This window comes from Longimicrobium sp. (genome assembly GCF_036399255.1).
GTDB lineage: Bacteria > Gemmatimonadota > Gemmatimonadetes > Longimicrobiales > Longimicrobiaceae > Longimicrobium.
Genome location: NZ_DASWNM010000087.1, coordinates 1 through 115,343 on the forward strand (window position 1 = coordinate 1; position 115,343 = coordinate 115,343).

Annotated in this window: 96 protein-coding genes and 1 pseudogene (1 of these 97 running past the window's edge); 53 read left to right on the plus strand and 44 right to left on the minus strand. The window is 70.4% G+C overall.

The window, feature by feature from the left end; translation table 11 throughout:
• Positions 1-134: 134 nt before the first annotated feature.
• Both VGC13_RS14975 and VGC13_RS14980 read right to left on the minus strand, forming a co-directional pair.
• Positions 135-1,910 carry an amidohydrolase family protein gene (locus VGC13_RS14975; protein WP_331126070.1) on the minus strand — a complete coding sequence of 592 codons (1,776 nt, stop codon included), beginning with the start codon at positions 1,908-1,910 and terminating at the stop codon, positions 135-137.
• 92 nt (positions 1,911-2,002) lie between these two features.
• Positions 2,003-2,233 carry a hypothetical protein gene (locus VGC13_RS14980; protein WP_331126071.1) on the minus strand — a complete coding sequence of 77 codons (231 nt, stop codon included), beginning with the start codon at positions 2,231-2,233 and terminating at the stop codon, positions 2,003-2,005.
• 240 nt (positions 2,234-2,473) lie between these two features.
• On the opposite strand from VGC13_RS14980, the pseudogene VGC13_RS14985 reads away from it, so the two are divergent.
• From VGC13_RS14985 to VGC13_RS14995, 3 genes and pseudogenes are all read left to right on the plus strand, one after another.
• Positions 2,474-2,803 (plus strand): annotated as a pseudogene (locus VGC13_RS14985) (FKBP-type peptidyl-prolyl cis-trans isomerase); the annotation flags it as partial.
• A 128-nt stretch (positions 2,804-2,931) separates the two neighbouring features.
• Positions 2,932-3,483, plus strand: coding sequence for an outer membrane beta-barrel protein (locus VGC13_RS14990; RefSeq protein WP_331126073.1), 552 nt, complete (start codon positions 2,932-2,934; stop codon positions 3,481-3,483).
• A 464-nt stretch (positions 3,484-3,947) separates the two neighbouring features.
• A complete protein-coding gene (locus tag VGC13_RS14995; RefSeq protein ID WP_331126074.1) occupies positions 3,948-5,546 on the plus strand; it encodes a phospholipase D-like domain-containing protein in 1,599 nt (532 codons plus the stop codon).
• Between the two features lie 67 nt (positions 5,547-5,613).
• Here VGC13_RS14995 and VGC13_RS15000 read toward each other — a convergent pair whose 3' ends face one another.
• From VGC13_RS15000 to VGC13_RS15035, 8 genes are all read right to left on the minus strand, one after another.
• Positions 5,614-6,018, minus strand: a complete 405-nt coding sequence (locus tag VGC13_RS15000) for a RidA family protein (protein WP_331126075.1) — start codon at positions 6,016-6,018, stop codon at positions 5,614-5,616.
• A complete protein-coding gene (locus VGC13_RS15005; protein WP_331126076.1) occupies positions 6,015-7,667 on the minus strand; it encodes an AMP-binding protein in 1,653 nt (550 codons plus the stop codon). Before VGC13_RS15005 ends, VGC13_RS15000 begins: the two co-directional genes overlap by 4 nt.
• Before the next feature lie 345 nt (positions 7,668-8,012).
• Entirely contained in the window at positions 8,013-8,858 is an 846-nt protein-coding gene (locus VGC13_RS15010) for a zinc metalloprotease HtpX (RefSeq protein ID WP_331126077.1), read from the minus strand.
• A 29-nt stretch (positions 8,859-8,887) separates the two neighbouring features.
• Positions 8,888-9,139 (minus strand): hypothetical protein, encoded by a 252-nt coding sequence (locus VGC13_RS15015; RefSeq protein WP_331126078.1) that lies wholly within the window; start codon positions 9,137-9,139, stop codon positions 8,888-8,890.
• Positions 9,140-9,670: 531 nt separating this feature from the next.
• Positions 9,671-10,147, minus strand: coding sequence for a hypothetical protein (locus VGC13_RS15020; RefSeq protein WP_331126079.1), 477 nt, complete (start codon positions 10,145-10,147; stop codon positions 9,671-9,673).
• Positions 10,148-10,321: 174 nt separating this feature from the next.
• Positions 10,322-11,503: a glutathionylspermidine synthase family protein gene (locus VGC13_RS15025; RefSeq protein ID WP_331126080.1), complete on the minus strand. Its 1,182-nt coding sequence runs from the start codon at positions 11,501-11,503 to the stop codon at positions 10,322-10,324.
• A 2-nt stretch (positions 11,504-11,505) separates the two neighbouring features.
• Positions 11,506-11,844, minus strand: coding sequence for a hypothetical protein (locus VGC13_RS15030; RefSeq protein WP_331126081.1), 339 nt, complete (start codon positions 11,842-11,844; stop codon positions 11,506-11,508).
• A gap of 984 nt (positions 11,845-12,828) precedes the next feature.
• Positions 12,829-13,605 (minus strand): arylesterase, encoded by a 777-nt coding sequence (locus tag VGC13_RS15035; protein WP_331126082.1) that lies wholly within the window; start codon positions 13,603-13,605, stop codon positions 12,829-12,831.
• Here VGC13_RS15035 and VGC13_RS15040 point away from each other — a divergent pair.
• Together VGC13_RS15040 and VGC13_RS15045 are read left to right on the plus strand one after the other, a co-directional pair.
• A complete protein-coding gene (locus VGC13_RS15040; RefSeq protein ID WP_349264217.1) occupies positions 13,592-14,278 on the plus strand; it encodes an ABC transporter ATP-binding protein in 687 nt (228 codons plus the stop codon). The two genes, VGC13_RS15035 and VGC13_RS15040, sit on opposite strands and share 14 nt — an antisense overlap.
• Entirely contained in the window at positions 14,275-16,917 is a 2,643-nt protein-coding gene (locus tag VGC13_RS15045; RefSeq protein WP_331126083.1) for an ABC transporter permease, read from the plus strand. The genes VGC13_RS15040 and VGC13_RS15045 overlap by 4 nt, the downstream gene beginning before the upstream one ends.
• A gap of 259 nt (positions 16,918-17,176) precedes the next feature.
• On the opposite strand, the gene VGC13_RS15050 is transcribed toward VGC13_RS15045, so the two are convergent.
• Positions 17,177-17,494 (minus strand): hypothetical protein, encoded by a 318-nt coding sequence (locus tag VGC13_RS15050; RefSeq protein ID WP_331126084.1) that lies wholly within the window; start codon positions 17,492-17,494, stop codon positions 17,177-17,179.
• A gap of 416 nt (positions 17,495-17,910) precedes the next feature.
• Between VGC13_RS15050 and VGC13_RS15055 the strand changes: the two genes are divergently transcribed.
• Both VGC13_RS15055 and VGC13_RS15060 read left to right on the plus strand, forming a co-directional pair.
• The gene (locus VGC13_RS15055; RefSeq protein ID WP_331126085.1) at positions 17,911-19,371 is read left to right on the plus strand and encodes an RNB domain-containing ribonuclease; all 1,461 of its coding nucleotides are present in this window, start codon (positions 17,911-17,913) and stop codon (positions 19,369-19,371) included.
• A 138-nt stretch (positions 19,372-19,509) separates the two neighbouring features.
• Positions 19,510-20,781 (plus strand): 6-bladed beta-propeller, encoded by a 1,272-nt coding sequence (locus VGC13_RS15060; RefSeq protein ID WP_331126086.1) that lies wholly within the window; start codon positions 19,510-19,512, stop codon positions 20,779-20,781.
• Between the two features lie 53 nt (positions 20,782-20,834).
• Here VGC13_RS15060 and VGC13_RS15065 read toward each other — a convergent pair whose 3' ends face one another.
• Positions 20,835-21,044, minus strand: coding sequence for a hypothetical protein (locus VGC13_RS15065; RefSeq protein WP_331126087.1), 210 nt, complete (start codon positions 21,042-21,044; stop codon positions 20,835-20,837).
• A gap of 269 nt (positions 21,045-21,313) precedes the next feature.
• On the opposite strand from VGC13_RS15065, the gene VGC13_RS15070 reads away from it, so the two are divergent.
• The 3 genes from VGC13_RS15070 to VGC13_RS15080 all read left to right on the plus strand — a co-directional run bounded on the left by VGC13_RS15070 (position 21,314) and on the right by VGC13_RS15080 (position 25,117).
• Positions 21,314-22,033, plus strand: coding sequence for an esterase family protein (locus VGC13_RS15070; protein ID WP_331126088.1), 720 nt, complete (start codon positions 21,314-21,316; stop codon positions 22,031-22,033).
• 262 nt (positions 22,034-22,295) lie between these two features.
• Positions 22,296-23,750 carry a hypothetical protein gene (locus VGC13_RS15075; protein WP_331126089.1) on the plus strand — a complete coding sequence of 485 codons (1,455 nt, stop codon included), beginning with the start codon at positions 22,296-22,298 and terminating at the stop codon, positions 23,748-23,750.
• Positions 23,747-25,117, plus strand: coding sequence for a hypothetical protein (locus VGC13_RS15080; protein WP_331126090.1), 1,371 nt, complete (start codon positions 23,747-23,749; stop codon positions 25,115-25,117). Before VGC13_RS15075 ends, VGC13_RS15080 begins: the two co-directional genes overlap by 4 nt.
• 267 nt (positions 25,118-25,384) lie before the next feature.
• On the opposite strand, the gene VGC13_RS15085 is transcribed toward VGC13_RS15080, so the two are convergent.
• The 3 genes from VGC13_RS15085 to VGC13_RS15095 form a co-directional block, all read right to left on the minus strand.
• Positions 25,385-26,071: a hypothetical protein gene (locus VGC13_RS15085; RefSeq protein ID WP_331126091.1), complete on the minus strand. Its 687-nt coding sequence runs from the start codon at positions 26,069-26,071 to the stop codon at positions 25,385-25,387.
• 64 nt (positions 26,072-26,135) lie between these two features.
• Positions 26,136-27,230, minus strand: a complete 1,095-nt coding sequence (locus VGC13_RS15090) for a glycogen-binding domain-containing protein (protein WP_331126092.1) — start codon at positions 27,228-27,230, stop codon at positions 26,136-26,138.
• On the minus strand, positions 27,227-27,874 hold the full coding sequence (locus VGC13_RS15095; protein ID WP_331126093.1) for a glycogen-binding domain-containing protein: 648 nt from the start codon (positions 27,872-27,874) through the stop codon (positions 27,227-27,229). Before VGC13_RS15095 ends, VGC13_RS15090 begins: the two co-directional genes overlap by 4 nt.
• Positions 27,875-28,079: 205 nt before the next feature.
• Between VGC13_RS15095 and murB the strand changes: the two genes are divergently transcribed.
• Entirely contained in the window at positions 28,080-29,036 is a 957-nt protein-coding gene (gene murB, locus VGC13_RS15100) for a UDP-N-acetylmuramate dehydrogenase (RefSeq protein WP_331126094.1), read from the plus strand.
• Positions 29,037-29,181: 145 nt separating this feature from the next.
• Here murB and VGC13_RS15105 read toward each other — a convergent pair whose 3' ends face one another.
• The 13 genes from VGC13_RS15105 to VGC13_RS15165 all read right to left on the minus strand — a co-directional run bounded on the left by VGC13_RS15105 (position 29,182) and on the right by VGC13_RS15165 (position 49,728).
• The gene (locus tag VGC13_RS15105; protein WP_331126095.1) at positions 29,182-30,060 is read right to left on the minus strand and encodes an aldo/keto reductase; all 879 of its coding nucleotides are present in this window, start codon (positions 30,058-30,060) and stop codon (positions 29,182-29,184) included.
• A gap of 422 nt (positions 30,061-30,482) precedes the next feature.
• On the minus strand, positions 30,483-30,839 hold the full coding sequence (locus tag VGC13_RS15110; protein WP_331126096.1) for a hypothetical protein: 357 nt from the start codon (positions 30,837-30,839) through the stop codon (positions 30,483-30,485).
• Between the two features lies 1 nt (position 30,840).
• On the minus strand, positions 30,841-32,613 hold the full coding sequence (locus VGC13_RS15115) for a serine/threonine-protein kinase (RefSeq protein WP_331126097.1): 1,773 nt from the start codon (positions 32,611-32,613) through the stop codon (positions 30,841-30,843).
• Positions 32,614-32,908: 295 nt separating this feature from the next.
• Entirely contained in the window at positions 32,909-34,771 is a 1,863-nt protein-coding gene (locus VGC13_RS15120) for a protein kinase domain-containing protein (RefSeq protein WP_331126098.1), read from the minus strand.
• Between the two features lie 236 nt (positions 34,772-35,007).
• Complete coding sequence (locus tag VGC13_RS15125; RefSeq protein ID WP_331126099.1) at positions 35,008-36,084, minus strand: hypothetical protein; 1,077 nt, start codon at positions 36,082-36,084, stop codon at positions 35,008-35,010.
• The gene (locus VGC13_RS15130) at positions 36,081-37,358 is read right to left on the minus strand and encodes a PP2C family serine/threonine-protein phosphatase (protein ID WP_331126100.1); all 1,278 of its coding nucleotides are present in this window, start codon (positions 37,356-37,358) and stop codon (positions 36,081-36,083) included. The genes VGC13_RS15125 and VGC13_RS15130 overlap by 4 nt, the downstream gene beginning before the upstream one ends.
• A complete protein-coding gene (locus VGC13_RS15135; protein WP_331126101.1) occupies positions 37,355-38,998 on the minus strand; it encodes an FtsW/RodA/SpoVE family cell cycle protein in 1,644 nt (547 codons plus the stop codon). Before VGC13_RS15135 ends, VGC13_RS15130 begins: the two co-directional genes overlap by 4 nt.
• Positions 38,998-40,602, minus strand: a complete 1,605-nt coding sequence (locus VGC13_RS15140; RefSeq protein ID WP_331126102.1) for a penicillin-binding transpeptidase domain-containing protein — start codon at positions 40,600-40,602, stop codon at positions 38,998-39,000. Before VGC13_RS15140 ends, VGC13_RS15135 begins: the two co-directional genes overlap by 1 nt.
• A gap of 7 nt (positions 40,603-40,609) precedes the next feature.
• Positions 40,610-41,362, minus strand: a complete 753-nt coding sequence (locus tag VGC13_RS15145) for an FHA domain-containing protein (protein WP_331126103.1) — start codon at positions 41,360-41,362, stop codon at positions 40,610-40,612.
• Positions 41,363-42,926: 1,564 nt separating this feature from the next.
• A complete protein-coding gene (locus VGC13_RS15150; RefSeq protein WP_331126104.1) occupies positions 42,927-43,235 on the minus strand; it encodes a hypothetical protein in 309 nt (102 codons plus the stop codon).
• Between the two features lie 373 nt (positions 43,236-43,608).
• The gene (locus VGC13_RS15155; RefSeq protein ID WP_331126105.1) at positions 43,609-43,809 is read right to left on the minus strand and encodes a hypothetical protein; all 201 of its coding nucleotides are present in this window, start codon (positions 43,807-43,809) and stop codon (positions 43,609-43,611) included.
• A gap of 86 nt (positions 43,810-43,895) precedes the next feature.
• The gene (locus tag VGC13_RS15160) at positions 43,896-44,507 is read right to left on the minus strand and encodes a hypothetical protein (RefSeq protein ID WP_331126106.1); all 612 of its coding nucleotides are present in this window, start codon (positions 44,505-44,507) and stop codon (positions 43,896-43,898) included.
• Entirely contained in the window at positions 44,479-49,728 is a 5,250-nt protein-coding gene (locus VGC13_RS15165; RefSeq protein WP_331126107.1) for an RHS repeat-associated core domain-containing protein, read from the minus strand. Before VGC13_RS15165 ends, VGC13_RS15160 begins: the two co-directional genes overlap by 29 nt.
• A 207-nt stretch (positions 49,729-49,935) precedes the next feature.
• Here VGC13_RS15165 and VGC13_RS15170 point away from each other — a divergent pair, with 207 nt between their 5' ends.
• A complete protein-coding gene (locus VGC13_RS15170; protein ID WP_331126108.1) occupies positions 49,936-51,030 on the plus strand; it encodes an isoaspartyl peptidase/L-asparaginase in 1,095 nt (364 codons plus the stop codon).
• A 1,028-nt stretch (positions 51,031-52,058) separates the two neighbouring features.
• On the opposite strand, the gene VGC13_RS15175 is transcribed toward VGC13_RS15170, so the two are convergent.
• Complete coding sequence (locus tag VGC13_RS15175; protein WP_331126109.1) at positions 52,059-52,733, minus strand: SCO family protein; 675 nt, start codon at positions 52,731-52,733, stop codon at positions 52,059-52,061.
• A gap of 221 nt (positions 52,734-52,954) precedes the next feature.
• Here VGC13_RS15175 and VGC13_RS15180 point away from each other — a divergent pair, with 221 nt between their 5' ends.
• The 12 genes from VGC13_RS15180 (at position 52,955) to VGC13_RS15235 (ending at position 66,899) form a co-directional block, all read left to right on the plus strand.
• Complete coding sequence (locus tag VGC13_RS15180; protein WP_349264219.1) at positions 52,955-53,770, plus strand: 2,3,4,5-tetrahydropyridine-2,6-dicarboxylate N-succinyltransferase; 816 nt, start codon at positions 52,955-52,957, stop codon at positions 53,768-53,770.
• Positions 53,771-53,845: 75 nt separating this feature from the next.
• Positions 53,846-54,142, plus strand: coding sequence for a hypothetical protein (locus tag VGC13_RS15185; RefSeq protein WP_331126111.1), 297 nt, complete (start codon positions 53,846-53,848; stop codon positions 54,140-54,142).
• Positions 54,142-54,552, plus strand: coding sequence for a hypothetical protein (locus VGC13_RS15190; protein ID WP_331126112.1), 411 nt, complete (start codon positions 54,142-54,144; stop codon positions 54,550-54,552). Before VGC13_RS15185 ends, VGC13_RS15190 begins: the two co-directional genes overlap by 1 nt.
• A gap of 27 nt (positions 54,553-54,579) precedes the next feature.
• Positions 54,580-54,876 (plus strand): hypothetical protein, encoded by a 297-nt coding sequence (locus VGC13_RS15195; RefSeq protein WP_331126113.1) that lies wholly within the window; start codon positions 54,580-54,582, stop codon positions 54,874-54,876.
• A gap of 130 nt (positions 54,877-55,006) precedes the next feature.
• Positions 55,007-55,288 carry a hypothetical protein gene (locus VGC13_RS15200; protein ID WP_331126114.1) on the plus strand — a complete coding sequence of 94 codons (282 nt, stop codon included), beginning with the start codon at positions 55,007-55,009 and terminating at the stop codon, positions 55,286-55,288.
• A 26-nt stretch (positions 55,289-55,314) separates the two neighbouring features.
• Positions 55,315-56,391: a succinyl-diaminopimelate desuccinylase gene (gene dapE, locus VGC13_RS15205; RefSeq protein WP_331126115.1), complete on the plus strand. Its 1,077-nt coding sequence runs from the start codon at positions 55,315-55,317 to the stop codon at positions 56,389-56,391.
• Positions 56,388-57,527 (plus strand): pyridoxal phosphate-dependent aminotransferase, encoded by a 1,140-nt coding sequence (locus VGC13_RS15210; protein WP_331126116.1) that lies wholly within the window; start codon positions 56,388-56,390, stop codon positions 57,525-57,527. Before dapE ends, VGC13_RS15210 begins: the two co-directional genes overlap by 4 nt.
• A 92-nt stretch (positions 57,528-57,619) precedes the next feature.
• The gene (locus VGC13_RS15215) at positions 57,620-58,075 is read left to right on the plus strand and encodes a hypothetical protein (RefSeq protein WP_331126117.1); all 456 of its coding nucleotides are present in this window, start codon (positions 57,620-57,622) and stop codon (positions 58,073-58,075) included.
• 120 nt (positions 58,076-58,195) lie between these two features.
• Positions 58,196-59,761: a S8 family peptidase gene (locus tag VGC13_RS15220; RefSeq protein WP_331126118.1), complete on the plus strand. Its 1,566-nt coding sequence runs from the start codon at positions 58,196-58,198 to the stop codon at positions 59,759-59,761.
• A gap of 854 nt (positions 59,762-60,615) precedes the next feature.
• Positions 60,616-62,037: a TolC family protein gene (locus VGC13_RS15225; protein ID WP_331126119.1), complete on the plus strand. Its 1,422-nt coding sequence runs from the start codon at positions 60,616-60,618 to the stop codon at positions 62,035-62,037.
• A gap of 89 nt (positions 62,038-62,126) precedes the next feature.
• Positions 62,127-63,290: an efflux RND transporter periplasmic adaptor subunit gene (locus tag VGC13_RS15230; RefSeq protein ID WP_331126120.1), complete on the plus strand. Its 1,164-nt coding sequence runs from the start codon at positions 62,127-62,129 to the stop codon at positions 63,288-63,290.
• Between the two features lie 426 nt (positions 63,291-63,716).
• On the plus strand, positions 63,717-66,899 hold the full coding sequence (locus VGC13_RS15235; RefSeq protein ID WP_331126121.1) for an efflux RND transporter permease subunit: 3,183 nt from the start codon (positions 63,717-63,719) through the stop codon (positions 66,897-66,899).
• 89 nt (positions 66,900-66,988) lie between these two features.
• Here the strand turns inward: VGC13_RS15235 and VGC13_RS15240 are convergent, their stop codons facing one another.
• Complete coding sequence (locus VGC13_RS15240; protein ID WP_331126122.1) at positions 66,989-67,744, minus strand: phospholipase D family protein; 756 nt, start codon at positions 67,742-67,744, stop codon at positions 66,989-66,991.
• A gap of 94 nt (positions 67,745-67,838) precedes the next feature.
• On the opposite strand from VGC13_RS15240, the gene VGC13_RS15245 reads away from it, so the two are divergent.
• Positions 67,839-68,063 (plus strand): hypothetical protein, encoded by a 225-nt coding sequence (locus VGC13_RS15245; RefSeq protein ID WP_331126123.1) that lies wholly within the window; start codon positions 67,839-67,841, stop codon positions 68,061-68,063.
• 210 nt (positions 68,064-68,273) lie between these two features.
• Entirely contained in the window at positions 68,274-68,483 is a 210-nt protein-coding gene (locus tag VGC13_RS15250; RefSeq protein ID WP_331126124.1) for a hypothetical protein, read from the plus strand.
• A 217-nt stretch (positions 68,484-68,700) separates the two neighbouring features.
• Here the strand turns inward: VGC13_RS15250 and VGC13_RS15255 are convergent, their stop codons facing one another.
• Positions 68,701-69,690 (minus strand): hypothetical protein, encoded by a 990-nt coding sequence (locus tag VGC13_RS15255; protein WP_331126125.1) that lies wholly within the window; start codon positions 69,688-69,690, stop codon positions 68,701-68,703.
• 417 nt (positions 69,691-70,107) lie between these two features.
• On the opposite strand from VGC13_RS15255, the gene VGC13_RS15260 reads away from it, so the two are divergent.
• Together VGC13_RS15260 and VGC13_RS15265 are read left to right on the plus strand one after the other, a co-directional pair.
• The gene (locus tag VGC13_RS15260; protein WP_331126126.1) at positions 70,108-70,548 is read left to right on the plus strand and encodes a hypothetical protein; all 441 of its coding nucleotides are present in this window, start codon (positions 70,108-70,110) and stop codon (positions 70,546-70,548) included.
• 277 nt (positions 70,549-70,825) lie between these two features.
• Positions 70,826-71,815 (plus strand): hypothetical protein, encoded by a 990-nt coding sequence (locus VGC13_RS15265; protein ID WP_331126127.1) that lies wholly within the window; start codon positions 70,826-70,828, stop codon positions 71,813-71,815.
• Positions 71,816-71,939: 124 nt separating this feature from the next.
• On the opposite strand, the gene VGC13_RS15270 is transcribed toward VGC13_RS15265, so the two are convergent.
• From VGC13_RS15270 to VGC13_RS15285, 4 genes are all read right to left on the minus strand, one after another.
• Entirely contained in the window at positions 71,940-72,590 is a 651-nt protein-coding gene (locus VGC13_RS15270; protein WP_331126128.1) for a DedA family protein, read from the minus strand.
• A 573-nt stretch (positions 72,591-73,163) separates the two neighbouring features.
• Positions 73,164-73,475 (minus strand): hypothetical protein, encoded by a 312-nt coding sequence (locus VGC13_RS15275; RefSeq protein ID WP_331126129.1) that lies wholly within the window; start codon positions 73,473-73,475, stop codon positions 73,164-73,166.
• Between the two features lie 228 nt (positions 73,476-73,703).
• A complete protein-coding gene (locus VGC13_RS15280; protein WP_331126130.1) occupies positions 73,704-75,281 on the minus strand; it encodes a glycine betaine ABC transporter substrate-binding protein in 1,578 nt (525 codons plus the stop codon).
• Positions 75,278-76,033, minus strand: coding sequence for an ATP-binding cassette domain-containing protein (locus tag VGC13_RS15285; RefSeq protein WP_331126131.1), 756 nt, complete (start codon positions 76,031-76,033; stop codon positions 75,278-75,280). The genes VGC13_RS15280 and VGC13_RS15285 overlap by 4 nt, the downstream gene beginning before the upstream one ends.
• A 528-nt stretch (positions 76,034-76,561) precedes the next feature.
• On the opposite strand from VGC13_RS15285, the gene egtB reads away from it, so the two are divergent.
• The 14 genes from egtB to VGC13_RS15355 all read left to right on the plus strand — a co-directional run bounded on the left by egtB (position 76,562) and on the right by VGC13_RS15355 (position 97,089).
• Positions 76,562-77,890 carry an ergothioneine biosynthesis protein EgtB gene (gene egtB / locus VGC13_RS15290; protein ID WP_331126132.1) on the plus strand — a complete coding sequence of 443 codons (1,329 nt, stop codon included), beginning with the start codon at positions 76,562-76,564 and terminating at the stop codon, positions 77,888-77,890.
• Positions 77,883-78,848 carry an L-histidine N(alpha)-methyltransferase gene (gene egtD / locus VGC13_RS15295; RefSeq protein ID WP_331126133.1) on the plus strand — a complete coding sequence of 322 codons (966 nt, stop codon included), beginning with the start codon at positions 77,883-77,885 and terminating at the stop codon, positions 78,846-78,848. The genes egtB and egtD overlap by 8 nt, the downstream gene beginning before the upstream one ends.
• Positions 78,849-78,896: 48 nt before the next feature.
• Positions 78,897-79,856 carry a DUF4062 domain-containing protein gene (locus VGC13_RS15300; RefSeq protein WP_331126134.1) on the plus strand — a complete coding sequence of 320 codons (960 nt, stop codon included), beginning with the start codon at positions 78,897-78,899 and terminating at the stop codon, positions 79,854-79,856.
• 44 nt (positions 79,857-79,900) lie between these two features.
• Positions 79,901-81,190, plus strand: a complete 1,290-nt coding sequence (locus VGC13_RS15305) for a glutamate-cysteine ligase family protein (protein ID WP_331126135.1) — start codon at positions 79,901-79,903, stop codon at positions 81,188-81,190.
• A gap of 373 nt (positions 81,191-81,563) precedes the next feature.
• Entirely contained in the window at positions 81,564-82,364 is an 801-nt protein-coding gene (locus VGC13_RS15310) for a hypothetical protein (RefSeq protein ID WP_331126136.1), read from the plus strand.
• A gap of 535 nt (positions 82,365-82,899) precedes the next feature.
• Positions 82,900-83,037, plus strand: coding sequence for a hypothetical protein (locus VGC13_RS15315; RefSeq protein ID WP_331126137.1), 138 nt, complete (start codon positions 82,900-82,902; stop codon positions 83,035-83,037).
• 493 nt (positions 83,038-83,530) lie between these two features.
• On the plus strand, positions 83,531-86,764 hold the full coding sequence (locus VGC13_RS15320) for a lantibiotic dehydratase (protein ID WP_331126138.1): 3,234 nt from the start codon (positions 83,531-83,533) through the stop codon (positions 86,762-86,764).
• A gap of 2 nt (positions 86,765-86,766) precedes the next feature.
• Entirely contained in the window at positions 86,767-87,786 is a 1,020-nt protein-coding gene (locus tag VGC13_RS15325; protein ID WP_331126217.1) for a thiopeptide-type bacteriocin biosynthesis protein, read from the plus strand.
• Between the two features lie 65 nt (positions 87,787-87,851).
• On the plus strand, positions 87,852-89,897 hold the full coding sequence (locus tag VGC13_RS15330) for a lanthionine synthetase LanC family protein (protein ID WP_331126139.1): 2,046 nt from the start codon (positions 87,852-87,854) through the stop codon (positions 89,895-89,897).
• Positions 89,898-90,627: 730 nt separating this feature from the next.
• On the plus strand, positions 90,628-92,448 hold the full coding sequence (locus VGC13_RS15335; RefSeq protein WP_331126140.1) for a peptidase domain-containing ABC transporter: 1,821 nt from the start codon (positions 90,628-90,630) through the stop codon (positions 92,446-92,448).
• A 538-nt stretch (positions 92,449-92,986) separates the two neighbouring features.
• Entirely contained in the window at positions 92,987-94,204 is a 1,218-nt protein-coding gene (locus VGC13_RS15340; protein WP_331126141.1) for an HlyD family secretion protein, read from the plus strand.
• Positions 94,201-95,487: a S8 family peptidase gene (locus tag VGC13_RS15345; protein ID WP_331126142.1), complete on the plus strand. Its 1,287-nt coding sequence runs from the start codon at positions 94,201-94,203 to the stop codon at positions 95,485-95,487. The genes VGC13_RS15340 and VGC13_RS15345 overlap by 4 nt, the downstream gene beginning before the upstream one ends.
• Before the next feature lie 267 nt (positions 95,488-95,754).
• Entirely contained in the window at positions 95,755-96,273 is a 519-nt protein-coding gene (locus VGC13_RS15350; RefSeq protein ID WP_331126143.1) for a hypothetical protein, read from the plus strand.
• Between the two features lie 123 nt (positions 96,274-96,396).
• Positions 96,397-97,089, plus strand: coding sequence for an HAD family hydrolase (locus VGC13_RS15355; protein WP_331126144.1), 693 nt, complete (start codon positions 96,397-96,399; stop codon positions 97,087-97,089).
• Positions 97,090-97,382: 293 nt separating this feature from the next.
• Here the strand turns inward: VGC13_RS15355 and VGC13_RS15360 are convergent, their stop codons facing one another.
• On the minus strand, positions 97,383-97,844 hold the full coding sequence (locus VGC13_RS15360) for a hypothetical protein (protein WP_331126145.1): 462 nt from the start codon (positions 97,842-97,844) through the stop codon (positions 97,383-97,385).
• Between the two features lie 290 nt (positions 97,845-98,134).
• Complete coding sequence (locus VGC13_RS15365; protein WP_331126146.1) at positions 98,135-99,307, minus strand: ATP-binding protein; 1,173 nt, start codon at positions 99,305-99,307, stop codon at positions 98,135-98,137.
• Positions 99,308-100,095: 788 nt separating this feature from the next.
• Here VGC13_RS15365 and VGC13_RS15370 point away from each other — a divergent pair.
• The 3 genes from VGC13_RS15370 to VGC13_RS15380 are packed head-to-tail and all read left to right on the plus strand — an operon-like array spanning position 100,096 to position 103,207.
• Positions 100,096-101,319: an acyltransferase gene (locus tag VGC13_RS15370; protein ID WP_331126147.1), complete on the plus strand. Its 1,224-nt coding sequence runs from the start codon at positions 100,096-100,098 to the stop codon at positions 101,317-101,319.
• Positions 101,316-102,458, plus strand: coding sequence for a sensor histidine kinase (locus VGC13_RS15375; RefSeq protein ID WP_331126148.1), 1,143 nt, complete (start codon positions 101,316-101,318; stop codon positions 102,456-102,458). Before VGC13_RS15370 ends, VGC13_RS15375 begins: the two co-directional genes overlap by 4 nt.
• Complete coding sequence (locus tag VGC13_RS15380; RefSeq protein WP_331126149.1) at positions 102,437-103,207, plus strand: LytTR family DNA-binding domain-containing protein; 771 nt, start codon at positions 102,437-102,439, stop codon at positions 103,205-103,207. The genes VGC13_RS15375 and VGC13_RS15380 overlap by 22 nt, the downstream gene beginning before the upstream one ends.
• Positions 103,208-103,464: 257 nt before the next feature.
• Here VGC13_RS15380 and VGC13_RS15385 read toward each other — a convergent pair whose 3' ends face one another.
• A complete protein-coding gene (locus VGC13_RS15385) occupies positions 103,465-103,722 on the minus strand; it encodes a type II toxin-antitoxin system HicB family antitoxin (protein ID WP_331126150.1) in 258 nt (85 codons plus the stop codon).
• Between the two features lie 35 nt (positions 103,723-103,757).
• Between VGC13_RS15385 and VGC13_RS15390 the strand changes: the two genes are divergently transcribed.
• Positions 103,758-104,045, plus strand: coding sequence for a LytTR family DNA-binding domain-containing protein (locus tag VGC13_RS15390; RefSeq protein WP_331126151.1), 288 nt, complete (start codon positions 103,758-103,760; stop codon positions 104,043-104,045).
• Positions 104,046-104,128: 83 nt separating this feature from the next.
• On the opposite strand, the gene VGC13_RS15395 is transcribed toward VGC13_RS15390, so the two are convergent.
• Both VGC13_RS15395 and VGC13_RS15400 read right to left on the minus strand, forming a co-directional pair.
• Positions 104,129-104,317, minus strand: a complete 189-nt coding sequence (locus VGC13_RS15395) for a hypothetical protein (RefSeq protein WP_331126152.1) — start codon at positions 104,315-104,317, stop codon at positions 104,129-104,131.
• On the minus strand, positions 104,289-105,116 hold the full coding sequence (locus VGC13_RS15400; protein ID WP_331126153.1) for a GAF domain-containing protein: 828 nt from the start codon (positions 105,114-105,116) through the stop codon (positions 104,289-104,291). The genes VGC13_RS15395 and VGC13_RS15400 overlap by 29 nt, the downstream gene beginning before the upstream one ends.
• Positions 105,117-105,334: 218 nt before the next feature.
• Between VGC13_RS15400 and VGC13_RS15405 the strand changes: the two genes are divergently transcribed.
• The 3 genes from VGC13_RS15405 (at position 105,335) to VGC13_RS15415 (ending at position 107,041) form a co-directional block, all read left to right on the plus strand.
• Positions 105,335-106,351, plus strand: coding sequence for a medium chain dehydrogenase/reductase family protein (locus VGC13_RS15405; RefSeq protein ID WP_331126154.1), 1,017 nt, complete (start codon positions 105,335-105,337; stop codon positions 106,349-106,351).
• A gap of 20 nt (positions 106,352-106,371) precedes the next feature.
• Positions 106,372-106,725 (plus strand): nuclear transport factor 2 family protein, encoded by a 354-nt coding sequence (locus VGC13_RS15410; protein WP_331126155.1) that lies wholly within the window; start codon positions 106,372-106,374, stop codon positions 106,723-106,725.
• A 139-nt stretch (positions 106,726-106,864) separates the two neighbouring features.
• Entirely contained in the window at positions 106,865-107,041 is a 177-nt protein-coding gene (locus tag VGC13_RS15415) for a hypothetical protein (RefSeq protein ID WP_331126156.1), read from the plus strand.
• Positions 107,042-107,145: 104 nt separating this feature from the next.
• Here VGC13_RS15415 and VGC13_RS15420 read toward each other — a convergent pair whose 3' ends face one another.
• Positions 107,146-107,460 carry a hypothetical protein gene (locus tag VGC13_RS15420; protein ID WP_331126157.1) on the minus strand — a complete coding sequence of 105 codons (315 nt, stop codon included), beginning with the start codon at positions 107,458-107,460 and terminating at the stop codon, positions 107,146-107,148.
• Between the two features lie 99 nt (positions 107,461-107,559).
• On the opposite strand from VGC13_RS15420, the gene VGC13_RS15425 reads away from it, so the two are divergent.
• On the plus strand, positions 107,560-108,321 hold the full coding sequence (locus VGC13_RS15425; RefSeq protein WP_331126158.1) for a zinc ribbon domain-containing protein: 762 nt from the start codon (positions 107,560-107,562) through the stop codon (positions 108,319-108,321).
• Between the two features lie 312 nt (positions 108,322-108,633).
• Here VGC13_RS15425 and VGC13_RS15430 read toward each other — a convergent pair whose 3' ends face one another.
• From VGC13_RS15430 to chrA, 3 genes are all read right to left on the minus strand, one after another.
• A complete protein-coding gene (locus tag VGC13_RS15430; protein WP_331126159.1) occupies positions 108,634-109,062 on the minus strand; it encodes a DUF1772 domain-containing protein in 429 nt (142 codons plus the stop codon).
• Positions 109,059-109,541: a MarR family transcriptional regulator gene (locus VGC13_RS15435; protein ID WP_331126160.1), complete on the minus strand. Its 483-nt coding sequence runs from the start codon at positions 109,539-109,541 to the stop codon at positions 109,059-109,061. The genes VGC13_RS15430 and VGC13_RS15435 overlap by 4 nt, the downstream gene beginning before the upstream one ends.
• Positions 109,542-109,661: 120 nt before the next feature.
• Positions 109,662-111,002: a chromate efflux transporter gene (chrA, locus tag VGC13_RS15440; protein ID WP_331126161.1), complete on the minus strand. Its 1,341-nt coding sequence runs from the start codon at positions 111,000-111,002 to the stop codon at positions 109,662-109,664.
• 754 nt (positions 111,003-111,756) lie between these two features.
• Here chrA and fusA point away from each other — a divergent pair.
• From fusA to VGC13_RS15455, 3 genes are all read left to right on the plus strand, one after another.
• Positions 111,757-113,883 carry an elongation factor G gene (gene fusA / locus VGC13_RS15445; RefSeq protein ID WP_331126162.1) on the plus strand — a complete coding sequence of 709 codons (2,127 nt, stop codon included), beginning with the start codon at positions 111,757-111,759 and terminating at the stop codon, positions 113,881-113,883.
• Positions 113,884-114,263: 380 nt separating this feature from the next.
• On the plus strand, positions 114,264-115,163 hold the full coding sequence (locus VGC13_RS15450) for a DUF1349 domain-containing protein (protein WP_331126163.1): 900 nt from the start codon (positions 114,264-114,266) through the stop codon (positions 115,161-115,163).
• A gap of 107 nt (positions 115,164-115,270) precedes the next feature.
• Positions 115,271-115,343, plus strand: the 5' end (the start) of a protein-coding gene (locus VGC13_RS15455) for a hypothetical protein (protein WP_331126164.1). The gene runs 251 nt beyond the window's last position; only the first 73 of its 324 coding nucleotides appear in the window; its start codon is at positions 115,271-115,273; its stop codon lies beyond the right edge, outside the window.

A 115,343-nucleotide genomic window follows, 5' to 3' on the forward strand; every position in this document is an offset into this window, starting at 1 on the left:
ACCCGTTCACCCGTTCACCCGTTCACCCGTTCACCCGTTCACCCGTTCACCCGTTCACCCGTTCACCCGTTCACCCGTTCACCCGTTCACCCGTTCACCCGTTCACCCGTTCACCCGTTCACCCCCCGCCCCGTTCACCGATATTCCAGCTCCCGCCGCGTCCACACCTCCCCGCCGCGGGCGACGAGGCGAATCGCCCGCAGGTTGCGCACGTTCTCCAGCGGGTCCGCGTCCAGCACCACCAGGTCCGCCGCCATCCCCGGCCGCAGCGTGCCGATGGAATCGCGCCCCATGGCCATCGCCGCGGTGCGCGTGGAGGCCACCAGCACCTCCATGGGCGACATGCCGGCGGCGGCCATGGCCTCCATCTCACGGAACACGCTGGCGCCGTGAAGCGTGAGCGGGTTGCCCGCGTCCGTCCCCATGGCGACGGGAATGCCCGCGGCGTGCACGCGGCGCAGGTTGTCGACCATGATCAGCCGCTCACGCTCCAGGCTCTGGCGAATGCGGGCCATGGGATAGTTGTTCGCCGGGAGCGAGTCCGTCCGCGCGGCCTTGGCGCGCGTGGCGGGGTCCACGCACTCCATGGGCAGCCCGGTTTCGTCGAAGTCGCGGCCGTACAGCTGAAGGTACCCCTGCGCCACCGTGAGGGTGGGGGTGTAGATGGCGCCCGCCTGGCGCGCCAGCTGGATGAACTCGTCGTCCACGGGCTGGTCCTGCACCGAGTGCACCAGCAGCCGCGCGCCGGCGCGCAGCGCGTCCTTGGCCTCCCACAGGCCGGTGGCGTGCACGATGAGCGGAATCCCCGCCCGCCGCGCCTCGTCCGCGGCCGCGCGCAGCACCGTCTTGAGGTGGGCCGTGTCCGCGCCCGGCGCGTCCGCCAGGTACCACACCTTCACCGCATCGCTTTCGTACTGCGCCACCATCCGGGCGGCCGCGCGCGTGCTGCTGTCGTTTGAGGCGTAGACGAACTGGCGCTGCGCGGGGGTGTTGACCCAGTGGTCGATGGTGGAGAGCAGCGGCCCCGCGGCGGCCACGCGCGGCGCCGCGTTGTTCCGCTCCGCGCGGTCGCGCAGGGCCCACGTCCACGGGTAGCCGCCCACGTCGAACGTCCCCGTCACCCCCGAGCACAGGTAGCTGCGCTGAAAGAGCTCGGGGTGGGCCTCCAGGTGTGCCACGGTGCTGTCGTAGGGAAAGCGGGCGCGCACGTCCTCCGCGTCCGGCCGCCCGTCGGCCCAGCCGGTCTGCGAGTAGTGCATGTGCGCGTCGATGAGCCCGGGGATGATCCACTTTCCACGCGCGTCGATCGTGTGCACGTCCGCCCCCACCTCGCAGCGGCCCACGCAGGCGATCCGCCCGTTGCGCATCACCACCGTGGCGTCGCGCAGCGGCGCCCCGCCCGTCCCGTCGATCACCGTGGCGCCGGTGAGCGCAAAGGCGGGGACCGGCGCGTCGCCCGGGCTGCCGAACGCGGTGCTGACGGCCACCTTCCAGCTGCCGTCCGGCTGCTTTACCAGCACGCGCTCGCTTACGCCGCGCTGGCTGCCGCCCTGCACCACCCGGTAGCGGTACGCGCCGTATACCACGCCGGGCGCCAGCGGAACCACCTCGGCGTGCGTGGCGATCAGCGTGTCGGGCCAGGCGTTGGGGTCCCCGCCCGCCATTCCCTGGTACCCCCAGCTCACGCCGCCGGGGCCGGTGCGCGCCAGCCGCTCGCTCTGCAGGTAGAACGTCAGGTACGTGGCCCGGTCGCGCGCGTGGATCGCGCCGATGTTGCCGCGAAAGGCGGCCAGCGCCTCGGCCGAGTCGCGGGCGCGCTGCGCGGCCGGGTACGCCGGCTGGGCGGACGCGGGCGCCGGAAGGATGGACGACAGGGCGAGCGAGGCGGCCAGGGCACGGAGGATGTTCATGGCGGCGCGTGGGTGGGGTGGATGATGAACGAAAGCGCACGCCCACAGAGTAGTGGACGTGCGCTCCGCCGGTCAAATCCTTCCGGATGTGATCAGCCCGGGGTGGGCACCACGATCAGGCAGACGCAGCCGCCCTGGTCGCACCGCCCGTCGTCGTAGCCGATGGAGCGGCACTCCTGCCTGCACCGTGCGCCGTTGCACGCCTGCGGGTCCCGCGCCGCCGCGCCGGGCTGGGCAAGCGCCTGCGCCGCGCCGAACGCCAGCGCCGCCGCCGTCGCCACCCCAAAGATCCCGCCCCGCATCCCCCCGCTTGTTCTGCTCATCTCGCGTTCCTCCGGTCCGGGAATGAACGGGCGGCCGTGTGGCGCCGCCGGGACGGGGAGTGTAAGATGTGCTCAACCTGCCGTCAAAGGTGAGGATGCGCATCCGCGGAGCCATCCTCGGCCAGCGCCGCGCCATCGCGGGGAACGGGGGTTGCGGCGCGCGGGGGCACCTCGCGCGGCGGGGGATGGACATCGACCGGAAAATCCAACAGGAGAACGACCGTGGCGGATGGGATGACGACGACGCCCTCGGGGCTGCAGTACCGCGACGAGGCGGTGGGCGAAGGGCAGGAGGCCAGGGCGGGCGACACCGTGTCGGTGCACTACACCGGCACCCTGGAAGACGGCAGGAAGTTCGACAGCAGCCGCGACCGCGGGCAGCCCTTTTCGTTTCCGCTGGGCGCCGGGCAGGTGATCAAGGGGTGGGACGAGGGCGTGGCGGGGATGAAGATCGGCGGGCGGCGCCAGCTGCGGATTCCGGCCGACCTGGGGTACGGGGCGCGCAACATGGGCCCTATCCCCGCCAACAGCACCCTGCTGTTCGACGTGGAGCTGCTGGGCATCCACTGATCCCGTAGCAGGGACGCGGGATGGAACTTTCGCCCCGGACGGCGGATACACCTTCCGCATTCGACGAGCGCGGCCTTCGCCATGCGGGGGCCGCGCTCCGCGAGGCACCCGGACCAGGAAAGACGTACATGCGGAAGACCATTCCGTTGATCGCCGCGGCCGCCGCGCTGGTGGCGTCGGCCGGCACCGCGCAGGCGCAGAGCGGCTTTGCGCTCAAGGGGCACTACCTGTTCAACGCCAGCGACGTGGAGAACCGCGACACGCAGACCCCCGTGGCCGACGGGTTCAGCGTGGGCGCCGAGTTCGTGCTGCCGTTCAGCCTGGGCGTGGGCGTAACCGCCTACACCACCGGCAAGGCCACCGAGGTGGACCGCGAGAGCACCAGCTTTGGCGTGCTGGCCGAGGCCAACTACTTCATCGACATCCCCCTGCTGCCGGTTACGCCGTACGTGGGCGTGCACGGCGGCCTGGGGCAGTACACCATCGAGGACGCCGGCGCGGCCGATCCCGAGTTCAAGGACAGCCGCACGCAGCTGGGGTGGCAGGTGGGCGCGCGCTTTCAGTTCAGCCAGCTGATTGGCCTGGACGCGCAGTACCGCCGGGTCAGCGAGTCCGCCTCCGAGGACCAGGGCGGCGACCTGGAGCGCGACCAGGTGCTGGTGGGCATCACCCTGTTCTGATCCGCATCGGCGGACACACACTGGTGATGGAGGGGCCGGCGGAGCGAATCCGCCGGCCTTTTTGCGTTGCCCACAAAGAGACGCCCGTCCGGACGATCACTGTCATTCTGAGGAAGGCGCCGCCCGGAGCCGTCCGGAACGCCCAGCAGCCCTGTGCGCCGACCGAAGAATCTTTCTCGGGAACGGGGGCCCCTCGCGGCCAACCCGGCCGTAGCCGACGGATCCGTGCGCCCATCCGGCAGATTCTTCGGTCGGCGTTCAGGCAGCAGTGCCTCTGGAGAGCACCGGGCGCGCCTTCCTCGGAATGACACCGTCCGCCGGGCTTCGTATCCCTGGATTCATCCCGCGTGCAGACAGGCGAAATTCGCGGCGCTGGCAGGGGTCGCGCACAGGGGACTAGATTGCGGTGGCAGACGAGTTGCGAATACGGCATCGAAGAGCCTGTCCCCACTCACGCCCCCGACGTGCGCGAACCCATTCCCGGCATCCCGACCTACGCGTCCGGCGGCCTCCCCGTTCCCGAAGCCGGAGCGCGCGAGCTGTCCACCGCCGCAAGCATGCGCGTCATGCTGCGGATGGCGGAGCGGGCCATGGTGCGCGCCTCCGACAGCGCGCAGATCCGCGGCAACACCGCGCACCTGCTGCCCGGGAGCATCGACGCGTTCCAGGCGTGGCTCGACGCCATCGGCCGGGCGCGGCGGTACGTGCACCTGGAAAACTACATCATCCGCGACGACCACATCGGCCGGCGCTTTCGCGACCTGCTGGCCGAGCGGGCGCGCGACGGCATCAAGGTGCGGGTGCTGTACGACTGGATCGGCTGCTGGGCCACGCCCAACCGCTTCTGGAAGCCGCTGCGCGACGCCGGGGCCGAGGTGCGCGCCTTTGCCCCGCCGTCGTTGACCGACCCGCTCAACTTCATTCGCCGCGATCACCGCAAAGTAGTGGCGGTGGACGGCGAGTGGGCGTCGGTGTCGGGAATGTGCATCGGCGACGAGTGGGCGGGCGACCCGGCGGCCGGAATTCCCGCCTGGCGCGACACGGGGGTGGAGTTCCGCGGCCCGGTGGCGGCCGTCATCGACCGTGCCTTCTGCAAGACGTGGATGACGGCGGGGGGCGTGCTGCCCCCGGACGAGATCCCCGACCCCGCGGCCGTGGCCCCCGTGGGAAGCACGTCCGTGCGCGTGGTCGAGGGCGAGCCGGGGCGCTCGCGCATCTACCGCATCTCGCAGTTCGTCTCGGTGGGGGTGGAGCAGCGGCTGTGGATCACCGACCCGTACTTCGTGCTTCCCCCCGCCATGGCCGAGGCGCTGGCCAGCGCCGCGCGCGACGGGGTGGACGTGCGGGTGCTGGTGCCGGCGTACAACAACTGGCCGATCGTGGGGGGGATGTCGCGCGCGGGGTACCGGCCGCTGCTGGACGCGGGGGTGCGGCTGTTCGAGTGGGAAGGGCCCATGATCCACGCCAAGACGGCGGTGGCCGACGGGTTCTGGTCGCGGGTGGGGAGCAGCAACCTGAACCTGGCGTCGCTGCTGGGAAACTGGGAGCTGGACGTGGCGGTGACGGACCTGAACTTCGCGGCGGAGATGGAGGCGCTGTTCCTGCGCGACCTGGAGTCGTCGGTCGAGGTGTCGCTGGTGAACTCGGCGCGCGTGCCGGGAATCGGCATCCGCGAGCGGCGGGCGGTGGAGCGGGTGATCGCGCCGGACGCCGAAGACGAGCTCTCGCCCACGCGCGCGGCCGCCCGCGACGCGCGCCAGCGCTCGTTCCGCGGCTCGCAGGTAAGCCGGTTCCTGGGGCGCCTGGCCCGCGCGGCCACGGTGCTGGGGCGCGCGCTGGTGGGGCAGCGCACGGTGGGGCGCGAGGACACGGGATGGGTGACGGTGTGGGCGGTGTACCTGCTCACGCTTTCGGGGGTGGGGTTCTTTTTTCCCCGCGTGACCGCGTGGCCCATGGCGCTGCTCACCCTGCTGCTGGCCCTCGCCGCCGTCGTGCGCATCGTCAGCAACCGCGAGCCGCCCGGCGATTTGTCCAAGGACTCGCAGTCGGTCCGTCGATCCTGAAAAAGAACGATCTGTATCCTTGAAGGTGTTGTTTCCGGATTCGATGTCCCCCAGGTACTCTGCGTTCTCAGCCCCGGGGCGGCACCACGGCGGTGGCCTCGATCTCGACTTTCGCGCGCTCCTCCAGGAGGCCGGCGACGATGACGAGGGTCATGGCGGGGTAGTGGCGGCCAAAGGAGTCGCGCCAGACGCGGCCCAGGGCGCGGGTGTTGGCCAGGTACGCCGCGCGGTCGGTCACGAACCACGTCATCCGCGCCACGTGCCCGGGCCCGGCGCCGCCCTCGGCCAGCACCTCCAGCACGTTGCGCAGCGCCTGGTCGGCCTGCCCCACGAAGTCGTCCGTCTCGAACGCGCAGGTCTGCGGGTTCCACCCGATCTGCCCCGCCACGAACACCACGCGCCCCTCGGCGGCGATGCCGTTGGCGTATCCCTTGGGCGCGCCCCAGCCCTCCGGCTGCAGTATCTCCATCATCCCTTTGGCTGGCGAAGGCGAAAGCGCTGCAGCTTGCCCGTCTGCGTGCGGGGCAGCGCGTCCACGAAGGTAATGCGGCGCGGGTACTTGTAGGGGGCGATGCGCGCCTTGACCCACTCCTGCAGCTCCTTTACGCGCGCCTCGCCGCCGCCGGCCCCCTCGCGCAGCACGATGAAGGCGCTCACCACCTGCCCCCGCTCGTCGTCCGGCAGGCCGACCACGCCGCACTCCGCCACGGCCGGGTGCTCCAGCAGCACGCCCTCCACCTCGGGCCCGGCGATGTTGTAGCCGGCGGAGATGATCATGTCGTCGGTGCGCGCCTGGTACCAGAAGTAGCCGTCCTCGTCCATCCGGTACGCGTCGCCCGTGAGGTTCCACCCGTCCAGCACGTAGCCGCGCTGCCGCTCCTCGTCGTCCAGGTAGCGGCACCCTGTGGGCCCCCGCACCGCCAGCCGCCCGACCGAGCCCGGGGGGAGCGGGTTTCCTTCTTCGTCGATCACCCGCGCCTCGTACCCGGGAACGGCGCGGCCGGTGGATCCCGGGCGCACGTCGTCGCCGGACGAGCCGATGAAGATGTGCAGCATCTCGGTGCTGCCGATGCCGTCGATGATCCGGATCCCCGTCGCGCGCTCGAACGCCTGGAAGGTGGGCAGCGGCAGCGTTTCGCCCGCGGAGACGCACTTGCGCAGCGACCGGATGTCGAAGCCGCGCACCAGGTCCGGCATGGCGCGGTAGGCGATGGGCGCGGTGAACAGGATGGTGGCGCGGTGGTCCTGGATGCCCTGCAGCAGGTTGGGCGGCGTGGGTGCCTCCACCAGCAGCGCCGACGCGCCCACGCGCATGGGAAACAGCAGCAGCCCGCCCAGCCCAAAGGTAAAGGCGATGGGCGGCGACCCGCAGAACACGTCGTCCGGGCCCGGCTTCAGCACGTGCTTGGAGAAGGTGTCGCAGACGGCCAGGATGTCGCGATGGAAGTGCATCGCCCCCTTGGGCTTGCCCGTGGTCCCCGACGTAAAGGCGATGATCGCCACGTCGTCCGCCGCCGTGTCCACCGCCTGGAAGTCGGCGGGCTTGCCGGCCATCATCGAATCCAGCGACCCCTCGTCGTCCCTGCCCCACGCCACCGCGCGGCGCAGCACGGGCGCCATCCCCCGCGCTTCCTCCAGCTCCGCCGCCAGGCGATGGTCCGTCAGCGCTAGGTGGATCTGCGCCTTTTCGGCCACGTTGGCGAGCTCGCGGGCGCGCAGCAGGGGCATGGTGGCCACCACGATGCCGCCCGCCTTCAGCACGCCGAACCAGCACGCCGCCATCATGGGCGAGTTGTAGCCGCGCAGCAGCACGCGGTTGCCGGGCACCAGCCCCAGCTCGTCGCGCAGCACGGCGGCGATGCGGTTGGACCGCTCCACCACGTCGCGGTACGTCCACCGCCCGCCGTCCCACACGAACGCGGTGCGGTCGGCGTGGCCGGAGTTCGCCATGCGGTCCAGCAGCTCCACCGCGCAGTTCAGCCGCGGCGGATACGCCAGGTCGCCGGGGAGCGCGGAGCAGTCGATGAACGGCAGCAGCTCCGGCGGCGGAACGTGGTCGCGGGCAAAGGTGTCCGCGTAGGCGGTGGGCTGGGCGGGGGCGTGCGTTTCCATCGTGGCCATGGGTGCTACCGGGGACGGGACGGAAGCGGCGGAGCGAACGTACACGCCGCGCGCAATCCGCGGACCGTGGCAACGTATATCCAGTGCACAGAGCACACAAACCTGCAGACCCGGATGGCGGACATCCCGCACCCCCCATACGTCTGAACCGTCGGCGGGCTGCTGCACGGAATGGGGGTACAGAGGAGCAGAGTAGAAAAGAGAGATGCAGAGGAATTCTCGGCCTCTGTATCTCTCTTCTCTACCTCTGCTCCTCTGTACCCCAACCTTCTTTTGGGTTTTCACAGTCCGACTGGGGAACGCGTATCCCTCAGCCGGACAGCCTTTCGAGGACCGGCGCGCGGATCAGGCGGCCAGCCGCACCTCTTCCTGCATGGCCAGCAGGCGCGCCACGCGCTCTTCCGTGGGCGGGTGGGTGCTGAACAGCCGGCTGATGCCGCCCCCGTGCGCGGCCAGCGGGTTCACCTGCGCCAGCGGCGCGGCGGCGGGCGTCACGTGCATGGGCAGGCTGCGCGCCCCCGCCTCAAGCCGCCGCAGCGCGTTCGCCAGGCCCGCGGGCCGGCCGCTGATCTGCGCGCCCAGCGCGTCGGCGCTGAACTCGCGCTGGCGGCTGATGGCCATCTGGATGATCATGGCCGCGATGGGGGCCAGGATCGCCATGCCGATGAGCGCGAACGGGTTGTCGTCCTCGTCGCCGCCGCCGAAGAACAGGCCGAAGTTGGCCAGGTTGCCGATGGCACCCGCCAGCGTGGCGGTGACCGTCTGCAGCAGCATGTCGCGGTTCCTGATGTGCGCCAGCTCGTGCGCGATCACCCCCTCCAGCTCGTCGCGGGGCACCAGGTCCAGCAGCCCCTGCGTAACGCACACCACCGCGTGGTCGTAGTCGCGCCCCGTGGCGAAGGCGTTGGGCTGCGCGTGGGGCGCAATGGCCAGCGTGGGCATGGGCAGCCCGGCGCGCCGGCGCAGGCGGTCCACCATGTCGTACAGCTCCGGCGCCTCGTCGCGCACCAGGGTGCGGGCGCGGTACATCCGCAGCACCATCCCCGCCGACATCCAGTACATCGCCACGTTCATCACGGCGGCAAAGACCAGGGCCAGCATCATCCCCGCCTGCCCGCCGATCAGCCCGCCCACGGCGCCGAACAGCGCCGTCATGCCGGCCATCAGCAGGAACACCTTGAAGTTGCTCATCTCTCGCTCCTCCTTCCTTCTTCCAGCCGTCAGCGTTCCCCGTTGCGGGCGCGCACCTTTACCTGGGCGGGAATGCCGCAGGTGAACCGGCGCAGCGCCGCGGGAATCTGCGCCACCGGCAGCGGCGCGTACCGGCCGTCCGCGTTGCGCTCGTACAGGCGCGTGGCGCCGTCGGGCCCGTTGAGCACCAGCAGGTGGCCGTGCAGCATCGCCGTGCGCACGAGCCGCGACACGCCGGCCGCGGCCGCCGCCAGCACCAGCATCGACAGCATCCAGATCATTCCGCCGTCCTCCGATCCGAAGGGTTCGCGGCGCAGGGGCGCACAAAAAGGCGAGACCCTGCAACACGCGCGCACGCGTCCGCAGTGGTCTCGCCCCGGTATCTCCTCCGGCCGCCGGGGGTTCGCAGACCCCGTCATGACGACTGCCGGTCCTTTGCGGCTCCAGGGCACCCTGCGGCCCCGTGCGCTCAGGCGGGCTACTCCCCACGCCAATGAATATCTCGCAATCGTCCCCGCCGCTCAAGATCCCTGGATGAAGGTTGGATTAACCCGTCTCCATCCCGTAAACCGCTCCGGTGGATGAACATACGCAGCTTCATCCACACCGCGTTCACGACGGCGAGCCCCACGCGGAGACGCACGCGCCTCTGCGTGATACCAGATCCGGAAAAGAATGATCGTACAGAGGAACAGAGTCAGACAGAGAAAGCGAGCTGAAATATCATCCTGGTTTCTCTGTCTGACTCTGTTCCTCTGTACCCATCAAGGTGCTGTTTCCCTGATTGGGTATGAGGCCGATCTTTTCGCGGATCAGGGATCAGCCCTGGGCAGGTTGTAGCGCTCGCGCATCTCGGCCACCCAGGCGGGCACGTCGCGGTGGCTGCGGCCGTAGCTTTCCTCCATGCAGCGCAGCATTCCCGCAATGGTCTCGGCCTGGGCGGCGGCGGGCAGGTCGTGCACCAGCACCCGCAGCGCCGCGAAGGCGTCCTCCTCGCTGATGTCCTGGCGCGCGTCGGCGGCGTGGTGCAGGTACCACCTGCGCAGCCGGTGAATGGTCTTGGTGTACGGCATGTTGCCGTCCAGGAACTTCTTGAGCCCTGTGGGCGACATGCCGATCTCGCGGGCGGCGCTGCGCAGCGACGTGCGCTCCACCCGCTCGATCACCGCCGTCCGCAGCTGCGGGATCAGCCGCTGGTCCGGCAGGCTGTCGCTGTCGCCCCGGCGGGCCAGCTCGGCCATCAGTGCCCGGACCTCGGCCGGGTCGGTGGGGGTCTCGCCCCCGGTCATCTTCCGAATTCTGCGCGGCGGCTGCATTGCGCTGCTCCCTCCCAGGTCTCGTCCATTGGTGCACACCCCGACTTTTGTACACAATGTACATGTTGGACGGTGCCCAAGGCAATTGGCCCACGCGGAGCGAACACAACGCCGCCGCCCTCCCCGGTGCGGCGGGGAGGGCGGGGGTCAGCGTGCCTGCCGGAACACGGGCTCCCGCAACGGGTTGACGATGCGGTGCGGCACGAACCGGCTCAGGTTGTCGGTGATGGGGCCCGACGATTCGCGGATCCCCATCCCCGCCGGCTCCTGCCCGATGATCCAGCTGCCGATCACCGGCCGCTGCCCGTCCATCTCCGGGAGCGGCGCGTACTCCTGGTACACGAAGCCCTCCTCGCCGTAGTCGCCGCCGCTGGCCGCCGCCGGGTGCCAGGGCGAGACGATGCGCACGTTGGCGCCCTCGCGGCTCAGCAGCGGCTTGGCGACGTACGCGTCCACCCCCCGCCGGAACATGAACTCGTCCCGGTACGCGGGAAGCAGGTTGGGGTGCCCGGGGTTGCGCTCCCACAGGAGGGGAAGGATGCCCTTGTTGCTCAGCAGCATCTTCCACGCGGGCTCCATCCACTGCATGCGGTCGACGGTGGCGCCCAGGTGCGCGCCGAACTCCTCGTGCACCATCCACTCCCACGGGTACAGCTTGAACATGCAGCGGATGGGGGCGCCGTCCACGTCCACGAACCAGCCGTTGGCCGCGTCCCAGCCAATGTCCTGCACCCCCAGCTGCACGGTGCGCAGCCCCGCCTGCTGCGCCGTGTCGCGCAGGTAGACGATCGTGGCCTCGTCCTCCACGTCTTGGAGCGAGGAAAAGTGCACGGTGCCGTCCAGCAGGTGCGGCTTGAGCTCCGTCCACGTTTCGACCAGCGCCTCGTGCAGGCGGTTGAACTGGTCGCCGCCGGGAAAGCGCTCTTCCAGCCAGAACCACTGCGCCACCGCGGCCTCCACCAGGCTGGTGGGGGTGTCGGCGTTGTACTCCAGCATCCGCGGCTCGCCGGTGCCGTCGTACGAAAAGTCGAAGCGCCCGTACAGCGAGGGCGCGTCGGCTTCCCACGACTGCTCGATCAGCGGCACGGCGGCGGGGGGGATGGCCAGCTCCGCGTAGCGCTTTTCGCGGATGATCGCCTCGGCCGCCTCGACGCACAGGCGGTGCATCTCGCGGGTGGCGTTCTCGATGCGGTACACCTGGTCCAGCGCAAAGGTGTAGTGCGCTTCCTCGTGCCAGTACGGCACGCCGCCGGCCGTGTGGTGCCGCAGCCCCACGTCCTCCACCTTCTTTTCCCACCCCTCGCGGGGGGCGTGCGTGTGCCGCTGCATGGTCAGCCGCCGACGCTGCCGCTGCGACCGCCGCCGGCGCTCCGTACCGAGCCCGTGCGTCCAAAGCCGCCGCGGCTCACGCTGGGCGCGGGCGCGTTGCGGGCGATGGGGCCGCCCGGACGGGTGCGCGCCGTGCCGCGGTTGTCGTAGTAGTACCCGCCCCAGAAGATGGGGTAGTACATGGGGATGAAGCCCGAGCGCGGGCGCTCTTCGCACACTTCGGGGTTGGCGGGGTCGCAGTACCCCCGCATGGTTTGCGTGGGGCGGCTTTCCCCGCACGAGGCGGCGCCCATGGCGATCGACGACACCAGCGTAAGCCGGATCGCGGTCGATTTCTTCAAGTGCATCCCACCTGCAAAAGGTGAACGTCCGTGGACGGCAAGGTGAGCCATCCGCTTGGACGACATCACTATACGCCGCCGGAGCATTTCGGTTTCGGGCGGATGTGGGGGTGAACTGCCGCACCTCGATCCGCGATTTCGCCGGCCAGGTCTGTCTCGGGCGGGTGAACCCGCGGCTGGAACAGCGGGAAGCCCCGCAAACTGCGCGGGGCTGTGGGCCGCCGGCCTCGCGGGGGCATGAATCCAGCGCGCCCGCCGCCGGGCGAATGAATTCGCGGCTGGGAAGACGCAATGTCCGCCTGCGCGGACGGGTATCTGCCGCATGCGTGCGGCGGTGTTGCTGTTGAAGCCCCGCGCGGTTTGCGGGGCTTTCCGCAGTCGTTGCGGCGAGTTCACTCGCTCCCGCGCGAGGTCCGCGGGCGGAGGGGCATGGACTCAGCGCCCGGCCGCCGGGCGAATGAATTCGCGGCTGGGACAACGCGATGTCGGCCTGCGCCGCGTTGAAGCCCCGCGCGGTTTGCGGGCTTTCCGCTGTCGTTGCGGCGAGTTCACTCGCTCCCGTGCGAGGTCCGGGCGCGGAGGGGCCGCCGGGCGAATGAATTCGCGGCTGGGAAGACGCGATGTCGGCCTTCGCCGACGGGTGTGTGCCGCAGGCATGCGGCGGTGTTGCTGCTGAAGCCCCGCGCAGTTTGCGGGGCTTTCCGCAGTCGTTGCGGCGAGTTCACTCGCTCCCGCAAGAGGCGGGCACGGTGCTCTTCGACGAGTCACGAGCATTCCGACGGTAGATTCCTCGGTCGCGCTCCGGGTCTTGTGGTCGGGCAAGGTGCTGCGCGTGCGCTCCCTCGGAATGACAGATTCGCGGGGCGACACCAAACCTGCGGTCACATAGCCCCGCGCGGTTTGCGGGGCTTCTCGCTTTTCCAGCCGCGGGTTCACCCGCCCGGGACAGAGCGGGGCTGAAGCGCTCCGGTCGTTCCCCTGCCGCTACGCCCCCGCCGCGCTATCCGCCGCCGCAGGTACCGTCTCCGCGGGCACCGGAGCCGCGGCCGCCGGGTCGCGCAGGATGGGCTCCAGCGTCTTCCACACGTTGGCGGCCACGATCTGGTGGCCCTGCTCGTTGGGGTGGATGCCGTCCGCCAGGTTCAGCCGCGGCTGCGCGGCCACGCCGTCCAGCAGAAACGGAATCAAGGTAAGCCCGTTCTCGCGCGCCAGCTGGGGATACGCGCCGTTGAACCGGTTCCCGTAGCGCCGCCCCAGGTTGGGCGCCGCGATCATCCCCGCCAGCACGATGCGCGCGTCCGGCCGGGCGGCGCGCACGGTGTCGACGATGGCCTGGATGTTGGCGCGCATGGCGTCCACGTCGCCGCCCGTAAGCATGTCGTTGGCGCCGGTCTCCAGCACCAGCACGTCGAACGGCTGGCGGATGAGCCAGCTGCGCATGCGCTGCAGCGCCCCGGCGCTCTTTTCGCCGCTGAGGCCCGCGTTCACCACCTCCCAGGGCAGCCCGGCGGAATCCACCTTCTGCTGGATGATCGCGGGATACGCGTCCTCGCGCTCCAGCCCGTATCCATCCGTCAGGCTGGTGCCCAGGAACATCACCGTCCGCCTGGGGGATGAGGACTCGCCCCCGGCGGCCGCGGACGTGGCGTCCCCGGCGGGCGGCTGGTTGCTTTCAGGGCGGCCGCACCCGAAGATCAGGAGCGGCAGGATAAGGGCCCACCATGGGCGGGTGCGAAGTGCGAACGGCGTGACGATGCTCATTGCGGACGATCTCCAGAAATCCTATCGCAGCGGCGGACGACCGCTGGCGGCGTTGCAGAACGTAAGCTTTCAGGTTGAGCCCGGCGAGACGGTGGCCATCGTGGGCCCGTCCGGCAGCGGAAAGACCACCCTCCTGGGCCTTCTGGCCGGCCTGGACCGCCCCACCGGCGGACGCGTGCTGCTGGACGGCACCGACCTGGGCGCCCTCTCCGAAGACGACCGCGCTCGCCTGCGGCGCGAAAAGATCGGCTTCGTTTTCCAGTCCTTTCAGCTCATCCCCACGCTCACCGCGCGCGAAAACGTGGCCGTGCCGCTGGACCTGGCCGGCGACGGCGGCGGCGGCGCACGCGCGGACGAGCTTCTCGATCGCGTCGGACTGGGCGGGCGCGGGCACCACTACCCCACGCAGCTTTCCGGCGGCGAGCAGCAGCGGGTGGCGCTGGCGCGTGCCTTCATACACCGCCCGGCCATCCTGTTCGCCGACGAGCCTACGGGCAACCTGGATGCCGCCACCGGCGCACGCATCATCGAGCTCATGATGGAGCTGAACCGCGAGCTGGGCACCACGCTGGTCCTGGTGACGCACGACCTGGAGCTGGCGGGCCGCATGCGCCGCGTCATCCGCCTGGCCGACGGCGCCGTGGTGAGCGACCAGCGGGGCGGCGCATCGTGAGCCTGCGACCCCTGCTCGCGCTGTCGTGGCGCGAGAGCCGCTTTGCGCGGCGCCGCCTGCTGCTGTTCCTCTCCTCCATCACCCTGGGCGTGGCCGCGCTGGTGGCCACGCAGTCGTTCGCGGCCAACCTGTCGGCCGGCGTGCGCGACCAGGCGCGCGACATGATGGGGGCGGACCTGAGCCTGGCCAGCAACCGCCCGTTCGGCCCCAGGACGGAGGCGGTGCTGGACTCGCTGCGCCGCGCGCGCGTTCCCGTGGCGCGGGTGACGTCGTTCGCGTCCATGGCGCTGGTGGAGCGCACGGGCGGCGCGCGGCTGGCGCAGGTGCGCGCGGTGGAGGCCGGCTACCCGTACTACGGCGAGATCGTCACCGGCCCGGCGGGGCGCTGGCCGGGGCTGCAGGCGGGCCGCAACGCGCTGGCGGACCCCGCGCTGCTCACCGCGCTGGACGCCCGCGTGGGCGACGTCATTCAGCTGGGCGAGGGGCGCTTCACCATCATCGGCACGCTGGAAAAGGTGCCGGGCGCGGTGGCCATCGGCTCGCTGTTCGCGCCGCGCATCTACATCCCCGCGCGCTTCGTGGGCGAAACGCAGCTCATCCGCTTCGGCAGCCGCGCGGAGTACGAGGCGTACGCGTGCATGCCGGCGGTGGACGCGGACCGGCTGCTGGCGGAGCGCCGCCTGCAGCTGCGCGACGAGCGGGTGCGGGTAGAGACGGCGCGCGAGCAGCAGGCGGACCTGGACCGCGCGCTGCGGCGGCTGGGGAGCTTCCTTGCCCTCGTGGGGACCTTTGCGCTGCTGCTGGGCGGCATCGGCGTGGCCAGCGCGATGGGCGCGTACATCGCCCAGAAGCGCGACACGGTGGCCACGCTGCGCTGCCTGGGGGCCACGGCGCCGCAGGTCATCTTCATCTACCTCCTCCAGGCGGGGGTGATGGGGCTGATCGGCGCGGCGCTGGGGACGGCGATCGGCCTCGCCGTGCAGTGGGTGCTGCCGCGGCTGCTGGCGGATCTGCTTCCCGTGCAGGTGGATACGTCGCTCAGCATTCCCGCGGTGCTCACCGGCGTGGGGGTGGGGGTATGGATCGCCGTGGCCTTCGCGCTGCTGCCGCTGATCGCCACGCGCCGCATTTCGCCGCTGCAGGCCATCCGCCGGCGGGTGGAGGAAGACGACGTACGCCGCCGCGACCCGTGGGTCATCGGCGGATGGGCGCTGCTGGCGGCCAGCATCGTCGCGCTCGTCTTCCTCCAGGCGGGGGAGATGCGGACGGGGTGGATGTTCACGGCGGGGATCGCGGGAACGCTGTTCGCCCTGTGGATGGCCGCGTGGCTGGTGACCAAAGCCGCGCGCCGGGCACCGACGGGCGCGCTGGGCTACCCCACGCGGCAGGGGATCGCCAACCTGCACCGGCCGGGCAACCAGACGCGCGTCGTCGTCCTGGCGCTGGGCTTCGGCGTCTTTCTGCTCGCCGTCGTCTACCTGATGCAGAGCAACCTGCTGCGCCCGCTGCGGGTGGACGCGGGCAGCCAGGGGAACCTGCTGCTGTTCGACGTGCAGCAGGAGCAGGAGGCGGGCGTGGCGCAGATCCTGGCCGGCGGCGGCACGCAGGTGCTGCAGCGCGCGCCCATCGTCCCCATGCGCATCCACGCCATCAACGGCGTCCTGGCCTCGGTCCTGGCCCCCGGCCGCGGCGGCATGGAGGAGGAAGAGGGTCCGCCGCCGGACGAAGGTGAGGAAGACGCTGACGATCGGCCCAAGGGCGGCGAGCAGCGCAACGGCGGGCCCGCGGGGGACGACCGGCCGGAGGGATGGGCGGTGCGGCGGGAGTATCGATCCACCTACCGCGACACGCTGGTGGATTCTGAAAAGCTGCTGCGCGGGCGGATGTGGCGGCCGGGCGGCGGCGGGGCGTCGGGCAGCCAGCCGGCGGAGGTGTCGATGGACGTCGCCGTGGCCGAGGACCTGAAGGTGGACGTGGGCGACCTGATCACCTGGGACGTGCAGGGCGTGCGCATTCCCACGCGCATCACGTCGATTCGCGAGGTGGACTGGCAGCGGCTGGAGCCCAACTTCTTCGCCGTCTTTCCCACGGGCGTGCTGCAGGGTGCGCCGCAGACCTGGGTGATGCTGGCCCGCGCGCCGGGCGCGCCCGCCCGCGCGGCGGCGCAGCGCGACGTGGTGCGGCGGTTCAGCAACGTGGCCGTGCTGGACCTGACGGCCATCCAGGCCGCCCTGGACGACGTGCTGGGCCGCGTGGCCGCCGTCATCCGCTTCCTGGCCGCCTTCAGCGTGGCGACGGGGTTCATCGTGCTGCTGGGGGCGGTGCTGGCGGGCCGGCTGCAGCGCATTCGCGAGAGCGTGCTGCTGCGCACCCTGGGCGCCACGCGCCGGCAGATCGGGCGCGTGCTGCTGGCGGAGTACCTGGCGCTGGGGCTGCTGGCCAGCCTGGCGGGCATCCTGCTGGCGGTGGCCGCCGGATGGGGGTTGGCCAAGTGGCTGTTTGAGGTGGAGTACGCCGTGCCGGTGCTGCCGCTGCTGTGGCTGGCGCTGGGCGTCACCGCCCTTTCCGCCGCCGTGGGCCTGCTCGCCAGCCGCGAGGTATTCCGCCACACCCCGCTGGAGGCGCTGCGGGAGGAGTGAGCGGCGGTACCATCTGAATCACATGCCGCATTCCCGATCGAAACGGACCCCGCGCCTCGAGCGGCCGAGCCGCCGTTCCATGGCAGACGGGGGCGCCCCGGATACGGAGCGCCCCCGATCGCTTTGACTTCCCATTCGCGGATTGACGCAGGCGCGAATTCAGCCCCCCACCCCGCTCCGCTCCGTGCGATCCAGCCTGCGCGATAACGTCGCCACGCGACCGGCGACCCGCGCATGTCAGTCCCTGCCCCAGAGCGGATCAGAACGGAATGCAGATCCCCGCGGCGCAGGTATGCTGTCCCGCACACGATCCACCGCACGATTGATCGTAGCACGAACCCTGGCACGAGGCGTAGCACGTGCCGCCATTGCACGAGGGCTCGTGGCACGTGCCCGCACACGAGTTGTAACACGTGACCTGGCAGGTGCCCGCGCACGTGTAGCACGTCTGGGCGCACGTGCCGCCATAATACGACTGCATGTTGCCCTGAACGGTGCCGCGGGAGTCCTTCGGGGGGGCCGTGGTGTCGAACGATTCCACGCACAGCTCGTCCAGATCGAGGGCCAGCTTCTTCATGATGGGAGGCTCCTGGGGGATGGGTGTCGAGATGCGGCCAACGCCGTGTGCCACATCTGACGGGCAATGTACCCCACACTCCGCCGCTTTCCAAGATTTTGTCCTTAATCGATTGTCTTTGATTTCCAGTGCCGCTCAAAATCGGCCTTGCTACTGGATAGGCGCGGGAGATCCGCGAATTTCCAGCGGTGAATCCATCCGTTTCACCGATAGGGGCACGCCCATTCTGTTCATTCCATCCGTCGTCTCCCCCGCCTGGCCGCTCCCCGCGCACTCCATTCCTGGCCGATCGCTCCGTCTTCGCCGGGGCCCCGTGCATCCATCCATCCCCGTTGCGCTTTCCTCCGCCACCGCACCAGCTTGAATGCGTCCGTCCGCGGCGTTGCGGCGGCCGTTTCACCTTTACTCGGGCGCACATGCATTCCGGCAATGGGACGGATGAACGGGGCCAGGTAGAGCGCGCGCTGGACGCCGCGCGCACGGAGCTGGGCATCCGCTGCACGTTTCCGCCGGAGGTGCTGGCGGAGGCGGAGGCGTCCGCGAAGCGCGTCGCGACGGTGGAGGACGGACGCGAGGACCGGCGCGACCTGCCGCTGGTCACCATCGACCCGCCGGGAAGCCGCGACCTGGACCAGGCGCTGTACGTCCGCGAGGCGGACGGCGGCGGAATCCAGCTGTTCTACGCCATCGCGGACGTGGGCTTTTTCGTGGACCGCGGCGGCGCGCTGGAGGCGGAGGCGTGGCGGCGCGGGCTCACGGTGTACGGGCCGGACCGCAAGGAGCCGCTGTATCCGCCCGTGCTCAGCCAGGGCGCCGGCAGCCTGCTTCCGGACCAGGACCGCCCCGCCATGCTCTTCGAGTTCGGCCTGGACGCCGCGGGGGAGCTGCGGTCCACCGTCGTGCGCCGGGCGCTGGTGCGCAGCCGCGCGCAGTTGACGTACGCGCAGGTGGTGGAGCACGTGTGCGGGGGCGAGCGGCTGTTCGCCGGCGAGGAATGGGCGGACGGGCTGATGGCCATGCGCCGCTTCGGCGAGCTGCGCGAGAAGGTGGAGGCGGCGCGCGGCGGCGTCTCCATCCCCCTGGTCTCGCAGCACGTTACGCAGCTCACCACGCGGCCCTTGGGATACGAGCTGGAGTTCGAGGCGCCGCAGCCGTCCGAGGAGTGGAACGAGCAGGTGTCGCTGCTCACCGGCCACGCGGCCGCGCTGATGATGCTGGAGGCGCGGGTGGGGCTGGTGCGCGTGATGGGCGCGCCGGAGCCCGCCGCGGTGGAAAGCTTTCGCCGCGCGGCGGGGACGCTGCGCTTTCCCTGGCCGGAGGGGGTGTCGTACGCGGAGTTCATCCGCACCGTCGACATCACGCATCCGCTCGTCACGCCGCTGCTGTGGCAGGCCAGGCGCGTGAACCGCGGCGCCGACTACCTGGCGTTCGACGGGGAACTGCCCGCGGACCCGCTGCACCACGCGCTGGCCATGCCGTACGCGCACACCACCGCGCCCCTGCGCCGCCTGTGCGACCGCTACGTGCTGGACCTGCTCGTGCAGCTTTCCGCCGGCGGGCGCCCCTCCGCGGACGAGGTTGCGACGCTGCGGCGCCTGCCGAAGACCATGGACGAGGCGGAGCGCCGCGAGAGCCGCTTCGAGCGCCTGGCCATCGACATCGCCGAGGCGTGGGTGCTGCGCGACCGCGTGGGCCAGCGCTTCGCCGCGACGGTGCTGGGCAAGCGCGACGGCGACGTGGAGGTGCAGATCGAGGACCCGCCCGTGCGCGCCGTCGCCGAGGCCGGCGGCCGCAAGCCCGCCGCGGGCGACGCGGTGCAGGTGACGCTGGACCGCGTTTCGGTGGATGAGGGGCGCGTGACCTTTACCCTGGCCTGACCGGGCGAACGCGGCTCTTCATCGATTGCTCATCCTTTCACCGGCAACCTCCCGCGGGGTGCCGGAATCACACCCGTCCGGAACGCGGCGCCCCGATGGCGCCGGGGCTCGCTACACCATCACCACGGGTGACGGAAGATGATCCACATCAAACACCGGTACGCGGCGCCCCTGCTGGCGGCGCTGCTGACGATGGGCGCGGGGACGGCGGCGGCGCAGGACCGCGTGGTCCGGCTTCCCGAGCGCGACCGCCCGCTGGCCGGCACCCCCGCGCAGGTCTTTGCCATCGGCCGCGCCGAAGGGGCCGCGCACGAGATGTTCGGCATCGTGGCCGGGGTGGCGTTCGACGCGGCGGAGAACCTGTACGTGCTGGACCGCCAGAGCGCGCGGGTTATGGTCTACGACCGCACCGGGCGCTTTCTTCGGCAGATCGGCTCGCAAGGCGAGGGGCCGGGGGAGCTGATGATGCCGCTGCAGGTGGTGGTGGCGCCGGATGGAACGATCATCATCCAGGACCTGGGTCGTCCTGCCTATTCGCTGTTCCGGCCGGACGGAACGTTCATCCGGAACGTGCTCATGGAAGGCTGGATGCCCGCGATGTCGGCAACGCTCGCCTGGCATCCGCGCGGCGGGGTGGTAGGCACCTTCCGGCAGGCTCCGTCCGAGACCATGCGCATGGGAACCAGCACGCGGTCCGAAGCGACCATACCGCTCATGTTCCAACCGCTCTCCGGGGCTGCGCCGACCCACCTGTACAACGTTCCCCAGCAGTGGACGGTGCAGCAGTTGGCGGAGCCAACTGGCCGAGGCCAGGGGCAGGGCCAGCGTGTGGCGATGCGGATCAGCGGCCCGCCAGCGTTTTCGCCTCCGGTGCTTTTCGGCGCGCTCTCCACCGGACAGATGGCGCTCAGCTTTACACCGGGGTACACCATCCGCATTCTGGACGCCAGCGGGCAGACCGTGCGCTATCTGCAGCGGCCCACGCGCACACGGCTTACCACCGAGGCCGATCGTGATCGCGCGCGTGAGGAACGGCGAGAGATGATAGCCAGCGGTCGGGGCGGCATCATGATCAGGCGAGGTGGCGGTAGCAACGATCCTCCGCCCGCGAACGCCCGCCAGATGCAGGAGCGGGAGCTGGCCAACATGCGTTTTGCCGATACGATCCCGGCGCTGCGAGGACTGCGGGTAACGCCTTCCGGCAAGCTGTGGATCGAACGCACCGGCCCGGTGGTCGGCGAGCCGGGACCGATCGATCTGGTCACGCCGGAAGGACAGTACCTGGGTACGATCACCGGCACGCGCCTGCCTGACGCGATCAGCCGCGGCGGACTGGCTGCATACGTTGAACGCGACGAGAACGACGTGGAGCGCGTGATCGTGCGGCGGCTGCCGGAGAGCTGGCGGTGATGCCGCTGCAGCAGAGCGGAGGAATGAACTCCGCTCTGCTGCAGCACTCCTGATCAGTACGGCTCTACCCTGGACCAGCCCCAGATGTACTGGCCACGGTCCCACGCCTCACAATACCACAATGCTCCTGTGCGGCCGTAGCTGTCTCGTACGTCGCCCATGTAGTAGCAATAGATGTCCGCTGCCGAAGCCTTCGCGGGTTGTGTCAGCACCAATCCGAGTGTCGCGGCAATCAGGATAGATAGCTTACGGATGGTCTTCATCGCTCGTCTCCATGATTAAGGGTGGTTGCTCGAATTCCTAAGAGGAAGGTATGTGGGTGTCAATCTTTTTGTGACATGAGGGCCGGAGCGGACTGCTGAAGGTCGTGCTCCACGACATCTTCGCTTTAGCGGATCTGCCCACAGACTCTTTGCAGCCGCGCGCCCGCCCTGTACGTTGGGGTCGGGTGCGCGGCTTGCGTGTGGCCGCGAAACCGCCCGTGGGCCCGCGCGCCCGCCTTGCCTTCACGCCTTCCGGAGACGGATTCCGAGTGAACCGCGAGTACCACCGCTGGCACAGCCCTTCGCTGGGCCGCGACATGGAGCTTCTGGTGTTTGGCCACGCCGGCGCACGCATGCTGGTGTTCCCCACCTCGATGGGACGCTACTTCGAGTGGGAGGACCAGGGGATGATGCAGTCGCTGGGCGAGCACCTGCGCAACGGGTGGCTGCAGATCTTCTGCGTCGACAGCGTGGATGCCGAAAGCTGGTACGCGCGCCAGAAGCATCCGCACCAGCGCGCCATCCGCCAGTTCGAGTACGAGAACTACCTGCTGCGCGAGGTGCTGCCGTTCACCCAGAGCCGCAACGACAACCCGTTCCTGATGGCGGTGGGCGCCAGCTTTGGCGCGTACCACGCGGTCAACACGGCGTTCCGGCACCCGCACCTGTTTCACCGCGTCATCGGGCTCAGCGGCATGTACGACATCCGCGAGCAGACGTACGACTACTACGACGACGCCGTCCGCGCCCACAACCCGTCGCACTACGTAGGCGAGATCCACGACCACGGGCACCTGGAAGCCCTGCGCCGGATGGACATCATCCTGGCCACCGGCGAAACGGACCCGTTCGTCGACAACAACCGCTGGCTGTCGCGCGCGCTGTGGGACAAGGGCGTGGGGAACGCGCTGCGGCTGTGGGACGGATGGTCGCACGACTGGCCGTACTGGAAGAAGATGATGAACACGTACGTCGGCGGCAGCGACTGAGGCGGTAAGTGCGTGAGTGCGTGAGTGCGTGAGTGCGTGAGTGCGGAAGTGCGTGAGTGCGTGAGTGGAGGATGAGGGGACGATGGCGGACTGGTTTCGCCGCGGAGCAGGCGGTTGCGTGGGAAAGTACGATCGAAGTTCAACCTCCCCAGCCGTATTGGGGAGGTGCGAGCCCAGGCGGGCGGTGGGGGCGCTCGCGGACGGCGGATAGCCGGATGATGCGCTGAGGATCGGGATCAAAAACACACCAGAGGAGCGGCAGATGACGCTGAAAGTGGGGCTGATCGTGGGGCGCGAGTGGTCGTTTCCGCCGGCCTTCATCGAAGAGGTGAACCGCCGCAACGAGGGCGTCACCGCCGAGTACGTCACGCTGGGCGCGCCGCGCATGGACCAGCCCAGCGAGTACGCGGTCATCATCGACCGCATCAGCCACGAGGTGCCGTTCTACCGCACCTACCTCAAGCAGGCCGTGCTGCAGGGGTGCACCGTCATCAACAACCCCTTCATGTGGACGGCCGACGACAAGTTCTTCGGCGCCGCGCTGGCCACGTCGCTGGGCATCGCGCATCCCAAGACCGTCGTCCTTCCCAACAAGGAGTACATCCCCGGCATCGTCCCCGAGGAAAGCCTGCGCAACCTGCAGTACCCGCTGGACTGGCAGGGCATCGTGGACTACGTGGGGCTCCCCTGCGTGCTCAAGGACGCGCACGGCGGCGGGTGGAAGGACGTGTACATCTGCCGGTCGCTGGACGAGCTCATCCACCACTACGACAACTCCGGCCTGCTGACCATGGTGGTGCAGGAGTTCATCAAGTGGGACCACTTCATCCGCTGCATCTGCCTGGGGCAGGAGGAAGTGCTCCCCATCCGCTACGATCCGGGCGAGCGCAAGTACCACGTGGACCACGCCCACATGAGCGACGAGCTGGGCCGCCGCGTGGTGAGCGACTCGCTCAAGCTGGTGCGGGCGCTGGGCTACGACATGGATTCCATGGAGTGGGCGGTGAAGGACGGCGTGCCCTACGCCATCGACTTCATGAACCCCGCGCCCGACATGGACGTGTACTCGCTCACCGAGCACTACTTCCAGTGGGCCGTCACCCACATGGCCGACATGGCCATCCGCTTGGCCAAGAACCCGCGCCGGCAGGCCGCCGCGCTGGGCTGGGAGGGGCTGTTCCAGGGGCGGCGGCAGATGCAGGAGGCCCTCGCCGCGTCCCCGGTCATCCAGGCGCCCCTCGCCGGCGGCGCGGCGGCCACGGCCGACACCCCGCCCCCCGGCGGCGGTGATCCCGGCCGCGGGGGCTACCTGATCGGCGGCGGCGGACCCTCGTCCGGCCGCGGCGGCGGCGAGCCGGACGGCGGAAGCTCCGGCGCGTCCGGTGGGTCCGGAGGTGACGAGGACTCCGGTTTCTCCGCCACCTCCGACGTCTCCACCCGCTACGACGCGCCGGCGGACGACGGCGGCGACACGATGGAGGCGGCCGGCGGCTACCTGATCGGCGGCGGCGGCCCGTCGTCCGGGCGCAGCGGTGAGCCGGAGCCGATGTCCGCGTCGGACGCGGACGGCGGGGACTCTACGCAGGAGCGCGGGGGCTACCTGATCGGCGGGGGCGGCCCCTCGTCCGGACGCAGCGGCGGCGAGCGGGAGCCGGGCGATCCGGGGGATGCGCCGGACGAGGTGGTGGACGAGGAAGCGTCGGAGGGGCACGCGTGAGCGAGGCCGCGGTCGCACGCGGCGCCATCGAGCGCTGGCACGGGCTGCTGCAGGACGGCGAGCTGGCGGCGGACAGCGCGGAGCGGATGGACGAGGAGCACCGGCGCCGGGGGATGTACTTTGGCGACCGGCCGCTCTGCTCCGTCCTCCGGCCGCGGTTCCTGACGCCCGGCCAGTACAGGTGGATTCGCCGCGAGATCGGCACGCTGATGCGCGTGTTCACCCGGCTGCACGAGCGCGCGGTGGGGGACGATGCCTTCCGCGCGCAGTTCCGGCTGCTGGACTGGGAAGAGTCGCTGGTGCACGACGACCCCGGCTTCGCCTCGCCCAGCCCCACGTCGCGCCTGGACGCCTTCTTCTCGTCCGACGACCAGACGCTGCGCTTCACCGAGTACAACGCCGAGACGCCCGCCGGCCCGGCGTACATGGACGTGCTGAGCGAGGCGTTCCTGGCGCTTCCCGTCACGGGCGAGTTCCTGCGCTCGCACGTCCTCCATCCGCTCCCCGCGCGGCACGGGGTGCTGCACGCGCTGCTGGGCGCGTACCGCCAGTTCAGCGGCGGACGCGCGCTGCCGCGCATCGGCATCCTGGACTGGAGCGACGTCCCCACGCAGAGCGAGTTCGTCTTTTTCCGCGACTACTTTCGCTCGCACGGCATCCAGGCCGAGATCCACGACCCGCGCGAGTGCGAGTACCGCAACGGAAAGCTGGTCGCGCCCGGCGGCTTCGAGATCGACCTGATCTACAAGCGCGTGCTGATCGACGAGCTGGTGCTGCGGATGGGGATGGACAGCCCCGTCGTCCGCGCCGTCCGCGAGGGCGCCGTGTGCATGGTGAACCCGTTCCGCTGCAAGATCGTCTACAAGAAGGCCAGCCTGGCCGTAATGGGCGACGAGCGCAACGCGGAGATGTTCAGCGCCGACGAGCTTGCCGCCGTGCGCGCGCACGTGCCTTGGACGCGGGTGGTGGAGGAGCGGCGGACGATCAAGGACGGCGAGACCATCGACCTGCTTCCCTGGGCCGCCCGCAACCGCGAGCGGCTGGTGCTGAAGCCCAACGACGACTACGGCGGCCGGGGGATCGTGCTGGGCTGGCTGGTCCCGGACGACGAGTGGCAGGCCACGCTGCGCGCCGCGCTGGAGGCGCCGTACGTGGTGCAGGAGCGCATCGTCCTTCCCACCGAGCCGTTTCCCAGCTGGGTGGACGGCGGCGTGCAGGTGACGGACCGGATGATCGACATCGCCCCGTACGTCACCAACACCACGCACGTGGACGGATGCCTTACGCGCATCGCCACCGACCCGCTGCTGAACGTGACGGCGGGCGGCGGCAGCAGCGTGGCGACGTTCCTGGTGGAGGAGCGGTAAGGGCAGGGAATAGGGAACAGGGAATAGGGAATAGGGAATAGCCTGCACCGGCCTGGGTGAGCGGGGGAGGGTGACGCGCCCGAAAACCCGTCGCAGCGGGATCGAATTCTCCCCTCTCCGTGAGGAACGAACGGGGAGGGGCCGGGGGAGGGGCACCCCGCCGGACGCCGGTTCGACGTCATTCGTCGCGCCTCCAACCCAGCCCCAAACGCCAAACGCCGCCCTTTCGAGGCGGCGTTTCCCATTTACGCGTTTCTTCGAGTCTGGTCAGGCCGGCTTCCCGCCCCCGTTGCCATTTCCGTTGCCGTTCCCCCGTCCGCGGCCCCGGCCGGGGCGCTCGGTGGGGCCCGGAACGGCGGCGGGCGGGCCACCCTGCCCCCGCCCACGCGCACCGTTCTGGCGGCCCTTGCTCTGGCCGGGCGGGGCGTTGCCGTTGCCGCGGCCCCGCTCCGCCGCGGCCTCGCCGGGGAGGCGGCGCAGGGCGTCGGGGCCGCGCTGCAGGGCGCTGGTCACGCGCGCCAGCGCCCGCTCCGAGCTTTCGCCCAGGCTCACCAGCTCCGTCAGCGCCACGATGGCCACGGCGCGCCGGTCCGCCGGCGCGGCGACGGCCAGGCGCCCCAGAACCGCCGGCTCCACCCCCGCCTCCAGGGCGTCGGCGCCCACGGACAGGTCCGCGGCGGACACGGGCGCACCCCGCGGCGCGGCCGCCATGGCCTCGCGCGCGCGGCCCAGCACGGCAAAACGGCGCTCCACCGCCACGGCGATGCGCTCGATGGGCACGCCCTTGGCGCGGCCTTCGGCCACCTTGCTGTCGAGCAGCGCCACGGGAATGCCCGCGGCCTCCGCCCGCCGGCGCACCGCGTCGATCCGCTGCTGCGGATCCTGCGTGTGCGCGGCGGCCGGAAGCGCCAGGAGCGCCAGCCACAGCAGTGGGAAAATCCGGAAGATCCTCATCAGTTCCAGTCGTAGCCCCTTCACGTACGGGCCCTCATGACGCGCGTCGCGCCTTGCCCGTCACTCATGGTACAACCAGTACGCCCGTCCTCCCCCCGAACCCGTCGTCCACCGACGGAATTCCCGGGGGCAGGACGATGCGGCCGTCCGCCAGCCGGAAGGCGTAGTGGTGCGCCCCCGGCTGCACCCGCACCCGCGCCACCCAGTCCCGCCCCTCCGGCGTCATCGCCACCGGCCGCCACCCGCTGAAGTCGCCGATCACCGCCGGGGCCTGCGCGTGCCCGGACATCGGCAGGCGAAAGGTGGCCCAGCCGCCGGCCAGGTCGGGAAGGCGCACGGCGGCGGGCGCCCGCGGCGGCGCGCCCCCCAGCGTTCGCCGCAGCGACAGCGCCCAGGTGCGCCGCGGGGCGTTCCAGTACAACGGCTCGAAGGGCTCCTGCCGGACAGTGGCCTGCACGTCGGTGCGGTGCACCACCCGCACCCGCACCCCCACGCCGTAGGCGGCGGCGGGCTCCGGCCGGTCCTCGTCCAGCCACGCGCCGGCGTACGCCCAGGCGGCGCCCCACGGCTGGCGCAGCTCCGCGCTGCCGCCGGCGTACGGCCAGTCGCCGCCCTCGCCGCGCAGCCAGCGCGCGTCGCCGCCCACCGTCAGCCCGTCCGCCAGGGCAACGGCCAGGCGGGCGGCGGTGTCGTGAAAGCCGCGCGTGTCGGTGCTGTCGCCGATGGCGTCCACCGCGCCCGAGAAGCCGGAGCTCACCTCCGCCGACACGATGCCGCGGCGAAACACCAGCGTGGGCGCCACTTCCAGCGTGCCGCCCGAGCCGGAGGGGTTGGGCCCCGCCGTGCCGTACGCGTATCCGTGCCCCGCGCTGGCCAGCCCCAGCCGCAGCGCGCCGCCGCCCATGCCGATCCATCCCCCCACCCCGCCCGCGCCCCATCCCGGCCCGCCGCCCTGCAGCGGCGCGCCGCCGGACAGGTATCCCCAGCCCGCCGGGCCGCGGTCGTACGCCACCCCCAGCGAGGCGCTGGTGGTGGCCACACGCGCCGCCACGGGGTCGTGCACGGCGCGTCCGGCGGCGGCTTCCACGCTCCACTGGGCCCGCGCCGCGGCGGGAAGCAGCAGGGCGGCGCACGCCGCAAGCACGCGGCGGGCGATCACGCGGAGGCGCCCGGCGGGGGAAGCGCGATGCGGCTGTTGGTGCCGCCAAAGCTGTCGTCCACCTGCGGCGCGTGCGGATCCGGCACCCACCGCGAGCCGTCCACCACGAAAACGTAGTCGTGCACGCCGGGCTGCAGGGGCACCAGCGCGCTCCACACCCCCGGCTCCGTCTGCCGCAGCTCAAGCGTGGGCTGCCAGCCGGTAAAGGTGCCCGCCAGCGCCACCTGCCGCGCGCTGGGCGCCTCCAGCCGGAACTGCACGTACACCAGGGCGGCGGACGTCTGCGCGGCCGGCGCCGTCACCGCCGCCGGCGCGCCGTCCTGGCGGCCCGCGTCGGGAACGACGAAGATCCCGGCCAGCGCGGCGAAGGCGGCGCCCGCCAGCGCGTACGCGGGCCGAAAGGTGAGCCGCACCGGCCGCGGGCTCCACAGCCACCCGGCCGCCGTGCGCCACGGGCTGCGCGCCGGACGACCCTGCGGCAGCGCGGCCATCACGCGCACGGACAGGTCCGGCGCGGGCGCGGCGCGCAGGTGCGCGGCGGCCGCGTCCAGCGTACGGGCAAGGGCGTCCGCGCGGGCCCGCTCCTCCGCGGAAAGCCCGGGGCCGCCGCCGCCGTCCAGGTGCTGGTGGATGCGTTCGTTCATCAGAATGTCCGCCGTTGAAAACTGCTCCGCAAGTGCGATGCAGAACCATGACGAATCCGGGGCCCCGGCGTCACACCGGGACGCCGTTCGCCCCCCTCTGGGTACCACCCCCGCGCGCGAAGGTTCGGCACCGGGCACCCGCCTTGCAAACCGCGCCGTCCGCGCGGATCGTGCCGCGCCTTTTCTTCCCGCACACGCTGAACGGATGCCTGCGACCTCGACCCTGAACGCCGCCGTGGACGCGCTGGCGGAGCGCCTGGGCGGCGCGCGCCTGGAGCGCGGCGCGCCGCTGGCTCCGCACACCACCTTCAAGATCGGCGGGCCGGCGGACCTGATGTACCGCGCGCTCAGCCAGGACGAGCTGGCCGCCGCCGTCCTGGCCGCCCGCGAGCTGGAGATCCCGTTCTTCCTCCTGGGCCTGGGCGCCAACATCCTGGTGGGCGACCGGGGCTTTCGCGGGCTGGTGATCAAGAACGAGGTCGAGACCATCGACTGGCTCAGCGACACCCGCGTCCGCGCCGGGTCGGGGGTCAGGATCTACCACGACCTCATCCAGATGACGGTGGCGAAGGGGCTGGGCGGGCTGCAGCACTACGTGGGCATTCCCAGCACCGTGGGCGGCGCGGTGTGGCAGAACCTGCACTTTCTCTCCCCCCCGCCGGAGCGGGAACGGACGATGTTCATCGAGGAGGTGGTGGAGGGCGCCACGATCCTGAGCGAAGAGGGCGAGGTGCGCGAGGTGGACAGGGCGTACTTCAATTTCGGCTACGACTACAGCGTGCTGCACGACCGGCGCGACGTGGTGCTCGACGTCACCTTCCGGCTGGACCCCACGCCGGTGGAGCAGATGCGCGACACCATCCGCGAGAACCTGCAGTGGCGCGACGACCGGCACCCGGACCTGTGGCTGTACCCCAGCGCCGGCAGCATCTTCCAGAAGCTGGAGGGGCTGGGCGCGGGGCGGCTCATCGACCAGTGCGGGATGAAGGGGCACGTGCTGGGCGGCGCGCAGATCTTTCACAAGCACGCCAACATCATCGTCAACCTGGGCGGCGCCACCGCCGCCGACGTGCGCGCGCTCATCGAGCTGGCGCAGACCACCGTGCAGCGCGAGCTGGGCTACGAGCTCAAGACCGAGATCGGGATGATCGGCGAGTTCTGATCCGCGATCCTGAAGACAAGGGCCTCATCCTCATTCCAGATCCTGAAGAAGTAAGCGTACAGAGGAACAGAGCCAGACAGAGAAAGCAATGATATTTCAGCTCGCTTTCTCTGTCTGACTCTGTTCCTCTGTACGATCATTCTTTTCACTCGGGGAGCGCGCGAAAGCACTCCTCCAGCTCGCGGCGGGTGCGCTCGTCCAGGCGCAGCGACTCGGCGCGGACGCTGCTCTCCACGCTCTGGACGCGGCTGGCGCCGGGGATGGGGACCAGCGAGGGCGACGCGGCCAGGATCCACGCCAGCACCAGCTCCTCGGGCGTCGCGCCGCCGTACCGCCCGCCGATGGCGCGGATGTCCTCGCTTTCGCGCAGCAGCGCTACGCGCCGGCCGCCGCCCACGGGCGAGTAGGGAAGAAAGGTGATGGAGTTCTGGTCGCAGAACTGGATGATCCCCGTCTGCTCGGACGAGCGGTCCCACGGGTTGAAGCGGTTCTGCACCGACGTCACCGGGACGATGGCCAGCGCCGCCTGCACCTGCATCAGCGACACGTTGCTCAGCCCCACCGCCGCCACCTTTCCCTCCTCGTACAGCCGCGCGATCTCGGACACGCTGTCGGTAAAGCGCACTTTGGGATCGGGCGCGTGCAGCTGGTACAGGCCAATGCGGTCGGTCCCCAGCATCTTCAGGCTGTGCTCGCAGGCGCCGCGCAGGTGCTCGGGGCTGGCGTTGCGCTCCCAGCGCCCGCCGGGCCGCACCACGCCGCCCTTGGTGGCCACCAGCACGTCGTCGCCCGCGCCCATCTCCGCCAGCGCCTCGGCGATCAGCCGCTCGTTGTGGCCCGTCTCCGAGTCGTCCAGGCAGTACGAGTCGGAGGTGTCGATCAGGTTCACCCCCAGCTCCACCGCGCGCCGGATCACCTGCTTGGCCTGCGCGCGATCCGGCCGCCCCACGCTGCTGAGCGGCAGCCCCCCCAGCCCGATGCGCGCCACCCGCCGCCCCGTGCGCCCCATCTGCACCTGCTGCATCCGCCCTCCCGTTGTGAGGCGTCGTCCGGCTGGTTTTCGCGTTGATGCTGGCGTGAGGAACTGCAACTGCTGGAACTGAGGGTCTGGGCGTGTCCCTCCGCTGCGCTCCGGGCCGGGCTGCGCGCGCCGTAGGCAACGATACGACTGTTGCCAACGGCGCCGAGCCCCCGGCGCGCGCCACGGTACGACGCGTCGCCGAGGGTCTCGTGCATGGCGCGCCGGGTTCTCGGCCCTGCGGGCGCGCATCCCTCACGCAACGGCAGCCGCGATCGCGGCGTCGAATCCCGAACTCCGGCGGGCCGCGGACACACCTCGACCGTCCGGCCACGCCCGCCGTGCGCGAAGCGCCCATGACGGTGAAGCCCCGCCGGGCGAGCTCCGCGAGCCCGGGGCGGGGCTTGTGGCAGTTCCAGCCGCGGGCTTCAGCCCGCGGCGTCTTTCGCCGCGCCGCCTTTCGCCGCGGGCCCCTGCACCGCCTCCCACGTGATCCGCTCGAAGCGGCTGCCCAGAAAGCGGTCGCGCATCACGCGGAGGGCGGCCTTGCGCGCCTCCGCGTCCGTATCCGCCACCGTGGGCACCACGCCCCGCACCCGGTAGCTCACGCGGAACTCCTCCACGATGCGCCCCGGCTCGCCCATCCGCGACACGTCCGTCACCTCCACCGCCGCCTGCGGCCACAGCGCGCGGAGCTCCTTTTCCACCTGGTGCTCCGCGTCCGCCAGCCCGTACGCCGCCAGCTCCACCCGCCCGCCGCCGCGGATGCCCACCGCGTGCTCCACCCTAGCGCGGCGTGCCGATGCGGATGCTGTCGCGCGGCGCCGGGCGCGGCGGCGGGGCGAAGGTGTCCGTCTCGATCACCGGCGGCGGCGAGATGCCGCCCTGGCCCGCGGGGCCGGGCACGGGCTGGATGGGCGGCGCGGCCGTGGCCGGGCGCAGCACCTCCAGCATCCGCACGGCCCGCCGGCGGTCTTCCTGGTTCTGCGTCACCTCCACGAACTCGTCCAGCGCGCGCACCGCGCTGACGGTGTCGCCCATGGCCAGCCGCGCCTCGGCCAGGTGGCTGTACAGCAGGTCGTAGCGCCGGTCGATGCGGATGGTGGACTCCAGCAGCTCCGCCGCGTCCTCGTGCCGGCCCAGGCGAATGAGCGCCACCGCCATCTGGTCGCGGTACTCGGGGTTGCGGTCGTCCACCGCCACCGCGCGCTGAAAGAAGGTCAGCGCCACCGCCGGGTCGCCGGCGTTCAGAAAGCGCAGCCCCTCCATGCTGAGCGCCAGCGCGTCGGTGCCGTCGATGGTGTCCTGCTTCGCCGTGTCCACCACCGCCGTGTCCGCCGCCACCGGGCCCACGGACGGGCCGCGGTTCATCTGCTGCCACACCAGCCAGCCCGCAAGCCCGGCCACCGCCAGCAGCAGCACCCACACCATGGGGTGAATGCCGGTGCGCGGCTCCGCCTGGCGGCGGCGCGGCGGGTTGATCACCGGCGTGGCCGCGGGGCGTGCGGCCGGCGCGGGCGTCCCGCGCACCGGCGGCGGCGCCAGCATGGTCCGGTCGTCGTCGCCCGCGAACGCGGTGCGGTCCGCGTCCGCCAGCATGGTGCGGTCGTCGTCCACCACCCCGCCCGCGGCCGTGGCGGGGACGGCGGCGGCCAGCGGCGTGTCGGCGATGCGGCGCAGGGGCGAGCTCAGCGCGTCGGCCAGGGCGGTGGCGTCGGGGTAGCGCTGCGCGGGGTCCGGCTCCAGCGCGCGGCGGATGACCTGCTCCACCTCTTCGGGCACCTGCGGGTTGCGCGCGCGCAGGGCGGGGACGGGCACCTGCATCCCCGCGCCCATGCGGTTGCGGTCGGCGTCGGTAAACGGCCGCGTCCCCGTCAGCAGCTGAAAGCCCAGCGCGCCCAGGGAAAACACGTCGGACGCGGGCGTCAGCCGCGCCTCGCCCACCAGCTGCTCGGGAGACGCGTACGCGGGGGAAAGCGGCGCGCGGCCGTCGTGCGTCAGGCCGGCCGAGGCGGTGTCCTCCTCCGCCATCGCCTTGGCGATGCCGAAGTCCAGGACGCGCACCTGCATGTCGTCGCCCGCGCCCTGCTCCACCAGGAAGACGTTGCCGGGCTTTACGTCGCGGTGGATGAGCCCGGCGCGGTGGCCCACCGCCACGCCGCGCGCCGCGTGCTGCAGGACGCGCAGCGCCTCGGCCATGGGGGGCACGCCGCCGCGCTGCAGCCGCGAGGCCAGGTCCTGGCCCCGCAGCAGCTCCATGACGATGTAGTCCAGCCCCAGCTCTTCGTCGGTGCCGTAGTCGTAGACGGGGACCACGTTGGGGTGGTGCGGCAGCCGCGCGGCGGATGCCGCCTCGTGGCGAAAGCGCGCCCGCAGCCGCTCGCGCACCTCGGGGTCGTTGCCGGCGGAGGCGGTGATGACCTTTACCGCCACGGGGCGCCCCAGGCGCTGGTCCGTGGCGCGGTACACGGCGCCCATCCCCCCGCGCCCGATCACCTCTTCGATGCGGTAGCGGCCCGCCAGCTCCCGCCCCTTCAGCAGCGATTCCAGTCCCGCCATCAGCTCACGATCTGTTTACGTAGACGTCCGGGCACGTGCCCCGTTCGTGTTTGGTCGATAGGTACTGCTCAAATCGTACTTCAGGCGCGGCGAATTGCATCCCACTGCGTCCGCCGGGATGCCCCTCCCCCGGCCCCTCCCCGTTCGTTCCTCACGGAGAGGGGAGAATTCGATCGCGCTCCGGACGGCTCTGTCTATCCCCTGCCGAAGCACACCACCGCCCGTGCCGTTTATCCCCTCTCCCGCTTGCGGGAGAGGGTGCGGCTCTCGGGCCGCGGGGGAGGGCCCGCGCGCCCTACGGAAGCCCGATCCGCAGCGTGTCGCGCGGCGAGGTGTGCAGCATCACGGTGTCGCGCCAGCGGCCGTCGCGGTCGCGCACGCGGCGGCGCACGATGCCAGCGCCGCCGATCCGCGCGCGCTCGGTGATCCGCATCCCGTTCTCCGCGATGACGGTGTCCACCCCGGCGCCCACCTCCGGCGGCGTCCACCCGTCCCACGGCTGACCGGCGTCTTCCACCGGCGCCTCGTCCACCGGCTGCGTGTCTTCCCACTCGGCGGTGTCCCACGCGTCGGCGCCCAGACGGGCCAGCAGGGTCTCGGCCTCGTGGCGGCGCGCGTCGGAGGGGCCGATGGCCAGCAGCGCCTGCATGGTGGTGATGACGCCGGCCGTGTCGCCCTTCGCCAGCTGCGCCTCGGCCAGGTTGCTGTAGGCCACCTCGCGCTCCGGGTGCTGCGCCACCACCTCCTGCAGCGCCGCCAGCGCCTGGTCCGTGCGGCCGGCGCGCAGCAGGGCGTACGCGTGGTTGTTCATGTACTCCGCGTTCCCCGGCGCCTGCTGCATCGCGCGGCCGAAGTGCTCCAGCGCGCCGGCGTAGTCGCGGTCGCGAAAGCGGCGGATCCCCTCCTCGTTCTCTTCCACCGCGGTCAGGATGCGCGTGGGCGCCGCGGCGGAGGGCACCGTGCCCTGCGCCTCGCGCATGGCGGCGATCCCGTATCCGCCCGCCACGCCGCCAAAGGCCAGCACGCCGATGCCGGCCGCCTGCAGCGCGCGGCGCCGCACCTTTTTCCAGCGCAGCCGCTCCATCTCCCGGTCCAGCCCCGTGAGGTCGGGCGCGGCGTCCTTTCCCCGCCGGCGGAAGCCGAAGACGCTGCGCGGCACCTCCATCGTCACCGCCGACGCGCCCGCATCCACCACCTGCGTGGCGTCGTCCCCCGTGCGGGCGGCGACGGGTGCCGCGACGGTGGCGTCCGCCGCCAGGTCGGTGGCGCGGCGCAGGCGGCCGATGGCGCGGTGCAGCTCGGCCGCCATCTCGCCCGCGTCCTCGAAGCGCTCGGCGGGGTCGTCGGCCAGCGCCTTGAGGACGATGCGCTCCACGTCGCGCGGGATGGCGGCGTTGCGCGCCACCAGCGAGGGGACGGGGACGGGGAGGCCGCGGCGGCGCCGGTCCTGGTCCTGGCTGGTGAACAGCCGCGTGCGCGTCAGCAGCTCGAAGGCGACCACGCCCAGCGAGTACACGTCGGACGCGCGCGTCACCGCCTCGCGCCGCAGGTGCTCGGGCGGCGAGTAGAACTCGCTGCCGAACCACTCGCCGGGGAGGGTGAGGTGCGTGCGCGTCTCTTCGTCCTCGGCCTCGTCCAGCAGCTTGGCGATGCCGAAGTCCAGGATGCGCACCCGGGGCCGGACCGCGTCGCCTTCCAGGAAGATGTTGGCCGGCTTCAGGTCGCGATGCACCAGCCCCGTCTCGTGCCCGGCGGCCACGCCCAGCGCCGCGTCGCGCAGGATGCGGAGCGCCGTGCGCAGGGGGACGGGATCGTCCTGGCGGGCCAGCCGCTCGCGCAGGCTTTCGCCGCGCAGCAGCTCCATCACCAGGTAGTCCAGCCGCTCGGTGGCGCCGTAGTCCAGCACCGGCACCAGGTTGGGGTGCACGGGAAGGCGCGCGGCGACCTCGGCCTCGCGCTGAAAGCGCTGGCGCAGCCGCTGCACCTGCACGCCGGTCATCCCGCGCGGCGCGTCGAGCACCTTTACGGCGACCTCGCGCTCCCCGCGCAGGTCGGCCGCGCGAAGGACCACGCCAAAGCCGCCCTCGCCCAGCACCGACTCCAGCCGGTAGCGGTCGTCGAGCACGTGTCCGACAAGAAACTGCGCCAGCCCTGCCATGATTGCCTCACCAGGCGATGGGGTGTACCGCGCCCCTCATCCCCGCCCACTGAAAGGTAGTGCGTGAGTGCGGAAGTGCGTGAGTGCGTGAGTTCGCGTGTCCCGGACTACGCAGCCGGTTGCCAAACGTTTCGGGTACCCGCTGCCCGCGATCGAGTGCCGAGTGCTTCTGCCGTTCACTTCCGCACTCACGCACTAACGCACTAACGCACTAACGCACTAACGCACTCCCTCCCTCATCCAAACTGCGTCGCGTCCGGGTCCACCGCCGGCTCCGGCGGCACCACGTGCAGCTCCAGGCCGGTGCCGCCGCCGGACGGCTCCTTCTCCGCTTCCTTCGCGTCGTGGATGCGCACCACGGGGCCGTGGCCGCCAATGCGGATCGGCTCGCCGGGGGCCACCCACAGCCTGCTGTCGCCCATCCCCGCGAAGTCCAGGGGGCCGCTCCTGGCGTTGGCGCCGGGGACCTCGCGCTCGCCCACGTGGATGGCGTTCAGCCCCAGGTTGTACACGTCGAACCCGGCGCGGCCGTCGCGCTCGGCGTGCACCAGCGCCAGCTGCCGGCGGCTCACGTTGGGCGAGCCGGTAAGCTGGATGTCGCTGCGCAGCGCCGGGTTCTCGGCCGTGCGCCCCACCGTCGTCGTCCCCTGCGCGATGGGAAAGCGCTCGCGCTCGGTGCCGTCCGGGTCCTCCACCACCAGCTCGAAGCGGCCGGCGGGAAAGCCGGAGGACGCCGGGGCGGAAGCGGCCGGGGCCGCGATCCCCTCCACCCGCGTGGCGTCGGGGTCCATCAGCTCCGGGGCCCGGCCGGCGAACAGCGTCTCGCCGGCGGGCGGCACCGGCGGGCGCTCCGGCGCGGCCACCGTCAGCTCCAGCGGCCGCGCGGTTTCCCGCGGCGGCGGCGGAGGAGGCGGGGGGGGCGGCGCGGCGACGATGGGCTCCGGCTCGGGCTGGCCCACGGGCTGGATGCTGACGCGGAACAGCGGCGCGCCGCGGGTGCCCGCTTCCTTGAGGCGCACGCGGTAGTCGCGGTCGTACAGCGAGCCGTGCCGCATCACCGAGTCCGTCAGCTCCTCCTCGAGCTCCGCCGCCATCACCGCCACCGCCTGCGCCGCGTCGGGGCGCAGCGTGACCACCAGCGTGGTCAGCGGCAGCAGCTTCTGGTACTTCTCGGGGATCGCGCGCGAGTTGTCCCGGTCGATGGCGTCGCCCAGCGCCAGCTTGATCTCGGGGATGGCCTCGCGAAGAAACGAGTCCAGCAGCGGCTCTTCGCCGCCCTCGTGCGGGCGGCTGGCCGGGGTAAAGTCGGTCATGGCTGCTTCGTGGGAGTGGGGCGCGCGGCCCCGGTCGTGGCCCCTGTCGTCGTCTGCGCGGCGGCCGGCGCCTGCACCGGCGGCGCGGTGGTCCCGGCCGGGGGCACCGCGCCGGCCGCCACCGGCACCGAGTCCACCGTCAGCCCCATGCTGTCGTTGGGGACGGCGGCGCGGGCGCGCAGGGTGCGCACCTCGTTGCGCAGGCTGTCCACCTGGGCCGTGAGCGCGGGGTCGGCGCCGCGCGACTGGGTCGCGGCCCAGGCGGCGTAGGCGGCCAGGCCCAGCGCCAGCAGCGCCAGGACAAGGGCGATGCCGCCCGCCTTGGATGAGCGTCGGGGGCCGTTCACGTCTACCTCCGCCGGGGGATTGAACAGGTTGCGGGGCGCTTCGTCCGCCCGCAGGTCGTTGGGCCGCGGGGCCGTCTGCGCCGAAGCCGCCGCGGTCGTCGCGGCGGCCGCCATCACCGGGTCGCGGCGCGGGGGCGCGGGCATGGTGCCGCCGTCGCCGTCCAGCACGCGCACCGCCACGGCCGTGTAGTTGTCGTCCGGGCCCCGCTCCTCGACCTTGCGGGTGATGGACTGGCAGATGGCCTCGGACGAGGCGAGCGCCATGGCGTCGCCCAGCTCGTCCAGGCGCATGGCCTTGGTCACGCCGTCGCTCACCAGCAGGTACGTCCAGCCGGGGCGCACGGGAATCCACCGTGCCTCGGCCTCGCCGCCGCGGCCCACGGCGCGCTGCAGCTTGTTGCTTCCCGGCGAGTCGGGGATCTCGTCCAGCGCGATCTCGCCCGCCTCCCACCGCGCGTACGCCGGCGTGTGGTCGCGCGTCTCCAGCCGCACCGTGCCGTCGGGCGAGCGGCTGAGGATGCGCACGTCGCCCACGTGCGCCCCGATCCACCCCACCTCGCCGCCGCGGTCCACCGACAGCGCCATCAGCGCCAGCGCGCACCCCATCCCCCCGCGCTCGTCGGGCGCCTGCTGGGCACTGCGGGCCACCGCCTCGTCCGCCGCGCGCACGGCGTAGCGGGCGGCGTCCAGGCTGCGGATCTCCGTTCCGCTGGCCAGGGTGCTGAGCGCCGTGTCGGCGGCCAGCCGGCCGGCGCGCTCGCCGCCCATGCCGTCGGCCACGGCCACGAAGCCGCGGGTGGTGAAGGCGTCGACGGCGAAGGCGTCCTGGTTTTCCTTGCGCGGTCCCTGCGCGCTGGCGCCGGCCACGTCGAACAGCAGGCCGTGCAGCGGCACCGGCGGCAGCGCGCTCGTTGCGGCGTCGGTCATCGAATGCGGATTCCGGGTGCGTGCGGCTCGGCCGGCGGGGGCGCCAGCGCCTCGTCCATGATCTCTTCACGGGCCCTGCGGTGGCTGACCCCGGCAGCCAGGCCGACGGCGAAGGCGGAGGCCAGCAGCTTGGCGCCGCCGTGCGCCGCGAACGCCGTGGCCACGCCGGTCAGCGGGATCAGCCGGATTCCGCCCAGCGTCGCCAGCCAGAAGGGGATGCCGATCAGCATCGCCACCCCCGTCACCAGCGTTCGCTCGAAGGCGCCCGACTCGCGCGCCGCCGCGCTCAGCAGCTGCACCACGAACAGGGTGTACAGCAGCACCAGCGACACCGTCCCCGCCAGCCCCCAGTGGGTGGCGATGGCGGTGATGAAGCCGTCGTCGGCCGCGTTGGGCGCCGTCTCGGCGTGCCCGCGCCCCGGCCCCACGCCCAGCGTCCCGCCCTCGATGACGTTGGCGTCGAACAGCTTCATCTGGTGCAGCTTGGCCGCCCACGTCTCGCGCTGCGGCTCCGTCATCTCCGCCGGGTTCTTGTACGGATCGTACGCCAGCTCCAGGCGCGTGGCCGACCGCTCGTCCACGTTGAACGCGGCGAAGACGAGGGCGGCCCAGACCACCAGCATCAGCCCCGCCCACCATCCGCGCCGCGTCCCCACCAGCAGCATGGCCGCCATCGACCCGGCCAGGACGATGGACAGGCCCAGCTCGCGGATGATGAGAAAGGGGATGACGGGACCCGCGCCGTACAGGAACAGGTTCAGCAGCCGCCGCGGCTCCATGATGGCGCCGGGGCGGGCCAGGTTGTACGCGTCCTCGGCCAGCGTGGCCGCCCAGATCACGATGAAGATGGGAAGGAACAGCTCCCACGGCGTCATCCCCCCCACCTTGCCCAGTTCCGTGAACCCGATGGTCAGCACGAAGAACACGGCCAGCGTGGGGACGAACGGGATCAATCTTCGGTCGCGCACCCATCGCATCACGCCGGGCTCGCGCGAGAGCAGAAAGCCCACCAGCAGCGCGAACGGGGCGATGAAGACGGAAAAGTGCGCCGCCGAGCGCGCAAGGAAGCCGCGCGACCGGGCCTCGCGCTGCACCGCGTTCTCGAACGGGTCCGGCATCTCGGGCGGGTTGCCCTGGTAGACGACCTGCTTGCGCTCTTCGCTGTACGTCCGCTCGATGGTGGACAGCCGCGCCCGCGTGGCCTTGAGGTCGTTGGCCCGCGCCCGCGCGCCGCCGCTGGCCTGGTACGCCGGGTCGGTAAAGATCTGGAACTGGGTGGGCCGGGTCAGGCTGAAGATGAGGATCGGCAGCACCACCAGCGCCCACTGCCCCCGGTACCCCAGCTGGCGCAGCGCCACCAGGACGGCGATCCACGCCGCCAGCGCCACCCCGTCGCGGATGAAGGTGCCGCCCGCCCCCGGCGAGGTGCCGTGGATGGGCCACACGCCGCGGACGATGGAAAAGTGCGCGGCCACGTAGAAGGCGGACGCCAGCAGCAGCCCCCACCACAGGAAGCCCGGCACCACCCGCCCCGCGCGCTGCTCCGACGGCAGGTTGTGGGGCTTGATGCGGACGGTGACGCCCTCCGGCGCCACGGCGGCGGGTGCGCGCCCGCGGCGGAACAGGTCGCGGATGGCCATCAGCGCCCCCCCCGCGCGCCGGCGGCCGACGCGACGCCGCGGGCCGGAGCGTCGCTCTCCCCGCTTCCCGGCGTGGTGATCTGGGGGTGCGACGCCATGAACTTCGTCATCTCGCCGGCGATGGAGGCGGGGATGCGGCCGCCCTGCCCGCCGCGCTGCAGGTAGACCACGACCGTGTAGCGGGCGCGGCCGTCGGGGCCGTACATGAGCCCGGCGAACCAGGCGTCGGGGCGGGGGGCGTTGGCCACGTCGGCCGTCCCCGTCTTGCCGCCCAGGTCCCACCCGGTGTTGGCGAAGCGCGCCTTGGCCACCTGCGCCGTGCCGGAGTCGACCACGCTCAGCATGGCCTCCTGCAGCTTGCGCGAGGTGGTTTCCTTCATGATGCGCCGCCCCTCGCCGCGCTTGTCCATCCGGTCCCACTCGATGGTGGGCGGCAGCATGACCCCGTTGTTGCCGATGGCCTGCAGAAAGCGCGAGATGGAGAGCGGCGTGACGTCCACCGGCCCCTGCCCGATGGCGATCTGCCCCCACTCGTGCGCGGTGAAGCGCGAGGCGAAGCGCACGCGGATGGGCGGCGGCGTCATCCGCTGCGCCCAGGCGGCGTTGTCGGTGTTCCAGAACGGCTCGTCCGAGGCCGACGGCAGGCCGGTGGAGTAGGTGACGAAGCCGAAGCGCTGGTAGGCGTCGCGAAAGGCGTCCACCCCCAGCCGCTCGCGCATCTCCAGCGCCATGCGCACCGCCGCCGTGTTGCAGCTCACCGTCAGCATCCCCGTGGGGATGGTGATGGACGCGTACTCGTGGCTTTCGAAGTTGCGGATGCGCGCTCTGCCCGTCTGGATGTACGGTGGGCAGGGCATGCGGGTGTCGGGGAGCCCCGCCTCCCACCAGAGCGCGGCCACGGCCAGCTTGAAGACGGACCCCGGCGGCGCGTAGCGCTTGACGCCGAACGGGGGGTCTTCGGCCCGCCCGCTGGCGGCGTAGGCGACCACGGCCCCCGTCTGCACGTCCTGGACGATGACGGCGCCGTTCAGGTTGGTGGCGTCCAGCAGCCGCCAGGCGGCGCGGGTGGGCTCGGCGCACACCGTCAGCCGCAGGTCGGTGCCCGCGCCGTGCAGCTCGCCCTGCTCGGCGAAGCGCTCGGGCGCGCGCAGGTGTTTGGCGAACAGGCGCTCCACGGTGTAGTCGCGGTCTTCCGCGCCGGTTCCGCCGCCCAGGAAGTTGGCCCCCGCCTCGCCCAGCGGGTACACGCGCTGCACCTCGCCGTCGCGCAGGCCGTAGCGCGCCAGGGCGCGGCCGTCCTCGCCGGTGCAGTCCAGGATCCACCCGCGCACCTCGCCGCGGTTGCGCTCCGCCTCGCGCGGGTCGCCGTACCGCCGCCAGGCCATGCGGCCGGCCTCGATCTCCTCGGCGTTCCACAGCAGGCGGGCGTGGCCCCAGGTGTACACGCCGGCCAGCAGCAGCATGCCCAGCGCCAGGCGAATGGCCCAGCGCTCGCGGCGCTCGCGGAGGGCGGCGCGCACCCAGCGGGCGAGCGCGATGAGCGCCCCCGCGCCAAACGCGATCACCACCCCGCGAAGGATCCAGTCGAGTACGGTATCCAGCACGTTGGGTTCAGCCGGCGTGGGTCAGGCGCAGCACCGTGTTCCCCATCCGCAGTGTGTCGCCCACGTTCAGGGCGCGCTCCTGGTGGGGGGGAAGGGGCTGCTCGTTGACGAAGGTTCGGTTCTTGGAATCCAGGTCCGTCACCGTCACCCGCCCGCCGCGCGCGGTGACGCGGGCGTGGCGGCCCGACATGTAGCGGTCGCCCGTGGCCTGCACCCCGGGCTCGGGCTTGCGCCCCAGCGTGACCTCGCCGTCGATGCGCACCGGCTCGCGCAGCGTTTCGGAGCTCACCACCTCCAGCACCGCGCCGCCGCCTCCCATCGGTGCGCCGCCCCCGCCGTGCACCGGGGCGGCGGCGTAGGCGGGCGCGGGTGCGGGCGCGGCCGGCTCGGGGACCAGGGCGCGGTCGGGACGGGGCGCGTTGCTGGCGCCCGCGGGCTCGGCGCGCGGGGGCTCCAGCCCCAGCGGCTTTACGTGGGCGAACTCGCGCTTGGTGTCCAGCACCACCACCTCGACCCGCAGCCCCGCACGGGCGATGCCGTTGTCCTGGGCCCACTGCGCGCTGAAGCGCCGCAGGTGGTCCGCCTCGTCGCGGGCCCACAGGCTGGGGTTCATCCCGGGCGGCACCAGGTCGGTGCTCACGTACACGCGCAGGTCCGGCGCGGTGCGGCGGTCCGCGTAGCGCCGCAGGGCCTCGCGGACGCCGTCCTCCAGCTGCTGCCGGAGCGAGGGGCGCAGTAGCTTGCGAAATGCGTTGATCATCGTGGTCCGGATTCGTGGGTCGCCGGGGCCGCCCTGCCGCAATATCAGGACCGGCGGAGCGGCGGGGCAAGCGCCCACCCGGAACTACGATGAACGGAGGATGAAGGTTGCGGGCGTTCGGCGGGTGGATCACGGCGCCCGTGGCCGGCGGCTGCCGCGGGCCGGGCGCGGCGGTTTCGCGCGGAGGGCGCGGAGGGAAGGAGAGAGGACGCGGAGGCCGGAAGAAGGGACTCGGCGATTCCGGGGAATGGGGGCGAGCCGTCCTCGCACCAGCACTCCTGAGCGCATCGAGCAAATGCCCCCGAGCAACGCTGCCAGGGGCATACCGACCGCGCCGCCGGTGTTAGGTGCCGCGCGCGAACTGGCCGCGCCAGTTCTCGTGCGGGATGATGGTCGGCTGGCCCTCCTTGCGGATCACCAGCGGCCGGTCGATGCCGCCGGCGTGGAAGTAGCTCACCCGGCCGTAGTGCTCGCTCCTCGTGGTGGCCCCGCAGATCTCGTCTGGCCGCCTTGGTTCCACCCTGCGACGTGCCGTCCTACGGAGGAACAATGTGCGGGCGCACCCTGCTCATCCGCGAAGCCTCGGATTACATACACGAAGCACCAGACCACGAACCCAGCCATCTGTGCAACTGGAGGACTTTGTAGATGGCGAGGTATTGCTTGCCCCTGAAACTGTAGTTCCGGAAATCGGCATCGGCAGGGCACCACATGCGTCCACGCATCTGCCTTGCACAAACTGCACAAGAACGGGAACTACTACAAGCTTACGAGGGACGATGTCGCAGCGATGTCTGGTTCCATCCTGCGCTCTGGGTAGCAGTGTAGGTGAAAGGGGTGTTCAACAAAGATCCGGAGCGTTGAGGGCAGTCGGACAGGGCACCGGGAAAAGTCAGCGTAAAAGTATATGTCTCTCCTGCGCTGATGCCTGCTCCCAGGAACTTGGACAGACTAAAGCTCCGCCCAAATCATATGTGACATCGGTTTGTTCCGATGATCCAGCCAAACATGCGGCAGCCTTGCCGGGCAGCGACCCGTTTTGAGCTGCTTTGCGCTTGCTGCGGCTTGACTTACGACGTCGGAGGCACAGGAGTACTCCAGAGAGCATCCCAACCGGGTGGATCCAGTCCTGGACCAGCAACGACCTCAAGGCCGTCTGTACCAAGCATTGTCCAACTGTGGGGCCTGCCTGCATCCGAATCGCTGAACACCACAAGGTGCATGTCACCTGAGAATGAGACACGAAGATCCCAAGCTGGAGGCACAGCGAGGCATCTTTCGACGGTACGACCCACCAGTCCCTCAATGCAGCGGGTCATCTCCCCGCTGACGGAATTATCCGCGTTCCAGTCGCAGATCACTTCGGCCTCGCGCTCCAATCGCCATGGAGAATTGATCAAGAGGCTGCGCCAGCCTTGGGGCGCAGAGTCTTCCATCTGGTGCGGTCCTCGCCCCAGTTGGCCGATGTCGATCAGCAGTATGGAGCCGACTGAGTTCAGGACTGCGGTGCATTCTTGACCCGTAAGCCCATCCAGCAGTTCCTGCAGAGACAAATTGCTTGCGTTCATGGTTCGCGCACCCATTTGCTATGACCAGCCACGTCGTCGGCCACGCCGTCCATCACATCATCGGTGATCTCTTCGCCGGCTTTCTTCAGCTTACCAAGGCGGCGGTGAAACTCCTGCTGTCCCGCCCTGTTCAGGTTGTGTGTTTGTACAAAGTAGTCTGACCCGCGGTTCTCAGCAGAGTTGCCTCCGCCCCTCCCCGCACGCGCCATACGCAGGACCCCCATCCCTGCGTCGAGCGCAGATCCGACGAACGCACCTGCGGCCGCACCGGCTTTGGCCCGCCGGCTGCGCCAGCGCTTACGCACACGACAACTCCCGGTCCTGTTTCGGCGCAGACGAGCCCCGCCGCACCGCCGAGGATTGCTCCGCCCCCACTACCCAAGATCGTCCCCATGAGAGTGAAGTAGCCAGGAGGGCAATCTGAAGGGTCAAGCTGATTCGTATCTGGAATTCCCGGGCACAACCCATACGGATCACTATATGTGACCGGGTCTCCCGCCGCGAAGCCGTAGGCGTTCAACCCGCCCGCCAGCCCGATTGGATCCGTCGCGTGAACTGGCCGGTGCCGGGGTCGTAGTAGCGGTTGCGCATGTACATCTGGCCGCTGGCGTCGCGCATGCCGTCGACCAGGCCGCCGAACCAGGTGCGGATGTCGGGGCCGCCGCCGCTGCGCTGGTGTCAGGCGTTGGTGCGGTGGCCGGGCCAGTTGACCTGCGTGCAGCCGGTGGTCTGGCCGGAGCCGCAGTCGCTCACCGCGCCGCTGGTGTAGGTGCCGCGTGAGAACTGGCCGCGCCAGTTCTCGTGCGGAATGATCGTGGGCTGGCCCTCCTTGCGGATCACCAGCGGCCGGTCAATGCCGCCCGCGTGGAAGTAGCTCACTGGCTGCGGTACAGGCCCGTGCTGTACGGGGTTTCACGGCTCTCGCGCGCCGAGCGTTGTAGCTGCCCAGCAGGTTCACGTCGTCATCAATCTACGGGACCACCATACGTATGTTCGAATTCGAGAGCGCCCAATTTCCTCGCTACCGGATCGTAAATGATTCCGAAGTAGCCTGTGCCACCATCACAAACTGTCACAGGAGTGAATCGCCAGAAATCTGGATTCAACTCGCCCCGCTGGTGCCGGGCCGGAGATTGCGCATAAGAGCGCTGCACCATATCGATGTAACCCTCATGGAATCCGTTAACGTAGATGAGTTTACGGTCATTTTGCACAATGCCGAAGTATTGTCTGTAATAGCGGTCCGGGTGCAACGCAGTGCTGGGATTCACACGCCTGAGTTCCGATGACAGAATACGTGGCAGCATCGAATCGATCCGCTGTATCTCACCTGCATCCGGCGTCCAGAATCCACTTACCCCCGCAGTGGTGGACACGCGGCATGGCTGCCATGCATGCATACTGTCGGGCTCTAGGACGGCTCCTCGCTCAGGACGAAAGCTGATGGAGCCGTCACCATCACGACCGCGCGAGCAACTCCATACCGATACGCAGATCAAGGCTGTCAAGACAGCACGCAAGGAGGCGCGCATCATTCCTGAAATCCCTTTATCGGCACAAAGACCCTGGGTACTCATGGGAAGGGCGCCTCCCGCAGCCACCTCGCGCTGTGCGGTAGAGGTTCTCCATCTCAACGGATGGTCCATCATGACCCCGGTTGTGCGCTCTGCCATTGGCCCCTCCAAGCTCATGAGCGAGTTTTGTTTCTGGTGATATCCCATAGCGTCGTCCCGGCTCAACATCTACCTGAACGACATAGGTGCCGTCAGATCTGCGGAACTCGTGTCCTCCCAATAGATCCGCGTCGGTCCCGTCCAGATGATCCTGAATGTCAATTTCATACATCTCTGGTGCATTCCACATCTTCCACAGACGCCCGAGGAACGCAGTTGCGGCATTTAGCTGTTCAGGCGAGTTGCTGAGCCTGAGCGTCGTTTTTGCATTGATCACCATGGTGTTCCACACCCGCTTGCCTGCATTCTGGTCCCCACCGAACCTGATTGAATCGGCGCTCAACCCGTAGGGATCACCATATGTGACTGGGTCCCCGTTGGCGAAGCCGTACGCATTCAGCCCACCCGCCAAGCCAATCGGGTCCGTCTGCGTGAACTGGCCGGTGCCGGGGTCGTAGTAGCGGTTGCGCATGTACATCTGGCCGCTGGCGTCGCGCATGCCGTCCACCAGGCCGCCGAACCAGGTGCGGATGTCAGGCCCGCTCCCGCTACGCGCGTGCCAGGCGTTGGTGCGGTGGCCGGGCCAGGCGATGGCGGTGCAGCCGGTGGTCTGGCCGGAGCCGCAGTCGCTCACCGCGCCGCTGGTGTAGGTGCCGCGCGAGAACTGGCCGCGCCAGTTCTCGTGCGGAATGATCGTGGGCTGGCCCTCCTTGCGGATCACCAGCGGCCGGTCGATGCCGCCCGCGTGAAAGTAGCTCACCCGGCCGTGGTACGGCCCGGTCGTGTAGGCTGCCTCCAGGTTCGCGCCCGGCTTGCTGTCCAGCCGCAGCTCCCACAGCAGCTGGTCGCCGGACCACACGAACCGCGTGACGTGGCTGACGCACGCCCCCGACCCGCCCCCGCTGCACAGGTCGTCGCGGTTGCTGCGCACCAGCACCCGCCGGCCCAGCGGGTCGTAGCGGTACTCCTCCCACACGCCCTGCTTCGCCACCGTGTTTCCGCCCGTCAGCACGTTCTCCTGGAAGTACCGCAGGCGCTGGTCGGCGGAGTAGAACGACTTGCTGCGCGCGTGCCGCACCACGCCCATCTGCAGGCTCGAGAGCGCGCCGTACACCTCGTGCACGCCCATGGCGGCGTTGCCGCTGGCGTCGTACGTACGGGTCGTCGTCTCGGGATAGAACACGTCGTTCTGCGGGTTCTCGGCCTCGGCCTTGGCTACCCGCGACACCCGGCCCACGCCCGGCTGGTACATCGTGACGTACGAAGGCAGCCGGGGGCGGTTGATCTGGGCGCCGGCGCGGCGCCAGTACACGTTGCCCAGCGGATCCGTGCCGAACTCCTCGGCCTGGAAGCCGGCGTTGTCGACGTTCTCCCAGTCGGTTGCCGCCAGCATCCCCAGGGCCGAGTACCACTGGTAGTACTGGCTGCCCCCGTTGTTCACCTCCAGCACCTTGCCGCGCGCGTCGTAGACGAAGCGCTCGTCGTGCAGCGTCAGGCCCGCCGCGGTTTCCAGCCGCCGCGTCCTTCGCCCCTCGCGGTCGTACTCCGTCGCGTCGCTGAAGCCCGGGCCGGTCAGCACCGTCCGCTGCCCGGCGTTGTCGTACTGGAACCCGAACGCGTTGCCGAAGCGGTCGGTGGCGGTTTCCAGCGCGCCCGTCACCGGGTGGTAGGCGTACTGGTCCACCGCCGTGCTCCCCGCCAGGTTCTGCGGGTGCTTGAGCCAGGTGGTGCGCCCCAGCACGTCGTACCCGTACTCCACCGCGTACACGTGCTGGCCAAAGTCCACGCCGTTGTAGGTGCGCAGGCGCAGCACGTCGGTCTTGAGCGCCCCGTTGCGGTAGTACGCCCGCTCCACGATGGCGTCGCCGTTCTCCGCCTGCACCATCCGCCCGATGGAGTCGTAGCGGAAGTACGTCCATTCCTCCGGGATCACCAGCGCGCCGTTCGTGGCGTTGGGATAGCGGGGAAACGCGTCCTCGCAGTTGTTCGAAGGATAGCAGACCTTCGCGTAGCTGACCGCCGGCACCCTGCGCTGCACCACCCGTCCCAGCACGTCGTAGCTGGTGCGGATGGTGTCGCCCCTCCCGGTGGACCACCACACCACGTTGCCGCCCCGGTCGTAGCCGTACCGCTGCACCTGCGTGCCGTCGTCCTCCAGCGTCTTGCGCCCGGCCGCGTCGTACTCGTACCGGGTGACCAGCGTGCCCACGTCCGCCGGGTCCGGCGTGGCCCAGCGCTCCACCTGCAGCACGGCGCCCTCCGCGTCGTACTGCGTGCGGACGGTGAGCGACTCCTGCGGGCTGTCGGCGGGGTCGATGCGTCCCGTGGCGCGCGGATCGTGGGCGACCGCCGGGCCGGTGGTGATGGTCAGCGTGTCGCGTCCCGCGGCGTCGTAGCGGATCTCACGCCGCACGCCCGTCTGCGCCAGCGTCGCCAGCGAGCGGGCGCCGGCCGTGTCGACCGGCGTGTACACCACCGAGTCGCGTCCCAGCCCGTCGCGCAGGTGCCGGGTCAGGAAGCCGGTGGGGCTCAGGGTCCACGACAGGTTGCCCTGCGCGTCGTAGACCAGCGAGTCGCGCGCGACCCCCGCGGCCGTGGCCGGCGAGCGCACCGACGCCAGCTGCCCCGCGTGCGCGTGCCCCGCCGGATACCAGGTAAAGGTGGTGGCGGTGGCGGTGTTCTCGCCCTGGCGCTGCGAGACGACGTTGCCGGTGGCGGGGTCGTACGCCGTGTGCGCGTGGCCCACCAGCTGGGTGGCGGCGCCGGTGGCGGGGTCCACCGAGAACCGCGAGACGCGGGTGGGCGCGTTCCACCTGTCGTCGTACGCGTAGGTGGTGAGCGCGTCGCGTCCGTCGCCCAGGGGGTTGAAGGTCCGCAGCGAGTCCACCCGCCCCCGTGTGTCGTAGTGGGCGCGGCTGCGTATGCCCCCGGGCGCCAGCACCTCGGTGGCCAGCGCGGGAAAGCGCGGGTCGCCGTGCGTGACGATGGTCTCGCCGCCCATTCCGTCGCGAATGCGCCGCGGCGCGCCCCACGGCCCGTGCCAGACGTAGGTGACGTCCGCCACGTCGGTGCGCGGGCCGTCGATGCGCGAGTACGCCATGGGCGCCATGTACAGCCCCGTCAGCCCCTTCGACTCGATGGGATCGAGGCCGGTCTTGAGGGTGTCGGCGGCGGTCAGCGGCAGCCACGTGCCGGAGAGGCGCCCCCCCGCGCCGTACAGGAAGCGCTGGCTCACGTTGCGCCGGTCGGTGCGGTAGGTGACCAGCCGCGGGAGGGTGCTGCTGGTGTAGCTGAACCGCACCGGCACGCCGTCGGGGGCGGTGATGGAGGTGACGCGCCGGTCGGCGTGGGCGTGCGCCAGCGTCACCGTGCGCGCCGGCGCGGTGGGCGTGGTGGCGCTCACCTGCTTGAGCCGCGGCTGGCCGCCGTACGTGTCGTAGGTGAACACGTACGCGGGCGCCGGGCCGCTCCCCGCGCCGGGCACGGTGATGGAGGCCAGGCGGCCGTCGGTCCACTGGAACAGCGTCTCCTGCCCCAGCCGGTTCACCGTGCGCACCGAGTGTCCGCTGGGGCCGATCTCCACCCGTCCGCCCCCCGGCAGCCAGCGCGTGTAGATGGCCGTGGTGGCGTTGGGCCAGTGGCGGGTGATGGTGTCGGGCGCGCCGGCGGGGTTCTGCGCCGTCCACCGCTCGGGGACGCCGGGGGTGCTGGCGAACACGCGCGTGCTGCCGTCTCCGCCCACCCACAGCAGGCTGTCCCCACCGCGGTGGCAGTTGATGCAGTGCAGGCTTTCCACCCCGGCCACCCACCATCCCGATCCAAAGGGCGAGGCGGACCGGTCCACCACCGTCAGCGTCCCCTTCAGGACCGCGCCCGGAACGCGGGTGGCCCCGTAGCGGTTCACCACCTGCAGGGTGTAGGGGTACACGCCCGTCTGCGCCGCGCTGTAGCCCACGGCCACGCGGCGGGTGCTTCCCGCGTACCAGCTGGAGACCGGGAAGGTCCTGGTGACGGTGGCGCCGTTCTCCAGCGTAAGGACCACGTCCAGCGAGTCGGGCGGAAGCACGCCGGCGCCCAGCGTGACGTCCACCTGGGCCACCGGGTACGGCTGCGCATGCTGGCTGTTGTACATCAGCACCGGCTGCCACGCGCGGCCCCGCGTGCGGTGCGGCGGAAGCGCGTGCGCCAGCCGCAGGTCGCCGCACTCGTACGCCGCGCCCCCGCCCAGCGACACCGTCAGGCACTGGTCGCGGGCCACGATGGGGCCCGAGCTCAGGTTCACCAGGGTGGCCAGCGGCGCGCCCTGCGCCTGCGGCGTTCCGCTGCCGCTCATCAGCGCCACCTCCATCCAGCCGGTGTCGTGCACGCCCGCGTTCTGCGTGTGCGCAGCGGCCAGCCGCACGCCCACGGCCTCACCCGTGAGCGTGCCCGAAAACGTCACCGTCACCGCCTGCGTGCCGCCGGCGGGCACCGGTGCGCTGGCGGGGCTGGCGGTGCAGACGGGAAGCGAGGCGCCGCCCGGGGCGCGGCAGGCGGGGGTGAAGGCGAAGGTGGCGGGCGCCGTCCCCGTGTTGCGGACCGTGAAGGTGGTGCTGCGGGTGGTCCCGCTGAACAGCTGGGTGAACTGGTGCTTGGGCGTCACTTCCACGCCCGGGATGGCCAGCGTGTAGGTTGCGGCGGCCTCGGGGCACGTCGTTACCGGGTAGTGGCTGTCGCACACCGTCGCGGTCACCGTGCCCGTGGGCGCGGCTGGCGTCAGGGGCACGGTTCCGCTCAGCACCAGCTGCCGGTCGATCCACCCGTTGGGCCACTCGATGAGCTCCACCGTGGGGCTGCCCTGCGGCTGGCCGTTCACCCGCACCTGAAAGGTGGCGTCGACCAGCCCCCTGTCGTAGTCGCTGGCCCGCACCGTGAACGGCACGTACGGCTGCGAGGTGAAGAACGAGGACGGATTCAGCGTGATCTCGGGCGAGACCTCGCACCCGTAGCCGGTCTGGCTCCCCTCCCAGGGGGGCGTGCAATAGTCTCCCTGCGCCGCCGCGGGACGCGCGCAGAGGGCAAGGATGAACGAGGCGCAGCAAAGCAGAACGGCCCGCGTGCGGCGGGTGATGAAAAAGGACGGCATCGTTCGGGGAGTGGGCGGACGGGGGGGAGACGCTGCGGAGGGCCCGCGGAAAGCCTGGCGTGACTCGCACGCCATTGTTCAATGTACGGGCACGCGCGGTTGTGTCAAAGGGGCGGTGCGTCGGCGGGGCGTGCCCGGTTGTGGACCCCCGGGCCGCGACGCAGATTGGCGGGGCGGCACTCACCCCTCCCACGGAGCAACCGGGAAATGAAGCGCACCGCCGTACCGTTCACGCTGCTCGCGCTGGCCGCGGTCTTTGCCTGCGCGCCCTCGCCCACGCCGGCCTCGCGGCCCACGCCGGCCGGGCGTCCCACCGACGTCGGTGGCGGCATGGTGGCCCCGCCGCGCTGGGGAATGGTGATTCACGGCGGCGCGGGGGCCATGACGCCGCAGAGCGTGCCCCCGGAGCGGCAGGCGGAGTACCGCGCGGCGCTCACGCGGGCGCTGATGGCCGGGCACGCCGTGCTGGCGGGCGGAGGCACCAGCCTGGACGCGGTGGAGGCGGCCATCAACGTGATGGAGGACGATCCGCTCTTCAACGCCGGCCGCGGCGCGGTGATCACGGCGGACGGGCGCATCGAGCTGGACGCGGCGGTGATGGACGGCGCCACGCTGCGGGCCGGCGCGGTGGCCGGGCTGCACACCGTGCGCAACCCCATCGACCTGGCCCGGGCGGTGATGGAGCGCTCGCCGCACGTGATGATGATCGGCGAAGGGGCCGAGGCGTTCGCCCGGCAGCAGGGGCTGGCGATGGTGGACGAGTCGTACTTCATGACCCCCGCCCGCCGTGCGCAGTGGGAGCGCATGCGCCAGCAGGACAGCGTCCGGGCCGACAGCGCCGCGCGGGCGGGGCGCACCAGCGGCTACGCGGTGCCGGACGAGCGCAAGTGGGGCACGGTGGGCGCCGTGGCGCTGGACCAGCACGGCAACCTGGCCGCCGGCACGTCCACCGGGGGAATGATGATGAAGCGCTTTGGCCGGGTGGGCGACGTGCCCATCATCGGCGCGGGGACGTACGCCAACAACCGCTCGTGCGCGGTGAGCGCGACCGGCCACGGCGAGTTCTTCATCCGCAACACCGTGGCGCACAGCATCTGCGCGCTGATGGAGTACGGCGGGCTGCCGCTGCGCACCGCCGCCGACAGCATCGTCATGCGGCAGCTGGTGGCGCAGGGGGGCGAGGGCGGGGTGATCGCCATGGACCGGCAGGGCAACTGGACCATGCCCTTCAACAGCACCGGCATGTACCGCGGCCGCGTGGGCGCCGACGGCCGGCCCGAGGTGGCCATCTTCCGGGAATGATCCCCGGCCCCTCAAAAACGGTTTCACGCAGAGACGCAGAAACGCGGAGAGAAGAGATGATACCAGATTCTCGGCCCGATTGTGCACTTCCCACAGGCCGTCTCATCCTCAGACCAGATCCTTAAAAAGAATAATCGTACAGAGGAACAGAGTCAGACAGAGAAAGCGAGCTGAAATATCGGCCTGGTTCCTCTGTCTGACTCTGTTCCTCTGTACGCATGAAGGTGTTGTTTCCCGGATTCGGCGTCACACCGAGGACACGGAGAAGACGAGAGGACAGGTTTCTCCTCCGTGCTCTCTCCGTGCCTTCCGTGTGAGACGGAAGTAGAAGTTTGGGTGCACAATGGACTGCGAGATTCGGTATGACGACTCTACACTTCTTCTCTCCGCGTCTCCTGCGTGAGGCAACTTCCCAGGAAGTTTCCAATCTCCCCGGCGCATCCGTCTTTCTCGCGTTTCCCGGACATCCGCGCCGGCGAGCAGAGGAAACGGCACGAGAAAACTCCGTTGACTCCGTGTGAGTTTCCCCCCTGCCGTGCAGACCCTTGCTCACGGAACCTGAGAGGGTGTTGCCAAACCTCGCCCTGCGATTGACTTCCTGAGGGAGGCGCCGCTACGCAACCTGCGGGTACGATGGACTTGGGCGCCGACCGAAGGATCTCGCCGGCAGAACGACGGGGCTGGTTCCGTGCCCTGATCTGGCCCCTGCGCCACCGAGACGAGGTCCTTCGGTCGCGCGCAATCTGTTGTGTGACTTCTGGTTACGCGTGGTGCGCTCCCTCAGGAAGTCACCGCTTCATTATGGATTTGAGGTTTAGCAACACCCTCTCAGGAAGTCACCGCTTCGTTGCGAGCTTGAAGGTTGGCAACACCCTCTGAGCCAGCAGTAGCGGCATCCGGCCCGCCCTTGCCGGCTGTCCCCTGTCCCCTGTCCCCTATTCCCTATTCCCTATTCCCTATTCCCCATTCCCTATTCCCTATTCCCTATTCCCTATTCCCTATCAGCCCCATCCTTTCGCGGATCCGGATCACAGCCGCGCGAGCGTCCGCACGTCGTCCGCGACCTGCTCCACGGGCGCGCCTTCGGTGATGACCACCTGCAGGTTGCCGCGCCGGTCGATGCCGTACACCACGCCGGAGTGCACCGTCTTGAGCGCCTGGACCGTGGAGGCGGGCGGCGCGCCGTGCCCCTCATGCGCGTGGCCGGCGGCGGGCTGCGCGGGAACGTCGGCGACGTAGGCGCCGTAGCCCGCGCGCGCCTTTGCCAGCCCGGCGCTGTCGCCCGTCAGTCCGATGACCGCGGGGCCGAAGCGCGCGGCGTACGTCTTGAGCGCGGCGGGCGTGTCGCGCGCGGGGTCCAGCGTCACCAGCAGAATGCGCACGTCCTTCGCGACGTCCCCGGCGGACCGCAGGGCGCGCGTCAGCCGGTCCAGCGTGAGCGGGCAGACGTCGGGGCAGTGCGTGTATCCAAAGAACAGCAGCACCGGCGCGCCGCGGTAGCTGCGCAGCGAGACGGCGCGTCCGTCGTGGTCCGTGAGCGCGAAGTCCGCGGCGGGGGCCGCTTCCGTGTACGTGGTGCCGTGGAAGCGCGGCGCGGGCCTGGGCGCCGCCGCGATGCCGGCCGCGACCACGGTCGCCGCCATCACCACCACGCACGTCCACAGCGCCAGCCGCTGCGAGGGAGCCTTGTTCTGCGAGTCCATCCGTCCAGCCGGTAAGGGATCATCGCCGCGTAGCGGATGCGCGGCGCCGGCGCAAATGTAACACGCGGAGGCGTTTGGATCACCCCTCCCGCCTCCCGGCGGACGCAGGGGCGGCGATCGCGCGCGGGCGGCCCGGCTTCTGCTTGTCGCGCGCGGGGCGCCGGGCTACGTTCCGCGCCGCACGCACCGGGCACGGATTCCCCCACACTGACGTGATGCAGATGGCCGAGCTGGAAACCCTGGTCTCGCAGGCGTACCGCGAGCGCGAGCGGCTGAAGGAGCGCGAGGTGGCGCAGGCGGTGGAAGAAACCATCGCGCTGCTGGACGCCGGAAAGATCCGCGTCGCCGAAAAGGTGGACGGCGAGTGGCGGGTGAACGCGTGGATCAAGGAGGCCATCCTCCTGTACTTTGCCCTGCGCCCGCTGGAGCCCATGGAGGCCGGCGACCTGCGCTTCTTCGACAAGATCCAGACCAAGCAGAACCTGAAGGAGCAGGGGATCCGCGTGGTGCCGCCGGGCGTGGCGCGCTACGGCAGCTTCCTGGAGCCGGGGTGCGTGGTGATGCCCGGATACGTGAACATCGGCGCGTACGTGGGCGCGGGGACCATGGTGGACACGTGGGCCACCGTGGGCTCGTGCGCGCAGGTGGGCAAGGGCGTGCACCTGTCCGGCGGCGTGGGGCTGGGCGGCGTGCTGGAGCCGCCCAGCGCGTCGCCCGTCATCATCGAGGACGGCGCGTTCATCGGCTCGCGCTGCATCGTGGTGGAGGGCGTGGTGGTGGAGGAAGAGGCGGTGCTGGGGGCCAACGTGGTCCTCACCTCGTCCACCTCCATCGTGGACGTGACGGGGCCGGAGCCGGTGATCACCCGCGGCCGGGTGCCGGCGCGCTCCGTGGTCATCCCCGGCACCATTCCCAAGGAGTTCCCGGCGGGCACCTTTGGCGTCCCCTGCGCGCTGCTCATCGGCAAGCGCAAGGCGTCCACCGACCAGAAGACCTCGCTGAACGACGTGCTCCGCACGTTCAACGTACAGGTGTGAGGAAGTGTCGCACGTTTGGAGCGCATACGGGTAGGATCAGGGCACAGGCACCACAACGCGCAATCAGGAGGCAGTATGTCGATGATGCTTGATCTGCCACCCGGCTGGGAGCAGACACTTGGCGAGGAGGCCCGCAGGAAGGGAACCACGCCAGAGTCGCTCGTGCTGGCCGTGGTCGGCCAGCACCTGATCGCGCCTGCGCAGCAGGAGCGTGAAGCACCACCCCCCGGTTCGCTGGCGGAGCTCCTGGAAGGCTATGCGGGGGCCTTCGACAGCCGGGACTTCGTTCCGGGCGGTGCGCGCCTGTCCGAACGCACGAGCGAGCGGTTCACGGACATCCTGGTCGAAAAGCGCGAGCAGGGCCACCTGTAATGCTGACGGACGCCGGGCCGCTCCTCGCGATCCTCGACAAAGGTGACCCCCACCACGCTGCCTGCATGTCCGCGGCGAACGGGATCCGGGGGCCGATGACCACGACGTGGCCATGCTTTGCCGAGGCAATGTACCTGCTCGGCAGGGAAGGGGGATATCGGCTTCAGGCGGCGCTCTGGCGGCTTCGCAACGCCGGGCGCGTGCAACTGCATGACCTCTCGGACGCGGAAGTCTCTCGCGCTGAGGCACTCATGGCCCAGTACCACGATACGCCCATGGATCTGGGCGACGCGTCTCTGGTCGCGGTCGCTGAATCCCAGTCACTCCGGCAGGTTTTCACGCTGGACCGCCATTTTCTGTACTATCGCCTGGCGGACGGTTCCGTGCTGGAATCGATCCCCGGCCGCTGACCTTCTTCGACGCCCAGGAGGTGAAACGTGACGATCATCCCACCGCCCCGGCTGCAGCAAGCGCTCGATGAAGCTGCCCGGCGGCAGGGTACGACGGCGGAATTGCTGGCCGTAACGCTGCTGACTGGACTGCTGCTGCCCGTGGCCGCGGAGACTGAGGCGGAGGTGGTCCCGGAGGGCGGCTCCCTGGCCGACCAGCTCTCCTACTACATCGGCGCCATCGACAGCGGCGAGCACGTTGCTGGCGGCGCTCGCCTGTCCGAGCGCACGGGATCGGAGTACGGCAAGCTGCTCCTGAAGCGGCATCGCGAGGGGTATCCGTGATCCTGACGGACGCGGGGCCCCTCCTCGCGCTCGTGGATCGGCGCGATCCGTATCACGACCGCTGCCATGACGTGCAAAGACGTTCCCTCGCAAGGCACTGCTGACCACCCTGCCGTGCTTTACCGAGGCCATGTACATGGTGGGCGAGGCGGGTGGATACCGCTCCCAGGCATTGCTATGGGAGATGCGTTCGCGCGGGGATCTGTTGATTCATCCCATGACCACGGTTGAGATCGACCGGGCAGAGGTCCTGATGGAGAAGTTCAACGATTCACCCATGGACTTTGGCGACGCATCGCTGGTCGCGGTCGCCGAAACCCGTTCGCTACGCCAGGTCTTCACCCTCGACAAGCACTTCTGGTACTATCGTTTGGCCGACGGATCGGCCCTGGAGCCGATCCCGGGCCGCTGATCCATTCTCACCATCGCAACATCCGAGTGACTGATTCCATCCGGGACGAGCTGGCGGAGCTGACGCTGGCGCTGTGCAGCATCCCCAGCGAGACGTGCAGCGAGGCGGAGATCGCCACGTGGGTGCAGCACCGCTGCGTGCAGGCCGCGGGGGCCCAGTCCGTAAAGCGCATCGGGCACTCGGTGATCTGCGAGCCGTTCGCGCGCGACGCGCGGCCGGGGGAGCCGACGATCGCGCTGGTGGGGCACCTGGACACCGTGAAGTGCGCCGACGACCAGGCGTACGAGATCCGCGACGGGCGCGTGTACGGCTGCGGCGCCAGCGACATGAAGGCCGGCGTGGCGGTGATGATCTCGCTGCTGGACCGCTGGCGCACGCTGGAGCGCGCCCGGCCCGTGTGGATCTTCTACGACGGCGAAGAGGGGCCGGCGGAGGGGAACGGGCTGGGGCCGGTGCTGCAGAGCGGCATCCTGCCCCCGCTGGACTTCGCCTTCATCCTGGAGCCCACGGACCGCGGGGTGCAGCCCGGCTGCATGGGGCTGCTGCACGCCACCGTCACCGTCCGCGGCACCCGCGCGCACAGCGCCCGCCCCTGGCAGGGCGAGAACGCGATCTACAAGGCGATCCCCCTCCTTCAGCGGCTGCGCGACTTTGGCCGGCGCGAGGTGCGCTTCGGCGACCTGGCGTTCTACGAGGTGATGGTGGCCACCACGGCGGGGACGTACAACTCGCGCAACGTGGTGCCCGACGTCTTCGACATCAACGTCAACTTTCGCTTTGCCCCCGGCAACACGGCCGAGCGGGCGGAGGCGGAGCTGCGCGCGCTGGTGGGCGGCGACGCCGAGGTGCAGATCGTCGACACCGCGCCCGCCGGCGACGTGCACGCCGACCATCCGCTGCTGGTGGACTGGTGTCGAGCCGAGGGGCTGAAGGTGCTCCCCAAGCAGGCGTGGACGGACGTGGCGCGCTTCACCATGGCCGGCATTCCCGCGGTCAACTTCGGGCCGGGCGAGACGGGGCAGGCGCACCAGGCCAACGAGTGGGCCAGCATCGACTCGCTGGAGCACTGCTACGCCGCCCTTCGCCGCTGGTTCGCGCGATGAACCCGGTGCTGGACGGCATCGCGCCGTCGATCATCCGCGCCATCGCCGCCCGCAAGCGACCCGGCGACATCGACCTGGGGATGGGCGAGCCCACGCTGCGCCCCGACCCGCGCCCCTTCGACGCGGCCACGGCGTGGGTGCGCACGCACGGCCTGCCCTACACCGCGAACGCCGGGCTCACCGAGCTGCGGGCGCGCATCGCGGCGTACGTGGGCCTGCCGGACCGCGCCGCGGCGGAGAACGCCGTCGTCACCATCGGCTCCGAAGAGGCGCTGTACCTGGCGCTCAAGGCGGCGATCGATGCGGCGCGCGACGAGGTGCTGATCGTGGAGCCGTGCTACCTGGCGTATCCCAAGCTGTGCGCGCTGGAGGGGATCCGGCACCGGATGGTGGCGATGGATCCCGCGGACGGATTCCGCCCCTCCGCCGCGCGGGTGCTGGACGCGCTGGGGCCGGACACGCGGATGATCGTCCTCAACACGCCCAACAACCCCACGGGCCGCGTCTGGCCGGCGGCGGAGCTGCGGATGCTGGCGGACGGCCTGGCCGCGCGCCCCGGCCCGCCCGTGCGCGTGCTGTCGGACGAGGTGTACCGCGAGCTGTACTACACCCCGGAGCCGCCGGTCTCCATCGGCGCGCTGTGGCCGCACGCGCTGGTGGCGGGGTCGCTCTCCAAGAGCAACGCGCTCACCGGGCTGCGGCTGGGCTGGCTCGTGGGCGACGTGAAGACCATCAGTGCCGCCACCAAGGTGCACCAGCTGGTCAACACCGCCGCCAGCACGTTCAGCCAGGTGGTGGCGATGGAGATCTTGGCGGACGCGGAGAACCTGTCCGCGCACCGGGCGCACTACGCCGGGCGGCGGGCGCTGGTGGGGGGGTGGATGCGGGCGCACGGACTGGAATACGCGCCGATCGAGGGCGCCTTCTACTGCATGGTGCGCCTGCCGGAGCGCTGGGCGGCGGACTCCCTCGGCGCGGCGGAGGCGCTGCTGGAGCGGCACCGCGTGCTGGCCACCCCCGGCGTGGCCTTCGGACCGAGCGGCGAGGGGTGGATGCGGCTGTCGTGGGTGGCGGAGGTTGACGCGCTGCGGGTGGGCATCGAGCGCATCGCGGAGCTGTTCGCGGCGGAGGGGTAGCGGCGGGACGGCCCCCCTCCGCGGAACGGCGCGGATCTTTCGGCATACCACGCAGACCGTTCGATCAGCCACCCGCGCCGTCCATCGACCCGATGTCATCTTTTCAGGCCCGCCGCGCGGGCCCGCCCGACCCCGTCCGCCAGCACCTCTCCGACGTGCGCAAGGCGCTGCTGCGCCTGCACAAGGCGCTCATCGACAGCGAGCGCGCGGTGTACGAGGCGCGCAACGGGCCCCTGAACAACGCCGAGTTCCTGGGCGCGCTGCTGCAGGAGCCGTTCTTTCAGTGGATGCGCCCGTTCTCGCAGCTCGTCGCCACCATGGACGAGGCCATGTTCGGCGACGAGCCGGTGACGGCGGACGGCGCCCGCGGCTACGTGCGGCAGGCGCACGCGCTGGTCACCGCCCCCGCGGACGGCGACGGCGGAGGGCCGGAGACGGTGCGCTACGGGCAGGTGCGCGACCGCGACCCGGCCGTGCTCTTTGCCCATACCGAGCTGCTGCGCCGCGTGGCCGCCGCACTGACGGCGTACGGCGGGCCCGCCGCGTAGCGCGCGCCATCCCGTTTCGATCGGCGAAGTGTTAGAATTTTAGCAGACTGAGGCTCTTTCGTGAACGGTCGGGGTACTGCGCCCACCATTCGTCATCCGGCAACTCTGGAAGGCCGTGCAATGAAGCCCATTCGTTCCCTGATGTTCGCGGCGCTCGCGCTGGGCGCCCTTCTGCCCGCGGCGCCGCTGCGCGCGCAGGCCGGCATGGCCGACACCGCGCTGGCCAACTGGCACCTGCTCGACCCCACCGCCGACCGCGTTCCGGGCATCAGCGCCGAGCGCGCGCACCGCGAGCTGCTGGCCGGCCGGCCGGTGCGCGACACGGTGGTGGTGGCCATCATCGACAGCGGCATCGAGGTGGACCACCCGGACCTGGCGGGGATCATCTGGACCAACCCGCGCGAGCGCGCCGGCAACGGCCGCGACGACGACGGCAACGGCTACGTGGACGACGTGCACGGCTGGGACTTCCTGGGCGGGCGCGACGGCCGCGACGTGGACAACGACACGTACGAGGTTACCCGCCTGTACGCCGCCTGCCGCGCCCCCGGCGTCACGCAAGTGGGCGGCATTGCGTGCGCGGAAGTCCGCACCCAGTTCGAGCGCGAGCGGGACGAATTGATGCAGGAAGACGCCGTCATCAAGCAGTTCGCGGCCATGGCCGCCACGCTGCGGACGGCGCTGCAGGGCCGCGAGATCACGGTCGAGTCCCTGCGCTCCCTGCAGACCAGCGATCCCCAGGTGATCGCCGCCCGCAACGGCATCGGCCGCCTGCTGGCCGCCGGCTACCCCATCGGCATCATCGAGACGCAGGGCGAGGCGGTGCGCGACCGCCTGCAGTACAGCTACAACCCCGACTTCGACCCGCGCACCGTCATCGGAGACGACTACGCAAACCCCAGCCAGCGCGGCTACGGCAACGCCGAGGTCGAGGGGCCCGACGCCGACCACGGCACGCACGTGGCGGGCATCGTGGGTGCCATGCGCAACGGCACGGGCGTGGACGGCGTGGCGCCGGCGGTGCGCATCATGGTGCTGCGCGCCGTGCCCGACGGTGACGAGCGCGACAAGGACGTGGCCAACGCCATCCGCTACGCCGTCGACAACGGCGCGCGCGTGGTGAACATGAGCTTCGGCAAGAGCTTCTCTCCGCAAAAGAGCGTGGTGGACGAGGCCGTGCGCTACGCCGAGAGCAAGGGCGTGCTGCTGGTGCACGGCGCCGGCAACGACGGCGCCGACCTGAACTCGGCGGGCAACTTTCCCAACGCGGAGTACGCCGGCGGCGGGCGGGCCAGCAACTGGATCGAGGTGGGCGCCTCGTCGTGGCACGCCGACAACCTGGCGGCCGACTTCAGCAACTACGGCCGCGGCAAGGTCGACGTCTTTGCCCCGGGCGTCGACATCCTGGCCACCCTGACCGACGCGGAGTACGGCCGCCAGGACGGCACCAGCATGGCGGCGCCGGTGGTGACGGGTGTGGCCGCCACGCTGCTGTCGTACTTCCCGGAGCTGACGGCGCAGCAGGTGCGCGAGATCATCCTGGAGAGCGCCATCCGCCACACCGGGCAGACGCTTCGCCCCGGCACCGAGGACGAGCGCGTGAGCTTTGCCGAGCTGTCGGACACCGGCGGCGTGGTGAACCTGTACGCGGCGGTGCAGCTGGCGCAGCAGCGGGCACGGCGGTAACGGCAGGGGATAGGGAATAGGGAATAGGGAATAGGGAATAGGGAATAGCGGGACTCCCGTTCCCCTGGATCTCGGACGAGGCCCTCTTCCGTTGCACGGAAGAGGGCCTCGTCGTGTCATCCGGCGGATCGGTGTCATTCTGAGGAAGGCGCGCGCCCGGTCCTATCCAGACGCACCATCGCCCGTTGCGCCGACCGAAGAATCTGCCGGATGGGCGCGCGGTCCCGTCGGCTACGGCTGGTTTTCGCACGGGCCCCGCCCGTTCTCGGAAACGAGTCTGATCGAATCCTGCGGATCGGTGTCATTCTGAGGAAGGCGCGCGCCCGGTCCTATCCAGACGCACCATCGCCCGTTGCGCCGACCGAAGAATCTGCCGGATGGGCGCACGGTCCTGTCGGCTACGGCTGGGTTCGGGCGCGAGGGGCCCCCGTTTCCGAAGGAGACTCTTCGGTCGGCGCGCAGGGCTTCTGCGCGCTTCGGAAGGGATCGGAGAGGCGCCTTCCTCAGAATGACACGGTGGTCGAAGGGCGCGTCGGACCGACTTCACTCCGTGGACTCCGTTTCCCTGTCCCTGTCCCTGTTCCCTGTTCCCTGTCCCTGTCCCTGTTCCCTGTTCCCTGTTCCCTATTCCCTATTCCCTATTCCCTATTCCCTATTCCCTGTCCGACTCTCCCAACGCTCCGAGGCCGCCCGGTGTCCAACCTTTGAAGCGGCAGACGGATGGGTTGAAGCCGTCCATATCTGCGGCTAAATTAGCAGGCTCCACGGCTTTGCATCATGGCGGGCCGTGTTCGCCTTTTTCGCGGCACCCCGGCCCGCCGTACGCGGCGGGCCCCGAGGTTCAGAGTTCAAGAATGCCGATCTTCCATCGACGCACGCCCCGGGCGTACCGGGCCGCGCTCGTTCTGCTGGCGCTTGCCGCATCGCCCGCCGCCGCGCAGGGCGGCGACACGCTGGACCTGCCCCTGGGCACCGCGCTGCAGCTGGCGCGCGAAGGCGAAGAGGTGGGGCTGGCCACGCGCCGCGTGGACGCCGCCACCGCCGCCGTGGGCAGCGCCCGCGCCGCCGGCATGCCCTCCGTGCGCCTGGGCAGCACCTTCAGCCACGTGTACGAGAACGCCCGCGCGCAGGCCGTGGGGCAGATCTTCAACCAGCCCAACACCTACAACACCAACGCCACGCTCAGCGTCCCCCTGTTCCAGGGCGGCCGCTACCGCAACGCCACCCGCGCCGCGGCCAGCCTGCGCGACGCGGCCACGGCCGAGATGACGGCCACGGAGCTGGACGTGAGCGTGCAGGTGCTGCAGGCGTACCTGGGCGCGCAGCTGGCCGAGCGGCTGGTGGCCATCCAGGACACCAACCTGGTGCTGGCCCAGGCCCGCGTACGGCAGGCCGAGCAGTTCGAGGCCGGCGGACGCGGCAGCCGCTACGACGTGCTGCGGGCGCGGGTAGAGCGCGCCAACCTGGAGCCGCTGGCCATCGCCGCGCGCGGCGAGCGCGACCTGGCGCTGCTGGAGCTGCGCCGCCTGACCAACCTGCCCGAAGACGCGCCGCTGCGGCTGAGCACGCAGCTGGACGCCGCCACCGTCCGCGCCGCGGCCGAGGCGCTGGCCGGCGCCGCCGTGGCCGACAGCGCCGCGCTCGAGGCGCTGCCCAGCGTGCGCGCGGCGCGGCTGCGGGCGCGCGCGGGCGAGTCAAACGTGCGCGCGGCCAACGCGGCGCGGCTCCCCACCGTCTCGGTGAACCTGGTGCAGGGCTACCAGGCCTTTCCGCTGGACTGGAGCATTCCCGTGCGGCCCGGCGGGCTGGACACGGTAGACTGCCCCGCGGGGAGCGAGGCCGGCCGCGTGTGCACGCAGCAGAACGGGGGATGGTTTTCGGACCGCTCCCTGCAGCTGGCGCTCAGCTGGCCCGTGTGGGACGGCAACCGCGCCCGCAACGACCTGCGGCAGGTGCGCGCCCAGGCCGCCATCGCCGAGCTGGAGGCGACGCAGGCGGTGGAGAACGCCCGCGCCGCCGCCGCCCGCGCCCGCACCGAGATGGCCCGCGCCCGCGCCACCTTCAACACCGTCACGCTGACGGTGGCCGAGGCCGAGGAGGCGTTTCGCCTGGCCTCGCTGCGCTACACGCGCGGCCTGGGAACGCAGCTGGACGTGAGCGACGCGCAGCTGGCCCTGCTGACGGCACGCACGAACGAGGCGCGCGCGACGTTCGACCTGTACCTGGCCACGGCCGAGCTGGCGCGGGCGCTGGGCCGGCCCCTGCCGACACCCTGACGGGTGCGTGAGTACGAAAGTGGTGGATGGAGGGCGGATGGACGTCCGCGCCTTGTCGCCATTCCTGAGCTTTGACTTCTGATCGATCGATGCGGACTGATCTGCGTGTTTCTTTCCGGGCGGCCGCGGTGGCCGCGGTGCTGGCTTCCACCGCGGCGTGCGGCGGCGAGGCGGATGCGGCCGGCGGCGGCTCGGGTGGCGGGCGGCCGGGCGGCGGGCCCAGCGTGACGCTGGCGGCCACCGACCTGGCCGCGCCCACGCGCACCTCCATGGAGGACGCCATCCCCGTCACCGGCACGCTGGAGCCGCTGGAGCGGGCCGAAGTGCGCGCCCGGCTGGAGGGCGACCTGGAGGGCGTGTACGTGCGCGAGGGCGAGGCGGTGCGCGCGGGGCAGCTGCTGGCGCGCTTCAACGCCGGCGACCAGGCCGGCAACGCCCGCAGCGCCGACGCCGACGTGGCCGCCGCGCGCAGCGAGCTGAGCACCGCCGAGTGGACGCTTGAGCAGAACAACGAGCTGCTGCGCGAGGGCGCCATCCCCGAGCGCGACGTGCGCGTGGCCCAGCAGGCCGTCGCCGCCGCGCGGGCCCGGCTTTCCGCCGCGCAGGCGCGCTCCGGCAGCACCCGCCGCGAGGTGAGCGACACGCGCGTGCTGGCCCCCACCTCCGGCGTCATCGAGCAGCGGATGGTGAACCCGGGCGAGCGGGTGAACGGCAACACGACGATGTTCACCATTGTCCGCGGCGACGTGCTGGAGCTGGCCGCCGCCGTCCCCGAGCGCGCCGCGGCCCCCGTGCGCCCCGGCCAGTCCGTTCGCTTCGTCGCTGACGGATCGGAGTTCACCGGCCGCGTGGCGCGCATCAGCCCCTCGGTGGATCCCGGCTCGCGCTCGGTGACTGTCTACGTGCAGGTGCCCAACCCCGACGGCCGCCTGCGCGCCGGGACCTTTGCCAGCGGGCGCATCGTGAGCCGCGTGCTGGACGGGGTGATGGTGCTTCCCGCCGCCGCCGTCCGCGAGGGCTCCGAGGGCGGCGGGCAGGTGGTCTACCGCGTGGTGGACGGCAAGATCGACGTGGCCCCCGTCACCGTCGGCCTGAAGGACGAGGCGCAGGGGCTGGTGCAGGTGCTGAGCGGCGTGGGGGAAGGCGACCAGGTCGTGGTCGGCAACGTGGGCATCCTGGGCAAGGGAATGGCCGTGCGCATGGCCGGCCAGGGCGGCCCGGAAAAGGGCGGCGCACAGAAGGGCGGGCGCTGACGGGCGGACGGTAGGGATTTCCGGCGGCGGATCGGAGGGTTCGGTCTGCGCCCGCCGGCGCCCCCTCCGCTCGCTTAGGCTCGCACCTCCCCCGAAACTGCCGGGGGAGGTTGGGGTTCGGCGGAGTTCCGGCCGCTTCGGCGAGGCTGGTTCGGAGAGCGGGCGTTGTCGGATGCAGTTCGACACTTGATGCGAACCGCCAGAGTGTCGGCCACGACCAACCTCCCCCAGGGTTTTTGGGGGAGGTGCGAGCCTAGGCGAGCGGAGGGGGCGCTGCGGCCGGCAGATCGCCGTTCGAAGCGCTCGCGATTGTCGGATTGGAGTCCGTAAAGCCGGGCACGTAGACCAGACGGCGTGAGGGCATCGGTCCGCCCGGCACGCGTGAAGCTTTTTCTTCAGTTCCACCCGATCATCGGGAGACGCGGGATGTTCCTCTCCGACGTATCCATCAAGCGGCCGGTGTTCGCCACCATGATGATGGTGACGCTGGTCGTGCTGGGCATCGCCGGCTACCGGCGGCTGGCCATCGACGAGTACCCCGACGTCAGCTACCCCGTGGTGGTGGCGCAGACCTCCTACCCCGGCGCCAGCCCCGAGGTGATGGAGCGCGAAGTCAGCCGCCCCATCGAAGAGGCGCTGAACACCGTGCAGGGAATCCAGGAGATCACCAGCACCTCGCTGGAGGGCAGCTCGCTGGTGCGCGTGCAGCTGCAGCTGGGCGTGAACGTGATGGAGGCCCAGCAGGAGGTGCAGTCCAAGATCGCCCGGATGCGCCGCCAGCTGCCGGAGGACATCGAGGACCCGGTCATCATCCGCTTCGATCCCAACGAGCGCGCCATCATGTCCATCGCCGTGCAGAGCGGCGACCGGCCCATGCGCGAGCTCACCGAGCTGGCGGACGAGGTGATCAGCACCCGACTGGAGGCCATTCCCGGCGTGGGCGGCGTAAACCTGATCGGCGGCACCGACCGGCAGATCCAGGTGCAGCTGGACCCCGACGCCATGCGCGCCTACGCCATCAGCCCGCCGCAGGTGATGCAGGCGCTGCAGCGCGAGAACCAGGAGGTTCCCGCCGGACGCGTGCGCCGCGGCGACCAGGAGCGCCTGGTGCGCATCACCGGCCGCGTTGAAGATCCCCGCACCTTCCGCGACATCACCGTGGCGGTGCGCAACGGCGTGCCCGTGCGCCTGGGCGACGTGGCCAACGTGGTGGACGGCACGGCCGAGGCCCGCAGCGCCAGCTACCTGAACGACGGGCGCGCGCTCAGCGTCGAAATCCTGAAGATCAGCGGATCCAACACGGTGGAGGTGGCCGACCGCGTGCGCACGGCGGTGGCGGAGCTGCAGGAGCAGCTGCCCAGCGACGTAAAGATGTCGGTGGTGAGCGACGACTCGCGCCGCATTCGCGAGTCGCTGGCGTCGGTGCAGCACGAGCTGATCCTGGGCGCGGTGCTGTGCATCGCCATCATCTACTTTTTCCTGAACAGCTGGCGGTCCACCATCATCACCGGCCTGGCGCTCCCCATCTCGATCATCTCGGCGTACTTCGGGATGTGGATCTTTGGCTTCACCATCAACACGATGACGCTGCTGGCGCTGTCGCTGGCGATCGGCCTGCTGATCGACGACGCCATCGTGGTGCGCGAGAACATCGTCCGGCACGTGGAGATGGGGAAGGACCACTACCGGGCGGCGCGCGAGGGCACCAGCGAGATCGGGCTGGCGGTGCTTTCGACGACGCTGGCGGTGATCGCGGTGTTCATCCCCGTGGCCTTCATGGGCGGGCAGATCGGCCTGATCTTCTTTCAGTTCGGCGTGGTGGTGGCGTTCGCGGTGATGGTGTCGCTGTTCGTCAGCTTTACCCTGGACCCCATGCTGAGCAGCGTGTGGCCGGACCCCGAGGTGGAGAACCACGGACCCGGGCGGAAGCGCGGCAACATCATCCAGCGGGCGGCGCGCCGCTTCAACGACTGGTTCGAGCGGGTGGCGGACCGCTATCCCGGCTGGCTGGGGTGGGCGCTGGACCACCGCAAGACTGTGGTGGGCTTTGCGGCGGCGTGCATCATCGCCTCCGGCCTCATCATCCCCCGCCTGGGCTTTACCTGGGTGCCGGACTTCGACGGCGGCGAGTTCAACGTCAACTTCCGCGTGGCGCCCGGCAGCCGGCTGGAGTACACGGTGGACCGCGGGCACCAGCTGGCCACGGTGCTGCGGTCGATGCCGGAGGTGGACTTTACCTACATGTCCATCGGCGGCGGCTTTCGCGGCACGCCCAACACGGGCCGCGTGTTCGTGAAGCTGAAGGAAAAGGAGCACCGCGACCGCACGCAGGCCGAGATCCAGGACGAGCTGCGGCGCAAGCTGGCCGGGGTGCCCGGGGTGCGCGCCAACATCACCGGCACGCCCACCATCTTTGGCGGCTTTCGCCAGCCCATCCAGGTGAACGTGCAGGGGCCCGAGCAGGAACGGCTGAAGCTGGCGGCCGAGCAGGTGATGGAGGTGCTGCAGAGCGTGCCCGGCGTGGCCGAGCCCACCAGCAGCCAGGAAGGCGAGATCCCGCAGCTTGACGTGGACGTGGACCGCGAGCAGGCGTGGGCGGCGGGGGTGGGCATCAGCAGCATCGCCCAGACGCTGCAACCGCTGTTCACCGGCCAGCGCGCCACGCAGTGGGAAGACGAGCAGGGCTACTCGCACGACGTGGTGGTGATCTACCCCGACAGCGTGCGCACCAGCGCGGGCGACGTGGCGGGGATCGTGGTCCCCGGCAGCTCGGTGGACCCCACCACGGGGCGGACGGCGATGATCCCGCTGTCGCAGGTGGCCACGGTGCGCCCCGGCATGGGCCCGCAGCAGATCGAGCGGTCGTCGCTGGAGCGGCAGATCAGCATCAGCGCCGGCGTGCTCCCCGGCTACGCCATGGGCGACGTGGCGGCCGAGGCGCGCAAGGCGCTGGACGCGGCCAACCTGCCCAGCGGCTACCGCACGGTGTTCCGCGGCGACGTGCAGAACCTGGAAGAAACCAAGGGCTACGTGCTGGCGGCGCTGGGGATGGCGGTGGTGTTCATCTACATCATCCTGGCGTCGCTGTTCGGATCGTTCCTGCAGCCGCTGGCCATCATGCTGGCGCTGCCGCTTTCCTTCATCGGCGTGGCGCTGGCGCTGCTGCTGACGGGCGGCAACCTGAACGTGTTCACCATGATCGGCATCATCATGCTGATGGGCCTGGTGACCAAGAACGGCATTCTGCTGGTGGACTTTACCAACCAGCAGCGCGAGGCGGGGATGGGCCGGCGCGAGGCGCTGCTCTCCGCGGCGCGCGTGCGGCTGCGGCCCATCATCATGACCACGGTGGCGATGATCTTTGGCATGGTGCCGCTGGCCATGGCGCTGGGCGAAGGCGCCGAGCAGCGCGCCCCCATGGGCCGCGCGGTGATCGGCGGGCTGATCACCAGCACGCTGCTGACGCTGCTGGTGGTGCCGGTGGTGTACACGCTGCTGGACGACCTGACCGCCCGCCTGCGCCGCGGCCGCGCGGGTGGCCACCACGCCCACACGCCGCGGCCGGCGCCCGCCCCGGCTCGCGACCTCGAGCCCGTCGCGGCGGACTGACGGCGGCGGACCGCGCGAGCGCGGCTGGCGGACGGCTGGATGCAAGTCGAAGCGGCGCGGCGCCCGCGGGAGCCGCGCCGCTTTCGTCTCTATGCAGCCCGGGTGAACGGGTCTTGGCGGAAGCACTCAGGGCAGAGAGGCCGGCCCTTGCTGACGTTCGCGGGCTTTGCGCAGCGGTGGCATTTCTTCTCCGGATAATCCTCGTTTCCCCACGCGGCCCACGAGCCGTAGCAGTCGTCGCACAATGGTGTGCGTGGCTGGTAGCGCATGCCATCCCCACACCGGATGCACGTACCGGCGTTATGTCTCTTCGGCCCAGACGGCGTCGCCACGCGCGCTGGACTCGAGGTGCTCGCGGGGCTCGCGGCTGCGGGCTTTGTAAGGAATGAACGCAGCGCATTCACAATGCGCCCTTCTGGCTGCTGGAGCGTAGCCGCGTTGATAATCGACTGGATCTCCCGTTGTGCCGCCGCGAACGCTTCCCCATCCTCGGCCGAAAGGAGCACGCTCATCTCTCGATTGTTCTTCTCCGAGAACTCATAGAGATTCATCGAACTGATGATGATCTGACGCTCATTGGCATAGCACTTGGCATGCAGGTGCTCCAGAAAGTACAACTTCAACCCCCTCAACTCACGCACCTTGCTCATTTCATCTGTGCGCAGCTCGTTTTTTCCGTACACCAGCTGGATCTCCACGCCGCTTCGGTCCGCATCACGCAACCGTTCAAGGAGGTGCTGGTTTACCTTGAGGTACGGAGTGATGAGTGTGACACGCCGCTGGCTCTGCTGGATTACGTGCTCGATGTGAGAGGAAGTGTTAAGCGTTGTCAGGAAGGTAGGCATCTGTCGAAAGGATGGGATTTCATGGGCGGTAAACCTCGGACCAACAGTCTACCGCGCACAAGTGGCGCGAATCAAGTGTTCCCGGAACGGAATGGTGCCGCTGACCATCCTGTTGGGCGAGGGAGCGAGTAGCCGCGCGGTGATCGGCGGCCTCATCACCAGCACGCTGCTGACGCTGCTGGTGGTGCCGGTGGTGTACACGCTGCTGGACGACCTGACCGCCCGCCTGCGCCGCGGCCGCGGTGCCAGCCATCACGCCCACGCACCGCGCCCGGCGCCCGCCCCCGCCCGCGACCTGGAGCCCGTCGCGGCGGACTGACGGCGGCGGACCGCGCGGCTGGCGGACGGCTGGATGCAAGTCGAAGCGGCGCGGCTCCCGAGGGAGCCGCGCCGTTTCTCATTTGTCTGGACAGACGCGCGTGGGCGCCATACCGTATATGGCGCAAGCTACGCGCATTGGACCGACGGTTTGCGCGACGGCCGGAGGCAAACGGCTGTCCCAGGCGAGATCCCCACGTACGGAGGAGCCATGAAGCGGAACATTCAATCGTCGTTGTTCGGTGCAGGACTGCTGCTGTCGCTCGGGTTCGGTGTGAGCCAGGCGTTCGCGAGCGCCCAGACGGAAGCCGAACAGGCGTACTGCCAGACGTATGCGGAAATGGTTGCTTGCCGTCGAGACTGTGGCGCGGTGGGGATGTACGCGTACTGCGATCAGGAACTCGGGTGCACCTGCTACTGATCACGGCCGCCGCGGTACTCTGAGCCAGCCTGCGCCGCCGGCCGCACCCGGTCTACGCCCCCGGCGTGGTGCACGCCGGTCCCGCCGGCCGCGACCGAGCCAGTGGCAGCAGATTGACGACGCGCATGACAGCGCAGTTGGCGGATCAGCTCGATGCAAGACGAAGCGGCGCGGCTCCCGAGGGGCCGCGCCGCTTCGCTCCTCCCCTTCTACATACTCAGTTCGGCCCCAGTTGCCTCTGCAGCGTCACGGTTGCCTGGCCGGAGAGGCCGGTATCGCCGCACGCGTTGCACCAGGGATAGGTAGTGTAAGTGACGCGAACTATGTTCCAGAGGAAAGCGCCGATTGAAACCCGTCCGTACTGGAAGTTCTTTGGTCCATCGATGGTCTGCGTGGTCGTGGGCTCTTCTTCGAACGCAGGGAACAATGACTCACCTCCCCAGATCCCCTCGACCTTTCCGTATCCGAACAGTTGAAGCTGTTTGTCATTGCTCATGATCCGCACGCGCCCGTCCAGCGCAAGCGCAAAGCTGGTGTTGGCACTCGTCGGCTCTGCACCCAGTGCTTCGACGTCGGTAGCGCCCCGCCCAAGCCCCGCAATCACGAAGTCGAATCCGTTCGCAGAAGGTGCATACCAACGCAGCACGGGCAGCTGCACGCCCAGAACGACGTTGCCTCCTCCCGCCACGAGCCGCTGAATCGCTTCCCGCGCATCGATCACATCATTGTCGTCGTCATCATCATTTTCTCCGGCGCTTCCTGTGGAGGACACCATGGTTCCGACGTTGGCGCGAAACGGACCAAAATATGTCGTTACCAAATCGGTATAGATTGCACCTGTCTGGTCACCAGCCGTGACTGTCGCCTGATCCAGTCCGGTGATTCCCTCCGCTCCCCATACACAGGCTGCGCGTCTGGTAGACATTGCCCACACGCTTGGGGAAGACTTCTTGGCCGTATCAGACACGAACAAGGCGCGGCACGCATTCTCCAACTGCTGGGCGCGGAGTTCGGAAGCGAGTCTGGCCGCCTCGGCCAGACTCGCGGGGTCCGTTCTGGTTGCGAGTTCCCGCAGACGGCGGGCGGTCGTGGTATCGTCTTCGACGGGCGCTTCAACAACCTGTGTCAACCGGAACTCCTGGGCTGCCGTCGGAGACCGCGTTCCGGCCAACGCGACCACCACGAACGGGATGAACATGCGCTTCATGTTTCCGGACCTTTAGCAGGAGGGTTTGTGGAGCGTGGTCCAAAAACTTTCATCCGCTCACTTTCGGAATGCAAGCCCGCCGAAAGACGTTCATCCAGAATTCTGCATACACGGCTTGTGATACCGGTCATGCACACCCTGCTGGACGACCCGGACCGCCCGCCTGCGTCGCCTGGCTCGTTGGCCCCGCCGTCCGAGACGCGGAGCCGGTCACGGCGGACTGACGGTCGACGCACGGCCGGCGCGGCTGGCGCATGGCTGGATGCAGACGAAGCGGCGCGGCTCCCGGAGGGAAGCGCGCCGCTTCCGTCTGGATGGGGATCGCATGCGCGGAGTGATCACGCGTTGCTTGACGCGGATCAGAACCCGAATCATAGTACGCCGCCTCGCTTTGCTCCTCGCGCTCCGGAACGGATCATGGGAACGCAGACGCACTACCCAACCGGGTCGTACGATGCACGGGCGAGCCGTCGAACAACGGCCGCGACGGGCATTCCCACCCTCATGATCCGCTTGAACTACTCGCCGTCGTCAGAGTGGATGCATGCGTTCAGGCGGGTTCGCACCGAGCGCAAATTCGCATACAGGGCCGAGTACTATCACACCGGCTGGGGCTCGGATGTGAAATACTACGTCCAGGCTTCGCCCTGTCCGGCGGACCGAGCAGGTGTAGAGCGCATGCTTGCGGAGGTAACGCAGCAGATCAAAGAAGCGGGCCGCCGTGTGGGCGTATCGGAGACGGCACGCGTGCAGAGGGAGATGGCCGCGCAGGAAGCGGAACGCAAGCGCAAGCGTGATGCAATCCGGACGTTCGACGCCGCGACGGGTACACCCTGGTGGCGCCGGCTCTTCGGCTGAGCGGTCGACGGCCCGCGAAGGCTCCACGGTTGAACGCGAGACGAGCGACGAAGTCCGGCCTTTGATCCATGCAGGCGCATCTGGTTGCCGGCACCGCTACGCAACCAAGTCGTCGCCAGGAGCCGCCACAGCCTGTCAGCCGGTTCCAATCCTGTCGCGATCCCCATTCGCCGACGATCCCGTGCCCTGCGCGCAGAGTGGGAGGCGTTGCCCTCGTTGCCGATATCCGTCCCGGCCGCATCGCCTGCCTTGACCAACCCCGCAACCAGGAGGATTCATGGACCCGCGGCCCCTGCTCGTTTCCCTGATGGTCCTGCTTGGCGGGTGCACCGGCGCGCGCACCAACCCGGCGCCCGCACCCATGGCGGCCGCCGCGCCGCCGGCCACTGCGGCCTCCGCCGGGGGTGAGACGGCGGAGGTGCTGCAGCGCGTGCGGGCGCTGAACACCCCCTCATCGACCAACCTGATCACCGTATACTACACGGAGGGACACCAGGAAAAGGCGCTGCGCCTGCGGACCGTGGTCGAAGAGGCCATGCGCTTCTACGCCGACTCGCTGGGCGTTCAGGCGCCCATTTCGCTGGCGGTGCTCGATCGCCAGCAGTGGACGCAGGCCGGCGTGCAGCAGCCGTACGGCATTCCGGGCGTCACCGGCACACCTCCCGTGGCCTTTCTCCCCGCCAGCGACGACAACGTGGCGGCCGACGACGCGCTCTCCATCCGCGCCGGCGTCGGGCCCGCGGCGCTGCGCCTGATCGAGGCCAGCGGCCACTCGTACGAGGAGGGCGCCCGCCGGTACGTGGACCTGGTGGGGCTGCACGAGCTGGGGCACACGTACAGCCGGGCGTTCGGAATCCGGCCGGCGCATCGGTGGCTCAACGAGCTGCTGGCCACCTACGTGGCGTACGCGTTCCTGCGCCAGCGGCACCCGGAGCAGGCGCGGCTCTGGGACGGCATTCTGCGGGGCTACGTGGACGCGGTGCGGCCGCGGCACACGTCGCTGGAGGACTTCAACCGCCTGTACTTCGGGGTAGGGCCGCAGAACTACGTCTGGTACCAGGCCCGCTTCCAGGAGATGGTGCGGCCCGCGTACGAGGCAAAGGGCCTCGGCTTTCTACGCGAGGTACGCGCGGCGTTCCCCGAAGGCGAGGCGTCCCCGCCCAGCATGGACACGGCGCTCGACCGGCTGGAGCGCATCCAGCCAGGCTTCCGCGCCTGGGCCGCGGGGCTCGCGAACATGACCGCGAACACCGATGCGGCGCCGTGACTGCGCCGCCGCCCGGCGACAATGAAGACGAAGCGGCGCGGCTCCTTTGATGGGCCGCGCCGTTTTCGTGTCTGCCCGGGCGCTCGATTCCGGTATCGTGGTGCCGAGGAATCCTTCCCGGTGGTCAGCTCCCTGCATCCGACTCGCCCGCCTCCCGATGCGCGGGGAGGCCGCTGCGGCGCGCCATCAAGATGCGCGCGACGCGGTAGACGTAGGCGACCGCGGCCAGGATGACGATGCCGGAGCTCACTGGGCCGATCCACTGCTCCACCTGGCGGAACTGGCTGCCCAGCAGCCGCCCGGCGTACGCCAGGACGAAGGTCCACAGCACCGTTCCCAGCGCCGAGAGCGCCAGGAAGGGCGCGGCGGGCATGCGGGTAAAGCCGGCGGGCACGGAGATCAGCGTGCGCACCACGGGCACCAGCCGCCCAAAGAACACGCTGCCGCGCCCGTGCCGCGCAAACCAGTCGGTGGCGCGGTCCACGTCGGCGGGGGTCATGGCCAGCCAGGTGCCGTGCGCCTGCACCCACCGCAGCAGCCGGTCGTGTGTCACCGCGCGGCCCACGCCGTACCACACCCCCGCGCCCGCCAGCGACCCCGCGCTCCCCGCCGCCACCATCACCCAGAACGGCGCCTGGCCGCTGGCGGACAGGTACCCCGCCAGCGGCATGATCACCTCCGACGGCAGCGGAGGGAACAGGTTCTCCAAGAACATCAGCAGCGCCACCCCCAGCGGCCCCAGCTGCCGCACCACGTCCACCACCCAGTCCTGCATCCCGCCCCCATTCGCGTCATGTCATCCAACCCGCGCCGTTCTGCGCGGTTCGTACCAGACGCGTATGGGGCTGCTTGTGTTGAGCGGGCATCGTGGCATCCTGCCGGCCGCCGCGATGCCGCTACGGTGCCGTTAATGGTGCCGTTATGGTGCCGCCGCGGCCGGCCGCCACGGGCTAAAGCCCGCGGCTAGAAGGGCCATAAGCCCTGTCTCGCGCCGAGGCGCGACGCGAACAGGGCTTCACCTGCTCGTGTGCGACGGACCACAAGCCGGTACGCCACATACCGCTACGACCGAAAGGTGCCGTACGTTCCCCGAACCCCTGACCGCCTCGGCGAGCGGGACCCAGGTTGGTTCCTCCGGACGACTTGCCTCTCCGCGTGGACTCTCGGAACGCGAGCCGTTGAAGCCCTGTTCGGCGAGCGTAGCGAGCCGAGACAGGGCTTGTGGCCTTTCCAGCCGCGGGCTTCAGCCCGCGTGCTACCCGCGCCCCACCCCGCGCCCGCGCCGCCCTGCCCGCCGCCCGGCCGCACCCGCCGCTCGGCCACAGCCAGCGCCCCGCCGCGAATACGTCTAGCGCTCGTTCAAATCGTATTCCACGCCGTGGACATCGATTTGAGTGCCGAAAGCGGGGTACGTTGCGTTGCCATTGTTAACAATGGTCTGCTGGGCGATCGCGGTGGCGGCTTGCTGGTAAAACGCCTCCTGGTGCTTGTTGTACCACTTGCTGTCGGCATTGTGCGGGTTTGGATTGAACTGGTACGCAACATTTCCTGTGGCGCCTTGTTCGGCGCTCATCATTATGCCACGGTTTTTACCGAACGACAGTTCGGCATACTTGTACGTGACGCCCGCTACAAGCACGGTCCCCTGCACTCCAGCCATGTTGATCTCCTTTCGAGTCTTACTCAACCGACGTACGAGATGACAGCCCTGGCGATTCAGGGTGCAACCCTGGACGACGAGCCCGCCCAGGACAACTCCGGGACGCCGATTCGCCTTGCGCGGTGGAAGCGTCCTGCAGAAGCGGCCAGATTTTAGGCGGTAAGGGCAGGTGAGTCAAGAAGTTTTCAACGGGCTTCACCCGGTGCGTCCGCCCGCGCCCTCCCGCCCCTACACTCCCCGCGGCCGCACCCGCCGCTCGGCCACGGCCAGCGCGGCATCCACCAGCAGCGCCAGCAGGGCGGCGGGGATGGCGCCGGAAAGGATCATCCGTGTGTCGCTGAGCGCCAGCCCCGCCACGATGGGGTCGCCCAGCCCGCCCGCGCCGATGAACGCCGCCAGCGTGGCCGTGCCCACGGCAATGACGGCGGACGTGCGAACGCCGGCCATGATGGCGGGCGCCGCCAGCGGCAGCCGCACGTGCCGCAGCACCTGCACGTCGCTCATCCCCAGCGCCCGCGCGGCCTGCACCGCCTCGGGGCTGGCGTCGCGCACGCCGGTGTAGGTGTTCCGGACGATGGGGTACAGCGAGTACAGAAAGAGAGCCGCGAGCGCCGGCGGCATCCCGATCCCCAGCAGCGGGATCATGAAGGCCAGCAGGGCGATTCCGGGGATGGTCTGCAGCACGCCCACCGCGCGCACCGTTCCCTCCGCCGCGCCGGCGCGGGCGCGGCCCAGCAGCACTCCCAGCGGCACCGCCACGGCCGCCGCCGCCAGCAGCGACAGCGCCACCAGCAGCAGGTGCCGCCCCGCCAGCCGCGCCAGCGCCGTCCGCTGCTGCCACAGGTAGCCCGCCAGCGACCCGCTGCGCCCCGCCGGCCCCGCGTCACCCCGGTCCAGCGCGTCGTCCCGGTCCAGCGCGCCCGCCAGCCCCAGCGCGCGCAGGGCGTCCGCCGCAACGCGCGCCACCGGCTCGCCGTCCACCTCCACGCGACGGTTCAGCGCGCGCATGGTCCGCACGTCCAGCCGCCCGCTCAGCACCGTCAGGGCGGCGACGGCGTCGGGGCGGTCGCGCTGCAGGCGCGCGCTCACCAGGGCGGCGGCCTCGTACGGCGGAAAGAAGCCGCGGTCGTCCTCCAGCACCACCAGCCCGTAGCGGTTGATGAGCCCGTCCGTGGAGTAGCCGTCGATCACGTCCACCGCCCCTTCCGCCAGCGCGCGGTACTTTACCGCCTGCACCAGCGGGCGCACCGAGGCCGGCCGCAGCCCGTACGCGGCGCGCAGCCCCTCCAGCCCGTCCTCGCGGCCGATGAAGTCCGGCGTGAACCCCGCCCGGAGCCCCGGCGCCGCGCGCGCCAGGTCTGTCAGCGTCCGCAACCGATGGCGGTCCGCCGTCTCCTTGCGTACCGCGATGGCGTACGTGTTCTCGAAGCCCAGCGGCGGCAGCCAGCGCACCCCCCAGCGCCGGCCGAACTCGAGCGACACGCGGCCGAACACCGCGGCGGGATCGGACCGCGGCGGCTCGCCCAGGATGGCCAGCAGCCCGGTGCCCGTGTACTCGGGATACACGTCGATCGCCCCCGTCCGCAGCGCGCCGAACGCGATCTCCGTGGCGCCCAGGCCGGGGCGCCGCTCCACCGCGATCCCCCGCGCCTCCAGCACCTGCGCGAACATCTCCGCGAGGAGGTACGATTCCGCGAACGGCTTCGACGCCACCACCACGGGCCGCTCACCCCCCGCCTGCGCCTCCAAGGAGCGGGTGGGGATGATGATCAGCAGCGCCGCGAGGGCAAGGATGCGGCGCATCATCCCGCCCCCAATCGCGACCGCGCGACGAGGCCGGCCACGTACTCCGTCTCCGGCGCGCGCACCAGCGTTTGGGGAGATGCGACCTGCTCGATGCGGCCGCGGCGCAGCACGGCGATGCGGTCCGCCAGCAGCGCGGCCTCGTGCAGGTCGTGCGTGACGAGGATGGCGGTGATCCCCAGCTCGCGCCGCAGCCTGCCGAACGCGTCCTGCAGGTCCGCGCGGGTGATGGCGTCCAGCGCGCCGAAGGGCTCGTCCAGCAGCACGATCCCCGGCCGCGCCGCCAGCGCCCGGGCGATGGCCACGCGCTGCCGCTGCCCGCCCGAAAGCTCCCGCGGCCACCGCCCGCCGAACTCCGCCGCGCTCAACCCCACCCACTCCAGCGCCGCCGCGCCCTTCGCCTGCGCGTCCGCGTCGCCGCGCAGCCAGGGGACCAGGCTGGCGTTGCGCAGCACCGTCCAGTGCGGCAGCAGCCCGCCGTCCTGCTGCACGTACCCAATCCGCCGCCGCAATTCCACCGCGTCCGCCGCCGCCGCGTCGGCGCCTTCCACCGTCACGCGCCCCGCGTCGGGCTCCGTCATGCGGTTGAAGCAGCGCAGCAGCGTGGTCTTTCCCGACCCGCTCTCCCCCACCAGCGCCACGCACTCCCCCGCCGCCGCCCGGATCGACACCCCTTCCAGCGCCACCACGCCGCCGTAGCGCTTCACCACACCGTCGGCGGCGAGCACGGGATCGGCCACTGGGTCAGGTTGCATCCGTCGATGTGCAGGAGGAGAAAACGACGAGCAAGACTGTCATTCCGAGAGAGCGCACCACGTGAACCCCTCCGCAACCCAGGACCCTGCGCGCGAACCGAGGAATCTACCGTCGGAATTCTCGTGGATGGAATCGATGCTCCACCCGTGCGGCGCCGAGCTGCGACGGGCATCCGTCTGCGCCCGCCGGCGCCCCCTCCGGGCTCGCATTACTCGCCCACCTCCCCCAAAACTGCTGGGGGAGGTTGGACATCGATTCCGGCGACGCCCGCCTCACCCCGCCGAACCTCTGGACCGGGACAATCCGTGAAGGCGGATTTCGTGTAGTCGTTGCAGCGAATTCATTCGCCCTTGCAAGCCCTTGCAGGCCTTCACCCCCACCACGGCCCGAGATTTGACAAACCTTCTCCATCGTCCCCACGATATCGTAACACGGTTCGCGAATCGTAGCGGCGTGAGACGGTTTTCCATAGCTTACATCACGCCCTTCCGCGCGCGCCACCTTTTCCCGGATCCCGAAAGCGCACCATGGCCCTGCCCCACAACGGTCTCCTCACGCCCGGCGAAGTCGCGGCGCTGCTGGCCGATGCCCGCGAACGCACGCTGCTGCTCATCTCCCCCGTCCCCGAGGACGAGCTGATGAACCAGCACAACCGGCTGATGAGCCCCGTGGTGTGGGACATGGGCCACATCGCGCACTTCGAGGAGCTGTGGCTGGTGCGCAACCTGGAGGGGCCGGTGCAGTTCGGCGAGATGCCGGGGATGTTCAACCCGTTCGAGAACCCCCGCTCCGTGCGCGGCGAGCTGGCCCTGCCGCGCCTGTCCGACACGCTGCACCACATGGCCGGCGCGCGGCGGATGGTGCTGGACCGGGTGATGGACGGCGACACCGGCGCCGCCCATCCCCAGCTGCTGCAGGGGGGCTACGTCTACCGCATGGTGGCACAGCACGAGTACCAGCACAACGAGACCATCCTGCAGGCGCTGCAGCTGAAGGACGAGGACGGCGCCCGCTACCGCGCGCCGCGCGCCATCGTCCCCCCCGCCGGCCGTCCCCTGGCGGGCGATGCGGAGGGGATGGTGCGCTTTCCCGGCGGCACGGTGCTCATCGGCACGGACGACCGCACGGCCGCGTACGACAACGAGCGTCCCCAGCACGCGGTGGAGCTGGCGCCGTTCCGCATTGGCGCGGCGCCGGTGACCAGCTTCGAGTACGCGCAGTTCATCGCCGACGGCGGTTACGATACGGAGTCGCTGTGGTCCACCGCGGGGTGGAAGCACCGGCAGGAGGCCGGCCTGGTGGCGCCGCAGTTCTGGGAGATGCGCGACGGCGAGTGGTGGACGCGGTCGATGGATGCCGAGACGCCGGTGGATCCCGGCCGCCCCGTGTGCCACGTCTGCTGGTACGAGGCCGAGGCCTTCTGCAGCTGGGCCGGCGCGCGCCTGCCCACCGAGCAGGAGTGGGAGGCCGCCGCGTCGTGGGATCCCGCGACGGGCACCAAGCGCGCGTATCCGTGGGGGGACGATGCGCCCACGCCGCTGGACGCGAACCTGGACCAGCTGGCCTTCACCACCGCGCAGGTGGGGGCATACCCGCGCAACGTGTCGCCCATCGGCGCGTACGGGATGATCGGCGACGTGTGGGAGTGGACCGCCTCCGACTTCACCCGCTGGCCGGGGTACCAGACGTATCCGTATCCCGAGTACAGCGAGCTGTTCTTTGGCCCCGACTACAAGGTGCTCAAGGGCGGATCGTGGGCCACGCGGCCGGGCGCCATCCGCAACACCTTCCGCAACTGGGACTACCCCATCCGCCGCCAGATCTTCAGCGGCTTCCGGATCGCCCGCGATGACTGACCTGGCACAGGGCGCGCCCGCCGCCGCCGTGGATCCCGCCGTCCTGCGCGACGTGGCGGAGGGGCTGTCGCGCCCGCAGAAGGAGCTGTCGCCGCGCTTCTTTTACGACGAGCGCGGCTCGCGGCTGTTCGAAGAGATCACGCAGCTCCCGGAATACTACCTTACGCGCACCGAGCGGGCGCTGCTGCAGCGGTGGATGCCGGAGTGGGTGGGCGGGCTGGCGCCGCGCGCGCTGGTGGAGCTGGGCGCGGGAAGCGCCGAAAAGACGCGCATCGTGCTCGACGCCATCGCCGCCGTGTCGCGCTCCGCCGTCTACGTGCCGGTGGACGTGAGCGCCGAGTTCCTGGACGAGACGGCGGAGCGCATCCGCGCGGCGTATCCCACCATCGACGTCATCCCCGTCGTCGCCGACATGACGGCGCCCTTCGCGCTGCCGGAGAGGCTGCCCGGGCCCACGCTGCACGCCTTCCTGGGCAGCACCATCGGCAACTTTGCGCCGGAGCCGGCGGTGGCGCTCCTTCGCCGCGTGCGGGAGCGGATGGGCGAGACCGATCGGTTCCTGATGGGCGTGGACCTGCGCAAGGACCCGGCGCGCCTGGAGGCGGCGTACGACGACGCGGCGGGGGTCACGGCGGAGTTCAACCGCAACATGCTGCGCGTGCTGAACGCCATCGCCGGCGCGGACTTCGACGTGGACGCGTGGACGCACCGCGCCTTCTACAACCGCCAGGCGCACTGGATCGAGATGCACCTGGTCTCGTCCCGCGACCAGTCGGTCTCCATCCCCGGCGCGGGGGTCTTCCACTTCGCCGCGGGAGAGAGCATCCGTACCGAGATCAGCGCCAAGCACGACCGCGCCAGCGTCGAGGCGATGTTCGCCGCCGCCGGCCTGGGCACGGAGCGGTGGATGACGGACGACGACGGGCTGTACGCCATCACCCTGGCCGCGCCGCGCTGACGCCGATGCTGTCGCGCACTCCTTGACAAGCCGGAACCGGGACAACACATGGCGAGACCGCGCGTATTTGTGAGTTCGACGTATTACGACCTGCGGTACGTCCGTTCATCGCTGGAGTTGTTCATTGGCTCCCTAGGGTTTGATGCGGTTCTTTCCGAGACCGGAGGAGTGGCTTACGCACCTGACCGTGCCCTGGACGAATCCTGCTACCGCGAAGTGCAGAACTGCGATCTGTACGTCCTTATCGTAGGTGGTAGATACGGCTCGGAAATCAGCAGCAGCCGCACCGAAACAACGCGAGAGTTTTTCGACCACTATGAGAGCGTAACCCGCACGGAGTACAGGGCTGCGCTGGAGAAGGACATCCCCGTATACATCCTCATCGAGCGCGCGGTTTACGCAGAATACCACACGTTTCAGCGAAATCGGGACAACGGCAACATAAAATATGCTCATGTTGATTCGATAAACGTATTTCACTTTCTGGATGAACTGCTGAACCAGCCACGAAACAATCCGGTTCAGTCCTTTGACAGATACGCTGAAATCGAGGCTTGGCTGCGGGAGCAATGGGCTGGTCTGTTTCAGGAGTTGCTGTACCGGATGTCGGGGCAGCAACAGCTCCGGTCTCTGGCCGCGCAGGTAAGCGAACTGTCCGAGGTCAACAAGACGTTGCGACGTTACCTCGAAGAGATGCTCGTCCGCATTACGCCGGAGCAACAGGGGGTCGCGATCGTCGAGGACGAGACAAAGCGGTTGGAAGAAGCACAGCTCGAAGCAAGATTACAAGCGACTCCATTCTTTGAGTTCACGACAAGAAACGGTGTCCCGGCCGATTCTCTGCGGGAAGTCGTCGCGGAAGCGACATCTGTCGAAGATGTCATGCACCGCCTGAATGAACTTATGGCGGGCATTCAGCTGACCAGGATCCCTGAAGGAAGCATCGGGCACCAGAACATCAATGAGGCGCGGGAGGTTCTTGGTTTGAAAGCGCTCCCGTATCGGTGATGTCGCGGCAATGAGACTTGGCATGCACACGCGCGTGGGACAACATGGGCGCTGACTCCCGGGCGCTCGACCGCGCCGGCCTGCTGCAGGACCTGCGGACGCACGCGTTCGCGGTGGGGCGCGCGCCCGGGCCGCCGCGCATCGGCGCGGAGGTGGAGCTGATCCCCGTCTCCGTCGACACGGGCGCGCAGGTGCCGGTCGTCTCCATCGACGGCCCGTCGACGCTGCCGCTGCTGCGGCGGTTCGGGGCGCGGCATGGGTGGACGGAGCAGCCGTCGGCGTACGGGGTGCCGCAGTTCGGGCTTCCGAACGGCGGCGTCATCAGCTACGAGCCGGGCGGGCAGATCGAGTTGAGCGCGGCGGCGTTTCCCTCCGCGTCCGCCCTGCTGCACAGCCTGCGCGGGACGGTGCCGCCGCTGATGGACGCGGCGCGCGGCGAGGGGATCGAGCTGCTGTCGGTGGGGGTGGAGCCGCGCAACGGGATCGAGGACGTGGACCTGCAGCTTCCCGGCGCGCGGTACGTGCGGCTGACGCGGTTCCTGGAATCCATCGGCACCGGCGGCACGCGGATGATGCGGCAGACGGCGTCCATGCAGGTGAGCGTGAACCTTGGCGCGGAGCCGCTGCTCGCGTGGCGCGTGCTGAACGCCATGGCGCCGTACGCCACCGCCATCTTTGCCAACTCCCCCGTCTACCGCGGCGAGCCCACGGGGCACCGCAGCTGGCGCGCGCACATCTGGCGCGAGCTGGACGGCGGCCGCACCGGCTGCTTTGCCTGTGACAATCCCGTCGCCGAGTACCTGGACTTCGCCCTCGCCGCGCCCGCCATCCTGCTGGGGGAGGAGGGCGACGCCCGGCCATTCGCGGAGTGGAACGCGCGCGGCTGCGTGGGCCCCGACGAGTGGCGCGCGCACCTGACGACGCTGTTCCCCGAGGTGCGCCCCAAGGGCTTCGCCGAGGTGCGGGCGCTGGACGCGGTGGCGCCGGAGTGGTACGCGGCGCCGCTGGTGCTGCTGGCCGGCATCGTCCAGCATCCGCCCACCCTGCGCGCCGCGGCGGAGCTGCTGGGCGCGCCGGACCCCGCGCTGCTGCACGCGGCTGGTCGAGACGGCCTCTCCGACCCGCGCATGGCCTCCGTGGCGCGCGACCTGGCGGACCTCGCGACGGCTGGCGCCGCCGCGCTCCCCGGCTTCTTCGACGCAGACGCGCTGGACGAGGCCGACGCCTTCTTTGCGCGCTACACCCGCCGCTCCCGCTCCCCCGCGGACGACGTGCTGGACGCGCTGGCCGCCGCACCGGCTGCATCGCTCGTCCAGATCGAAGCGGCGGATTAGACCGATCCGTGGCGTCGGCCAGCAGAAGAGAACCGACACCCATCGCGGATCTGAACGGGCAACGCACCATACCGCCCGCGGGAGCGAATGAATTCGCCGCTGGAAAATCGCAAAGTCCGCCTTCGCGGACTCGGCGGCCCGGCTATCTACGGAGCCCGAAGCACCTGCGCGTCCGCAACCCGGCGATCACCGGATCAGATCCGCAATAATCCGCCGCGGAAATAGCAAAGTCCGCCTGCGCGAACCCGGCGGCGGCCATCCCCGGCGGCAATGCGTCCGCACCCTGGAGACGGAAAGTGGCGCACGCCGGTCCTCGTCCGTATCCTTTTTGCCGCCCCGCCGGAACCGGTCCCGTCCCTACCTGATCCCTCCCATGCGCCGACTACACCTGCTGGAAATCGAGGACCAGCCGTGGTGCCCGGCCGTCCTGCGCGACGCGGCGACGGATTTTCTGCAGTTCATGATCGTAAAGACGGACACGTACGCGCCCGCGCTGCCGCTGCTGCAGGGCGCGCTGGAGCGCGTGGGCACGCGGCAGGTGGTGGACCTTTGCTCGGGCGGCGGGGGGCCGTGGCCGGGGCTGCTGCCGCAACTCGATTCCGCGGACGCGCCCGTGCAGGTGCGGCTCACCGACCGCTATCCCAACCGCGAGGCGTTCGAGCGCGCGAACGAGCGCACCGGCGGCCGGCTGGCCTTTCACGCCGAGCCGGTGGATGCCACCGCGCTCCCCGAGGGCCTGACGGGATTTCGCACGCTCTTTACCGCGTTCCATCACTTTCCGCCAGCCGCGGCGCGCGCCATCCTGGCCGACGCGGTGCGCGGCGGGCAGGGCATCGGGGTGTTCGAGGCGACGCAGCGGTCCGTGCCGTCGATCATCGCCACCGCGTTTTCGCCGCTGATCGTGCTGCTGGTTACGCCTTTCATCCACCCCTTTCGCTGGTCGCGCCTTTTCTGGACGTACGTCATCCCCCTCGTCCCGCTTCTGGTGCTGTTCGACGGGCTGGTGTCGTGCCTGCGCACCTACTCGCCGCGGGAGCTGCGCGAGATGGCGGATTCGCTCGGCGCGCCGGGATACACGTGGGAGATCGGCGAGGCAAAGGGCCGCGCACCGGTGCCGGTGACGTACCTGCTGGGCACCCCGCCGCGGCAGGGGGATCCATCCGCCGCCGCGTGAGGACGGATCCGTGGCACCGGTCAGCAGAAGAGAACCGGCGTCCGACGCGGATCTGATCGGACAACGCGCCTTCGCCCACGGGAGCGAATGAATTCGCCGCTGGAAGGTCGCAAAGTCCGCCTGCGCGGACTCGGCGGCCCGGCGGTGTGCGGCGTCCCACGCACCTGCGCGTCCGCGGCTGATCGCCTGGTCATCCGTATCGCGGCTGACTTTTATCCCCCGATCTCGTCCGCTGTCCCTCTGTTCCTCTCCGGCCTTCCCGTCGTCTCCTCTCCGGCCTTCCGTCGTCGCATACACGCGCATCGACGAGCGCCACCGGCCGAGCGGATAAAATGTCACTGGGTGGCGACCATCATGCGATGCAGGGATGCGCCGCATCCGCCGGGCTGTCGGGGTCATCAGCCCGGTTGACGCCGGTGCCGGGCCTCTCGCCGGGGGCGCAGCCGTGCGGACTTGCACGAAGTGTCGTAAACCGCTATCTCCTCAGGCGTCCCCGGTCCGAGTGCCCGGGGCTCCATCCCAATCAGGAGACACCATGAAGAAGCTCAGCCTCAACGTGGAAGAACTCGCCGTGGAGCAGTTTGCGACCGAGGACGCCAGGAAGGGCACTGCGGAGGCGTTCGAGTCTTCGAAGTGGTGGTCGGGGTGCAACATCGGCACCTGCTACTGCTAGGCCCGCAGCGCGGCACCAGGGCCCGCCGTGCCGCCGCTCCCCCACCACCGGGGGGCGGCGGCATTCTTTTCTGCCGCGCTCGCGTGCAACACCGCCCGGCCCGCCGGTGTACGTGCTGGCGCCCCCCGGATGCCGCTCGTCACGCGCGGCTCGCCGCCCGGCCCGGGGCGCGGTATCGTGCACCACGCGCACCTTTGCGCGGAGCGCCCTCCCTTCCCGCTCAGCACCTCTCCGGACGCATGCAGGTTGGCGGCTCACGTACTTGCGGAACGTCCGGCGGCGTGGTTATCGTCGCAAACTCTTTCGGTCATCCGAAGCAGTGGCCGCCTTGTCCGATGGTGCGCCGTTCCAGCGTTGCGGCTGCTGGCGCGGAGCGTCCCGGGCTCCGCGGCGGGGACGGCCCCCCATCCGCCAACAAGCTTTCTCTTGCCGCCGGTTCGTGTACCCGCGGCGTACACCGAGACCCCCTGCGCGCCGTATGATGGAGCCCTGGATGGACGATGCCGCCGGCCCCGGCGCCGACGCCCTGTTCTCGCGGTTCGTGTGCCGCGTCTCCGGCGCGCCGGCCGACACCGTGGACGACCTGCGCGCCACGCGCGCCCTGGCCGTGCTGGCCGAGCTGCGGCAGGCGGAAGCGCGCGTGCACGCCGCGCGCGAAGACGTGTCGGCGCTGCTGTTCGCCGCCATCGGCGCGGCGCAGGAAAAGCCCGCCCGCAACCGCCTGATCACCCTGAAGCGCGAGCTGTACAACCTGCGCGTCCCCTCCGCCGAAAAGATGGAGGCGGGGCTGGCCGGCCTGGACGCGTCCGCCGCCGAAGCGGTGCGCGCCTACGCGGCCGACGTGCAGCGGGTGCACGCGCTGGAAGGCGAGCTGCGCCAGGCGTACGACGGCGAGACGGCGGAGCTGCGCGGGCGCTTTCGCGAGCTGCTGACGGACGCGGACTTCCGCAAGGGGCTGATGGTGAGCAGCCGCTCGCTTTACGGCAACCTGGAGCGCTACAGCGCCGCCGCGGCCAGCGGCGACCTGCACGGGCGTGACGAAAAGACGGAGCGCGGGCTGCTGCGCTACTACACGCGCATGGCCATGAAGGCCACCCCGTTCGCCACCTTCTGCGCCATCATCCCCGGCACCTTCGTCGACACCCTGGACGGCGAGCCCGAGGGCGGCACCCGCTTTACCAGCGACCCGCGCGTCAAGCGCAGCTTCGTCCGCGCCAACAAGTTCCTGTACGGGCTGTTCTTCGACCACCTCAAGACGCGCCCGGCCGTGCGCCGCGCGCTGCAGGTGGAGCGCAACCCCACCCTGCGCGCCGAGGGCGGGCGCCTGGTGTTCCTCACCGCCATCGAGGGCCGCGAGGTCTTTCAGCGGATGGGCGACAACGAGGTGCTGCAGCTCATCGCCAGCCGCATGGAGGGGGGCGCCGCCCCGCTGCTGGGCGAGCTCATCCAGACCCTGTCGTCCGACCCCGAGATCGACGCCACCCCCGAAGAGGCCGAGGCGTACCTCGACAAGCTGATCGAGATCGGGTTCCTGCGCTTCCACACCGGCATCCGCGAGCAGGACGCCGACTGGGACCTTCCCTTCCGCGCCCTGCTGGACCGCATCGACGACGACCACGCGCGCGAGACCAGCGCCCTGTTGGCCACCCTGCGCGAGCGCATCGAGGCGTACACCGACGCGGGGGTGGACGAGCGCGAGCGCATCATCGAGCAGATCCACGCGCAGATCGAGGCCGCGCTGGAGTCCATGCAGATCGAGGGGCGGCTGCGGAAGGACATGCCGTTCTACGAGGACGCCACCAGCGCCGCGACCGCGCAGGTGGCCCTCACCCCCGGCGTCCGCGCCTCGGTGGGCACCTTCGAGCAGTGGGTGCGCGCCACGGCGCGGCTGGCCTGGCCGCGGGCCGAGCAGGCCAGCATGCGGCACTTCTATCAGGACTACTACGGGGCCGACCCGTCCGCCGCCGACGGGGTGCCGCTGCTGAAGTTCTACGAGGACTTCTACCGCGAGCACTTCAAGGCGCACGTCGAAAAGGAGGGGAAGCTGCGCGGCGGCGGCCAGCGCGACCCCAACGACACCTACGACGTGGCCAACCCGTTCGGCCTGCAGTCCATCAAGGACCTTACCGCCGCCCGCCTGCGGCTCACCGAGGTCTTCCGCAAGGCGTGGGACGCCGCGCGCGACGCCGAAACGGTCGACGTCGCCCCCGCCGACGTGGAAGAGGCGCTGCAGGGGGTGGAGACGCTCTCCGGCGTCCCCCGCTCCATGGGCGCGTTCGCCCTGCTGGCGCCGGCGGAGCAGGAGGGCGGCGACCCCGCCTTCATCCTGCACGGGGCCAGCTACACGGCGGGGTACGGCAAGTACTTCTCGCGCTTCCTGTACATGCTCCCCGACGACGTGCAGGAGGACGTGCGCCGCGCCAACGCCGCGCTCACCGGCGAGCTGCTGGCCGAGATCTGCGGCGACGCGCAGTTCAACGCCAACCTGCACCCGCCCCTGCTGCGCTGGGAGATCAGCTACCCCACCGGCGAAAGCGGCGCCAGCGGCGACCAGCTGCGCAGCTCCGAGATCGTCGTCAGGCCCGACGCGGAAGACCCGCAGACGCTGGCGCTGGTGCACGCGCCCACCGGCAGCCGGGTGATCCCGGTGGACCTGGGCTTCCTGAACCCGCGGATGCGGCCGCCGCTGTACCAGCTGCTGTCGCGCTTTACCCCGCCGGTGATGTACGCGCCGCCCATCCCCGAGACGCCCGAGGTCCCCAAGGCGCCGCCGGAGCGGCCCGCGGCCCCCGCGGACGGCGCCGCGGAGGCCGGTGCCGCCGATGCGGTCCAGGCCGATGCGGCGCAGGCCGCGGAGCCCGTCCAGGCCGCGGAGCCGGCGCCGCCATCGGACACGGTACAGGACGGCGACCCGCCGGCGGACGCGGACACGGTCTTCCGCTCCCCCGCTCCAGGCGCGGGTGAGGCGGAGGCCGGCGTGGAGGGTCAGAAGCCCGCCGCCGAGGCGCCCGCGCCGCCCGCCCCCGTGGTGCAGTACCGTCCGCGCATCACCTACGGCGGCAGCGTGGTGCTGGCGCGGCGCCGGTGGATCGTCCCCTCCGCGCTGTTCCCGCAGCGTCGCGCGGACGAGAGCGCCGCCGACTTCTTCCTGCGCGCCAACCGCTGGCGCCACGAGAACGGCATCCCCGAGACGTCGTACCTGCGGGTGATCCCCCTCCCCGAGCCGCGCCCGGCCAGGGCGGGTGAGCCGCCCGCCGCCGCGCCCGTGGAGGCCCCGGCCGAGATCCCCGGCTACGAGGAGGCCCCCGTGGCCGAGGCGGAGGCCGAGGTGGAAGCGGCGGCGGACGAGCCCGAGGCGGAGGCCGAAGCCGCCGCGGCGGCCGCGGACGGCGCCCCGGCCGACGAGCCCGCGGCCGACGGCGCCCCGCGCCTGGGGCTGGAAGACAAGAAGAAGCGCACGCAGCCGTCCAAGGACTTCTTCAAGCCCCAGTTCATCGACTTCGGCAACCCGCTGCTGGTGGGGCTGCTGGGCAAGGTGGCCGCCGGGCTCAAGAGCTACCAGGGCGTGTTCGAGGAGCGCTACCCCGACCGCGCCCAGCTCCCCCGCTACGGCGACACCGCGTTCGCCACCGAGCTGGTGGTGCAGGTGTACTTCCCCGGCGGCACGGCGTCGGCCCAGGCCGAGCCGGGCGAGATGGCGGGCGCGCTTCCGGAGGCCGGGGCGTGAGCATGGACGGCGCCTCCGGACGCGAGTGGCTGAGCGTCTACCTGTTCTTCGACGGGTGGATCTACGCCCCCGACTGCGACCGCATCGTGATGGACGTGGCCGAGACGTTCGTTCGCCGCTGCCAGGCGGAGGGGTGGATCGACCAGCACTTCTTCATCCGCTACAGCGAGTTCGGCCCGCACGTGCGCCTGCGCTTCTACGGCGACCCCCGGACGCTGGGCGGCGAAGTGTGGCCGGCGCTGGTGGAGCACGTGCGCGCCCACAGCCCGGCGGCCGAGATCGACGCCCGCCCCGCCGAGCCCGGCGTCGTCCGCCGCCCCGAGGGGCGGGCGGTGCAGGTGACGCACGTGGCGCGCGTGGAGTACGAGCCCGAGACGGAGCGCTACGGCGGCCCCGACGCCCTGCTGGTGTCGGAGCGCGCCTTCGAGATCTCCAGCGACGCCGCGTACGCCCTCATCGGCAAGATGGGGACGGAGCGGTCGTCGCGGCTGGGGAAGGGGCTGCTGGGAATGGTGGTGCTGGTGCACCTGTTCGCGCGCGACCGCGAGCAGGCCGCGCAGTTCATGCAGATGTACTCCACCAACTACCTTCGCGCCATGGCCCGCGAGGAGGGAAGCCGCGAAGCCCTGCTGGACGCCTTCGACCAGGGGTTCAGCACCCAGGCCGAGACGCTGATGGAGTACGTGGACGCCATCTGGGAGGCCATGGACGACGGCGACTCGCTGAGCGACACCCTGGACGCGTACGTGGCGGGAATGCGGGGCATCCGCGAGGAGGTGCGCGCCCTCTTCGACCAGGGACGCGTGCTCAGCATGGGCGAGCCGGCGCAGGAGTGGGAGCGCGCCTGGCAGCCCCTGGTGCCCAGCTACCTGCACATGATGAACAACCGGCTGGGGATCACCATCCAGGAAGAAAGCTACCTGGGATACCTGGTCACCCGCGCCCTGGGCCGCCCCGCCGAGGCCCTGCGCGCCGTGCCCGGCGCCCCGGCCGCGCCCCCCGAGGCACCGCCCGAAGCCTGAGCACCCGATCCGCCGACCCGGCCGCCCGCGGCCCGGTTCCCCCGATCCACCGAAGGCAGCGACCCGTGAACGAGACCCAGACCGCCGGCACGCAGGCCGGCCCCGAGACCTTTCTGGACGCCGCCCACCGCCTGGGCCGGCGCATCGCGGCCGACGCCCGGTGGACGGGCGACGCCTGCACCTGGGAGATCATGTCTCCCGACCGCTCCGAGCCCGGGCTGCGGCGCGCCGTGGCCGCCACGGCCACGGGCGCCATCTACGAGGGCACGGCGGGGATCGGCCTGTTCCTGGCCGAGCTCGCCGCCGTTACCGGCGACGAGGAGGTGGCGCGCGCCGCGCTGGGCGCCATTCGCCACGCCGTGGCCGACGGCCACGAGCAGCACGACTCCAGCTTCGGCTACCACAGCGGCCGCGTGGGCATCGCCTACGCCGCGGCGCGCGCGGGCGAGCTGCTGAACCACCCCGAATTCTTCGCCGAGGCCGAGGCCATCCTGCGCCCGCTGGAGGGCAAGGAAACGCGCGACCACGGCATGGACGTGATCGCGGGCGGCGGCGGCGGCATTCCCGCGCTGCTGCAGCTGGCGCGGCACGTGGACGCCGACCTTGCCATGGGGATCGCGCGGCGGCTGGGCGACCACCTCATCGCCAGCGCCGCGCGCGAGGCCGAGGGCTTTTCCTGGGCCACCATGCGCGGCAGCGCCATCCGCAACCTGAACGGCTACGCCCACGGCGCGGCGGGAATGGGGCACGGGCTGCTGGAGCTGTACGCCGCCACCGGCGCCGGCGAGTACCGCTACGCCGCCGAGCAGGCCTTCCTCTACGAGCGCGGCTTCTACAGCGAGGAAGACGGCAACTGGCCGGACCTGCGCCACACCGAGCTGGGCGAGTACCAGTTCGAGGGGCGCATCGACGCGCTACGCGACCGGCTGCGCGCCGGCAACACCCTTCCCACCCCGCCCCTGCACTACATGTCGGCCTGGTGCCACGGCGCGCCGGGGATCGGCCTGTCGCGGCTGCGGGCGTACCAGCTGCTGGGCGACCCGCTGTACCTGGACGAGTCGCGCGCCTCGTTCGCCTCGGTGGAGCGCTCCATCAGCGACGAGGTGGGGATGAACTTCTCGCTGTGCCACGGCCGCGGCGGCAACGCCGAGACGCTGCTGGAAGGCGCCCGCATCCTGGGCGACGACGGGCTTCTGGAGCCCGTCCGCGCCATCGCCGTCACGGGGATCGAGCGGTACGAGAACGGCGGCGAGCCGTGGCCCTGCGGCACCATGGGAAGCGTAAAGGACCCCGGGCTGCTGCTGGGCGAGGCGGGGATCGGCATGTTCCTGCTGCGCCTGGCGCGCCCCGACGTACCCTCGCCCATCATGCTCGTCGCGCCCGACGACGCGGCGGCGGAGGGCGGCCGGGCCGGCGCCGAGGGCTTCGCCTCGCTGCAGCGCCGCACGGTCGAGGAGCACTTTGGCCGCACCCTGCGCCTGTTCGCCGCGCTGGGCGAGGACGTGGACGCGCTGGTGCCGTACGCGCCCATGGGCCCCGCGCCGCGCGTGTCCGACGTGCGGGCCGCGTACGAGGCCCTTTCGGCCCACGTGGCCGGCGTACAGGACGCCGAGCGCAGGGCGCGGCTCGAGGACGCCTTCGCGCTGGACCGCATCCGCTACGAGCTGGCCCGCTCGGTGACGGACTACACCCAGGAGTACCTGGACTCGCTGGCCCGGCTGCCGCAGGAGGAGCTCGACTGGCACGACGGGCGCGCGGGCCTTTCGTCCCGGGCGCGGCTGGCGGTGACCCGCTGGGACTGGGACGCCTGGCTGGACCTGGGCGACGAGGCGTCGGTCCCGCCCGAGGAGGACGCGTACTACCTGATGCAGTTCAACAACGGGCGCGTCACCCTGCGCCGGCTCAGCCCGTTCGCCGCGCTCATCCTGCAGACCGTGCAGGAGCCCGCCACCCTGCAGGAGCTGATCGCCACCGTCGAGGAGGCCGTCAGCAGCCCGCAGGGCGCGCCCGAGCGCGGCTGGCTGGAAGACCGCGTGACGGAGCAGCTGGCGCAGGCGTACCGCGCCGGCTTCGTGGACTTCGAGCGCGGCCTGGTGGGCGCCGGCGCCTGACCCGTCCCGGGGCGGCGGCCGGGACGGTTCCGGCTCCCGCCCCGCGCCGTTCGGGTCACGGACGGACGGGTCGGTCGGATTCGTCCCGTCAGCCCGTCAGGCGCAACGGGACCTGTCAGGCGGAATGGGGTCCAGTCAGGTGCAACGAGGTCTGTCAGGCGTAGCGGGTCTGTCAGGTGCACCGGAGGCGTGTCAGGCGCAGCGGGGGCCTGTCAGGCGTAGCGGGGATCTGTCATTCCGAGGCCCGGCCACGCCGCCGCCGGACGGTCGCGCCGCGGGGTGCGGGGCCGAGGAATCTGCTCTCGGCCCGCGCGAGGCCGGACGCGGCAGCCCGCACGATACGTGCGGCGGCGAAACCGCCGGACAGGGCCGGTCCGGGGCGTCGCGGCAGGCGAAGAGGAAACGGAAAGCGGATGCCCCGGTCGCGCACGGGGCGCGGGGGTCAGGGAGGTACCGTGCGTGCGCTCCCTCGGTGACAGTCCCGGGTGCGTCGAGAGAGGTCCCCGTCCGGGCGTGACCCCGCGATCCGGCGGGAGAACGGCAGGGCGGGCGCCACGGATGCGCCTCCGGGGTGTGCACGAGGCCGGCTCCGTAGTTATCTTTACAGGTTGGCGGAAAAGGCGTTCGGCGGTGGGCACGGGCCCTCCGCGCGGACGCGCATCCCGCTTTTTGAAGGGGACGGCGGGCGGATGTCCGCAGGTCCGGTTTTCCAGGCAGTCCCGAACGCTCCATGCCACCACCACCTCCGGCGGAGATCCCGCCGCTTCGCGAAGCCTTTCAGCAGTTCATGCGGCTGCTGCGGGTCATTCGCCCCTACTGGGGCCCCCTGGCCAAGGGAATGGTCCTGGGGCTGGTGCTGGGGCTGTTCGGCATGGCTTCGCCGTACCTTTCCAAGCTGCTCATCGACGAGGTGTACCCCACCCGCAACGTGACGCTGATGCACGTGCTGGTGGGCGGCATCTTTGCCTTCGCGGTGGCGTCCACCGTCATGGGCGCCATCCGGGGATACTTCACCACCTACACCACCTCGCACCTCAGCAACGCCACCAGCCTCCTGTTCTTCAACCACCTGCAGCACCTGCGCTCGCGCTTTTTCGACGAGCACCGGGTGGGCGAGATCATGAGCCGGTTCGGCGACGTGCGCAGCTCGCTGCAAAGCGTCAGCAAGGTGTTCGAGACGCTGTTCGTCAACGGCGCCTACCTGTTCCTGGTCCCGCCCTTCCTGTTCCTGCTGCAGTGGAAGCTGGCCATCGTGTCGCTCATCACCATCCCGCTTACGGTGGTGCTGACCACGCTGTCCGCGCGCATCATGCGCAAGTACTGGAAGCGCAGCGCCGAGGCGTACGCGGACCTGGGCGCGTTCCAGGTAGAGGTGCTCAGCCACATCCGGTCGCTCAAGACGCTGTCGCGCGAGCACTACATCTACGACCGCGCCAGCACCCAGATGAAGACCGCCCTGAACGAGCAGCTCAAGGCGGGCGGGTACAGCCAGGTGTTCAACGGGCTCAACGGCATCATCCGCTCGGCGGGCACGGCGCTGTACACCTGGTACGCGTGGCGGCTGCTGCTGGCCGGCGAGATGACGCTGGGCGACTACATCGCCTTCAGCGCGTACATCGGCTACCTGTACAACCCGCTGGCGCAGGTCACCGGGCTGTTCAGCGACTTCCAGCAGTCGGCGGTGAACCTGGGGCGCATGTTCGAGTACCTGGACGAGCGCACCGAGCAGGACCCCGCGCAGGCGTACCTGCCCACGCCGCCCATCAAGACGGTGCTGGAGGGCGACATCCGCCTGCGCGACGTGTCGTTTGGCTACTCGGCCGAAAAGCTGGTCATCAAGGGCGTCAACCTGCACTTCCCCCGCGGGATGATCACCGCGGTGGTGGGGCACAGCGGCGTTGGCAAGAGCTCGCTGCTGCGCCTGGTGACGCGCATGGAGGACCCGGTGGAGGGGCACGTGTTCTTCGACGGCATTCCCGCCGAGTCCATCGCCCTTCCCGACCTGCGCCGCCAGGTCTCGGTGGTGTGGCAGGAGTTCGCCCTCATGCAGGGCAACATCTGGGACAACCTTACGATGGGCGCCGACAACCCCACCCGCGCCGAGGTGGACGACGCGGTGCGGCTGTGCCGGCTGGAGGAACTGATCAAGGAGCTTCCCGAGGGGTACGAGACCCCGGTGGGCGAGTGGGGATCCACCCTGTCCGGCGGGCAGCGGCAGCGGCTGGCCCTGGCGCGCGCGCTCATCCGCAACGCGCCCATCCTGCTGCTGGACGAGGCCACCTCCAACATCGACATGTCCACCGAGTCCGAGATCCTGCGCGACCTGTTCGCGCGGCTGCGGGGCAAGACGGTGGTGTACGTCACGCACCGCGTCTCCACGGCGTCGCTGGCGGACCAGATCATCATGATGGAGACGGGAAGCGTGACCGCCACCGGCACGCACGCCGAGCTGCTGCGCGACTCGCAGGCGTACCGCGAGCTGCTGGGCGGCGGAGAGGGCGCGCTGGATGACGGACGGCGGCTGCGCGCGGTGGGGCCGGCGGCGGGGTGAGGGTGAAGAGGTGAAGGGGTGAAGGGGTGAACGGGTGAACGGGTGAACGGGTGAACGGGTGAACGGGTGAACGGGGTGGTCCGGCGGATGTGGGTGGGTGTGGCGGGCAAGGTGGGCACGGGCGAATGAATTCGCTGCAACAACCACACGAAGTCCGCCTTCGCGGGCTGGCGGCTCTTCGGTGTGGGCCAAGTGCCTGCCACGTGGCTGCCTGAGGGGAAGCGGCCCACGCCTCAGACTGCCCGAAGCGGGATCGAATTCTCCCCTCTCCGTGAGGAACGAGCCGGGAGGGGCCGGGGGAGGGGGGGCGCCGGCCGGCGCAGTCCGGCCCGTCCGAAGCGGGATCGAATTCTCCCCTCTCCGTGAGGAACGAACGGGGAGGGGCCGGGGGAGGGGCCCCACGCGGTTTGTGGGGGAGAGGCCGGGAGAGGGGGGGCCGGCCGGCGGCGCCTGATCCCCCGATGCACGACACATCCGAACTACAGGCTTTTTCTCCTCCCGCGCGCATTCGCGGTGAGGGTTGGGATCGGAGGGCACCATGAGCGAGGCCAGAGCAACCGCATCGAACAACGTCATCCCGCTGCGGCTTCCCGAGCTGGGAGACGAGGGGCAGCCGGGCGGCCGCTTCGTCAAGCGCGCCGTGTCGGTGACGCTGGGCGTCATCGCGCTCCTCTTTCTGGTGACGGCGGTGGTGTCGATGGTGGTGTCGATGGACGTGACGGTCAAGTCGGCGGGCGTGCTGGAGCCGGTGAACGTGTGGCCCATCCGCGCGCAGGCCGCCGGCCCCATCCGCGAAGTGCTGGTGCAGAGCGGCGACACGGTAAAGCCCGGCGACGTGGTCATCCGCCTGGACGCGCTGGCGCTCGAGACGCAGCTGGCGCAGCTGGAGGCGCAGTACCGCGCGGCGCAGCTGGACCGCGACCGCTCGCTGGCCGGCACCCCCGTGGAGCGCCGCCAGCAGGCCCAGCGCCTGGCCAACGCCGAGGCCCGCCTTACCCGCTCGCGCGCCCTGCTGGTGCAGCGGATGGTGGAGTACGGCTTTGGCAGCAACCCCGACTCGCTGCTCCGCGTGTACCGCCCCGGGCAGCACGTGATGCTGGACCAGGCCGTGGGCGAGGTGCGCGGCGCCGAGGCCGACATCCGCCTGAACGCCGCCGAAACCGACATGCTGTCGCTGCGCAGCTACGACGAGCGCCGCGCCGACACCGAGATGGACCGCCTGCAGGCGCAGATCCGCGAAAGCCGCGAGCGCATCAGCCGCACCAGCATCGTGGCGCCCAGCGGCGGCGTGGTGCTCACCGAGCAGCTGGAGCGGCTTCCCGGCGCCTTCGTGCGCGAGGGCGAGACGCTGATGGAGGTGGGCGAGGTGGGCGAGTGGCGGGTGACCATGCTGGTCCCCGAGCGCGACGTGCACAAGATCAACGTCGGCGACCGCGTGCGGCTGGAGGTGCAGGCCTTTGGACAGCGCGAGCGCCGGCAGCTGGAGGGCCGCGTGTCGCACGTGGCCGCGGAGCCGGCGGGCGCCTCGCCGGCGGGCTCGGGCGACGCGGCGCAGGCCGGCGGGGTGGCCAAGGCCGCCAGCTCCGGCCCCGGGCTGTACCGCGTGGTGGCGTCGCTCGACCGCGGGCAGGTGCAGCGCGAAGAGCTGGACCGCTTTCGCCGCGGCTACAGCGTGCAGGCCAACGTGGTTACCCGGTCCGGCCGCATCGCCGAGCTGGCGTGGGGGTACCTCAGGGAGAAGCTGAACCGCAAGTGACCGACGTTCTGGAGACACAGGAAGCCGCGCCGCCCGCGTGGGTGCGCGAGGAGCTGGGCGGCGCCACGGGGCGCGGCATCCGCGTGGCGGTGGTGGACAGCGGCTGGGACCGGAGCATCGGCGACGACCGGGTGCTGCCGGGCGTGGGCTTCGTAGACCCGGACGACGACTTTGCGCTGGCCCGCAACGACGACGACCAGGACGTGCTGGGCCACGGCACCGCCTGCGCCGACGTCATCCTGAGCGTGGCCCCCGACGCCCGCATCGTCCCGGTAAAGGTCTTCGGCAAGGTGCTGGAGACCAGCCCGGGCACGCTGCGGGCGGCGCTGCTGTGGGCCATCGAAGAGGGCGTGCAGGTGATCAACGTAAGCCTGGGCACCCGGCTCGAGGGCACGCTGCACCCGCTCTACCACGCCTGCGAGATGGCACGCCAGGCCGGGATCATCATCGTGGCCGCGGGGCACAACGCCAACGACTGGAGCTACCCGGCCATCTTCGAGAACGTGATCGGCGTCTCGGCCGCGAAGTTCGATTCGCCGTACCACTTTCGCTACCGCCCGGAGCACGCCATGGAGTGCGAGGCGTGGGGGGTGGAGCGGCCGGTGCTCTGGATCGGCGGCGAGCGGGTGGTGCGGCACGGCACCAGCTTCGCGGCGCCCAGCGTGGCCGGCATCGTCGCCATGATCCTGGAGCGCCACCCCGGGGCCACGCTGGAGCAGGTGCGCGAGATGCTCTCCCGCTTCGCCCTCTCCGTGGACCTTACCCCCGACTCCGGGACGGCGGACGAGCCCTCGTCGCCCCGGCAGCGGGCGCGGCGCACGGCGGCCGGGGCGCGGCCCCAGGCAGCCGCCGCAAAGAAGACCGCCTCCGCGTCGAAGTCCCGGAAGGCCGCCGCACCCGCACAGCCGAAGGCAGAAAAGGCCGTGGCCGCGAAGCCCAAGGCGGAGAAGACCGCGGGCGCAAAGGCAAAGCAGCCGGCATCCGCCGCGCCCGGGGCGGACAGGGCGGCGCCCGCACGACGCGCGGCGGAGAAGGCCGCGGCCACGACGCGGACGCGCGGGAAGGCTGCCGCGGAACGCACCCGTCCGGCACCGGCCGCGGAGACGGAGAAGACGTCCGCGGCCGCGGGTGCAAAAGCCAGGAAGCCTGCGTCCGCGCCCCCGAAGGTCGACAAGGCGGCGCCGGCCAAGCGCGCGGCGGAGAAGGCCGCGGCCACGGCGCGGACGCGGGGCAAGGCTGCCGCGGAGCGCACCCGGACGGGAACCACATCGAAGAACGATTGAGGCTCCGGCTTCGGACGTCGAGCTGCGACCGGGAAAAGCGAAGGGTTACAGAGGGGCAGAGAAACGCCAGAGGAGCAGAGGAGATCGATCGTCCTCTGTTCCTCTGGTGTTTCTCTGTCCCTCTGTACCCCCCCGATGCTGTTCTTTCGGATGGTTGGACGCTGTTGGGGCGGTTTGAATCTTCGGGCGTGGATCTTCGTACATGCGACCGCGGGACGGCCGATCCGCTCCCGCTGAACCTATAAACCGCATCACGAGACCACGACGATGAACCTGATCCGCACCGGGCGCCTGGCGTCCTTCGCCGCCGCCGCCCTCGTCCTTGCCGCCTGCGAGTCGCAGCCCACCACCCCCACCGCCGCGGCGCCGCTGCTGAACGAGACCGACCGGCTGGTGGTGAACGTGGAGGACGTGCAGGAAAGCACCCTTCGCTACCTGTTCAGCACCAAGGGCGCCGAGGGGATGGACGCGTACTGCGTCAGCACCGGCTACCCGGAAAGCGACGACGACGCCGCGGCCACCCTGCTGGCCCGCTTCGCCGACCAGAAGCCGGCGGTGGTCGCGCTCTCGGGCTGCACCATCAGCGTCAGCGGCGACACCTACAACGCCACCGGCGGCCCCGCCGAGTGGTTCAAGGTGGGCTCGCCCCAGGTCCAGGGCCGCAAGGCGTCCATCCCCGCGGCCTTCCACATCAACGGGCGCCTGGCGGAGTCGTTCCTCTGCGAGCTGCGCTACCACCGCGGCGCCTGGACGGTGGCCGGCTGCGAGCTGACCGCCGCCGCCTGATCCATCGACCGGCCGGACCGTACCGACCGCCGCCCCGCGACCCGGGGCGGCGGTTTTCGCGTCTGCGCGCCGGACGGCGCGCGGCGTGCGTGGGGGCGGGGCACACCCGCAACGGAAAGCGCGATGAAGCGGCTGGTTCTTTTCGACATCGACGGTACCCTGCTCTCCGCCGGCGGCGCGGGCGCGCGGGCCGTGCGCGACGCCATGATGGAGATCTACGGAGAGACGGGGGCCATCGGCGGATACAACATGGGCGGGCGCACCGATCCGCAGATCGTCCGCGAGCTGCTGACGGCGGACGGGTGGGCGGTGGAGGACGTGGACGCGGGGCTGGAGCGGCTGTGGGAGGTGTACCTGCGCAACCTGCGGGTGGAGGTGGGCCGCGCCGAGATCCGCTCCCTTCCCGGCGTGCCGGAGCTGCTGGACCGCATCGAGGCGTCCGGCGACCCCACCGTGCTGGGGCTGCTGACGGGGAACGTGATGGAGGGCGCGCGCCTCAAGGTAGAGGCCGCGGGGCTGGGCTTCGACCGCTTTCGCGTGGGGGCGTACGGGTCCGACCACTGGCAGCGGCCGGAGCTTCCCGCGGTGGCCGCGCGCCGCGCAAAGGAGGCGACGGGGCTGGAGTTCTCGGGCAAGGAGATCGTCATCATCGGCGACACGCCGTTCGACATCTCGTGCGGCGCGCACCTGGGTGTGCGCACCATCGCCACCGCCACCGGCACCCACCCCGCCGCCGAGCTGGCGACGCACGGCCCCGACTACCTGTTCGACGACCTGTCCGACGTGGACGCCGTCTGGCGCGCCATCATGGAATAGTACCGAATCCGGTAAACAAACACCTTCATGGGGTACAGAGGAACAGAGTCAGACCGAGGAATCGAGATGATCTTTCAGCTCGCTTTCTCTGTCTGGCTCTGTTCCTCTGTACGATCATTCTTTTTCAGGGATCTGGCATAAGGAAAGCATCACGCGGAGGCGCGGAGAGAGCCGCTCATCCTTCTCTCTCCGCGCCTCCGCGCGATGCTTTTCGTTTGAAGCACGACGACAGGGCCCCCGTGCCGCGGCAGGAGAGCCCTTCGTTGTGACGCGCGAGGGATCAGCGACGAGGGCTACTCCTCGTCGTCGTCCGCCTCGTCATCGTCATCATCCTCGTCGCCCTCGGTGGGCGGAGGAGAATCGACCATCTCGGGCATGTCCACCACCCACGCGGGCGGCGTACGGCCGTGGCGCACGTACAGCTCGCGGAAGAGTTCCACGGCTTCACGCCGCGCGGCGGGACGCTCCTCCTCGGGGAATGCCCACAGGAGCAGCTCCAGCACCGCGGCAGCTTCCGCCGGCGGCACAGCGTCGTCCGGACCGCCCGCCATTCCTTCGCGCAGCTCGCGTGCGTAGTAGCGTTTCCACAGCCGCAGGTTGCGTTCATACGGCACGGAGCCGTCGATGAACTTCTTGGTCGCGCCGACTTTTACGCCTGCGCGCTTGGCAACCTTTCGGAGCGACGTACGGGCGACTTGCGCCCGCACGTGCTCACGAATGCGGTCGATGGCCGATTCGGCGGCACGTTCGCTCACAGGCCCCTCCCTTCTGGGAGGAAACCCGGTGCGTGTGCACTTCGTTTACGTTCAGTTGGCTTACACTCTACAGATTAGTGCCTGTTTTTGAACCCGGCAAGAACCTGAAAGCGCAATTCTGAAACTTATACAAAATAGACACCCGCAAGGCCCTTCCTGACCCGCATCAGGCCGCACGCCGCCGGGTGCGGAAAGACCGCCCCGTGGGTACCGGGCTGAATCGGACAGGTGTGGATCGGTTGTTCGCGACCCGGCCGTCCAGAATGCCGAAAAGCGTACACGGCGCGGCGTTAGAGGATGGACAGAGCAGCCACCCCCGCCGAGATCAGCGCCGCCGTGGCCGACATCCACACCGCCAGCTGCACGCGCCGCCGCGTGTCGGCGGCGAACCCTTCCAGCGCCTGCGCCTGCTGCGCCGCCAGCGCCGTGCGCTCGCGCTCGGCGTCGGCCTGGGCGCGGGCGTGGGCCTGCTCCAGGCGCCGCAGGGCCGCGGGGACGTCGGCCACGGAGTCCTCCACTTCCACCAGGCGCGTGGCCAGGGCCGACACTTCGTCCTCCATCCCCCCGTCGGCCAGCGCCGGCAGCATTCCCGCCGCCGCGCCGAACAGCGTCTGGTCCATCACCCGCCTGGCCCCCAGCACCTCTTCGATCCCCGTTTCGAAGTGGTGCTGCTCGATGCGCTTTTCGCCGTCCTCGCCCGGCTCGGCGATGGCCATCTGCGCGGCCTTGAGCACGGCGTTCTTGATGTCGCCGCCGCTGGCGGGGTAGCGCTCGGCCAGGGCGCGAAAGTCCACGCCGGCGCCCAGCGGCGTCTTGCGGGCGTGGATCTGCACGCGCCAGATCTTTTCGCGCTCCTCCACCCCCGGCTGCTCGAAGAGGATGTGGGTGCGGATGCGGCGCTCGAACGCGGGGTCGAAGTTGGCGGCCAGGTTGGTGGCGAAGATGACCACGCCCGAGAACTCTTCCAGCTCGCGCAGCAGCACGTTGACCACGGCGTTGGCCTCGCGCTGGTAGCCCTGGTCCACGCTGGTGAAGCGGCGCCCCGCGATGGCGTCGGCCTCGTCGAAAAAGAGCACGGCGTCCTGCTCCTGCGCGCTGGCGAACACGGTGGCCACGTTCTTGGCGGTGGCGCCGGCCCACTGGCTTTCGAGCTCGTTGTAGCGCACGACCAGCAGCGGCTTGCCCAGCGCGTGGGCAATGGCCTCGGCGCAGATGGTCTTTCCCGTTCCCGGCGGCCCGGCAAAGTTGAAGGCCAGCCCCAGCCCGCTCTCGTGCCGCTCTCCCAGCCCCCACTGGCCAAAGAGCACATCGTGCTTGCGGATCTGCACCAGCGCGTTGTCCAGCGCCCGCCGCGTCACGGGCGGCAGCACCACGTCGGCGAAGGTGCGCCGCGGCGCCACGGCGCTGACCAGCGCCTGCCGGTCGGGGCCAAAGATCAGGTCGCGCAGGGGATTGGATGCCATCGGGTGTGTGAGTGCAAAGGTGCGTGTGACCGCGAGCCGGCCGCGTCCGCAACATCGGGGCGGGCACGGGGGTAGAGACTGGCCAGCCGCAGCCGGCATCCGGCCCGGCGCGTGAGTACGCATGCCGTTGCGCGCCGGTCCAATCAGGTTTCGGCGGATGGTCCGTATCGCAAGAGATTCGCCCGACGGAGGATGCGCATCCTCCCCGGCCTCCCGTACCAGCCACCCCCGGCCCGGGGGATGAGACATGCCGGCGCAGCACTCGGCTGCGAATCTCCACTCCACCCGGAGAGTGAATCGTGGATACGATCAACATCACCGACCCGTTCGGATCCGATCCCGTGCCGGCCAGCGAGGGCGACCCGCCGATCATCATTCAGGGCGGCGGGTGAGCGTCGAGGATCCCGACATGCCTCCACCCCTCCTCCGGACCGTCCGGGGGAGGGGTGGTTCGCTTCCATCATCATCCCCGCGCTGAACGAAGGCAGCGGGGATTTGCGCAACGCCGGCGCGGCGAGCCAGGACGGGGCTTGTCCGATTCATCCGCTCATCCTCAGCCGGCGGTATCGCACGTAAATGCAAGACCGTCGCCGCGGTTGATACCCGCACCGGCCTCTCTCGCCCATCCGCCCCATCCCGCTCATCCCCGCACGGTCCCGCTGGGCGGCGGAGGGTCCCGCTCGTCACGCATCCATCCGTACGCAGCCGCGGCCGCGCGAGATTCCATCCGTGGAGCGGGGGACATGATCCCCCGCGTGGTTCATCCCCATCGACCGGAATCGCATCCCATGAACGCACCCGCACCGGCGCGGCCGCGGCGGCACGACCTGGACTGGCTGCGCGTGATCGCCATCGTGCTGCTGCTCTTCTTTCATTCCGCCATGCCGTACGTGGCGGAGTGGGAGTGGCACCTGAAGAACGCGGAAACCAGCCCGCTGATGATGGAGGCCAGCTACTTTCTGTCCCGCTGGCGGATGGCGCTGCTCTTCCTGATCTCGGGCGTGGGCACGTCGTACGCGCTCGGCTTTCGCCCGGCGCGCGGCTACCTGCGCGAGCGCGCGCTGCGGCTGCTGGTGCCGCTGCACTTCGGCATCCTGGTCATCGTGCCGCCGCAGATCTACATGGAGCGGCTGGCGCAGGGCGCCTCGTACGCCTCGTACCTGCACTTCTGGCCATCCATCCTGCAGGGGCGGCCGTATCCGGAGGGGAACACCAGCTGGCACCACCTGTGGTTCATCGGCTACCTGTTCATCTACTCCGTGGCCGCGCTGCCGCTGTTCCTGTACCTGCGCTCGGAGCGCGGGCGACGGGTGCGCGCGGCGATCGCGGCGCGGCTGGCGGGGCCCGCGCTCTACCTCCTCGGCCTGCCGCTGGGGCTCATCCTGGCGACGCTGTACGTGCGCTGGTCGGGGCCGGAGAACGTGATCGACGACTGGGGGCGCCTGGTCTACTACTTCGGCTTCTTCGTCGCGGGATACCTGCTGGCCGAGGCGGAGGGGGCGTGGCGGTGGATGGAGACGAACCGTCGCGCGTCGCTGGGGCTGGCGGTGGCATCCATCGTCGCCATCAACTACCTGCGCTGGAACGACGTGGAGCCGGCGTGGGGATACAACCCCGGCAACGCCGCGTTTCTCATGCTGCAGGGGTGCAACGCGTGGTTCTGGGTGCTGGCGATCCTGGGATTCGGCAAACGCCACCTGTCGTTCCGCAACCGCTTGCTGGATTACGCCGGCGAAGGCATCTATCCCTTCTACGTGCTGCACCAGACGGTCATCGTCATCGTCGCCTTTTACGTGCTGCGCGCGCCGGACGGGGTGTGGGCCAAGTTCTGGTTCACCAGCTTCGTCTCGCTGGGGCTTACCGTGGCCATCTACGACCTGCTCGTGCGCCCGTTCCGCGTTACCCGCTTTCTGTTCGGGATGAAGAACCCGCCCGCTGCCCCGCGCACCGTCCCCGCCCCGCCGCGCGTCGTCGCCGGCGCGGCGGAGCCTGCGCTCACGGTCGAAGCGTGACGCGTCCGGCCGAGGCGGAGGCGCGGGAGCGCGGGTTTCCGTGGAGCTGGCCGGCCGCGTTCGCGGTGGCCACGCTGCTGGGGCTGCTGTCGTTCACCTACTACTGGCTGGACGACGTGGTGCGCGGCACGCCCACGCCCCCGCTGGCCACGCTGACCGAGGAGCTGACGGGGTACTGGGGCGCCGCGCTGCTGGTGCCCATCGGCATCCGGGCGGCGCGCCGGTACCCGCCCGGGCTGCACTGGCGGGTGCTGGTGCACGCCGGCGTCCTGCTGGCGCTCTCCGCGGCGGCCACCACGTGGAACTGGATCATCCGCTCGCTGCTCTTTCCCCTGCTGGGGCTGGGGCGGTACGACTACGGACGGATGCCGCTGCGGTACCTGATGGAGCTCCCCAAGGGCGCCATCCTGTACGTGGTGGTCCTGGCCTTCGTGGTGCTGCTGGACCGCTACCGCGCCGCGCGCGAGCGGGAGCTGCGGGTGGCGCACCTGGAGGCCGGCCTGGCGCGCGCCCAGCTGCAGAACCTGAGCGCGCAGCTGCAGCCGCACTTTCTGTTCAACGCGCTCAACGCCATCTCGTCGACCATGTACGAAGACGTGGAGCGCGCGGACCGGATGATGACCAGCCTGTCGGAGCTGCTGCGCGCCAGCCTGCGCGCCTCCACCGCGCAGCAGATCACGCTGGCGGAGGAGCTGGAGGTCCTGGAGCGGTACCTGGAGCTGATGCGCGCCCGCTTTGGCGAGCGGCTGCGGGTGGATGTCGACGTGGAGGCGGGGATCGCCGGCGCGCGCGTCCCCGCGATGCTGCTGCAGCCGGTGGTGGAGAACGCGCTGCAGCACGGCGCGCCGCCTCCGCCGCGGCCCGCGTGCGTCACGGTCCGGGCCTGGCGGATGGGGGACCGGCTGATGATCGAGGTGCGCGACAACGGGCCGGGGCTGCAGGGTGGGCCGCCGGTGGGCACGGGGGTGGGATTGACCAACACGGCCGACCGCCTGCGCGCCCTGTACGGCGATGCGCAGTCGCTGGCGTTCGAGAACGCGGCCGGCGGTGGCCTGGCGGTGCGGATGACGATGCCGTACGCGCAGTCCGCGGTTCTTCCCGCGCGCGAGGAGGATGCGTGGAGCCTGTCCGCGTCCTGATCGCCGACGACGAGCCGCCCGCGCGCGCCAAGCTGCGCCGCTTTCTGGCCGCCGATCCGGAGGTGGAGCTGGCGGGCGAGGCGGCCAGCGGCACCGAGGCGGTGGAGATGATCGAGCGGCTGCGGCCGGACCTGGTCTTTCTCGACATCCAGATGCCCGGCGCCGACGGCTTCGGCGTGCTGCAGGCCGTCGACCCCGCCGCCCTGCCGCACGTGGTCTTCGTCACCGCGTACGACGAGTACGCGCTGCGGGCGTTCGAGGTGCACGCGGTGGACTACCTGCTGAAGCCCTTCGACGCCGACCGCTTTCGCACCGCGCTGGGACGCGCCAAGGAGCGGGTGCGCGCCCGGCCGCCCGCGGGTGGCGACGGGCTGGAGGAGCGCATCCGCCGCGTGCTGGCGGAGGCGCGCCCCGCGCCGGCGTACCTGGAGCGCGTGCTGGTGCGCACGGGCGCGCGCGCCGTGTTCCTGCGGGTGGACGAGATCGATTGGCTGGAGGCGGAGGAGAACTACGTGCGGCTGCACGCCGGGCGCGAAAGCTACCTGGTGCGGGGCACGCTGGCGGGGCTGGAGGAGCGGCTGGACCCGGCGCGCTTCGTCCGCGTGCACCGCTCGCACATGGTGAGCCTGGCCGCCATCCGCGAGCTGCACCCGTGGAGCCACGGCGACTGGATGATCGTGCTGCGCGACGGCCGCGAGCTGATGCTCAGCCGCCGCTACCGCGACCGGATTCCGGAGCTGGCGGGGTGAGCGGGGCGGCGGAGGATCGGAGCGGAGGAAAGGCGGCGTTTCAGCAGGTGACGTGGCGACCCGCTCGCAACGGCGAATGATGCTCGATGCGATTCTAACCCGGTGACGTGCCGTCCGCCCGCTGGAGCGAATGAATTCGCCGCTGGAAAATCGCAAAGTCCGCCTGCGCGGACTCGGCGGCCACAGGGTGTGCGCCGTCCCAGGCAACTGCTCGTCCGCAACAGGGGGCGATCTCAGGGGCGTTTCCTACAGGACGGTCAGCGTACGGCGGGCTCGGGCTGCTCCGGTCGTGTGCTCCCGGCCGGGATCGGCGGATCGAGCCCATCCTCCAGCATCGAGCCGATGTACATGGAGATCGCATCCTCCAACCATTCGAGTGCCTCATCGGCCGTCTCACCATGGCTTTCGCATCCCGGCAGCTCATCGACCCCGGCCAGGAACAGCGACTCACCACGCGTACCCTCGTCGGGACGAACGCGCCTGGTGTACGGCAGCCGAAGGTACTGCTCAACCATTTGATTCATCCTGGTGCGCACGGGCGCGCGCGCCCGTGTTCCTGCGGGTGGACGAGATCGACTGGCGGGAGGCGGAGGAGAACTACGTGCGGCTGCACGCCGGGCGCGAGAGCTACCTGGTGCGGGGCACGCTGGCGGGGCTGGAGGAGCGGCTGGACCCGGCGCGCTTCGTCCGCGTGCACAGGTCGCACATGGTGAGCCTGGCCGCCATCCGCGAGCTGCACCCGTGGAGCCACGGCGACTGGATGATCGTGCTGCGCGACGGCCGCGAGCTCATGCTAAGCCGCCGCTACCGCGACCGGATTCCGGAGCTGGCGGGGTAGGTCCGCGCCGGCAGCGATGCACGGTGAGAGCCGTCCCGGACCCGCTGGATGGTCTGGGGCGGCCCTGGTGCGTGCCGGTCTGTTCAGCCCCGCAGTCTGCGGCGCTTTATCCACTTCAACGGGTACGCGAGGTCAAGGGGCCACCAACCGAGCATGAAGAGTTCCCAGAGCGTCGGCTCGCGCTCTTCCCGGGCCGGAGTCTTGGGGAACATGGAAAGCGGGATCCCGAACAGCATGGGCTCGTCAGGCGCTTCGTCGTCGTGCTCGGACATTTCGGGTTCCTCGCTGCCTGGTGATCAGTGCGAGCCCGATGAGCTGTGCCACCGGACTCAGAAACGGACCCAGCTGCGCGACCGCGCGCGGGTCGAAGACGTATGGCTCCGTGGCGTCCATCGCTAATACGGCGACTTGCTGCCCGGTGGTTCCCGGCTCCCCCACCATGATCGGAAACGTCGCCATCGACCTGTACCTACGCCCGCTCAATCGCGGGTGTTTCACCTCTGAAGTGAACGGAATGCAGCACGGTTCTCCGGTAGACAATGTGAACGGAGCGCCCGGCGCGTCAAGGGAGATGACCGGGTGGCGGCGGTCGGACCGGTAATCGTCCTGCGCAGCCACCTTCAGACCCACCAGCTGCTCCCCGTCCTTGACGGGCAGCAACAGGTTCGCGCTGATCTCGCACCCGGGCGGCAGGAGCAACGTCACCCCCGCCAGCTCGCACGCCCGGCGCAGGAGCAAGCCGATGGCGTCCTCCGGCTTGCGGATCAGCTGCGGCTCCGCGGTACCCGCGTGCATCCCCGCGATCGAGCTGATCAGGGCGCCAAGATCCTGAGATACTTTCGTGTGTCGGCTCATTGCGCTGCCCTGCGCCAAGCCGCGAAACCACTCCGACAGCAGGTAGATGGCGATCAGGCCGGCCATCCAGCGCCAGCCTTTCACCCCGAACACATCCGGCGCCGCGACCGCGACGAACAGCGCCAGCTGCAGCCCCGCCGCGACCAGCTGCATCGAGCGGCTGCGGGCGAGCATGCGGCCCCAGCTGATGGGGTACGCGGCCGCCTTCCAGGTCATGGGCCAGTGGCGGACGTGCGCCCGGAGCACGTCTGCCGCCTGCCGCGGATCGTCCCCCATGCCTTCGCTCCACGTTGCGGGACGCTGATGAACACGGCATGATCAGCGGCCCGCACCCCACGGAGCGCCGACAGTGGTTCGTTCACTCCGTTCATCTTAACGACGCTCGCGCCGCACCACCAACACGCGAGCCGACACGCAATCTAGAGATTCAGCGCATGCGGCAGGTATGGATCACCAGGCGGGGCGGGCCGGAGGTGCTGCAGGTGCGCGAGGCGGCGGACCCGCGGCCGGGGGAGGGCGAGGTGCGCATCCGGGTGGCGGCGGCGGGAGTGAACTTCGCGGACGTGCTGGCGCGCATGGGGCTGTATCCCGACGCGCCGACGCTCCCCGCCGTCGTCGGCTACGAGGTGGCGGGGACGGTGGACGCGGTCGGCGCGGGGGTCGCGGGCTTTCGCGAGGGCGACCGGGTGGGCGCGCTGACGCGCTTTGGCGGATACGCGGACGTGGTGTGCGTGCCGGCGCCGCAGGCGTTCGCGCTGCCGCCCGGGTTGTCCTTCGAAAAGGCGGCGACGATCCCGGTGAACTACCTGACCGCGTGGATCATGCTGGTGCACCTGGGCTCCGTCCGCGCGGGCGACCGGGTGCTGGTGCACGCGGTGGCGGGCGGGGTGGGGCAGGCGGCGGTGCAGATCTGCCGGTGGCGCGGGGCGGAGGTGGTGGGCACGGCCAGCGCCGGCAAGCACGCGCGGCTGCGCGAGATGGGCGTGGCGCACTGCATCGACTACCGCACGCAGGACTTCGAGGCCGAGGTGCGGCGCATCTACGGCAAGGGCGGCGTGGACGTGGCGCTGGACGCGGTGGGCGGCGAGTCGTTCCGGAAGAGCTACCGCTGCCTGGGCCCGCTGGGGCGGCTGTACCTCTTTGGCGTCAGCAGCTTTGCGCCGGGACGGCGGCGCAGCGTGGTGGCGGCGCTGCGCGGGCTGGCGGCCATGCCGCGGTTTTCGCCCATCGACATGATGAACACCAACCGCGGCGTGCACGGCGTAAACCTGGGCCACCTGTGGCACCGGGCGGAGCTGCTGAACCAGATGATGGGCGAGATCGTCGCCCGGGTGGCGGACGGGACGTTCGATCCGGTGGTGGACCAGGTCTTCGCCTTCGACCGCGCGGCGGATGCGCACGCGCGGCTGCAGGACCGCCAGAACTTCGGCAAGGTGCTGCTGGCGCCGTGAGCGCATCCGGAGAACGGACGATGATGGACGACGAAGAGCTGCTGAAGTACGCGTACGCCGCGTTCAACGCGCGCAACGTGGACGCGGCGCTGGCCACCATGCACCCGGACGTGGAGTGGCCCAACGGCATGGAGGGCGGCACCGTGCACGGCCACCCGGGGATCCGCGCGTACTGGACGCGCCAGTGGACGCTCATCGATCCCCACGTGGAGCCGCTGTCGTTCGCGCGGATGACGGACGGGCGGATGGACGTGGAGGTGCGGCAGGTGGTGCGCGACTCCGGCGGTGCGGTGCTGGTGGACCAGATCGTCCACCACCTCTACCGCATTCAGGACGGGCGAGTAATGGGGATGGAGATCCGCGAGGGCGGCTGAACGGCGCACGCGAATCCGCCCATCCAGGCTACCCCTTGCCGACGTAAAAGGAAGGGGCTACACTGCGTGGGTGGCATGCGCGTGCATCGCGAAGAGACATGCGCCGTTCTCGGGAATCCCTTCACAACAGAGGCACAAGATGAAGAAGTTCGCAAAGGCCGTGTGTGCTGCGGGAGTGCTGGGTGCGCTGCTCACGGGCGTCCAGACGGTGATGGCGTCCCCGTCCGCCGCCAAGGACCCGACCTGCGTCTACCATTGCCCCTGCTTTGGAGAACCCACCTGCTTCTGCAACGAAGGGCCGATCTGCGCGGCGTGACGCAGCCTCGGACGGAAGGGGTCGCGGCGGGATCCTGAGCCGGACGACAAGGAGCCGGCCCGCCATCACTGGCGGGCCGGCTCTTCCACATCCGTTGGTGAGAGTCAGCGCGGGCCGAAGCCCAGGGCGCTCATCATCTCTTCCATCATCCCCGGCTCCACGCCGTACATCCGCGCCATGTACCCCACCGTCACGCCGTCGTCGCGCAGGTCGCGCAGGCGGTCGCAGGCCAGGCGGCGCAGCAGCGCGGCGCGGGCGTCGTCCAGGGCGATGGAACGGATGGGCGTAATCGCGGCGGTCTGCCGGCCGGCCGCCAGCGGGAGCGCGGGTTGGGCTCCGGTTCTCCTGGTCCTCCACCCTGCGGGGGCTGGCTCGACGTGTCGCCGTGCCGCTTCTTGTGACGGCGAAGGAATTCGCATCCAGCATGCCCATCCGGCGTCACTCCTGCCTTGAGGGAACTGGCTGCATCGCATAGATTTGCGGCTTCGCAATCCATCCGGTCCATCCACGGCGGTGCCATGAGCCAGACCTGTCCGTCCTGCGAGGCCCCGGCCTCGGGACGCTTTTGCCCCCAGTGCGGCGTTGCCATCGACGCGCAGTGCCGCGAGTGCCAGAACCCGCTGCCGGCCGGCGCGCGCTTCTGCAACCAGTGCGGCGTGACCGTGGCCGCGCAGGCGGCGCCCGCGCGCACCCGCCAGCCGGTGCTGGCGTGGGCCGTCGCCGGCGCGGCCGTGGTGGCGCTGGCCGGCGTGGTCATCGCGCCGCGCCTCTCCGGCGGCGAGCAGCCCGCGGCGGTGGCCCTTGCGCAGCAGGGCGCCGCGCCCGCGGGCGACCCGGCGGCCGTGGACCTGGCCAGCATGACGCCGCGCGAGCGGGCGGACCGCCTGTTCAACCGGGTGATGCAGGGCATGGCCACCGGCGACACCGCCCAGCTGGGCTTCTTTACCGGGATGGCCATCCAGGCGTACGGCATGGTGCCCGAGCGCGACGCCGACCTGCACTACCACCTGGGCGAGCTGCACCGCATCTCGGGCAACGCCCCCTCGGCGCGCGCGCAGGCCGACAGCATCCTGGCCGCCGACCCGCAGCACCTGTTCGGGCTGTACGGCGCGGCGCGGGCGGAGCAGCTGCGCAACGACACCGGCGCGGCCAAGGGCCTGTTCCAGCGCTTCCTGGACGCCTACACCGCCCAGGTCGCCCGCAACCTGCCCGAGTACCAGGAGCACGCGCAGGGCCTGCCCTCCATGCGCTCCGAGGCCCAGCAGGCCGTCGGCAGCTGACCTCTGCGCCGATCCGCCGAAAGCGGTTTCGCGCGGAGACGAAAGACGAGGACGCAGAGGGGCTCCCTCCGCGTCCTCGTCATTTTGCGCGCGAGACAACCGGACCTGTCTCGTACCCAATCCGCGGAAACACTGTCATACCGAATGTGGGAAAACAACCCCTTCATGGGTACAGAGGAACAGAGTCAGACAGAGGAACCCGGATGATGTTCAGCTCGCTTTCTCTGTCTGACTCTGTTCCTCTGTACGACTATTCTTTTCGCGTGACGGCAGGATCCCGCCGTCGCGCAGGCAGATTCTCAGGATCCGCTGTCACCCCAGCAGGGCCAGGAAGATCAGCAGCGCGGCGGTGCTCAGCACGCTGCGCAGGGCGTGCAGCCGGTTCCAGCGCCTCAGGAGCAGGCCCACGCGCTCCAGGTTGCCCGCCGTCGCGGGATCGAGCAGCTGCCGGTTGGTGGGAAAGATCACGATCAGCGTGATGGGGATCACCAGCCCCAGCAGCACGCCGCCCGCCAGCCACCCTGCCCCGCCGCCGGCCAGCCACGCGCCGCCGGCCGCCAGCGCCCCCACCAGGGCGAGTGGCGCCTGCATCAACGTGGCGCGGTGGTAGCTGGGGGCCCACTCCGCGAGGGCGGGCCCGTTGCCCAGCGACATGCGCGCGGGGTGCTCCACCAGGTTGATGTAGACGGCGGCGCCGGCAAACAGCGCGGCGCAGAACGTAGCGATCAGCTCCAGTATCATGGTTCACCTCCGGGTGAGTTGGGATTCGCTTCCTGCTTCGCCATCCCCGCATCCTGCTCCAGGTTCTGCATCACCCGCCGCGCGAGCGCCAGGAAATGCTGCCGCTCCTCCACGTTCAGCCCCGCGAGGGCGGCGGCGTTGGTCTCTCTCGCACTGGCGGTGAGCACGTCCTCCAGCGCCCGCCCGCGCGGCGTAAGGTGCACGTGGGCCTGCCTGCGGTCCCCCGGATCGGGAACGCGCGTGATGAGCCCGTCGCGCTCCATCCGCTTCAGCGTGTTCGCCATCGTCGGCTGCTCCACGGCCAGCCGCTCCGCCAGCCGCGCCTGCGTAACGCCCTCCTGCTCCCACAGCATCAGCAGAACCGGAAACTGGCCGGTGCTGATGCCGTGCGGCGCGATGCGGCGGTACAGCGCCTGGGCAAAGAGCCGCGCCAGGTGGTTGATCACGTATCCGGGCGACTGCCGCCGATCGAACTTCATCACACGCATCGGGCAAGGGTGATTGGATACCCAGCTATCCTTCGCGCCGGTAATATACATAGCAGGCTATCCGATGTCACGGGTCATCTGACCCATCTCGATTTCGACGCGGCCGAGCGGCTACGCGATCAGCCGCACCGCCAGCCCGGCGGCGACCGCGGCGGCGAGAGTGGTGAGCATCCCCCAGCGCAGGCGGAACAAGGCGAACGCGGCGCCCAGGGCGATGAGCAGCGACGGCAGGTCCAGGGTGCGCCAGTCCGGCACCAGCAGGTGGAGCGGGCCGGCATCCACCTGCCCCACGCGGCCGAAGAGCACGTGCAGGGCAAACCAGACGGCCAGGTTCAGGATGACGCCCACCACCGCCGCCGTGATCCCCGCCAGCGCGGCGGAGAGCGCCCGGTTGCCGCGCAGCCGCTCCAGGTACGGCGCGCCCGCGAAGATGAAGAGGAAGGACGGCGCGAACGTCACCCACGCCGTCACCGTGGCGCCCAGGACGCCGGCCAGCAGCGGAGACAGCGGGCCGGGATCGCGCCACGCGCCCAGAAAGGCGACGAACTGCACCACCAGGATCAGCGGCCCCGGCGTGGTTTCCGCCATCCCCAGGCCGTCCAGCATTTCGCCGGGGGCCAGCCAGCCGTAGCCCTGCACCGCCTGCTGCGCCACGTACGCCAGCACCGCGTACGCCCCGCCGAAGGTAACGGCCGCCGCGTGACCAAAGAAAAGCCCCTCTGCCACCCACACGCTCCCACCCCCGAACACCAGCGCCAGCACCGCCACCGGCGCCCACCACAGCACCAGGCAGAGGGCGACCATGCGCGCCGTCCGCCGCCATTCCGGACGATCGCTCAACGGTGAGGGATCGTCCGCATCCACCGAGGGATCCGCCGGATGCGCCCGGCGGTTCATCATCCATCCCGCCGCGCCAGCGCCCAGCACCACCAGCGGAAAGGGGATGGCGAGCAGCGAAACGGCGACGAACGCGGCGGCGGCGATCATCATCGACCCCCGCCCCGCCAGCGCCCGCCGCCCGATGCGGATGAGCGCCTGGACGACCACCGCGATCACCGCCGGCTTCAGCCCGAAGAAGAGCGCCGCCACCAGCGCCGTCCCCTGGAAGGCGGCGTACAGGGCACTCAGCACCAGCATCACCCCAAAGCCGGGGAGCACGAACAGGATGCCGGCCGCCAGCCCGCCGCGCACGCCGTGCATCATCCACCCCACGTAGGTGGCCAGCTGCTGCGCCTCGGGACCCGGCAGCAGCATGCAGAAGTTCAGGGCGTGCAGGAAGCGCGGCTCGTCCACCCACCGCTTTTCATCCACCACGATGCGGTGCAGCACGGCGATCTGCCCCGCCGGTCCCCCGAAGCCCAGCGCACCCACGCGCGCCCACGTCCGCACGGCCTCGTGCAGCGCGACGGGCGGCGGATGGACGCCGGCGGGAGCGGGGGAGGGCGGATGCATGGCGCGCAGGATAGCCGGCGACGGAGGCGTGGACAACGAGCGGCTGAAACTCTGCCGCGGCGGGACGCGTAGGGAGCCACGTCGGTGAAGGTGAACTCAACTACCAAGGAGATCGAGCGATGCTCGCCCCCAAATACATGAAGGTCGTTCGCAAGGTGATGGCCGCGATGATGCTGGCTCCCGCGGAGTCCCCGGTTCCCGGGCTGAACGGCTGGCGCAAGGCCGCCCGGTAAGCACCCGGCTCCATCCACGCGACGAGGCGCGAGGCCACTGGCCCCGCGCCTCGCGCTTTTTCATTCATCCGGCAGGGAATAGGGAATAGGGAACAGGGAATAGGGAACAGGGAACAGGGAATAGCCGGCAACGGCGGGCCGGACGCCGCTACTGCTGGCCCAAGTTCCGTGAGGAACTCATACCGAATCGGTATCGATGGCAATCCAGAAAGTTTGCGCTCCGTGGACGATTTTGCCGCCTGGTTTTCTCCGCACGGAAATCGCCTTTTTCCCTGGAACGGAGCCGATTCCACACCCCACGCCGTACGTTTCTTGCATCCAGTGCCGGGCAGGTCACCGACGCGTGACGTACGGGTTTCTCCCCCGCATGGACGCCGCGCCGTCAGGGAGCTTCCGGGACATCCGGCCCGCCCCGTGAACACCCTTGACGCCCCCGCGCCCGCCGCGCAACTGTGACCATGGCCGCCGCGTCATGGAACGGCCGGCCGCTTCCAATCCTCCCCTCTTGCCCGGAGGTGCACATGGCGTCAGCCCCCTCTTTCACAACGGACCGCATCCGCAACGTGTGCGTGGTGGGACACGGCGGATCGGGAAAGACGACCCTGGTGGATGCGTGCTGCTATTCCAGCGGCACCAGCAAGCGCCAGGGCTCGGTGGATGACGGCACCGCCCTCACCATGTTCACCCCCGAGGAGACCGGCCACGGCATCAGCATGAACGTTTCCGTGGCGCACGCGGCGTGGATGGACAGCAAGATCAACTTCATCGACACCCCCGGCTACCTGGACTTCCTGGGCGAGACGCGCGCCGGGATTCGCGTGGCCGACGGCGCGCTGGTGTGCCTGAGCGCGGTGAACGGCGTGGAGGTGGGGACGGAGCGGGTGTGGGAGCTGGTGCAGGAGCGCAGCCTCCCCGCCATCCTGTTCGTGTCGATGATGGACCGGCAGAACGCCGACTTCGAGCGCGTATACCAGGACGTGCGCGAGCACCTTACGCCCAAGGCCATCCCCGTCGAGGTGCCCATCGGCACGGCCGAGGACTTCAGGGGGATCGTGAACCTGTTCAGCGACAAGGCGCACTTCTACCACGAGAACACGCAGACCGGCGACTACGACGAGGAAGACGTCCCGCCTGAGCTGCAGGCCATGGTGGACCGCTACTACGACGAGCTGATCGAGACCATCGCCGCCACCGACGACAACCTGCTGGAGCACTACCTGGAAGGCGACACCATCACCCGCGACGAGGCGCTGCACGCGCTGAAGCAGGCCATGCTGCGCGGCGAGCTGTACCCCGTCTTTTGCGGCGCGCCGACGAAGACGTGGGGCGCCCGCGCGCTGCTGAGCAAGCTGGTGGAGCTGATGCCCTCACCCCAGGAGCGGCCGGCGGAGCTGGCGCAGGGCCGCAACGACACGGTGGTCGAGATCCGCAACCTGAACAGCGACCCCTTTGCCGCGCTGGTGTTCAAGACCACCAGCGAGCCGCACGTGGGCGAGCTGTCGTTCTTCCGCATCTTTGGCGGCAGCGTGAACAACGGGGCCGAGGTCTTCAACGCCACGCGTGAGAAGGCGGAGAAGCTGTCGCACCTTTCCATCCCCCAGGGACGCGAGCGGCTGGAGGTGGAGGGGCTGCGGGCCGGCGACATCGGGGTGGTGGCCAAGCTCAAGGACACGCACACCAACGACTCGCTCAGCGCACCCGGCCACCCGCTGGTGCTGGCCGGCGTGCAGTTTCCCGAGCCCGACATCGCCGTGGCCGTGGAGCCGGCCACGCGCGGCGAAGAGGACAAGCTGGCCGTGGGGCTGCACAAGCTGCACGAGGAAGACCCCTGCTTCTCGGCCGAGTACAACGCCGAGCTGGGGCAGACCATCGCGCGCGGCCTGGGCGAGCTGCACCTGGAGGTGCAGCTGGAGCGGCTGAAGCGCAAGAACGGGGTTGAGGTGGTGGTCAAGGCGCCGCGCATTCCCTACCGCGAAACCTTCCGGGTGGGCGGCGAGGCGCAGGGCAAGCACAAAAAGCAGACGGGCGGGCGCGGCCAGTTCGGCGACGCGCACGTGCGCATCAGGCCGCTGCCGCGCGGCGAGGGCTACCGCTTTACGGACGCCATCGTGGGCGGGGTGATCCCGGGCAAGTTCGTGCCGGCGGTGGACAAGGGGGTGCAGGAGGCGGCCGCCCGCGGCATCCTGGCCGGGTTCCCGGTGGTGGACTTCGAGGCCGAGGTGTTCTTCGGCAGCTACCACACGGTGGACAGCAGCGAGCAGGCGTTCAAGATGGCCGGCATCCTGGCCTTTCACGCCGCGGCCGAGAAGGCGCAGCCGGTGATCCTGGAGCCCATCATGCAGGTGGACGTCTTTACCCCCGACGACTTTCTGGGCGACGTGATCGGCGACCTGAACCAGCGGCGCGGGCACATCCTGGGCATCGAGCCGGCGGGTCGCAACCAGCGCGTCCGGGCGCTGGTGCCGCAGTCGGAGCTGTACAAGTACAGCACCACGCTGCGCTCGCTTTCGCAGGGCCGCGCCACGCACACGCGCACCTTTCACGCGTACGAGGAGGTGCCGCAGCACGAGGTGCCCAAGCTGGTAGAGGCGGCCAAAAAAGGAGCGCGAGGAGCTGGCGGCGGCCCGCTGACGCCCTTCGCTTCCTGACGTGCGGCCCCGCTCCGGATCAGTCCGGGGCGGGGCCGCTGGCATTCAGGGATGGGCCTCACACGGAGTCAACGGAGTTTGCTCGTGCTGATCCCGCCGGCCGCGTGTGACACGAAGTCCAGAAAACAACATTGGGAGTACAGAGGAACAGAGAAAAGCCAGAGGAACAGAGACAACCCATTTTCCTCTGTTCCTCTGGCTTTTGTCTGTCCCTCTGTACCCCAACTGTTTTAGGGATTCGGTATGAGCGCAGGATTTCCCGCGGGTGAGGATCTGGTTAGCCGCGGGGGAAATGCGTCAGAGCGGCTTTCGCGGGGGCGTTGATTGGCCGTAGATCGATCCGCGCGTTCCTCATCGACCACTCCCGCCTCACCTGAAATATGATTCGCACGATCCTGGCCCTCTCCCTGCTCGTCTCCGCCCCGCTGGCCGCGCAGCAGCGGATCGTGGGCGGTCCCGCGCCGCGCGGCGAAGCGCCTGCACCGCCGGCGATAGACAACCTGAGCGACGAGTTCGATGTGGCGGCGTCGCTGGAGCGGTGGCGCTCGCACGGGGCGGTGGAGGGGTGGCCGGAGATGATCCGCACGCTCCGCATCGACGACGGCGGCGTGCTGCGGCTGGAGCCGACGGTGAGCGGATGGTACGCGGACTTCCGTGCGCCCTTCCTGTTCCAGGAGGTCGACGGCGACTTCGTGGCGACCGCGCGGGTGCGGGCGCGCGGGACGGGCGGCGAGCTGCCGTCCGTCACCTGGTCGCTGGCGGGGCTGATGGTGCGCGAGCCGCGCGCGACGACGGCACAGACGTGGGAGCCGCGCGCGGAGAACTGGCTGTTCGCCACCACGGGGATCGCGGGGCGCGCGGGCCAGCCGGTGCTGGAAACCAAGACCACGGTGAACGGCCGCAGCGCGCTGAACCTGCACCCGGTGCCGGCGGGGTGGATGGAGCTGCGCATCGTGCGGGTGCGCGCGGACTTCCTGGTCTTCTACCGCCCGGACGGCGCGGCGCAGTGGACGCTGCAGGAGCGCTTCCATCGCCCGGACCTGCCGCGCACGCTGCAGGTGGGGGTGAACGCGTACAGCGGGTGGGACCTGGTCCCGGAGCTGTGGAACGACGCGGCGGCGTTCAACCGCACGGTGATCACCGACCGCGCGACGGACCTTGCGGCGGAGTTCGACTACGTGCGCTTCGACCGGCCGCGGGTGCCGGACGCGCTGCGCGGCGTGCGCCTGTCGGACTACCGCGTCCCCGCCGCCCACCTGGTGGCCGCCTTTGCCCCCTGACCAGCGGGGCATCCCTCCATCGAGACTCCCGGATGGGTTGCGATGCGGACGAGGCGGATCGTATGCTGTGGGCTCGTGATCCGATCTCAATTCGTACAGGAGGACGTATGGTCCGTTTTGCCGTGGTGTGCGCAGGTGTGATGGCCCTGGCGCTGGCCGGGTGCGCCAAGGAGCCGGCAG

What these genes read in the sequence shown, in the direction of transcription:
- VGC13_RS15280 (WP_331126130.1), bottom strand. Translation starts at nt 75,281, where the DNA reads ATGATGCGCCGCATCCTTGCCCTCGCGGCGCTGCTGATCATCATCCCC.
- VGC13_RS15415 (WP_331126156.1), top strand. Translation starts at nt 106,865, where the DNA reads ATGAAGAAGTTCGCAAAGGCCGTGTGTGCTGCGGGAGTGCTGGGTGCG.
- VGC13_RS14975 (WP_331126070.1), bottom strand. Translation starts at nt 1,910, where the DNA reads ATGAACATCCTCCGTGCCCTGGCCGCCTCGCTCGCCCTGTCGTCCATC.
- VGC13_RS15125 (WP_331126099.1), bottom strand. Translation starts at nt 36,084, where the DNA reads ATGACCGACTTTACCCCGGCCAGCCGCCCGCACGAGGGCGGCGAAGAG.
- VGC13_RS15410 (WP_331126155.1), top strand. Translation starts at nt 106,372, where the DNA reads ATGATGGACGACGAAGAGCTGCTGAAGTACGCGTACGCCGCGTTCAAC.
- VGC13_RS15230 (WP_331126120.1), top strand. Translation starts at nt 62,127, where the DNA reads ATGCGGACTGATCTGCGTGTTTCTTTCCGGGCGGCCGCGGTGGCCGCG.
- VGC13_RS15400 (WP_331126153.1), bottom strand. Translation starts at nt 105,116, where the DNA reads ATGACCTGGAAGGCGGCCGCGTACCCCATCAGCTGGGGCCGCATGCTC.
- VGC13_RS15160 (WP_331126106.1), bottom strand. Translation starts at nt 44,507, where the DNA reads ATGAGTACCCAGGGTCTTTGTGCCGATAAAGGGATTTCAGGAATGATG.
- VGC13_RS15355 (WP_331126144.1), top strand. Translation starts at nt 96,397, where the DNA reads ATGAAGCGGCTGGTTCTTTTCGACATCGACGGTACCCTGCTCTCCGCC.
- VGC13_RS15365 (WP_331126146.1), bottom strand. Translation starts at nt 99,307, where the DNA reads ATGGCATCCAATCCCCTGCGCGACCTGATCTTTGGCCCCGACCGGCAG.
- VGC13_RS15335 (WP_331126140.1), top strand. Translation starts at nt 90,628, where the DNA reads ATGCCACCACCACCTCCGGCGGAGATCCCGCCGCTTCGCGAAGCCTTT.
- VGC13_RS15370 (WP_331126147.1), top strand. Translation starts at nt 100,096, where the DNA reads ATGAACGCACCCGCACCGGCGCGGCCGCGGCGGCACGACCTGGACTGG.
- VGC13_RS15385 (WP_331126150.1), bottom strand. Translation starts at nt 103,722, where the DNA reads ATGGTTGAGCAGTACCTTCGGCTGCCGTACACCAGGCGCGTTCGTCCC.
- VGC13_RS15225 (WP_331126119.1), top strand. Translation starts at nt 60,616, where the DNA reads ATGCCGATCTTCCATCGACGCACGCCCCGGGCGTACCGGGCCGCGCTC.
- VGC13_RS15210 (WP_331126116.1), top strand. Translation starts at nt 56,388, where the DNA reads ATGAACCCGGTGCTGGACGGCATCGCGCCGTCGATCATCCGCGCCATC.
- egtB (WP_331126132.1), top strand. Translation starts at nt 76,562, where the DNA reads ATGGCCCTGCCCCACAACGGTCTCCTCACGCCCGGCGAAGTCGCGGCG.
- VGC13_RS15075 (WP_331126089.1), top strand. Translation starts at nt 22,296, where the DNA reads ATGACGCTGAAAGTGGGGCTGATCGTGGGGCGCGAGTGGTCGTTTCCG.
- VGC13_RS15145 (WP_331126103.1), bottom strand. Translation starts at nt 41,362, where the DNA reads ATGATCAACGCATTTCGCAAGCTACTGCGCCCCTCGCTCCGGCAGCAG.
- VGC13_RS15395 (WP_331126152.1), bottom strand. Translation starts at nt 104,317, where the DNA reads ATGTCCGAGCACGACGACGAAGCGCCTGACGAGCCCATGCTGTTCGGG.
- VGC13_RS15240 (WP_331126122.1), bottom strand. Translation starts at nt 67,744, where the DNA reads ATGCCTACCTTCCTGACAACGCTTAACACTTCCTCTCACATCGAGCAC.
- VGC13_RS15435 (WP_331126160.1), bottom strand. Translation starts at nt 109,541, where the DNA reads ATGAAGTTCGATCGGCGGCAGTCGCCCGGATACGTGATCAACCACCTG.
- VGC13_RS14980 (WP_331126071.1), bottom strand. Translation starts at nt 2,233, where the DNA reads ATGAGCAGAACAAGCGGGGGGATGCGGGGCGGGATCTTTGGGGTGGCG.
- VGC13_RS15200 (WP_331126114.1), top strand. Translation starts at nt 55,007, where the DNA reads ATGTACATGGTGGGCGAGGCGGGTGGATACCGCTCCCAGGCATTGCTA.
- VGC13_RS15255 (WP_331126125.1), bottom strand. Translation starts at nt 69,690, where the DNA reads ATGAAGCGCATGTTCATCCCGTTCGTGGTGGTCGCGTTGGCCGGAACG.
- VGC13_RS15270 (WP_331126128.1), bottom strand. Translation starts at nt 72,590, where the DNA reads ATGCAGGACTGGGTGGTGGACGTGGTGCGGCAGCTGGGGCCGCTGGGG.
- VGC13_RS15220 (WP_331126118.1), top strand. Translation starts at nt 58,196, where the DNA reads ATGAAGCCCATTCGTTCCCTGATGTTCGCGGCGCTCGCGCTGGGCGCC.
- VGC13_RS15300 (WP_331126134.1), top strand. Translation starts at nt 78,897, where the DNA reads ATGGCGAGACCGCGCGTATTTGTGAGTTCGACGTATTACGACCTGCGG.
- VGC13_RS15065 (WP_331126087.1), bottom strand. Translation starts at nt 21,044, where the DNA reads ATGAAGACCATCCGTAAGCTATCTATCCTGATTGCCGCGACACTCGGA.
- VGC13_RS15260 (WP_331126126.1), top strand. Translation starts at nt 70,108, where the DNA reads ATGGGAACGCAGACGCACTACCCAACCGGGTCGTACGATGCACGGGCG.
- VGC13_RS15215 (WP_331126117.1), top strand. Translation starts at nt 57,620, where the DNA reads ATGTCATCTTTTCAGGCCCGCCGCGCGGGCCCGCCCGACCCCGTCCGC.
- VGC13_RS15050 (WP_331126084.1), bottom strand. Translation starts at nt 17,494, where the DNA reads ATGAAGAAGCTGGCCCTCGATCTGGACGAGCTGTGCGTGGAATCGTTC.
- VGC13_RS14990 (WP_331126073.1), top strand. Translation starts at nt 2,932, where the DNA reads ATGCGGAAGACCATTCCGTTGATCGCCGCGGCCGCCGCGCTGGTGGCG.
- VGC13_RS15120 (WP_331126098.1), bottom strand. Translation starts at nt 34,771, where the DNA reads ATGGCAGGGCTGGCGCAGTTTCTTGTCGGACACGTGCTCGACGACCGC.
- egtD (WP_331126133.1), top strand. Translation starts at nt 77,883, where the DNA reads ATGACTGACCTGGCACAGGGCGCGCCCGCCGCCGCCGTGGATCCCGCC.
- chrA (WP_331126161.1), bottom strand. Translation starts at nt 111,002, where the DNA reads ATGCATCCGCCCTCCCCCGCTCCCGCCGGCGTCCATCCGCCGCCCGTC.
- VGC13_RS15305 (WP_331126135.1), top strand. Translation starts at nt 79,901, where the DNA reads ATGGGCGCTGACTCCCGGGCGCTCGACCGCGCCGGCCTGCTGCAGGAC.
- VGC13_RS15325 (WP_331126217.1), top strand. Translation starts at nt 86,767, where the DNA reads ATGGACGGCGCCTCCGGACGCGAGTGGCTGAGCGTCTACCTGTTCTTC.
- VGC13_RS15180 (WP_349264219.1), top strand. Translation starts at nt 52,955, where the DNA reads ATGGCCGAGCTGGAAACCCTGGTCTCGCAGGCGTACCGCGAGCGCGAG.
- VGC13_RS15010 (WP_331126077.1), bottom strand. Translation starts at nt 8,858, where the DNA reads ATGAGCAACTTCAAGGTGTTCCTGCTGATGGCCGGCATGACGGCGCTG.
- VGC13_RS15085 (WP_331126091.1), bottom strand. Translation starts at nt 26,071, where the DNA reads ATGAGGATCTTCCGGATTTTCCCACTGCTGTGGCTGGCGCTCCTGGCG.
- VGC13_RS15420 (WP_331126157.1), bottom strand. Translation starts at nt 107,460, where the DNA reads ATGCGAATTCCTTCGCCGTCACAAGAAGCGGCACGGCGACACGTCGAG.
- VGC13_RS15025 (WP_331126080.1), bottom strand. Translation starts at nt 11,503, where the DNA reads ATGCAGCGGCACACGCACGCCCCCCGCGAGGGGTGGGAAAAGAAGGTG.
- VGC13_RS15035 (WP_331126082.1), bottom strand. Translation starts at nt 13,605, where the DNA reads ATGAGCATCGTCACGCCGTTCGCACTTCGCACCCGCCCATGGTGGGCC.
- VGC13_RS15190 (WP_331126112.1), top strand. Translation starts at nt 54,142, where the DNA reads ATGCTGACGGACGCCGGGCCGCTCCTCGCGATCCTCGACAAAGGTGAC.
- VGC13_RS15405 (WP_331126154.1), top strand. Translation starts at nt 105,335, where the DNA reads ATGCGGCAGGTATGGATCACCAGGCGGGGCGGGCCGGAGGTGCTGCAG.
- VGC13_RS15060 (WP_331126086.1), top strand. Translation starts at nt 19,510, where the DNA reads ATGATCCACATCAAACACCGGTACGCGGCGCCCCTGCTGGCGGCGCTG.
- VGC13_RS15115 (WP_331126097.1), bottom strand. Translation starts at nt 32,613, where the DNA reads ATGGCGGGACTGGAATCGCTGCTGAAGGGGCGGGAGCTGGCGGGCCGC.
- VGC13_RS15165 (WP_331126107.1), bottom strand. Translation starts at nt 49,728, where the DNA reads ATGCCGTCCTTTTTCATCACCCGCCGCACGCGGGCCGTTCTGCTTTGC.
- VGC13_RS15175 (WP_331126109.1), bottom strand. Translation starts at nt 52,733, where the DNA reads ATGGACTCGCAGAACAAGGCTCCCTCGCAGCGGCTGGCGCTGTGGACG.
- VGC13_RS15250 (WP_331126124.1), top strand. Translation starts at nt 68,274, where the DNA reads ATGAAGCGGAACATTCAATCGTCGTTGTTCGGTGCAGGACTGCTGCTG.
- VGC13_RS15320 (WP_331126138.1), top strand. Translation starts at nt 83,531, where the DNA reads ATGGACGATGCCGCCGGCCCCGGCGCCGACGCCCTGTTCTCGCGGTTC.
- VGC13_RS15285 (WP_331126131.1), bottom strand. Translation starts at nt 76,033, where the DNA reads ATGCAACCTGACCCAGTGGCCGATCCCGTGCTCGCCGCCGACGGTGTG.
- fusA (WP_331126162.1), top strand. Translation starts at nt 111,757, where the DNA reads ATGGCGTCAGCCCCCTCTTTCACAACGGACCGCATCCGCAACGTGTGC.
- VGC13_RS15265 (WP_331126127.1), top strand. Translation starts at nt 70,826, where the DNA reads ATGGACCCGCGGCCCCTGCTCGTTTCCCTGATGGTCCTGCTTGGCGGG.
- VGC13_RS15425 (WP_331126158.1), top strand. Translation starts at nt 107,560, where the DNA reads ATGAGCCAGACCTGTCCGTCCTGCGAGGCCCCGGCCTCGGGACGCTTT.
- VGC13_RS15340 (WP_331126141.1), top strand. Translation starts at nt 92,987, where the DNA reads ATGAGCGAGGCCAGAGCAACCGCATCGAACAACGTCATCCCGCTGCGG.
- VGC13_RS15015 (WP_331126078.1), bottom strand. Translation starts at nt 9,139, where the DNA reads ATGATCTGGATGCTGTCGATGCTGGTGCTGGCGGCGGCCGCGGCCGGC.
- murB (WP_331126094.1), top strand. Translation starts at nt 28,080, where the DNA reads ATGCCTGCGACCTCGACCCTGAACGCCGCCGTGGACGCGCTGGCGGAG.
- VGC13_RS15235 (WP_331126121.1), top strand. Translation starts at nt 63,717, where the DNA reads ATGTTCCTCTCCGACGTATCCATCAAGCGGCCGGTGTTCGCCACCATG.
- VGC13_RS15350 (WP_331126143.1), top strand. Translation starts at nt 95,755, where the DNA reads ATGAACCTGATCCGCACCGGGCGCCTGGCGTCCTTCGCCGCCGCCGCC.
- VGC13_RS15310 (WP_331126136.1), top strand. Translation starts at nt 81,564, where the DNA reads ATGCGCCGACTACACCTGCTGGAAATCGAGGACCAGCCGTGGTGCCCG.
- VGC13_RS15170 (WP_331126108.1), top strand. Translation starts at nt 49,936, where the DNA reads ATGAAGCGCACCGCCGTACCGTTCACGCTGCTCGCGCTGGCCGCGGTC.
- VGC13_RS15275 (WP_331126129.1), bottom strand. Translation starts at nt 73,475, where the DNA reads ATGGCTGGAGTGCAGGGGACCGTGCTTGTAGCGGGCGTCACGTACAAG.
- VGC13_RS15020 (WP_331126079.1), bottom strand. Translation starts at nt 10,147, where the DNA reads ATGACCGGGGGCGAGACCCCCACCGACCCGGCCGAGGTCCGGGCACTG.
- VGC13_RS15105 (WP_331126095.1), bottom strand. Translation starts at nt 30,060, where the DNA reads ATGCAGCAGGTGCAGATGGGGCGCACGGGGCGGCGGGTGGCGCGCATC.
- VGC13_RS15130 (WP_331126100.1), bottom strand. Translation starts at nt 37,358, where the DNA reads ATGACCGACGCCGCAACGAGCGCGCTGCCGCCGGTGCCGCTGCACGGC.
- VGC13_RS15430 (WP_331126159.1), bottom strand. Translation starts at nt 109,062, where the DNA reads ATGATACTGGAGCTGATCGCTACGTTCTGCGCCGCGCTGTTTGCCGGC.
- VGC13_RS15055 (WP_331126085.1), top strand. Translation starts at nt 17,911, where the DNA reads ATGCATTCCGGCAATGGGACGGATGAACGGGGCCAGGTAGAGCGCGCG.
- VGC13_RS15005 (WP_331126076.1), bottom strand. Translation starts at nt 7,667, where the DNA reads ATGGCCACGATGGAAACGCACGCCCCCGCCCAGCCCACCGCCTACGCG.
- VGC13_RS15315 (WP_331126137.1), top strand. Translation starts at nt 82,900, where the DNA reads ATGAAGAAGCTCAGCCTCAACGTGGAAGAACTCGCCGTGGAGCAGTTT.
- VGC13_RS15000 (WP_331126075.1), bottom strand. Translation starts at nt 6,018, where the DNA reads ATGATGGAGATACTGCAGCCGGAGGGCTGGGGCGCGCCCAAGGGATAC.
- VGC13_RS15185 (WP_331126111.1), top strand. Translation starts at nt 53,846, where the DNA reads ATGTCGATGATGCTTGATCTGCCACCCGGCTGGGAGCAGACACTTGGC.
- VGC13_RS15095 (WP_331126093.1), bottom strand. Translation starts at nt 27,874, where the DNA reads ATGAACGAACGCATCCACCAGCACCTGGACGGCGGCGGCGGCCCCGGG.
- VGC13_RS15450 (WP_331126163.1), top strand. Translation starts at nt 114,264, where the DNA reads ATGATTCGCACGATCCTGGCCCTCTCCCTGCTCGTCTCCGCCCCGCTG.
- VGC13_RS15135 (WP_331126101.1), bottom strand. Translation starts at nt 38,998, where the DNA reads ATGGCCATCCGCGACCTGTTCCGCCGCGGGCGCGCACCCGCCGCCGTG.